Raw genomic sequence first — 110,133 nt, forward strand, 5'->3', positions numbered from 1 at the left:
CTGAACCGGCCGGGACCATAGCCGCGCGCCTTGGCCTCGGGCAGGCCGGCGTACCAGTCGCGGATGGGGCCGAAGGCGCCGGTATAGGTGGCGGGGTTGGAGCGCGGGGTGCGGCCGATCGGCGACTGGTCGATGTCGATGACCTTGTCGAAATGCTCCAGCCCCTCGATCCGGTCGAAGGGGGCGGGGGCGTCGGACGCATTGTTCAGGCGGCGCGCGGCGGCCTTGTACAGGGTCTCGATGGTGAAGGTGGACTTGCCCCCGCCCGACACGCCGGTGATGCAGGTGAAGACCCCGACCGGGATTTCGCCGGTGACGTTCTTCAGATTGTTGCCGGTGGCGCCGCTGATCTTCAGCATCCGCTTGCGGTCGATGGGGCGACGGCCCTCGGGCGGCAGTTCGATCTCGCGCTCGCCGGTCAGATATTTGGCGGTCAGGCTGTTTCCATTGGCCATGACCTGTTCGGGCGTGCCCTGGGCGCAGATTTCGCCGCCATGCACCCCGGCGGCGGGCCCCATGTCGATGACATAGTCGGCGGTCAGGATGGCCTCTTCGTCATGCTCGACCACCAGCACCGAGTTGCCCAGGTCGCGCAGGCCGCGAAGACTGTCCAGCAGCCGGGTGTTGTCCCGCTGGTGCAGGCCGATGGACGGTTCGTCCAGCACGTAGAGAACGCCGGTCAGGCCCGAGCCGATCTGTGACGCCAGGCGGATGCGCTGGCTCTCGCCGCCCGACAGGGTGCCGGACGACCGGGACAGGTTCAGATAGTCCAGGCCGACATTGTTCAGGAACCGCAGCCGGTCGGTGATCTCCTTCAGGATGCGCCGGGCGATCTCCATCTGTTTGGCGCTCAGCCGCTCCTCCAGCGTCGAGAACCACAGGAAGGCCCTGGAGATGGACAGGGTCGAGATGTCGGCGATGTCGGCGGCGTCGATCTTGACGGCCAGGGCCTCGGGCTTCAGCCGCTTGCCGCCGCAGGCCTCGCACGGGGTTTCGGACTGATAGCGGCCCAGCTCCTCGCGCACCCAGGCGCTGTCGGTCTCGCGCCAGCGGCGTTCCAGGTTCGGCAGGACGCCCTCGAACGGCTTTGACACCTCATATTTGCGGGCGTTGTCGTCATAGGTGAATTTGATCTTCTCGGCGCCGGTGCCGTTCAGGATCACCGCGTGCGCCTGGTCCGGCAGGTCGCGCCACGGCTTGTCCATCGAGAAGCCGTAGTGCCGCGCCAGGGATTGCAGCGTCTGGGTGTACAGGGGTGACGGCCCGCGCGACCAGGGGGCGACGGCGCCGTGATGCAGGCTCTTGTCGCGGTCGGGGATCACCAGCTCGGCGTCGAAGGCCAGCTTGACCCCCAGGCCGTCACAGACGGGGCAGGCGCCGAAGGGGTTGTTGAACGAGAACAGCCGCGGCTCGATCTCGCTGATGGTGAAGCCCGAGACGGGGCAGGCGAACTTCTCGGAGAAGGTGATGCGGCGCGGTTCTTCGCCTTCCGGTGCATTCGCCCATTCGGCCACGGCGATGCCGTCGGCCAGGCCGAGCGCGGTCTGCAGACTGTCGGCATAGCGGCCTTCCAGCCCGGCCTTGGTGACGATGCGGTCCACCACGATGTCGATGTCGTGCTTGAACTTCTTATCCAGGGCGGGGGCGTCTTCGATGGCGTGGAAGGCGCCGTCGATCTTGACGCGCTGGAAGCCCGCGCGCTGCCACTCGGCCATTTCCTTCCTGTATTCGCCCTTGCGGCCCCGGACGACCGGGGCCAGCAGCATCAGGCGCTCGCCGTCCGGCAGTTCGACCAGCTTGTCGACCATCTGGCTGACGGTCTGGCTTTCGATGGGCAGGCCGGTGGCGGGGGAATAGGGCACCCCGACCCGCGCCCACAGCAGGCGCATATAGTCGTGGATCTCGGTCACCGTGCCGACGGTGGAGCGCGGGTTCTTGGACGTGGTCTTCTGTTCGATCGAGATGGCGGGCGACAGCCCCTCGATCAGGTCCACGTCCGGCTTGCCCATCAGCTCCAGGAACTGGCGGGCGTAGGCCGACAGGCTTTCGACATAGCGGCGCTGACCCTCGGCATAGATGGTGTCGAAGGCCAGGGACGACTTGCCCGAGCCCGACAGGCCGGTCATCACCACCAGCTGGCCGCGTGGGATGTCGACGTCCACGCCCTTGAGATTATGCTCGCGCGCGCCGCGCACGCGGATGAAGTCGTGTCTGTCGGTCATCGAAATCCGGGAACGCGAAGGCGCCGGAAGGGGGCCCGGCGCAACACCGCCATATGGGGATCAATTCGGCTGATTCAGCAAGAACAATGTGAGAACATTGGCGGCACGGCGTAGGCGGTTAGGATTTGGAGACAATGGGGAGTTGCAAATGAAATCCGTGACCGGTCTGGCGGGTCTCCTGTGCGGCGCCGCGCTTGTCGCCAGTTGCAGCTACAATGCGACCTTCGACGCCAGTGATGAGGCGTTGAATGCGGTGGCGGACGAAAATTTCAGGGATCTGGCGGCGGGGCGAAACGAGGCGGTGTTGGCCCGCCTGTCGTCCGAGAACAGTCAGGATCAGGCCCGCGCGCAATTGCCCATGCTAAAGGGACTGTTGCCCGATCTGGAGGCGCCGGATCCGGGGGTGGCGAGTTCGCAGAAGACCAAGTCGAACCAGGGCGAATTCTATGCCGTGCGTCAGGACTATGCCTATCCCGACAGGACTGCCCGCGTGGAAACCACCTTCAAGAAAGAAGGCGAGGGGTGGAAGGTTCGCAGCTTCAACGTCAATGTGACCATGCGGCCGGGGGCTGCGCCTGCGACTAAGGCCGGAGAAACTCCCCCACATTCAGATTGATCTCGCAGCTGTAGGCCTCGCCGTCGCGGCGACAGTAGTCAGCGCCGAACAGGTTGCGCCGGACCAGGGTGGTTGAGCGATAGACGGAGCCTTCGAAGGCGAATTCCGAGCCGATCTCGCGGCTGCGGTCGGCCAGGCCGTCGAACATGGCGCGCGCCGGCGCGCCCTCGCAGACGAAGCGGATCAGTTCGGTGTCGGCGTCGCTGACGCGGTGGAAATGGCCCGTGCGGATGGCCTCCTGAACGCAATCGACGATGAGGCGGCCGTTGGGCGTCAGATGCTGCGAGGCGATCCGGGTGTAGTCGGGCGGCCCGCTGACCTCTGGCGTGGTGGCGCAGGCGGCCAGCAGGAGGGCCGGCAGGGTCAGGCGCAGCAGCGCGTCACATCGCATTGGCGGGGTCCCGGAAGTGGAAGAGGGCCACGAGGATGACGGCCACCGGATCGCGGTCGGCCGAACCGGCGGGCGGCAGGTAGAAGGTGGGACGCAGGCCGCCCAGGGCGACGCCGCCCAGGTCCACGCCATTCTCGCTGACGACATAGCCCAGGGTGCGGCCGCCGGCCCAGGGCAGGGCGCCGACCTGGCGGGTCTCGAAGCGGAAGGTGCGCCCGCCCCAGACCATTTCGCCGGCGCGCTGGGGCTGTTGCAGCCGTGCCATCACGCCGGCGCCGCGCGACAGGGCCAGGCTGAGCCGGGCGTCGGCGGGGGCGGCGCCGGAGAAGGCGCAGGTGTAGGCCAGGTCCTCGCGCTGGAACTCGATCCACAGCAGGCGGGTGTGGGCCTCGCCGCCCTGGCAGCTGGCCTGGACGTCGCCGAGGCTGGGGGAGACGATGTTGAAGTCCGAACTGGAGATCTGGCTGCGGTGGGTCGGCGCGCGCACCGAGCGTTCGCGGCTGGAGGCCGAGCCGGTGTATTCGCCGACGGCGAAGCCGGGCCGGAACAGGCTGGGGCCGCGTCGGCCCTCCAGGAACACCCGCTCGGTGCGGTCCGCGAAGGGGGTGGTGGGTTCCTGGGCCTGGACGGCGCTGCCGGTCAGGGCCAGCAGGGTGGCGATGATGATGGCGCGCATGGTCGAACCTCCCCATCGGACGACGGCGTTATCCTAAACCCGCACGGCCGCGCTTGCCAGCGGGAAGGTTTGGCCCCATCTTCGATGTCTCGGCTTAGTGAGTTTGGAGGCCACGAACATGATCAGCGCCCTGGAAATCGGTTTCGCCCTTTCCGCGCCGCTGCTGGTGTTCGCCTATGTCCTCGCCCAACCCAAGCCGAAGCCTGTCCGCATCCGCACTCGTGACGCTGAACGGCGTCGCGGCCCGCACGCCTGACGGCCACACCCTATTTGAAGACCTGAGCCTGGCCATCGGGCGCGAGCGCACGGCCGTCGTCGGCCGCAACGGGGCCGGCAAGACCACCCTTTTGCGTCTGATCGCCGGGCTGGATGCGCCCGCCGAAGGCACGGTCACGCGCGCCGGAAGCGTCGGCTGGCTGGCGCAGGTCGCGGCGCCGGGGCCGGACGAGACGGTGGCCGACACCCTGGGCGCCGGGCCGGGCCTGGCCGTGCTGGCGCGGGTGCTGGCGGGCGAGGGGACGGCGGACGACCTGGCCCAGGCGGACTGGACGCTGGAGGGGCGTGTGGGAGAGGTCATGGGCCAGGTCGGGCTGGCGGACCTGCCTCTGGACCGGCTGACGGAGACCCTGAGCGGTGGGGAGCAGACGCGGGCGCGCCTGGCGGCCCTGCTGCTGGCGGCGCCGGACCTGATCGTGCTGGACGAGCCGACCAATAATCTGGACGCCGAGGCCCGGGCGGTGGTCGCCCGGGTGCTGGAGACCTGGCGCGGCGGGGCGGTGGTGGTCAGCCATGACCGGGCGTTGCTGCGGCAGGTGGACCGGATCGTGGAGCTGTCGAGCCTGGGCGCGCGCGTCCATGGCGGCGGCTGGGATCTGTATGCCGAACGACGGGCGGCCGAGCGGGCCTTGGCCGAACAGACGCTGGATGCGGCGGAACGCGACGCCGACCGGGCGGGGCGTGAGCGCCAGCGGGCGGTCGAGGCGCGGGCGCGACGGGATCGGGCCGGCAGGGCCTATGCGGCGTCCGGCTCGGCCCCGAAGATCCTGCTGGGCGGGATGAAGCGGCGGGCGGAAGAGAGCGCGGGCAAGGAGAGCCGGCTGGCTGACCGGAAGGCAGAGGCGGCCCAGGCCGATCTGGACGCGGCCCAGGCGGCGGTCGAACGGGTGCGGCGGCTGGAGATACCGATGCCGCCGACGGGTCTGGCGGCGGGGACGGTGGTGGTCAGCCCCCGCGTCTCCTCCCTATCAACGATGGGGGGGTGGATCGGCGGCGAAAGCCGACGAGACGGAGGGGGTCTTCGTGTCACACAGAACCCCTCCACCGCTTCGCGGTCCGCCTCCCCACGGAGTGGGGAGGAGACGCGGGGGCTGTCCATCACCGGGCCGGAGCGGATCGCGGTGACCGGCCCCAACGGCAGCGGCAAGACCACCCTGTTGCGTCGGATCGTGGAGGCGGCCCGGGTGGAGGCGGCGCTGCTGGACCAGCATGCGGATGTCCTTAGGCCCGAGGAGACGTTGCTGGAGGCCTATCGGCGGATCAATCCGGAGGCGACGCCGAACCAGGCCCAGGCGGCCCTGGCGCGGTTCCTGTTCCGCAATACGGCGGCCCAGAGGGTGGTGGGGACGCTGTCGGGCGGGGAGCGTCTGAGGGCGGGCCTGGCCTGTGCGATGACGGGGGCGCGGCCGCCGCGCCTGCTGTTGCTGGACGAGCCGACCAACCATCTGGACCTCGACTCCATCGAGGCGGTGGAGGCGGGCTTGCGAGCCTATGACGGGGCCCTCGTCGTGGTCAGCCACGACGAGGACTTTCTGGAGGCCATCGGCGTCGATCGCCGGATCGAACTTTAGGCCGCGGACGGGTCGCCCATGGTGTTGATCATCCAGGGCACGCCGAACCTGTCGATGAAGTTGCCGTAGCCCGGCGACCAGAAGGTGGGGGCGAAATCCATGATGACCTGGCCGCCCTCGGACAGGGCGTCGAAGATGCGTTTGGCCTCGGCGCCGTCTTCATAGTGCAGGGTGACGTCGAAGCCGTTCTTGGGCTTGTCGATGTTAGGCGCCCAGTCCGTGTCCATGTCGGCGCCCATGATCGACTGGTCGCCGACGTCGAGCCAGGCGTGCATAAGCCAGTCCTTGTACTGGGGTCCGACCGGCATATCGGGCGGGCCTTCGCCATAGGGAAAGGCGGCGGTGATCTTGCCGCCCAGGACGCGGGCGTAGAATTCGAAGGCTTCCTTGCATTGGCCGCGGAAGGACAGGCTGGTGACGATCTTCATGACGGTCGCTCCTATTCGAGGGTCTTGAGGAAGGCTTCGAGCCGGTCGGCGGTGCTGTTCCAGCCGTAGGCGTGGCCGGTCAGGCTGGGTTCCGACTTGAGGCCCAGGTGGGTGAAGCGCATGTGCGTGTGGCCGTCGGCGGTCTCGTCGAACTGAACGGTGACCAGGGTATCGACGGGCGGGCCGTCCTCGTGGCTGTCGTCCCATCTGAAGGTGAAGACGAGGCGGCGGGGCGGGTCGATCTCGCGATAGGTTCCGCCCTGCCACAGGACGTCGTCGCTGTCCGCCGACTTCAGGCAGGCGCGCCAGGCGCCGCCGACGCGCAGGTCCTGCTCGACCTTGATGGCCGGCCATTCGACGGGGCCGAGCCACAGGACCACGACCTCCGGTCGGGTCCAGGCGCGCCAGACCAGTTCGCGCGGGGCGTCGAACACCCGCTCCATATGCAGCACCAGGTCCGTCATCGGCGGCAGGGGCGGCAGGTCGGCTTGGGGCGGATGTTCGACGTGGGTCATGATTTCAGAACGTCTTCAGCAGTTCGGCCAGCTGATCGGCGGCGGCGCCCCAGCCGTCGTGGAAGCCCATCTGTTCGTGCTGTTTCATCGTCGCCTCGTTCCAGTGACGGGCGGTGGCGACATATTCGGTGCGGCCGTCCGCCAGGGGCGTCAGTTCCACCGTGCCGACCATGAAGGGCTGGCCGGCGGGCCTCCAGTCGGGGGTGAAGGCGTCGGTGGTGGTCCATTTCCTGTGCGGGACGACCTCGAGGAAGACGCCCGAGTTGGGCATGACCTCGCCGTCCGGGCCGTGCATGACGAAATTCATCCGGCCGCCGGGGCGCGGTTCGATGATCGCGTCGGTGACATACCAGGGCTTGGGGCAGAACCATTGCTGAAGCAGGGCCGGCTCCATCCAGGCGCGCCAGATCTTTTCGGGCGAGGCGTCGAAGACCCGGCGCAGGACTAGGTCATATTCATGGGCCACGCCGTCGGTGAGGCAGGGATTGTCAGTGTCCTGGGCCATCGGTCTTTCCTTTCTGAACCTGGCGGAGATAGGCGTCGAGACGGTCGAAGCTGGCGTCCCAGAAGCGGCGGTAGTGTTCGAGCCAGTCGGCCACGGTCTTCAGGCCTTCGGGCTGCAGTCGGGCGGGGCGCCACTGGGCCTCGCGCCCGCGGGTGATGAGGCCCGCCTTTTCCAGCACCTTGAGATGTTTGGTGATGGCCGGGCCGCTGATGTCGAAGGGGGCGGCGAGATCGCCCACCGTGGCCTCGCCCTCGGTCAGGCGAGCCAGGATGGCGCGGCGGGTCGGGTCGGCAAGGGCCGAGAAGACGGCGTCCAGTCTGGCCTGAGAGTCCATCGGCGGCGGTCTCGTTTATATATAACCATTTAGTTAAATAAAGGAGCGGGCACGATAGTCAAGAACCGTTTCCGCCTGGCCGGCGAACCTCCTAGGGTAGGGGTGAAGGGAGACCGACCGATGAGCCTGACCGCCGCCCTGTTCGCCGCCGTCCTGATGCAGGCCGCGCCCGATCCCGCCGCCGCCGAGGTGGCCGATGTGCTGGACCGGCTGAACGCCGCCTCATCCTCGGCCGACGCCCAGGCCTATTTCGGCCTGTTCACGCCAGAAGCGCGGTTCGTGGGCACGGATGCGTCGGAACACTGGACCGTCGATGAGCTGAGGGCCTATGCCCGCGCCGCCTTCGACAGCGGGCGGGGCTGGTCCTATCCGGCGACCGACCGGGTCATCACCATCGCCGACATCGACTGCCGCTGCATCGCCTGGTTCGAGGAGAAGCTGACCAACGCCAACTATGGCGAGACGCGCGGATCGGGCGTGATGCGCAAGACCGCAGACGGCTGGAAGATCGAACAGTATGTCCTCAGCTTCGCCGTGCCCAACGACCGGGCCGAGGCGGTGGTGGCGGCCGTGCGGAACGCCGACGCCGACTGATGGACTTCGCCGACGACGCCTTCGTCCTGGCCGCGCGGGGGCATGGCGACACCGGGGCGGTGGTCGAACTATTGACCGCCGAGCATGGGCGGCGCGGCGCCTATGTGGCCGGAGGCGCGTCGCGGCGGATGCGGCCCTTCCTGCAACCGGGCGCGCGGGTGACGGTCGAGTATCGAGCGCGGACGTCCGACCATCTGGGCAGTGCGCGGCTGGAGCCGATGGGGGAGGGGCCCAGCGCCCTGTTCGACGACGCCCTGGCCCTGACCGGCCTGGGGGCGGCGGCGGCGGTGGCCCAGGGGGCGTTGCCGGAGCGGGAGCCGCATCCCGGCGTCTTCCTGGCCTTCGAGGCCCTGGCCGGGGCCTTCGTCGCGCCGGAGGTCTGGCCGGCGGTGTTCGTGCGGTTCGAGGCGGGGCTGCTGGACGACCTGGGGTTCGGCCTGGACCTGAGCCGGTGCGCCTCGACCGGGACGACGGACGACCTGGTCTGGGTCAGTCCGCGCACGGGGCGGGCGGTGTCGGCCCAGGCGGGCGCCCCCTACGCGGACAAGCTGCTGGCCCTGCCGCCCTTCATGCTGGGGGCCCAGGCGGGGCTGGCGGCGGGCGATGTGAAGGCCGGGTTAGACCTGACCGGCCACTTCCTGGAACAGTTCGTCTTCCATCCGCTGAACCGGCCCCTGCCGCCGGCGCGGACCTGGATGCTGGACCGGCTGGCGGAGGCGGGTCGCCTTTAGGCGCGGCGGGTGCTAGCCATCCGGCTCTGTCGGAGGGAATCCCATGAAGCGTCTCGTCGTCTCGGCCATCGCCCTGGCCATCGCCATCAGCGCGCCCGCAGCGGCCCAGACCGTCGATCCGGCCGCCGAGGCGCGGATCCGGGGGGACATCACCTTCCTGGCCGACGACGCCCTGGAAGGCCGCAAGCCGGGCGAGCGCGGCTATGAGCTGGCGGCGCTGTATGTGCAGACGCGGATGCAGGCCATGGGGCTGACACCGGGCGTGGACGGCGGCTGGATGCAGCCGGTCACCTTCGCCCGCACCGGCATCGCAGAGGCGGGCGCGACCCTGACCTGGACCCCGGCGGGCGGATCGCCGGTGGTGTGGCGCAACGGCGAGGGCGGACTGATCAGCGCCGGAAGCGAGGCCGGACACGACGCCGTCAGCGCGGGCGTGGTCTTCGTCGGCTATGGCATCGACAGCCCGGCCCAGGGCATGGACGACTACGCCGGGCTGGACGTCGGCGGCAAGATCGTCGTCATGCTGGCCGGTGCGCCGGCGGGCCTGCCCAGCGAGATCGCGGCCCACCTGGGATCGGGCAAGGCGGCCACCGCGGCCCGTCACGGCGCCCTGGGCGTCATCACCGTCAATACCGAGGCCAGCGGCCGCCGCTTCACCGGCGAGCTGATGCGCCGGTTCGCCAACCGCACCCAGACCGCCTGGGTCGGGGCCGACGGCAAGCCCAACGGCGCCGGCGGCGGCGCCCGGTTCGGCGCCTATCTGAGCGACGAGTCGGCGGCGGCCCTGTTCGCCGGAGCGGGCAAATCCTATGCCGACATCCGCGCCGAGGCGGCCCAGGACGGGGGCCGGCCCAAGGGCTTCGTCCTGGACGGCCAGGCCGCCTTCGACGTCAACACCCGCCGCGACGACTTCCAGAGCGCCAATGTCATCGGCGTCATCCCCGGATCGGACCCGGCCGTGCGCGACGAGATGGTGGTGATGACCGCCCACCTGGACCACCTGGGCATCTCGCCCGAGGGCGAGGACCGGATCAACAACGGCGCCCTGGACAACGCCGGCGGCGTTTCGATCATGCTGGAGGCGGCGCGCAGCCTGATCGCCAGCCCGCCGCGCCGCTCGGTCATGGTGGTGGCCCTGACGGCCGAGGAGATGGGGCTGCTGGGGTCGGACTATCTGGCGCGCCATCCGGTCGTGGCGACGGACAAGGTGATCGCCGACGTCAACCTGGACATGCCGATCCTGACCTACGCCTTCACCGATGTGGTGGCCTTCGGCGCCGAGCATTCGACCCTGGGGCCGCTGGTCGACCAGGCGGCGCGGGCCGAGGACCTGACCCTGTCGCCCGATCCGATGCCGGAGCAGGGGGTGTTCACCCGCTCGGACCACTATTCCTTCGTCAAGGCGGGGGTGCCGTCGGTCATGCTGGCCACCGGCTACGCCAACGGCGGCGAGGCGGAATGGGCGCGGTTCTTCGCCGAGGGCTATCACCAGCCCAGTGACGACCTGAGCCTGCCGTTCCGGTGGGATGCGGCGGCGCATTTCGCCCGCGTCAACGCCGCCATCGCCCGGGCCATCGCCGACGCGCCCGAGCGGCCGATGTGGTATGAAAACAATCCCTTCGGCGATCAATTCGCCCCGGATGCACCCAAGGCGCCGGCCCCGGCGGCGGAATAGGACGCAAAGGCGAACGGCGGCGCTAGACTTCCGGCCTCCGTTCGCCGATTCGCGTGCCCATGACCGTTCACACCCCGCCGCCCGAGGGCGGCCGCATCGTCGATGAGCCGATGGACCAGGCGCTGAGCCGCCGGTACCTGGCCTACGCCCTGTCGACCATCACCAACCGCGCCCTGCCGGACGTGCGCGACGGCTTCAAGCCGGTGCACCGGCGCATCCTGTTCGCCATGCACCAGATGCGGCTGAACCCGCAGGCGGCGGCGCGCAAATGCGCCAAGGTGGTCGGCGAGGTGATGGGCGGATACCACCCGCACGGCGACGCCTCGATCTATGAAGCCCTGGTCCGCCTGGCCCAGGATTTCGCCCAGCGCTATCCGCTGGTGGACGGGCAGGGCAATTTCGGCAACATCGACGGCGATAGCGCCGCGGCCATGCGCTATACCGAGTGCAAGCTGACGCCCGCAGCCGTTCTGTTGCTGGACGGGATCGACCAGGACGCGGTCGATTTCCGCGCCACCTATGACGATCAGGACGAGGAGCCGGTGGTCCTGCCAGCCGGTTTCCCGAACCTCCTGGCCAACGGCTCGTCGGGCATCGCGGTGGGGATGGCGACCTCCATTCCGCCGCACAACGCCGGCGAACTGATCGACGCCTGCCTGACCCTGCTGGACGACCCCCAGGTCTCGACCGAGGCCCTTATGGCCCATGTGCCGGGACCGGATTTCCCGACCGGCGGGGTGGCGGTGGAAGGCCACGCCTCGATCCTGGACGCCTATGAGACGGGCCGGGGCGGGGTGCGGCTGCGCGCGCGGTGGGAGACCGAGGACCTGGGCCGCGGCGTGTGGCGCATCGTCGTCACCGAGATGCCGTACCAGGTGCAGAAGTCCAAGCTGATCGAGGCCCTGGCCGAACTGATCGAACAGAAGAAGGCGCCGCTGCTGGCCGATGTGCGCGATGAATCGGCCGAGGACATCCGCCTGATCCTGGAGCCCAAGAGCCGCACGGTCGAACCCGAAGTCCTGATGGAGAGCCTGTTCAAGCTGTCCGATCTGGAGGTGCGGTTCCCGATCAACATGAACGTGCTGGACGCCACCGGCACGCCCGGCGTTCTGGGGCTGAAGGCGTGCCTGCAGGCGTTTCTGGATCACCGGCGCGAGGTTCTGATCCGGCGCGGGCGCTGGCGCGTGGCCCGGATCGAGAAGCGGCTGCACCTGCTGGACGGCCTGCGCATCGTCTTCCTGAACCTGGACGAGGTGATCCGCATCGTCCGTGAGGAGGAACAGCCCAAGGCCGTGCTGATCGCCCGGTTCGGCCTGACCGAGGTGCAGGCCGACTTCATCCTGGACACCCGGCTGCGTCAGCTGGCGCGGCTGGAAGAGATGGCGATCGAGAAGGAATTCAAGGAACTGTCTGAAGAACTTGCGGGGCTGAATGCGATGATCGCCTCGCCCGCGCGCCAGAACAAGCTGCTGGTCGTGGGCCTTCAGGACGTGCGCAAGGCCCTGGTCTCGCCGCGCCGCACCACCATGGCCGAGGCGGTGGATGCGTCGGCCTTTGTTGCGCCCGAAGCCTTCATCCCGCGCGAGGCGGTGACGGTGATCCTGTCCGAACGCGGCTGGATCCGCGCGGCCAAGGGCAAGGTGGAAGACCCGTCGGAGCTGAAGTTCAAGGAGGGCGACGCCCTGGCCTGGCTGGTTCCGGCCTGGACCACCGACAAGCTGCTGATCGGGGCGTCTGACGGGCGCATCTTCACCGTCGGCGTCGACAAGCTGGCGTCCGGGCGCGGCCATGGCGAACCCCTGCGACTGATGATCGACCTGGACGAAAAGGCCGAGATCGTCGGCGTTCTGGCGCACCAGCCGGGGGCCAGGCTGCTGGTGGCGTCCAGGTCGGGCTATGGCTTCATCGCGCCCGAGGACGAGACCCTGGCCCAGAAGCGGGGCGGCAAACAGGTGCTGAACGGCGAGATGCTGTCGATGCTGCGCGCGACCGGGGACCACGTCGCGGCCATCGGCGACAATCTGAAGGCCCTGGTCTTCCGCTTGGACGAACTGCCCGAGATGGGTCGCGGCAAGGGGGTGAAGATCCAGTCCTACAAACAGGGCGGCCTGGCCTCGATCACGACCTTCAACGCCGAGCCGGGGCCCGAATGGGTCGATGGCGGCGGACGCCGCCGCAACTGGCCCGACTGGAAGGACTGGCTGGGCAAGCGGGCCCAGGCGGGACGACAGGGACCGCGGGGCCTGCGCAAATTCCGATAGGCAGGATCAGCGCGCCAACAGGGCGCGCACGGCCTCGATATCCAGGGCCTCGACCGTGACCGGCCGGCCGTCGATGCGCGACGTGGTCGTCGTGGCCTGCAGCAGGGCGTTGATGATCGCCTCTTCGGTCGCCTCGGCCACGGCGACGAACAGGGGCGACATCCGGTCGTTGGGCCAGTCGGCGACGGCGGCCTGGGTGTTGCGGCGCTCGGGCGTGCGGCGAACCTCGTCCGCCGTCGAGAAGGCGATGGCGTAGTCTCCCGAGCCGTTGGAGAAGGCTGCGCCCGTACGCGCCAGACCGGCGAAGGCGCGTTCGGCCAGACGGTCCAGGTTGAGCGGCGACAGGGGGGCGTCGGTGGCGATGACGATCATGATCGAACCGTCGGCGTCGCCCCGATCCAGTTCGCGCTGCAGATAGTAGCGGCCCAGCGACCGGCCGACCGGAACCCCGTCGATGGTCAGGACGCCCCCGAAATTGGCCTGGACCAGCACCCCGATTGTGTGGCCGCCCAGGGAGGCGGGCAGGACGCGCGAACTTGTGCCCACGCCACCCTTCCAGCCGAAGGCGATGGTCCCGGTTCCCGCCCCGACGGAGCCTTCGCGCACCGGGCCGGAGGTGGCGGCGCCAATAGCCTCCACCACATGGGCGGCGCGGACGTGGCGGGCGCGGATGTCGTTCAGCCCGCCGTCGTTGGTCTCGCCCACCACGGCGTTGACAGATCGCACCTGTTCATTGCCGGCCTGGGCCAGGGTCCAGTCCAGCACGCCTTCGATCCCCTGGGCCACCGACAGGGTGTTCGTCAGAACGATGGGGGTCTCGATCTCGCCCAGTTCGTCCACCTGGGTGACGCCCGCCAGCTTGCCAAATCCGTTGGCGACGAAGATGGCGGCCGGCACCTTGTCCTGAAACAGGTTGCCGTCGTGGGGCAGGATGGCGGTGACCCCGGTGCGGACATCCTCGCCGTGCACCAGGGTGACCTGGCCGACGCGCACCCCGGCGACGTCGGTGATGGCGTTCAGCGCTCCCGGAGGAAGCAGGCCGATCTCGCGCCCCAGGTCGCGCAGGCGCGGTCGGGCCTCGGGCGCGTCCGGGGCGGATTGAGCGGGCGCCGGTGCGGCGATCAGGGCGGCGGCGATCAGAGCGGTCAGGATCATGCGGGGACTTTTCGTCGGTTTCACCGGCCGGTCAAATGCGCGTTTGATGCGCCGTTTTTTCTGACGCACGCCTTGGGAGCCGCTAGGATCGCGGCCTCAGGAGGAGAGTTTCATGCTGACCTTGATCATCATCGGCGTCATCGTCGTCGTGCTGCTGTTCGTGGTGGTGGGCGCGTACAACAGACTGGTCGCGCTGGATCAGGCGGCGAACCAGTCGTTCGCCGACATTGATGTGCAGCTGAAGCAGCGTCAGGACCTGATTCCCAATCTGGTCGAGACGGTGAAGGGCTATGCGGCCCACGAAAAGGGCACGCTGGACGCCGTGATCCAGGCGCGGGCCGCCGCCGCCTCGGCCGGGTCGGTCAACGACAAGGTGCAGGCCGAGAACATGCTGACGGCGTCCCTGGGCCGGCTGTTCGCCCTGTCGGAGGCCTATCCGGACCTGAAGGCCAACACCAATTTCCAGCAGCTGCAGATGGACCTGTCGGACATCGAGAACAAGCTGGCCGCCGCCCGCCGCTTCTTCAACAATGCGGTGGCCGAGTTCAACGCCGTGCGGCGCGCCTTCCCGACCGTTCTGTTCGCCGGGATGTTCGGCTTCGGATCGGACAAGCCCTTCTTCGACGTGGGCGCCGACGAGCGCGCGGCCCTGAACGCCGCCCCGCCGCAGGTGAAGTTCTGAGCCTATGGCCGCCTTCTATGGTCGCGCCGTCGGCCTGAAGACCCACATCTGGGCCAACAACACCCGGTCGGCGCTGCTGCTGGCCGGGTTCCCGGTGCTGATGGCGCTGATGCTGTACGGGGCTCAGCTGATCCTGATGGGGCTGGGCTTCATCGAAGGAACGGGGCGGGGCCTGGACGCCGACATGGCGCGGGCGGCCGGGATGCTGGGCTGGACCCTGCCGGCGGCCGCGGTCATCTCGGCCATCTGGTTCGCCATCGCCTATGTCGGCAACCAGGCCATGATCGACGCCATGACCGGCGCCCGTAAGGTCGAGCGGCGGGACGAGCCGCAGCTGTACAACCTGCTGGAAAACCTGAGTATCTCGCGCGGGATGCGGACGCCGACCCTGCGGATCATCGAGGACCCGTCTCTGAACGCTTACGCCAGCGGCCTGCATGAGGGGCGATATTCGGTCACCGTCACCCGGGGCCTGATGCACAGTCTGACCCGCGACGAGATGGAGGCGGTTCTGGCCCACGAACTGACCCACGTCATCAACAAGGACGTGCGGACCATGGTCATCGCCTCGATCTTCGCCGGCATCATCAGCGTGATCGCCGAGATGGTTTTCCGGGGCCTGTTCTATGGCCGGGCCGGAGGCAATCGGAACAACAAGAACGCCGGGCCTCTGATCCTGATCGGCCTGGCCATCGCGGCGGTGGGGTTCGGGCTGGCGATCCTGATCCGGCTGTCGCTGTCGCGGACGCGCGAATATGTCGCCGACGCCGGGTCGGTGGAGTTGACCAAGAACCCGGACGCCATGATCTCGGCCCTGAGGAAGGTGTCGGGCCGGTCCAAGCTGGAGGCGCCGGACGAGGTGCGCGGCATGTTCCTGGAGAACCGTCCCGACGGCGCCGGGCTGGAAGGGCTGTTCTCGACCCACCCGCCGATCGAGAAGCGGATCGCGGCCCTGGTGCGCTATGCCGGCGGGCGGGACCTGCCGCCGGCGGACCGGATCGATACGGCGGTGCCGGCGACCTAGAGCCTGATCGTTTTGGAGCCTGATTCACCGCATCGATGACATCGCGAAGCGATTCCATCTCAACGGATCAGGCTCCAGCCGGCGTCGAGATTTGAAGCCTGCGCTTCGAACGTCGATTGAACCTAATCCACCGCGCGGCAGTCGGTGGGCGGGCGGCCGTCGGCGGACCATGTGGCCATGGCGCCGCGTCCGCGCAGCTCATAGCCGGAGGCGCGGTACCAGATGCCGTCGGCGGCGCGGGTCTGATACAGATCGATGGCCGCCCCGGTGGAGTTCCGCACCGTCGCCATCTGGCGCGGATTGTCGAAATCGACCGACAGCCGCTCGCCGTCATTGCACAGATAGACGGCGCGGATGACCCGGTTCATGGCGCGGTCCTGCAGTTCGGCGCCCGTGCGCCGTCGCGCGGTCTGGGCCTCGATGGCGCGCTGCTTGACCGATTCGCCGTCGGTGGGGGCGGCGCGGGGCTGGGGACCGCAGGCCGAGAGCCCGGCCAGCAGGGCCAGCAGGCCCAGGCCGACGAACAGGATGATTTGCGGATCGGCGGTCATCGGCGACTTCATGGCCGCTCAACGCAACGCTTGCGCCGCCGTTCCGCCGCGTCGCCGGCGAAAAAATGCGCGCAGCATCTCGGCCGCCGTCTCGGCCTCGATCCCGCCCTGGAGGGCCGGTCTCCAGTGGCAGGTGGGCTGGTCGAACACCCGCGCCCCGTGGATCACGGCCCCGCCCTTGGGATCGTCCGCCCCCCAGACGACCCGGCCGATGCGGGCGTGGCTGATGGCCCCGGCGCACATGGCGCAGGGCTCCAGCGTCACATAGAGGGTCAGGTCGGTGAGGCGGTAATTCTGACGCGCGCCGGCCGCCGCGCGCAGGGCCTGGATCTCGGCGTGGGCGGTGGGGTCGTGCCCGGAAATCGGGGCGTTGAAGCCCGTCGCCACGACTTGCTGCGTCGCCGGATCGACCACGACGGCGCCCACGGGCACCTCTCCGGCGTCCGCCGCCGCTTGCGCCAGGTCCAAGGCCATGCGCATGAACCGCCGATCATGGTCCGTCATACCTCCGACAACGACAAGAAGCCCCGCCCGCGTCAAGCCGATGGCGAACGCGGCCCGCGCAAATCCGACGCCGGGGGCGTCCGCGGCAAACGCTATTCGGCCGACAAGTCCGCCTCGAAAGGCGGCAAGGAGTCCAAGACGCCGCCCGAGCCCAAGCGCACCGAACGCATCGCCAAGGCCCTGGCCCGGGCCGGCATCGCCTCGCGCCGCGAGGTCGAACGGCTGATCGGCCTGGGCAAGGTGGCGGTGAACGGCCGCATCCTGGACACGCCCGCCACCCTGGTCAGCCGCGACGACAAGATCACGGTGGACGGCAAGCCCATCGGCGCGGCCCAGGCCACGCGGGTCTGGCGCTATCACAAGCCGGCGGGCCTGCTGACCAGCCACAACGATCCGGCGGGTCGGCCGACGGTGTTCGACGCCCTGCCGGCGGGCCTGCCGCGGGTGATCTCGGTCGGGCGGCTGGACCTGGCGACCGAGGGGCTGCTGCTGCTGACCAACGACGGCGAACTGAGCCGCGCGCTGGAGCTGCCGACCACCGCCCTGGTGCGCCAGTATCGCGCCCGCGCCCATGGCCGGGTGACGCAGGAGAGGCTGGATACGCTGAAGGACGGCGTCACGGTGGACGGCGTCAGCTATGGCCCCATCGAGGCCAAGTTGGACAAGGCCAAGGAGAAATCCGACGACGGCAAGGCCCCGGCCAATCTGTGGATCAGCGTCTCGATCACCGAGGGCAAGAACCGCGAGGTCCGCAAGGTGCTGGAGCATCTGGGCCTGAAGGTGAACCGCCTGATCCGCCTGGCCTATGGTCCGTTCCAGCTGGGGACGCTGGATGTGAACACGGTGGAGGAGGTCGGCCCGCGCGTGATCCGCGAACTGCTGGCCGACCATATCCGGGCCGAGAACCTGCCGACCGGAAACACGGTGGAGACGCCCGCGCCGATCCCCGGTCGCCGGCCCAGCGGCCCGGTGGTGCGCGGCAAGTCCGGATCGGCCATGTCGGACCCTTCGCGCAAGCCCAGCCGCGTCCGCGCGGCCGAAGCCGCCCAGGAAGACGCCGTCACGAAACGCGAGCGCCCGGCCAGGAAGCCCGACGGCTGGGCCAAGGCCAAGCCGAAATTCGAGCATCCGAAACGCGACTTCAAACCCCGCGCCCGTCCCGAAGGCTCCGAGGCTGAAGGCGAGCGTCCGAAACGCGCCTTCAAGCCGCGCGAGGACAAGATCATCGGGCCCAAGTCCGACACCTGGGCGCGCGACGCCAAGCCCGCCGGTCGCGGCGGGCCCAAGCGCGAGTTCAAGCCGCGTGACAGCGCCCCGCGCGGCGCGGGCGGCCCGCGCAAGGGACCGGGCGGCGGCTTCGCCAAGGGGCGTCCCGGTGGGGGCAAGCCCGGCGGCGGCAGGTCGGGCGGTCCGCGCGGACCGCGCTCGGGCGGCTGATCCATGCGGATCGTCGCCGGATCTCTGAAGGGGCGGGCCATCGTCGCCCCGGAGGGGCAGGGCACGCGCCCGACGTCCGACCGGGCGCGCCAGGCCATCTTCAATGTGCTGGAACACGCCGCCTGGGCCGAGCCGATCCAGGATGCGCGGGTCATCGACCTGTACGCCGGGTCCGGCGCCCTGGGGTTCGAGGCGATCAGCCGGGGCGCGGCCTTCGCCCTGTTCGTCGAGACGGACGACGAGGCCCGCGGCGCCATCCGCGAGAACGCCGACGCCTATGGCCTGATGGGCCGCACCCGGGTGCATCGACGTAGCGCCACCGACCTGGGCGCCCGGCCCGGCTCGGCGGGGGAGGCCTTCACCCTGGCCTTTCTGGACCCACCCTATCGGCAGGGGTTGGGGGAGCAGACACTGGCGAAACTGCGAGAGGGCGGCTGGCTGGCCCCCGGCGCCCTGGTGGTGTTCGAGCGGGGATCGGACGAGCCGGAGATCGACACGCCCGGTTATGACCGGCTGGACGCCCGCGACTATGGCGCGGCGCGGGTGCTGTTCCTGCGGGTCATGTCGGCCGCTTAATCCTGACGCGACCAGAGGCCGGATTCGCGGCTGTCGCGGGTCAGGCCCGAGACCAGGGCCAGGCAGGAGCCGGCGGCGCCGCCGCGCCATCCGGACGTGCTGATCTGGATCATGTCGCCGATGCAGACGTCGCGTTCGCCCAGACGCTGCCGGGCCAGAGAGATGCGGTCGGTTTCGGGCTTGAAACAGTCCTCCTCGGTGATCAGGCGATAAACGTAGCCGCGCCGCGTCGAGATGTAGATCGTTCTCAGATCGCCGATATTGTAATTGTTGTACTCGCTGGGTCGGAAGCACAGGCCCAGATTCAGATTGGTCGGGCGTCGTGCGGACGCTCCGGCGGGCGCGCCAGGCGCGGGCGCGGCGGCGGTGCAACTGCCCAGCAGCAGGGCCATGGCGGCGACGGCGAGACGTTTCATCGGAGCGTCCTTTCAACGCGGACCAGATCACGCACCCCTGGCCTCGGCAAGGGGCTAATCATCGACGGCCGAACAGTTTTTCCAGATCAGCCAGCTTCAGCTCGACATAGGTGGGGCGGCCGTGGTTGCACTGGCCGGAATGGGGCGTGGCCTCCATCTGGCGCAGCAGGGCGTTCATCTCGGGGGCGCTGAGCACCCGGCCGGCGCGGACGCTGCCGTGGCAGGCCATGGTCCCGCACACCTCGCCCAGCCGTTCCGACAGAGCCAGGGCCGCGCCGTGTTCGCTCAGGTCGTCGGCGATGTCGCGCACCAGCCCCTGCACGTCGCAGTCGCCCAGCAGGGCCGGGGTCTCGCGCACCAGGACGGCGCCGCCCCCGAACGGTTCGACGATCAGGCCAAGCGCCGCCAGTTCGTCGGCGCGGGCCAGGACGCGGTCCGCCTCGGCCGGGTCAAGGTCGACCACCTCGGGCGTCAGCAGGGCCTGGCGGGTCACGGACCCGGCGGCCATCTGGGCCTTCATCCGCTCATAGACCAGCCGCTCGTGGGCCGCGTGCTGATCGACCACCACGATGCCGTCGCGGGTCTGAGCGACGATATAGGTGCCGTGCACCTGGGCGCGGGCCGCGCCCAGGGGGAGGTCGATTTCGGAGGGGGTCTGGGGTGTGGGGTGTGGGGTGTGGGGTGCGGGCCAGGTCGGCTCGACACGGGCGCTGCGGTCGTTGAGGCCGGGCAGGGTCTGCGGGGCCGAGGGCGCGGACCAGCCCTGCCAGCCGCTCCAGCCTTGGGCGGGGTGGGCGGCGCCCCCCACACCCCACGCCCCATCGCCAACACCCGCATGGGCCGTGAACCCGGCCAGGGCGTCGGCGGCGACGGTGGTCGAGGCCCGGTGCCCGGCGGCGGCCAGGGCGTGCCGCAAGGCGCCGACGATCAGGCCGCGCACCAGGGCCGGATCGCGGAACCGCACCTCGGCCTTGGCCGGATGGACGTTCACATCGACCAGCAGCGGGTCCAGATCCAGGAACAGCACGGCCGCCGGATGCCGGTCGCGCGCCAGGAAGTCGGCATAGGCGCCGCGCAGCGCCCCCTGCAGCAGCCGGTCCTTCACCGGGCGGCCGTTGACGAACAGATACTGATGCTGGGCGTTGCCGCGCGAATAGGTCGGCAGGCCCGCATAGCCGGACAGGCGCACCCCGTCGCGCTCCTGGTCGATCAGCAGGGCGTTGGCCTCGAAATCGCGCCCCAGCAGGGCCGACAGACGCTTCAGCCGCCCCTGTGGCCCCGGATGTTCGGCGGGCAGGCGCAGGGTCGTCTTGCCGTCCAGATCCAGGGTGAAGGCCACGGCCTCGTGCGCCATGGCCTGGCGCCTGATCTCTTCGGAGATGGCCATGGCCTCGGCGCGGGCCGACTTCATGAATTTCAGACGCGCGGGCGTGGCGTAGAACAGGTCGCGCACCTCGACCCGTGCGCCGTGCGGGCCGGGGAAGGCGGCGGGGGCGACCGGCCGCTGGTCGCCGCCCTCGACGGTGACGGCGTGGGCGGCCTGGCCCGGCGCGCGCGCGGTGATCGTCAGGCGCGCGACCGAGCCGATGGAGGGCAGGGCCTCGCCCCGGAATCCCAGGGTATGGATACGCAGCAGGTCCACATCCCCGGCATCGTCGGGCGCCAGTTTCGACGTGGCGTGCCGCTCGACCGCCAGCGGCAGTTCCTCGACCGGAATTCCCTTGCCGTCGTCGGCGATCAGGATGCGCGACAGGCCGCCGCCGTCGGCCTGAATCTCGATGCGGGCGGCGCCGGCGTCCAGGGCGTTCTCGACCAGTTCCTTGACGGCGCTGGCCGGCCGCTCGACCACCTCGCCGGCGGCGATGCGATTGACGGTTTCGGGCGGGAGGCGGCGGATGGGCATGGGATTCGGCAGGCTAGCACCCCAGGGCTTCGGATAGGAGACGGCGTCGAATGATGGCTCCGTCCGTCTCCTCCCTGTCGCGCAGCGGCCGAGACGGAGGGGGGTCTGTTCGTCGCGTGGCCCAAGCGGCTCTCCATCGCCCCATCGCCCTTCTCCCCTTGCGGGAGAAGGTGGGCGGCGGAGCCGCTCGGATGAGGGGGCGGCCCGACCCATCCTCATCATCCGACGACCCTCGCGCGGACCCAGCCCCCTCATCCGTCATGCGCTGCATGACACCTTCTCCCCCCGAGGGGAGAAGGATTTGTGCGCCCTATGCTCGCCGCGCGGCGGCTCGCGGCTTGAGGGCAATGGCCTGCCCTAGGCTCGCGACGCGGTCGCTCGCGGCTTGAGGGCAATTGCCTGCCCTATGCTCGCCGCGCGGTCGCTCGCGGCTTGAGGGCGGAATTGGCGGCGCCTTCGCCAGCCTGGATGCTGCGAAGTGATGGGAAGGCGGCGGAGCGTCGGGCCTTCGCCCGGCTGGGTTGGGCATTCGATGCCGTGTTCGGCGAGAGGTCTGACGCTCCGCGCGGAGGGTTTCCACGAGCTCGGGGCGGGCGCCGATCTTTTCGGCTACTCCCGGTGGCCCGCGGCGGGCGGGGAGGTCCAACGAACCCCTCCCGGAACGGCCAGAGTAACCCCCTCGACCCTCCCTCGGTCGCCGGACCCGTCGCCAATGACTGTCCGATCCGACGACCGCAGGCCCATGCATGTGAGTGACACGCACAGCCCCGCTTCCTCCGCTCCCGCCGCCGCGAAGTCGCTGGCCTCGCGGCCTCCCCATGCGACGGGACCGGGGGAGTATAGGGCCGGGGCGAACCAAGGCGTGCGGGATGGGGCTAGCGATGGGGATTTGTGAGCGGGGTCAGGGGGCTAGGTTCCTTGGCGCGCGCAGTTGGCGGTCCTGACCCCTCTCCCGTTGGGAGAGGGCTTGAGGCTCGCAGAGCGTAGCGATGCGCATAGCCGAAAGGGTGAGGGGTTACGGCGCCAGCCCGGTGAAAGCGAAACCCCTCACCCTTTCACGCAAGTCCAATCGCCCTGACGGGCTCTTGGGCGTTCAAGCCCTCTCCCCATGGGAGAGGGGGGAGTGTGGGGTCAAGCGACCGAGCCTGGGGCCGGCCCCCTCCACCGCCTGCGGCGGTTCCCCCCCGAGGGGAGGATCTGGGATGGCGGGTTATTTGGCCTTGGGCTTTTTCTTGGCGGGCGGCTTTTTGGCGGGGGCCTTCTTCTTGGGACCGGCGGCGGCCTTGGCGGCGAGGAGGGGGAGGGCGGCGTCCAGGGTCATGTCCTCGGGCGCCGCGCCGCGCGGCAGGGTGGCGTTGACCTTGTTCCACTTCACATAGGGGCCGAAGCGGCCGGCCATGACATGGACCGGGGCGCCGTCGTCGGGGTGGATGCCCAGGTCCTTGAGCGGGGCCGCCGCGGCGCCGCGTCCGCCGGCGCGACCGGCGCGTTTCTCGGCCAGCAGGGTCACGGCGCGGTTCAGGCCGATGTCGAAAACCTCTTCGATATCGGCGACATTGGCATAGGTTCCGTCATGCAGGATGAAGGGGCCGTAGCGGCCCAGCCCGGCCGAGATCATCTTGCCGTCTTCCGGGTGAGGCCCGACCTGGCGCGGGAGCGACAGCAGGCGCAGGGCGCGGTCCAGATCCAGCGAGGCGGGGGACCAGCCCTTGGGCAGGGACGAGCGTTTCGGCTTGTCGCCCCCCTCAGGATTTGGCCCCGCCGTTTCGACATAGGGACCGAAACGGCCGATCTTGAGGTGGACGGGCTGGCCCGTCGCCGGATCGACGCCCAGGTCGCGGTCGCCGCCTTCCGCGCCGCCCTCGGCCGCGTCGGGCGAGGCCACGGGCCGGGTGTATTTGCAGTCGGGATAGCGCGAGCAGCCGATGAAGGCGCCGAAACGACTGGTCTTCAGGCTGAGCTGGCCCTGATGACACAGGGGGCATTGGCGTGGGTCGGAGCCGTCGCCCTTGTCCGGAAAGATGTGCGGGCCAAGCGACTCGTTCAGGGCGTCCAGGATTGCCGTGGTCCGCAGTTCGCCCGCAGCCTGGGTCGCGGCGTGGAAGTCGGTCCAGAAACGGCGCAGCAGCACCTTCCAGTCCAGGTCGCCGGCGGAGACCTCGTCCAGCTGGGTCTCCAGCGCGGCGGTGAAGTCGTATTCCACCCAGCGGTCGAAGAATTTCTCGAGGAAGGCGGTGACCAGCCGGCCCTTGTCCTCGGGGTAGAAGCGGTTCTTGTCCATGCGGACGTATTCGCGGTCGCGCAGGGTGGTCAGGATCGAGGCGTAGGTGGAGGGGCGGCCGATGCCCAACTCCTCCAGCTTCTTGACCAGGGTGGCCTCGGAATAGCGGGGCGGCGGTTCGGTGAAATGCTGGTCGGTTCGGACGGCCTGGACGGCGGCGGTCGCGCCTTCCTTCAGGGCGGGCAGGCGGGTCGTGTCGTCCTCGTCATCCTCGGCGGCGCCCTTGGGCCGGTCGTCGCGGCCTTCCTCATAGACGGCGATGAAGCCGTCGAAGGCGACGACCTGGCCAGTGGCGCGAAGGCCGGTCTGGCCGTCGGCGGTCTCGATCTCGACCGTGGTGCGGTCCAGACGGGCGTTCTCCATCTGGGAGGCGACCATCCGCTTCCAGATCAGTTCGTAGAGCCGCTGAAGATCGCTGTCGATGTGCAGGGAATCGGGGTGACGGGTGATGTCCGTCGGCCGGATCGCCTCGTGCGCCTCCTGAGCATTCTTGGCTTTCGCCTTGTAATATTTAGGTTCCGCCGGAACATAAGCCGGGCCGAAACGCTCGCCGATGACGGCGCGGGCCTGGGCGATGCCTTCGGGACTGACGGAGACGCCGTCGGTCCGCATATAGGTGATCAGGCCGCCCGAGCCGTCGACGCCCTCATACAGTTTCTGGGCGGCCTGCATGGTGCGCTGGGCGGTGAAGCCCAGTTTGCGAGCGGCCTCCTGCTGCAGGGTCGAGGTGGTGAAGGGGGGCGAGGGCGAGCGTTTGACCGGCTTCTTCTCGATGGAGCGGATGGTCAGGGGACTGGCCTGGATGGCGGCGCGGGCGGCCTGGGCGGTGGCCTCGTCGCGGATATCCAGGCGCTGGACCCGCTTGCCCTGATGCTTGACCAGGCGGGCGGTGAAGGGCGGGCTGTCGGCGGTCAGGTCGGCCTCGACGGACCAGTATTCCTGGGCTTTGAACCGTTCGATCTCCATCTCACGGTCGACGACGATGCGCAGGGCGACCGACTGGACCCGCCCGGCCGAACGGGCGCCCGGCAGCTTTCGCCACAGCACCGGGGACAGGGTGAAGCCAACCAGATAGTCCAGGGCGCGGCGGGCCAGATAGGCCTCGACCAGCTCCATATCCAGGTCGCGCGGCGCGGCCATGGCGTCCAGAACGGCGGACTTGGTGATGGCGTTGAAGGTGACCCGCTGGACCTCGGTGTCCTTCAGCGCCTTCTTCTTGGTCAGGACCTCCAGGACGTGCCAGCTGATGGCCTCGCCCTCGCGATCCGGGTCGGTGGCCAGGATGACGCGGTCGGCGCGCTTGGCCGCCTCGGCGATCTCGGACAGGCGTTTGGAGGCCCTGGCGTCCACCTCCCACTGCATGGCGAAATCGTCGTCGGGCAGGACCGAGCCGTCCTTGGACGGCAGGTCGCGGACGTGGCCGTAGGAGGCCAGGACCTCATAGTCCGAGCCGAGATATTTGTTGATGGTCTTGGCCTTGGCGGGGCTCTCGACGATGACGAGATTCATGAGCGTGGCGGTTCCCGGGAGAGGGCGGGGAAGGTGGTGGGCGCGACGCGGACTGTCAATCGGCCTCAGCAAAGGCGCCCGGACCGCGACAGAACAAGCGCTTGATCATCTCGTTAAGGTTGTGTGTAGTGGAATACCGGAGGAAGAACCATGGCCCAGCCTGATCGCCCGACCCTGACGGAGGTCGCCTCTACGCCCCAGGCGCAGGGAGAGCCGCAGGCGCCGCTGGAGTTTCCGGTGCGCGAATATATCGGGGCGATGGCCGTGGAGCTGGCCCAGATGGCGCGCTGGGACGGGGACGAGACCCTGGGGTGCGCCCTGGACGTGGCCGCCCGGCTGGCGGCCCAGCCGGCGCCCCGGCCGGGGCCGGTGGAGGTGGAACGCGAACCGCGGCGGCGGACGCGGCGCACATAGGTCCGGCTAAAGCGAGGCCAGGCCGCCGGGCAGCAGGGTGGCGCGGCCGGCCAGGTCCAGCTCCAGCAGGGCCGCCGCGACGGTGGCGACGGGCAGGTCCAGGGCGCGGGCCAGTTCGTCGCGCGGAGTGGGGACGGGCGACAGAAGGGCGGCCACCCGGTCCAGCAGGGCGTCGGGAATCTGCCCGGGCGCGTCGCGGAACGGATCGTCGGCGGGCGGCTCGCCCAGGGATCGCAGGGTGGAGAAGGCGCGCTGGATGTCCTCCAGCCCCTCGCACAGGATGGCGCCGTTGCGGATCAGGTCGTTGGGGCCGCGCGACCGGGGGTCCAGGGGCGAGCCGGGCACGGCGAAGACGTCGCGCCCCTGTTCGGCCGCCAGCCGGGCGGTGATCAGGGAGCCGGAGCGGATCTCGGCCTCGACCACCACCACCCCGCGCGACAGGCCCGAGATGATGCGGTTGCGGCGCGGGAAGTCGCGCGCCTGGGCCCGGGCGCCCATGGGGCTTTCCGAGACGATGCAGCCCTCGGCCCGGATGCGGGCGTAGAGGGCGGCGTTGTCGGGCGGATAGACATCGTCGACGCCCCCGCCCAGGACGGCGACGGTTCCGGTGGGCAGGGATCCTTCATGGGCGGCGGCGTCGACGCCGCGGGCCAGGCCCGAGACCACGACATGGCCCGCCTGGCCCAGCTGTTGCGCCAGGCCGCGGGCGATCCTCTGGCCGCCCGCCGAGGCGATGCGGGCGCCGACGACGGCGACGGGAGAGGGACGTGACAGCAGGTCCGGGTCGCCCAGGGTCCACAGCACCGGCGGCGGCGGATCGACGGCGGCCAGCAGGGGCGGATAGGCGGCGTCGCCGACCACGATCAGCCGGGCCCCGGCCCGGTCGCCGGCCGCCATCTCGGCCTCGACGGCCTGAACCGAGGGCGGCGTCGAGGCGCCGCCGGCGCGCCGCACCAGGCCGGGCAGGGCGTCCAGCGCGCCCTGCGCCGAACCGAAGCGTTTCAGAAGCTGATCGAAGGCGACCGGGCCGATGCGTTCGGTGCGGGCCAGCCGCAGCCGGGCGAACCGCTCGGCCGGGTCCAGGCTCACGCCGTCTTCGCGCCGATGCGGGGTTCGGTCCCCTTCAGCAGGCGGGCGATATTCTGGTGGTGGCGGGCCCAGATCAGGACGGCGGCGAAGGCGGCCAGCAGGGTGATGGGCATGGCCGTCGGCAGGCCCAGGGCCGCGATCGGCAGCAGGGACAGGATGGGGGTGGCGGCCGAGGCGACCAGGGCCGACAGGGACGAGATGCGGAACAGGGCCGCGGTCACCAGCCAGATCGCCGCGGCGACAAGGCCCAGCGGCCACCAGGCGGCGATCATCAGGCCGAAGAAGGTGGCGACCCCCTTGCCGCCCTTGAAGCCCAGCCAGACGGGGAAGAGGTGCCCCAGGAAGGCGGCGCCCCCGGCGACGGCGGCGGCGAGGTCATTGGCGAACAGCCAGCGGGCGATCAGCAGGGCCGCCGCCCCCTTGCCGGCGTCCAGCAGCAGGGTGGCTAGGGCCAGGTCCTTGCGCCCGGTGCGCAGCACATTGGTGGCGCCGATATTGCCCGAGCCGATGTTGCGCACATCGCCGGCGCCGGCCGCGCGGGTCAGGATCACGCCGAAGGGGACGGAGCCCAGCAGATAGCCGCCGACCGCTGTAAGCCCCAGCGTCGTCATGGCCGGCGCGACCAGATCCTGCACCGTCAGTCCCCCCAATCCGCCCCTGAATCGTCTGGCGGTTGTGTAGCACGTCAGCCGTGGCCGAACACCTGTCGTCCGCCGACCCAGGTCGTCCTGATCCGCCCCTGCAGGCGGCGCCCGTCGAAAGGGGTGTTCTTGGACTTGGACCGCAGGGCGTCGGCGTCGATCACCACCGGGGCGGACGGATCGAACAGCACCAGATCGGCCGGGGCGCCGGGCGACAGGGCGCCCGCGTCCAGCCCCAGCAGGGCCGCCGGTCCCTGGGTCAGGGGCCGCAGCACCTCCAGCAGGTCCAGCCCGTGTTCGTGATGCAGGCTGAGGACGGCGGGCAGCAGGGTCTCAAGGCCCACGGCGCCGGGCGCGGCCTGGGCGAAGGGGCGGCGCTTGTCCTCGGCCGGGGCGGGGGCGTGGGCGGATGTGATCACGTCGATCAGGCCGTCGCGCACGGCCTCGATCAGGGCCTGCCGGTCGCTCTCGGGCCGCAGCGGCGGGTCCAGCCGACAGAAGGTGCGGTAGTCGCCGATGTCCACCTCGTTGAAGCACAGGTGGTTGATCGAGACGCTGGCGGCGACCTCCAACCCCCGCGAACGGGCGCGGGCCAGGGTCCCCAGCGCGCCCTCGGTCGAGATCTGATCGACCAGGAAGCGTACGCCGGTCTGTTCGACCAGGGCCAGGTCCCGCTCCAGCCCGATGCGCTCGGCCACCGCCGGAACGCCCGACAGGCCCAGGCGGGTGGCCAGTTCGCCCGAGGCAGCCACGGCCCCCTCGGCCAGCCACGGATCGGCGGGACGGCAGGCGATCAGGGCGTTGAAGGCGGTGGCGTAGCTCATCACCCGCATCAGGGTGCGGCTGTTGCGGATGACCCGGTCGCCGTCGGTGAAATAAAGCGCGCCCGCCTCGTCCATCAGGCCGATCTCGGCCATGCGCTCGCCGCCCAGGGCCTTGGTGGCGGCCCCGGCGGCGCGGATGTTGACCAGGCCCAGGGCCGCGCCGCGCCGCTGGATGAAGTCGATCATGGCCGGGTCGTCGATGGCCGGGTCCGTATCCGGCTGGACGACCAGTGTGGTCACCCCTCCGGCGGCGGCGGCCAGGGCGGCGGACTTCAGCGTCTCCTTCGGCTCGGCGCCCGGTTCGCCCGTGCGGACCCGGATGTCGATCAGGCCGGGCGCCAGGCACAGGCCGTCGGCGTCGAGGGTCTCGACGCCGGACGGCGCGGCGGCGGTTCCGCGCGCGACATCGGCGATGCGGCCGTCCTCGATCAGAACCGATCCGGGGCCGTCATGGTCGGAGGCCGGGTCCAGCAGGCGGGCGTTGACGATGGCGAATACGGTCATCAGGCGTCTCCCGACCGGCGTTCGGACAAGGCGGCCAGCACCGCCATGCGCGCGGCGACGCCCATTTCGACCTGGTCCTGGATCAGGGACACGGCCGGGTCGTCGGCGACGTCGGAATCGATCTCGACCCCGCGGTTCATCGGGCCGGGGTGCATGACCTTGGCGCCCGGCGCGGCCCAGGCCAGCTTTTCGCGGTCCAGGCCCCAGAAGCGGAAATATTCGCGGGTCGAGGGGGCCAGGGCGCCGTCCATCCGCTCCAGCTGCAGACGCAGCATCATGACCACGTCGGCGCCGTCCAGCCCTTCCTTCATGTCGTGGAAGACCGCCACGCCCCAGCGGTCGGCGTCGCCCGGCACCAGGGTCGGGGGCCCGATCAGCCGCACCTCGGCGCCCATCATGGTCAGAAGGGCGATGTTGGAGCGGGCCACCCGGCTGTGGGCGATGTCGCCGCAGATGGCGACCGTCAGCCCGCCCACATCCCCGAACGCCCGGCGCAGGGTCAGCAGGTCCAGCAGGGCCTGCGTTGGATGCTCGTGCCGGCCGTCGCCGGCGTTGACCACGGCGCAGCCGACCTTCTGGCTGAGCAGGGCCGCCGCGCCCGAGGCGCCGTGGCGGATGACCAGCACGTCCGGCTTCATGGCGTTCAGGGTCACGGCCGTGTCGATCAGGGTCTCGCCCTTCTTCACCGAACTGGCGGCGACCGGCATGGTCACGACGTCGGCGCCCAGCCGCTTGGCCGCGATCTCGAACGAGGAGGAGGTGCGGGTCGAGTTCTCGAAGAACAGATTGACCACGGTGCGCCCGGCCATCAGGTCCAGCGCCTTGGCCGACTGGCGGTTGAAATCCACGAAGGCCTCGGCCAGGTCCAGCAGCGCCAGGGCCGCCGGGGGATTCAGGTCGGTGGCCGACAGGAAATGATCGCGGGGGAAGGGCAGCAGCCGCTGCCGGATGGTGTCGGTGACGTCGGCCTGGGTCATCGAGACGCCGCTATAGGCCGCCGGAACGCTTCGCGCCAGCCGTTCACAGATAGCCGAACAGCCAAAGCAGCAGGGGCATGGTGACCACGGCCCCCACGGTGGTGAAGGCGACGACCGAGGCCATCAGGGGCGCGTCCCCGCCCATCTGGCGCGCCAGGACGTAGGAGGCGGCCGCCCCGGGCGTGGCCCCGGCCAGCAGAACGATGCCGAAGGCGGTGCGGTCGGCCCCCAGCAGATGGGCGAATCCGGCCATGACCAGGGGGACGACCAGCAGCTTGATCGCCGTCACCGCGCCCACGGTGACCGGCCGGCCGGCGGCGTCGCGGAAGCTGAGGCCCGCCCCGGCGACGATCAGGCCCAGGACGATGGCGGCCCCGCCCAGCATGGCGGTCGGCTGGACCAGGGGGGCGGGCATGGCCAGGCCGGTCAGGTTCAGGGCCGTGCCGATGACGCAGGACCAGACGACCGGGTTGATCCACAGGGACCGGCCCACGGCGCGCCAGCCGCCGCCCTGGCCCGCGCCCCATTTCGACAGCACCAGGACGCAGACAAGGTTGATCGAGGGCACCAGCGAGCCCAGGGCCACGGCGGCCAGGCCCACCGTCCCCTGGCCGAACACCGCCGCCGCCACGGGGATGAAGACAAAGCCGTTCCAGCGGATCACGCCCTGGAAGACGCTGGTGTAGGCCGGGCCGTCCAGGCGCAGCAGGGGCCGGACCAGGAAGGCCGCCAGGGCCAGGGTCATGGCCCCGGCCAGGGTCGCTAGGCCGACGACGCCCGCCGCCCCGCCGCTGAAGTCCGCCTGCCAGATCGCCGGGATCAGGAAGGCGGGATAGAAGACGAAATAGGTCAGCCGCTCGACCGGCTTCCAGGCGTCGCCGGTCAGGAACCCCGACGCTTTCAGCCCCCAGCCCAGGGCGATCATCAGAAAGACGGGCGCGAAGCCGTCGATCAGGGCGCTCATGCCCGCAGGCGGTCCAGGGCGCCCTGCAGGATCCAGGCGGCGGCGGTGCGATCCACCACATCGGCGCGGCGCTTGCGGCTGAGGTCCAGTTCGTCGATCAGGAAGCGTTCGACCGCCGTGGTCGACAGCCGCTCGTCCCAGAAGGCGACATTGACGGGGCGGATACGGTCCAGATTGCGGGCGAAGGCGCGGCACGACTGGGCGCGCGGCCCCTCGGTCCCGTCCATATTGACCGGCAGGCCGATGACCAGGGCGCTGGCCCCGCGCTGGTCCATCAGTTTGAACAACTGTTCGGCGTCCGGCGTGAATTTGGTCTTTCGGATCAGGACAAGGGGGCTGGCGATCAGGCGCGAGGCGTCGGAGGCCGCCACCCCGATGGTGGCCTCGCCCAGGTCCAGCCCCAGCCAGGGGGTGCCGGGCGGCGAGGCGGCGGGCAGGTCGAGAAGATCGAGAACGGGCACGGTCCTGCGGTAGGGCTGGCGCGGGAGCCTGTCCAGAGGCAGGATGGGGCGTCCTGGACGAAGGAGAGCCCCATGGCGCGTCCCCTTGTGTTCGTATGCACCCTTCTGGCCCTCAGCGCCTGCGACGGCGGGGCCGGCGACCGGCGACAGGCGGCCCTGAACCCGGCCGCCCGGTCGGCGCCCGCGCGGAGCGCGGCCCTGACCCCCGCCGGGGCGCCCCAGACCCTGGGGCCCGAGACCGACGCCATGGTCCAGACCGCCGCCTCGGTGGCCAGGCTGGACCGGCTGGAAGGACAGGAGGCCAAGCTGTTCGGCACGGCGGGCGGCGATCCGGCGATGAACGGCCTCTATACCTACGTGGCCTTCTATGTGGACGCGGGCCAGGGATGGCGGGTGTTCCGGATCGGCGACTTCCTGGATTACCGGTTGCTGCGCGCGGCGCCCGGGGTGGTCGATCTGGAGGTCGAGGAGAGCGTGATGGACCCCGAGACCACCCGTATAGGCAGCCAGAAACGACGCCTGATCCTGGCCTGGAAGACGGGCGAGGACGGGGCGGCGCCGACCGCGGTGACGGCGCAGCCGGCGGCCTGAACCCGGCGCGGCCGGGGCGACGCCTTGTGAAACCTCGGCCGGGCGGCTAATCCCGCCGTTTCTGATCATTCGCGCATATCGGAGGGCCGCATGGCCATCGACGCCGCGACGGTGAGGCGCGTCGCCCACCTCGCCCGCATCAAGACCCCTGAGGACCGGCTGGAACCGCTGGCCGCCGAGCTGAACGGCATCCTGAAATGGATCGAGCAGCTGGACGAGGTGGATGTGCAGGGCGTCGAGCCGATGACCTCGAACGTGGCCGCGCGGCTGAAGATGCGGCCGGATGTGGTGACCGACGGAGCCAAGGTGGACGCGGTCCTGTCGAACGCGCCCAAGTCCGCCGACGGCTTCTTCGTCGTGCCCAAGGTGGTCGAATGACCGCGCTCGTCTCGATCCTTCTCCCCTTGGGGGAGAAGGTGGGCGGCGGAGCTGCTCGGATGAGGGGGGCGCCGGCCTTCCGCTCGTCCTTTGCCGTTCGCATTGCTGAAACAGCCCCCTCAACCGTCTCGCTCCGCGAGCCACCTTCTCCCCCGAGGGGAGAAGGAGGATTCCATGTCTGACCTGACCCGACTGACACTGACCGAGGCCGTCGACGGCCTGAAGAAGAAGACGTTCTCATCCGAAGAGATCACCGGCGCCTTCCTGAACGCCATCGACACCGCCAACCCGGCCCTGAACGCCTATGTCCAGGTCACCGTCGACAAGGCGATGGCGATGGCCAAGGCGTCGGACGCTCGGATCGCGGCCGGGCAGGGCGGGGCGCTGGAAGGCGCGCCGCTGGGGATCAAGGACCTATTCTGCACCGAGGGGGTCCAGACGGCGGCCGGGTCCAACATGCTGCGCGGCTTTGTTCCGCCATATGAATCGACCGTCACCGCCAATCTGTGGCGCGACGGGGCGGTGATGCTGGGCAAGCTGAACATGGACGAGTTCGCCATGGGCTCGTCGAATGAAACCAGCGCCTTCGGCCCGGTGAAGAACCCGTGGAAGTCCAAGGCGTCGAACGCGGAGCTGACGCCGGGCGGATCGTCGGGCGGGTCGGCCAGCGCGGTCGCCGCCGACCTGTGCCTGGCGGCCACGGCTTCCGACACCGGCGGGTCGATCCGCCAGCCGGCGGCCTTTACGGGGACTGTGGGGATCAAGCCGACCTATGGCCGGGCCAGCCGATATGGAATGGTCGCCTTCGCCAGTTCGCTGGACCAGGCCGGGCCGATCACCAAGACCGTCGCCGACGCGGCCCTGATGCTGCGGTCGATGTGCAGCTATGACGCCAAGGATTCCACCAGCCTGGACATCGAGACGCCCGACTGGACCCGGTCGGTGGGCCAGGGGGTCAAGGGGCTGCGCATCGGGGTGCCGCGCGAATATGTGGTGGACGGCATGCCGGCCGAGATTCAGGCCCTGTGGGACCGCGGCGTCGAATGGCTGAAGGCCGCGGGCTGCGAGATCGTCGACATCAGCCTGCCGCACACCAGATACGCCCTGCCGACCTATTATATCGTGGCGCCCGCCGAGGCGTCGTCGAACCTGGCCCGCTACGACGGGATGCGGTTCGGCCACCGGGCCGAGAAGGCGTCCAGCCTGAACGACCTGTACGAAACCAGCCGGGCCGAGGGCTTCGGCAAGGAGGTCCAGCGCCGCCTGACCATCGGGGCCTATGTGCTGTCGGCGGGTTTCTATGACGCCTTCTACGTCAAGGCGCTGAAGGTGCGCCGCCGCATCGCCCAGGATTTCGACAATGTCTGGAACCAGGTGGACGCCGTGCTGACGCCGTCCACCCCGTCGGCGGCGTTTGCGCTGGGCGACACGCAGATCGACCCGGTGACCATGTATCTGAACGACGTCTTCACGGTGACGGCCAATCTGGCCGGACTGCCGGGGATTTCGGTGCCGGCCGGCCTGGATTCCGGCGGCCTGCCGCTGGGCCTTCAGGTCATCGGCAAGGCGCTGGACGAGGCGACGGTGTTCCGCGTCGGCAAGGCGCTGGAAGATGCGGCCGGGTTCACGGGCAAGCCGGAGACGTGGTGGTAGCCCTGAACCCTCTCCCATTGGGAGAGGGAGGGACCCGCGCGCATCGCGCGTGGGAGGGTGAGGGTCGCGTGTTGAACGTCGAGAGCCGACCCTCATCCGACCTGGCTCCGCCAGGCCACCTTCTCCCATTGGGAGAAGGGAAGTGAGTAGTGGAAGGGTTGAGCGCGCGAGGTCGTTGCGACGGAGGAGCGGCTTGGCGGAGCAGCGGGTGTGGAGCCTGCTGCGGGCCGGGGGAATCGATGGGCTGAAGTTCCGTCGGCAGCATCCGGTCGGCCCCTATGTCGTCGATTTCGCGTGTGATCCGCTTAGGCTGGTGATCGAGATCGATGGCGGGGTTCATGGGCGGGACGATGTCGCGCTGGAGGATCACTATCGGCAGTCGGGTATCGAAGCCCTGGGCTGGACCGTTCTGCGGTTCAGCAACACTGTCGCCCTCGAAGCGCCCAAGCGGATCACCGATGCCATCCGCGATCATTTCCGGCGGACGAAAGCCCCCTCGCTACCGGCTGGTTGAACCTGGATGGGGGCCTTCGTCAGATCAGGTTGGCGCGGGCGATGCGGCCCAGGTGAAGGGCGCTGGGGCGGGGGGTGCGTTCGAAGGTCTCGCGGTTCACCGCCGTCAGGCCGAAGGGCACGCCGTAGCCCGACGTCCATTCGAAATTGTCCAGCAGCGACCAGTAGAGGTAGCTGTGAACCGGGATGCCTTCGTCCAGGCATTGCCGCACACCGTCCAGTGCGGCGTCGATGAAGGCGATGCGGCGCGCGTCGTCGGCCACGGCCACCCCGCTTTCGGTGACATAGATCGGCTTGCCGATCTCGGCGTGGGCCCAGCGGATCGTATTGGCCAGGGCCTGCGGATAGAATTCATAGCCGGCCATCGTCATCTCGGCGCCCGGAGGCGGCGCCTGGACCCCGTCGTCGCCGACGACGAAACGGGTGTAGGTCTGGACGCCGAAGACATCGGCGTGGCTGCGCGCCACCTCGATCCAGTCGCCATACAGCCGATCCTGATAGACCCGGACCAGGTCGGGGCGGCCGGGCGACTGGATGTCCTGGGTGGTCAGGGTCAGGCCGACGGGCAGGTCGGGCCGAACCGTCTTGATGGCGTCATAGGCGAGGCGGTGGGCCTGCTGCATCAGAGGGCCGGCGATATCGGCCGGGGCGAAGGCCAGGCGAGAGAAACGCGGCGAATCCGTCGCCCGCGCCGCGGCGGCGATGGCGGCGAAGATCGCCTGACGTCCTGCCTCGGACTGGGGCATCAGGTCCACCAGAAGGCGGATGTTGGCCTCGTTGAAGGTGGTGACGATATGCATCCGGTCGCCCAGCCGCTCGACCACCTTGCGGCAATAGCGGGCGAACAGGTCCGGCGAATCCTCGACCTCGAACCCGCCGCGCTGGGCGAACCAGAGGGGGGTGGTGAAGTGGTTCAGGGTGATGACGGGCGCCAGGCCCCGCGACAGGCAGGCGTCCAGCATGCGGGCGTAGTGGTCCAGGGCGGCATTGGAGAAATGACCCTCGCTGGGTTCGATCCGCGCCCATTCCACCCCGAAGCGATGGCAGTTGAAGCCCAGGGCCTGGGCCAGGGCGAAATCCTGATCGAAGCGGTGATAGCTGTCGCAGGCGTCGCCCGACCGCTCCTTGAACATGCTGGGGGTCATGTTCTCCATCAGCCAGGCGTCGGCGTTGGTGTTGCCGCCCTCGCTCTGATAGGCCGAGATGGCCGTGCCCCACAGGAAGCCGGGCGGGGCGGGGCGTCTGTCGCGCGGCGCGGCCGAAGCCGGGGCCGCCCCGGCGATGGCCAGACCCGTGCCGCCGGCCTTCAGCAGACCTCTGCGGCCGATCTTTCCCGGATGCCGATCGCTCATGGCCGTTCCCTCCGTTCCCGAAGGCAGGATGGGGGGCGGATGGCGTGGTGGTCAATGCTCACTATGCGGTGAGTTAATGTGTCAGGCTGTGTATTTTTGCGGCGTAGAGGCCCTCCCGCTTCGGGGCGACAGCGGCTATGTGATCCGCATGACCGATACGACCGTCGCCAATCCGAACACCATCCAGGGCCGCACCGGCGCCTGGGAGATCGTCATGGGGCTGGAGATCCACGCCCAGGTGGCGTCGAAGGCCAAGCTGTTTTCCGGGGCCGCCGTCGGCTTTGGCGCCGGGCCGAACGAGCAGGTATCGCTGGTCGATGCGGGCTTTCCCGGCATGCTGCCGACGCTGAACGAATTCTGCGTCGAACAGGCGGTTCGCACCGGCCTGGGCCTGAGGGCCCGGATCAACCGGATCAGCCAGTTCGACCGCAAGAACTATTTCTATCCCGACCTGCCCACCGGCTATCAGATCAGCCAGCTGTATCACCCCATCGTCGGTGAGGGCGTGGTGGAGGTCGAGCGGGACGACGGCAGTTTCTTCAATGTCGGCATCGAGCGGCTGCACCTGGAACAGGATGCGGGCAAGCTGATTCACGACCTTTCGCCGACCGAGAGCTATGTCGATCTGAACCGGGCCGGCACGGCCCTGATGGAGATCGTGTCCAAGCCCGATCTGCGCACGCCGGACGAAGCGGTGGCCTATGTGAAGAAGATCAGGACCATCTTGATCTATCTGGGCACCTGCGACGGGGACATGGAGAAAGGCAATCTGCGCGCCGATGTGAACGTGTCGGTGTGCCGCGCGGGCGGCTATGACAAGTTCAAGGCGACCGGCGACTTCAGCCACCTGGGCACGCGCTGCGAGATCAAGAACGTCAACTCGTTCCGCTTCATCCACCAGGCCATCAACTATGAGGCCCGCCGCCAGATCGAGATCCTGGAGGACGGCGGCAAGATCGACCAGGAGACGCGCCTGTACGACGCCAACGCCGGGGAGACGCGCTCGATGCGGTCCAAGGAAGAGGCGATGGACTACCGCTACTTCCCCGACCCGGACCTGCTGCCGCTGGAGCTGGAACAGGCGTGGATCGACGAGATCGCGGCTTCGCTGCCTGAATTGCCCGACGACAAGCGGCGCCGGTTCATGGCCGACTATGGCCTGTCGCAATACGATGCCGGGGTGCTGATCTCGGAACAGGCCAAGGCCGACTATTTCGAGGCGGCGGCGAAGGGCCGCGACGCCAAGCTGGTGGCCAACTGGGTCACGAACGAGGTGTCGGCGCGCCTGGCGGCGGACGGCCGCGACTTTGACGACAACCCCTTGCCGGCCGCCCATGTGGCCCAGCTGGTCGAACTGATCGAGACCGACATCATCTCGTCCAAGATCGCCAAGGAAGTGTTTGATCACGTCTGGAACGGCGAGGGTTCGCCCGCCGAAGTGGTGGAAAAGCACGGCCTGAAACAGGTCACCGACACCGGCGCCATCGAAAAGGCGGTGGACGAGATCATCGCCGCCAACCCCGACAAGGCCGAGGCCGTGAAGGACAAGCCCCAGGCCCTGGGCTGGTTCGTCGGCCAGGTGATGAAGGCCACCGGCGGCAAGGCCAACCCGGCCGCCGTCAACGACATACTGAAGGCCAAGCTGGGCGTCTGAGGCGGGCGGATGATCACCCTTTACGGCATCCCCAACTGCGACACGGTGAAGAAGGCCCGGACCTGGCTGGACCAGCACGGGGTGGCCCACGCCTTCCACGACTACAAGAAGGCGGGGATCGAGCGCGGGCGGCTTGAGGCCTGGGTCGTCGAACTGGGGTGGGAGACGGTGCTGAACCGGGCCGGCACGACCTTCCGCGCCCTGCCCGAGGCCGACAAGGCGGGGCTGGACGCCGAGCGGGCGGTGGCGCTGATGCTGGCCCAGCCGTCGATGATCAAACGGCCGATCCTGGACCTGGGCGACCGGCGGGTGGCGGGGTTCAAGCCCGAGATCTACGCCGGTCTGGGTCTGGGCTGAAGAATTTACCCGGACAATATTGACGGGCTTATTTCGTCCGGGTAAATCCGCGTCTCATTCCGAGGAGACGCCCGATGACGCCCGCCCCCGACCTGTATTGCCTGGCCTTCGACGGTCACGACCTGATCGCCAAGGGGACGCCGCGCGAGTTGCTGCCCGCCGTCAAGGCGGCGACGGAGGCGGGCGGATCGGTTCTGGTGTTCGACCGGGCGACGGGGCGGACGGTGGAGTTCGACCTGCGCGGCGATCTGGAGACAGCCCTGGCGCGCCTGCCCGAGGCGGCGCCAGAGGCGAAACGCGGGCCGGGGCGGCCGAAACTGGGGGTGACGGCGCGGGAGGTGACCTTGCTGCCCCGCCACTGGGACTGGCTGTCCGACCAGCCGGGCGGGGCGTCGGTGGCGCTGAGGAAACTGGTCGAGGCCGCGATGCGCGAGGCCGAGGGGCCGGACCGGGCGCGGAAGACGCGGGACGCGGCCTATCGTTTCATGACGGCGCTGGCGGGGGACCTGCCGGGCTATGAGGAGGCGGTGCGGGCGCTGTTCGCGGGGGATGAGAAGGGGCTGGAGAGTGCGGTGGCGGGGTGGCCTAGTGATATTTCCGGCCAAGTTCTAGGCGTTCACGTTGACCCCTAGGGCGTTGGCCAGCATGGGATGAATGACTACGACCGTTTCCAAGTCGATGGCAGTCTCAGACATTCCTCCAAATTGATTTCCTGCCCAAACCACATGATTGGCCGGTGGAAAAATGAATCCCACAGCGCCGACAGCGAACAGAGCGTAAAGAAGCTTCTGAAGTTGAGCTGAAGCCTCATAAGCGGCCGACACGTCACCTTTAGCGTTCACTAGCTTGACCATTGATGCAGAGACCGGGTCCTTTGAGGCATCTTTGCCAAAATATTTCAGAAGCTGCTTATTGATTTGATGTATTGAAATGTCCTTGAACTGAGTGCGCGACTTCCAACCGGACACGAAATCAAGATGATCTTTGAGGTCAGGGTAAACGTCATTCCACTCCTCAAGAATGGACAGGCGTCGAGACGCTGAGTAATTCCTATACGCGTCTTGAACGAGGATCGGCGTCATCTCTGTCCGTCCAGACGCTGATTTGAAGCATTCATTCACAAATAAGATCGCATCTCGGGGCCTTTTCAGCGTTTTCTCTAGAATGTAGTCCAGCGTTACCTTTTGCCGTACCTCGCGCGGAAAAATGTCGTAAAATTCGAGCTTTGCGCGCGTGTATTTGCTCTTTAGAGCGTGGTTGATGCGAAGATCGATAAGCTGCTTTAGCTCCTGATCCGTCCACGATAGGCGGAGGAAAAAGTCTTCAAGTTTCTCCAGTTGTAGGCCGGCGTCACGCGTTGTCTCGACCACACTTTCGAGCAGGTCCACGCGCATAGCGACGACGATCTTGAGCTGCCTTATAGGTCTGAACCGGCGTATGGATTCGATAAGGGCGCGGATCAGACGGTGACGCACCTCTGTATCGGCCCACTCCGTATCGAGGTCGTCGATGACAATAAAATACTTCGCGCCATGGTTCCCTTCATCCATTTCCGCTAGTGCAGAGACGACGTTCTGCAACGCTGCCATATGGATGTTGTTTATGAATGTCTTCGCGTTGTTGACGACCTCGACGCGCTGTGACTCTGTGAGGCTTCGCGCCCCTTTTGCGCCAGCCTTAATTATGTCGGAAGAAATATTTAAATCTGTGGTTATTTGTCGTTCTAATTTTTGATCAATTTCCTTGAGCCTAACCTCGGTCGTTTGCCAAAATTCTACGCCGCCGAATTCTCGAAAATAGTCGTATGCTAGACGCTTCACGTCATTAGCGGGAAAGTAGTTCGTTATCTGCGTCCATACATTATTGGCGTCTTTTTCGCTCTTAATATTAAAGCGAATTCTTATGTACTCTACACAGAGGACGTGCTTCCACAGCGCCTGAAAAAGCGGATCAAGCTTTACGCCCAGCTCGGATACAAATTCTAGGGCGCTGGAGTTGCAGATATACTTGATAGAAAAGAGCGACGGGTCGATGCGTGAAACACGCTTATTCCGTGACTCGATCTGAGAAAGCAGGGCGCTTTTCCCAGCTCCGACGCGCCCGAGGACGATGGATGCGTTGCTGTCTGTGTCGATCAGCTGCTCAAGGGCGCCCGTATCGACGAAGCATGCATCTAACAGCTGCTGGTCAGCTTCGGCTGAAGCTTTACCAATGCTCCAGTCCTGCTTGAATGCGACCTTGACGGCCTTACCGGCCTTGGAGCTACCGCGCTTTTTATTGCTTGCCATACCGAAGCCTCCCCGGTGGCGAGACTTCTTTAGGTTGTCGGCGAAGTCAAATGCCTCTTACCCCACCTTCACCCGCGTCGCCGCCTCGGGCAGGTCTTCGCCGAACGCCCGCTGATAGAACTCCGCGATGGTCGGGCGTTCCAGCTCGTCGCATTTGTTCAGGAAGGTCAGGCGGAAGGCCAGGGCCAGGTCGCCGTTGAAGATGGTGGCGTTCTGGGCCCAGGTGATGACGGTGCGGGGCGACATGACGGTCGAGATGTCGCCGTTCATGAAGGCGTTGCGGGTCATGTCGGCGACGCGGACCATGGCGGCGATGGCGCGCTTGCCGTCGGCGGTGTTCCACTCGGGCGCCTTGGCCGTGACGATCTCGGCCTCCACGTCGTGGTCGAGGTAGTTCAGGGTGGTGACGATGGACCAGCGGTCCATCTGGCCCTGATTGATCTGTTGCGTGCCGTGATACAGGCCCGAGGTGTCGCCCAGGCCGATGGTGTTGGTGGTCGAGAACAGGCGGAAGAACCGGTTGGGCCGGATCACCCGGTTCTGGTCCAGCAGGGTCAGGCGCCCTTGAGCCTCCAGCACGCGCTGGATCACGAACATCACGTCGGGGCGGCCGGCGTCGTATTCGTCGAACACCAGGGCGATCGGCCGCTGGATGGCCCAGGGCAGGATGCCTTCGCGGAACTCGGTGATCTGTTTGCCGTCCTTCAGGACGATGGCGTCCTTGCCCACCAGGTCGATGCGCGACACGTGGCTGTCCAGGTTCACGCGCACCAGGGGCCAGTTCAAGCGGGCGGCCACCTGTTCGATATGGGTCGACTTGCCGGTGCCGTGATAGCCCTGGACCATCACCCGGCGGTCGTGGGCGAAGCCGGCGCAGATGGCCAGGGTGGTCTGGGGATCGAAGCGATAGGCCTCGTCCATCTCGGGCACATGGCTGTCGCGCTCGGCGAAGACCGGCACGGTCATGTCGCTGTCGATGCCGAACACCTCGCGCACCGTCGCCTGGCGGGCGGGTTCCAGGGTCAGCAGCGGATCGGGCGTGGCCCCTAAAGGCGAATTGGGGAGCGGGGAGGTCATGGAGGCGGGATTAGCGCACCCTCACAGGGTGGTCGAGGCCCATGCCCACCTTCAGCGCCCGGTTGACGACAAAGGGCAGGCGCGCGGCCAGGGGCAGCATCAGGCGGCGGCCCAGGTCGGCGGCGGGCGACGTATCGCGCACCAGGCTGGTCAGAGCGCGGACATTGCGGACCACGGCCGCATCGACGGTGTGGCGCAGGCGGCCGTAGTCGTCCAGCCGGCCGGCCTGGCCGTTCAGGGCGTCGGCGGCGCAGGCGGCGAAGACGAAGGCGTCCTCGATCCCCAGGTTCATGCCCCGTGCGCCGATGGGGGAATGGATATGGGCGGCGTCTCCGCCCAGGCAGACGCGGCCGACGCTCATCCTCTCGACCATGCGGTGCGAGATGCGGAAGTCGGAGCGCCAGTGGACGGTTCCGGCGGTCCAGCCGTCGGGCAGGCGGTCCAAAAGGTCTGGACCTGGACCGATCAGGCGGAAGGTGGAGCCGGAGAAGGGCAGGCAGACGAAAGGCCCCCAAGGGCGCAGGTCGATCCAGCCCCGGTCGGGCGGAGGGCCGGTCAGATCGACATCGAGCAAATGCCAGGGTTCCTCCCAGGCGTCGCCGGGGAAGTCCAGGCCCAGCGTCTTGCGGACGGGGGAGTGGGCGCCGTCGGCGGCGAACAGGATGGGGACGCTCAGGTCTGATCCGTCGCTGAGGCGGGCGGTGACGGCGTCGGGGGTCTGGGTCAGGCCCTGGACGGCGACGCCGCGCCGGACCGTGACGCCCCGCTCGGCCAGGGCGGCGGTCAGCAGGGCCTCGGTCCGGGCCTGGGGCAGGATGACCATGGGATGGTCGGCGCCCAGAGCGGGCCAGTCCAGGCTGATTTCGGCCAGGGAACGGCCGCGCCGGTGGATCGACAGGCCGCGCATGGCTTGCGCCTCGGCCAGGATGGCGGCGGTGACGCCGGTGTCGTCCAGCAAGGCCAGGGTGCGCGGATTGACGCCCAGGGCCTTTGAGGTGGCGATGGGCTGCGCCAGCGGATCGACGATGCGGACCGGCACGCCCTGCCGCGTCAGGAACAGGGCGGCGGCCAGGCCCGTGGGCCCGGCGCCGGCGATCAGGACCTGAGGGTCGGCCATGGCGTCCTCCGATACGGAGGGGAGGCTATTGCGCGCTCAGGGCCACGTCCACATTGCCGCGCGTGGCGTTCGAATAGGGGCAGACGGCGTGGGCCTTCTGGATCAGGTCGTCGATGACGGACTGCTCAAGCCCGTGGTCGGTGACCTTCAGCGCGATGTCCAGGTTGAAGCCCTCGCCGCGCGTGTTCTTGCCGAAGCCGACCGTGGAGTGGACGCGGGTTTCGGCCGCGACGGGCTTTCCGGCCTTGCCCGACACCAGCCGCAGGGCGCCCAGGTAGCAGGCGGCGTAACCGGTGGCGAACAGCTGTTCCGGATTGGTCCCGTCGCCACCCTTGCCGCCCATTTCGGCGGGGGTGGACAGTTTCACGTCGATCTTGCCGTCGTCGGTGGCCGAACGGCCGTCTTCACGGCCGCCGCCGGATGCCGTGGCGTGGGCGCGGTACAGGACTTCCATGGGGCGTCTCCTTTGGATCAGGCCCATGAATCTAGGCGCCGGAGACGCGACGCCAAGGGCAGGCGTGCAAACGTCCGATCAACGTGAGACGAGACGGATGGTGGATCAGGCCGTCCGACGCTGCTGGATCACAACCGCCGCGCCGCCCGCCAGCAGCAGGGCAAACAGGATCATCGCCCATTCCGAAAGAGTGGGGACGGTGGGTGTCGGAGTGACGAGGGAGAAGGTGGTCGGAGTGGAGGCGCCCCCGATGCTGGTCCCCGCGTCGATGAAGATGTTGCCACAGGCGCCCGGGCCCGACACAGCAGCCGGGGCGAAACGAGCCAGGCATACGGCGTTGGCGTAGGCGTTGCCGGAGCTAGGCGTGAATGCAACATAGCTCCACCGCGAGTTGGCGTCGGCGGGATCGCCGACGGGGTAGGGCGGGCCGGGCGTGCGCTCCAGCAGGATCGAGTAGTTCGTCAGGGTTCCGCCGGCGTCAGTGGTGACAAGAGCCTGGTATATCGCGGCGTTCGGGCCGGGGCCGACGGTCGAGGTGACGCCGTTGCTGAAGCTGTAGGCCGTGATCTGGGCCGAGACGTCGACGTTCGTCAGGTTCGGCGCCAGAGGGGCGGCGAAGGTGATCGAGGCGTTGGCGCGATCCGCAGCCGTGAAGGTGGCGCATTCACCGACCACGCAGGCCCCGCCGTTTATGATGGAGTTATAAAGGCCGCCCTGGAAATTATAGGTCACCTGGGCCGATACGGAACCGGCGGCGCTCAGCAGGCCGAGCGCCATGGCGCCACCAACGAGAAATCGCATGTTTAAACCCCTCTTTGCCAAAAAACCTAACGGCGCGGGCGCGATACCGCAACGCCGTTCGGCCAGATGGAGGGGTCGGCGGACCCCGGCGGCGGTTCGGACGCCGTCTTGCGTCGATCCCCTAGCCGCGCCCGGCGACGCGGGCTAAAGCGGAGACAGGAGCGCGCGGCGCGGAGTCTGTTTCTTGGTCAAGATCGGCGTCAAGGTCGCGGAGCGCTGGTTCGTGCTGGCGGGGATCGTCCTGCTGGGCGGGATCGCCCTGGCGGGTCTGATCGTGGCCGTCTATGCGGCCTGGCTGTTCCACGACATGCCGGACGCGAACGAACTGGCCGACTATCGGCCGCCGACGGCGACGCGGGTCTATGCCGGCGACGGCACCCTGATCGGCGAATTCTCGGACGAGCGGCGCATCTATGTGCCCTATGAGCAGATCCCCACCCCGGTGGTGCAGGCCTTCCTGGCGGCCGAGGACAGCAACTTCTTCCAGCACGGCGGGATCGACGTCTCGGGCATCGGCCGGGCCATGTTCAAGAACGTCTTCAACGCCGTGTCCGGCCGGCGGCTGGAAGGCGGATCGACCATCACCCAGCAGGTGGCCAAGAACGTCCTGCTGACCAGCGAGAGCAGCCTGAACCGCAAGCTGAAGGAAGCCATCCTGTCCAGCCGCCTGGAGGGGGTGCTGACCAAGGAGCAGATCCTCGAACTGTATCTGAACGAGATCTTCCTGGGCTATCGGTCGTATGGGGTGGCCTCGGCCGCCTACAACTATTTCGGCAAGAGCCTGAGCCAGCTGACGCCGGATGAGGCGGCCTTCCTGGCGGCCCTGCCCAAGGGGCCGAACAACTATCATCCCAAGCGGCATCCGGCGGCGGCCAAGGGGCGGCGCGACTGGGTGCTGGGGGAAATGGCCCAGAACGGCTGGCTGACCGCCGCCCAGCTGGAGGAGGCGCGGGCCCGGCCGCTGCGGACCAATGATGCGCCCCAGAGGGCGGCCTATCGCGACGCGGACTTCTTCGTGGAGGAGGCGCGTCGGCGCGCCATCGCCCTGTTCGGCAAGGAGGACGTGAACGGCGGCGGCTATTACATGCGCACGACCCTGGACCCGACGCTGCAGTCGGCCGCGCGTGACGCCCTGATGAAGGGGCTGGAAAACTATGATCGCCGCCACGGCTGGCGCGGCGCCTGGGGGACGACCGATTTCGCGCCCGGCTGGCAGCAGGCGGCGCTGAGGCGCACGGTGCCGGCCGAGCGACGCAGCTGGCAGGCGGCGGCGGTCGAGAGCGTGGCGGGCAATGCGGTGCGGGTGCGGATCGCCCGCGACGACAGCAGCGGCAGCCTGGTCGTTTCGGACGCGGCCTGGGCCAACGCCAACCGGCCGCTGAAACGCGGCGACCTGATCTTCGTCGAACCCCAGAACGGGCAGTACGCCCTGCGCCAGGTGCCGGCGGTGAACGGCGCCCTGGTGGCCATCGATCCGCAGTCGGGCCGGGTGCTGGCCATGGTCGGTGGCTATTCCTACGCCCTCAGCAGCTTCAACCGCGCGACCCAGGCGCGACGTCAGCCGGGCTCGGCCTTCAAGCCTTTTGTCTATGCGACGGCCCTTGAGGGCGACTTCACTCCCGCCTCGATCGTGCTGGACGCGCCCATCAGCTTCGCCGGGGGCCCGAACGGAACCCGCTGGACCCCCGAGAACTACAGCCGCCAGTATTACGGGCCGCAGACCCTGCGCCGGGGGCTGGAGCTGTCGCGCAACGTCATGACCGTGCGCCTGGCCCAGCAGGTGGGCATGACCAAGGTCGTCGACCTGGCCAGGCGTATGGGGGTGTCGGAGCGGCTGCAGCCGAACCTGTCGGTGTCCCTGGGGGCGGGGGAGACGACGCCCTATGACCTGACCGCCGCCTATTCGGCCTTCGTCAACGGCGGGCGGCGGATCGAGCCCTATCTGATCGAGATGGTCCAGGACAGGAACGGCGAGACCATCTATCGCGCCGACCGTCGCCAATGCCGCGACTGCGGGCGCGGCTTCTCGGGCCAGGAATCGCCGCGGCTGCAGGATCGCGGAACCCAGGTGATCGATCCGATCACCGCCTATCAGATCAGTTCGATGCTGGAAGGCGTGGTCCAGCGCGGCACGGCGGCCAGCGCGCGGGGCCTGGGCCGCTGGGTCGGGGGCAAGACCGGCACGACCAACGAATACCGTTCGGCCTGGTTCGTGGGCTTCACCACCGACATCGTGGTGGGGGTGTTCATCGGCTTCGACGACAATCGCTCGCTGGGATCGGGCGAGGCGGGCGCCTCGGCCGCCGTGCCGGTGTTCACCAGCTTCATGACCGAGGCCCTGAAACATCGGCCGGCGCGGCCCTTCGTGCGGCCCAGGAACGCCATCTTCCGCACGGTCAACGGCATAGAGGAGGCCTTCCGTCCGGGCACCGAACGCGCCGTGCAGGAAATCCCGCGCGAGGAGTTCACCGAGGGGCCGCAGGCCTATCTGGACGTGCTGCGCCGGGAATCGGAACAGCGCACCCCGCCGCCGGTGACCGCCCCGCCGGTCGCGGCTCCGCCCCCGCCGACCCGCAAGGAGCCGGCGGAGGATCTGAGCGGGCTTTACTGATCACTCCATCCCTCTCCCGGCGGGAGAGGGCTTGAGCGCACGGCGGCGTAGCCGTCGTTCTGGCGCGAAAGGGTGAGGGGTTGCGGAGCGCAATTTTAGCACGGACGCCCTCACCCTCCCACCGCTTCGCGGCGGGTCCGTCCCTCTCCCCTCGGGAGAGGGTTTGTTTTTCCGGCGGCGCGCTCTATGTCGCCTGCTCACCTTGTGTCGCTGGAGTTTGCGATGAGACCGGATGTCGAGGCCATGAAGGCCGACATCGAGCAGAGCGTGGCTCTGCTCAGGAGGCGTCTTTGACTGGGATGTCGCCGTCAGAAAACTGGATGAGCTGAACGCCCGGGTCGAGGATCCGACCCTGTGGGACAATCCCGACCAGGCCCAGGCCGTCAGTCGCGAACGCTCGCGCCTGGAGGCCCAGATCACCGCCGTCAAGGAGATGGAGCGGGGGCTGGAGGACGGCGTCATGCTGGCCGAAATGGCCGACGAGGAGGGCGACGAGGCCACGCTGGACGAGGCGCGCGAGAGTCTGAAATCGATCAAGGACCGCGCCGCCCGCGCCGAGCTGGAGGCCCTGCTGTCGGGCGAGGCGGACGGCAACGACGCCTATCTGGAGGTCAACTCCGGCGCCGGGGGCACCGAGTCTAACGACTGGGCCGGGATGCTGCTGCGGATGTACACCCGCTGGGCCCGCGCCCACGGCTATGAGGTCGAGGTCGAGGCCGAGGAGGCCGGCGAACAGGCGGGCATCAAGTCGGCGACCCTCTTGATCACCGGCCCGAACGCCTATGGCTGGCTGAAGTCGGAATCGGGCGTGCATCGGCTGGTGCGGATCAGCCCCTATGACGCGGCGGCCAAGCGGCACACCAGCTTCGCCTCGGTCGGGGTGTCGCCGGTGGTGGACGACACCATCGAGATCGACATCAATCCGGCCGACGTCCGCACCGACACCTACCGCGCCTCGGGCTCGGGCGGCCAGCACGTCAACAAGACGGATTCCGCGGTGCGCCTGACGCACATCCCGACCAACACCGTGGTGGCCTGCCAGGCGGGCCGGTCCCAGCACCAGAACCGCGACCAGGCGTGGAAGATGCTGCGCGCCCGCCTGTACGAACTGGAGTTGCAGAAGCGCGAGGCGGCGGCCCAGGCCCTGGCCGACGCCAAGACCGACATCGGCTGGGGCCACCAGATCCGATCCTATGTGCTGCAGCCGTACCAGATGGTGAAGGACCTGCGGACCGAGGTGGAGACCAGCGACACCCAGGGGGTGCTGGACGGCGACCTGGACGCCTTCATGGGCGCGGCCCTGGCGGCGCGGGTCGGCGACCAGAGAGGCTCGACGGTCGACTGATCCCGAAGCGTCGCCCCGCGTCCAAGACGTGGACTCAAATCCGAGCCCATTTCATAAAGGCTTTTGACACTCCGTCACCCTCGGGCTTGTCCCGAGGGCCCATCCCTGCGTCGTCCTCGAACGCGGATGACCCTCGCCAACGGCTGGAACAGCCGTATGTCCGGCCTGAAGCCGCCATGGGCCCTCGGGACAAGCCCGAGGGTGACGAGATTAGAGGGTCACACCCTAACCCAGGTGTTCGGCGACGCGGGCTTCCAGGGTCTCGGCCAGGATGCGCCCCGTGGGGTGATCCTCGGTCTGGATGCCGTCGCGGACCACGGCGCGGATGGCGTCGATGTGGGCGTCCAGGATCATCGGCGGCGCGGCCAGACGCTTCTCGGGATTGTCCAGCATCTTGCACAGCGACCCGGCCAGGCGGGTGACCAGGGGGAATTGGTAGGTGGCGCCCAGGCCCTTCAGGTCGTGGGCGCGGAAATAGAGGGCCTCGGCCGTCTCGGGCGTATAGCCCTTGTCGCGGATGTCGGCCTGGGCCTGGTCCAGCTTGGTGATCTCGTCCTGAAGCCACTGGCCGAACTGGGCCGACATGGCCTTCAGCGCCTCTTCGGCGCGGGCGATGGCGCCGGCGTCGATGCCGAAACCGCCGCCGACCTTGGCCTTCAGCGCATTGGGGGGACGGATGACCTGGGCGGGGTTGCTCACGGCTCTGGCTCCACTTCTACGCGAGGAGCCTAGGACGGCGGCGTTAAAAACCCGTCACTGGCGTTTCAGGAGGCGAACTGTTCGGCCAGGACCCGTTCCTCGAACGAGCGGTTGGCGTCGAACAGCATGGTCAGGGCCAGGTCGCGCCGTTCGTGCACTTCGACGCGGGCCACATGGCGCACCTCATAGCTGTCGGCGGTGGCGCTGACCGGCCGCTTGTCGCCGTCCAGCACCTCGAAACGCACCCGGGCGGTGTGCGACAGCAGGGCGCCGCGCCAGCGCCGGGGCCGAAAGGCGCTGATCGGCGTCAGGGCCAGCATCCGGGCGTCCAGCGGGATGATGGGGCCGTGGGCCGACAGATTGTAGGCGGTCGATCCGGCCGGGGTCGCCACCAGGCAGCCGTCGCAGGCCAGTTCCTCCATGCGGACGCGGTCGTCCACGGTGATCCGCAGCTTGGCGCTCTGACGAGTCTGGCGCAGCAGGGAGACCTCGTTGATGGCCAGGGCGGAATGGGCCTCGCCCGCCTGGGTCATGGCGTCCATCTGCAGCGGGTGGATGCGGGTCGGCTGGGCCGCCGCGATCCGGCCGGGCAGGTCGTCCTCGTCATAGTCGTTCATCAGGAAGCCGACAGAGCCGCGGTTCATGCCGAATACGGGCGCCTGGCGGCCCAGGACGGCGTGCAGGGTCTCCAGCATGAAGCCGTCGCCGCCCAGGGCGACGATCACCTGGGCCTGATCGACGGGAACAGAGCCGTAGCGTTCGTCCAGCCGGCGGCGCGCCGCCTGGGCTTCGGGGCGGTCGCTGGCGACGAAGGCCAGGGAGGAGGGGGCGGGAGGCGAAGACACCCCGGAAAGGGAGCCGACGCGGCGCGCGCCGTCAACCGGCCGCGCGCAGCTCCAGCTTGTTGAACAGCCGGGCGGCGTCGCGCGCATCCAGCGCCAGGGGCGTCCAGGGGCCGTAGGCGTCCTCGCCCGGGCGACCGTCGGTGAGACGGCGCAGGTCGGTCAGCAGCGACAGGAAGGCGGTCCGGTCGATGCCCGCCGCGACGCAGGCCAGATAGAGCGGCTGGGGCGTCTCGGCCGTGACGGCGGCGCGGATCTGATCGAGGGGGAATTCCCCGATGGCGGCCAGGGCGTGCTCGAACAGGGTGCGGCGGCCCTCGCGGACGGCGCGGACGGCGAAGCCGGGGCGCAACTGTCCGGCGGCCTTGAGCTTGTCGATCAGGCGGCGCTCGGTTTCCGAATCCGGGGGATCGGCCGGACGCCATTGGGGCGAGGCGGCGGCCGCGGCGGCGCGGTCGGCCGCGACCTGGATGATGGCGTCCAGGGAGGCCTCGTCGATGCGGAAGCGTTCGGCGATGGACTGGCGCAGGGCCTGGCCCACCCATTGATACAGCTGGGTCGCCAACTGCTGGTTCAGGCGCGGATGGCGGGTCAGGGGCGCGCGCAGGCCGGCGATGCGGCGCGAGCTGTCGACCAGTCGGCGCAGGGCCTCTTCGCTGATCTGGGCCGAACGGTTGCCGGCCAGGGCGGTGAGGACGGCCGGTTCGGCCCGGTCGATGACGGCGTCGGCCAGGCGGCCCGACAGGTTGGGGCGGCGCGCCACCTCGATGTGATGCTCCAGCGTCGCCTCGACCAGGATGCGCAGCAGGTCGTCGTCCTTGAGCAGGGGACTGGCGGCGATGACGGGGCGGGCGATCTCGATCTCGTCCAGGGCCAGCATGTGGATCAGGGCCTGGGGCGCCCAGTCGGCCGTGGCCAGGCGCTGGGCCAGGACGGCGCGGATCTCGCGCTCGGCCTGACGGGCCAGGGTCATGAAGATCTCGGACAGGACCGGCGACAGTTCGGCGCCCGGCGGATTGGCGTCGCACAGGGACGCCACGGCCAGCAGCAGCCGTTGCCGGTCATCCGAGGACCGGCTGCGCGCCAGGGCGACCAGGCGGCCGAATTCGCCATCCGGCGCGGGATCGGCGGACGGCGGGACAGGGAGGCTGAGGGCGACGGCGACGTTCACCACGCAATACTCCGATGGGGCCTCTGGCGGAGGCGTCGTCCCAGTCTGGGACAGCGGACGTGAAAGCGCGGTTAACGAACGCTGAAGATGGCTGCGCTTGACGCCGCGCCGATCCCGGCGGACGGTTGGTGAACGCAGATAACAGGAGGCCGCCATGGCCGACGGGGCCGTCGCTTCGCTGAAATCCAGGGTGTCCGAAGAAGAGTGGCGCACCCGGGTCGATCTGGCCGCCCTGTACCGGCTGGTCGCCCTGCACGGGTGGGACGACATGATCTTCACCCATATCTCGGCCCGCGTGCCGGGACCGGAGCATCATTTCCTGATCAACCCCTACGGCTGGTATTTCGAGGAGATGACGGCCTCGGCCCTGGTCAAGGTCGATCTGGACGGGAACATCGTCCAGGAGACCAGCAGCTTCATCAATCCGGCGGGCTTCACCATCCATTCGGCCGTGCATGCCGCCCGCGAGGACGCCAAATTCGTCATCCACCTGCACACGGTGAACGGGGTGGGCGTGGCGGCCCAGAAGCAGGGCCTGCTGCCGATCAGCCAGAACGCCTGCCTGCTGCAGCACCAGGTGGCCTATCACGGCTACGAGGGGCTGGCCCTGAACCATGACGAGCGCGAGCGGCTGGTGGCGGACATGGGGGACAAGTCGCTGATGCTGCTGAGGAACCACGGCACCCTGGCGGTCGGGGAAACGGCGGCCCAGGCCTGGGTCGGGATCTTCTTCCTGGAACGGGCCTGCGCCCAGCAGGTGGCGGCTCTGTCGGCCGGGCCGGACAATGTGCTGATCGCCCCGGACGCGGCCCAGGCCGAGACCAAGGAGCAGGGGCGGGGGATCGGCTTCATCTCGTCCCTGGCCTGGCCGGGCGCGCTGCGGATGCTGGACCGGCGCAACCCCGGCTACGACGTGTGAAGGCGGCCGCCCCGGGCGTCCTCAGCCTGATCGCCGTCCTGGCGGCGGGGTCGGCCCAGGCCTCGGCCTGGGTCCAGCCAAAGGGCAGGGGCCAATTGATCATCAAATGGGAGGACATGCGCGCCGAACGCGGCTTCGGCCCGGACGGCGCCCTGGCGGACCTGACCGCGCCCCGCACCGACCGGGCGGTCGGCCTGTTCGGCGAATACGGCCTGACCGACCGGCTGACCGTTCAGGTCAAGAGCGACTGGCAGGACGGGCGTGACGCCTTCGTCGACTATCAGGGTCGCGGCCCCCTGGAAGTGGGCCTGACCTGGCAGGTGCACCGGGATGATCGCAACGCCGCCAGCATCTATGTCGGCTATGCCGACGCGGGCGACGGGCGCAACGCGGGCTATGCCGCGCCGGGCCAGGGGCGCGGCGACTGGGAGGCCCGGGTCTCGGTCGGCCGCAACCTGAAGGGCGTGGGCGGACCCTGGACGCCGGAGCGCAGTTTCGTGGAGCTTCAGGCGGCGCGACGGATGCGCGCAGGCCTGCCGGACGAGACCCGCGCCGAGTTCACCGCCGGCGGCCATTTCGGCGAGAACTGGATGATCCTGGGCCAGGCCTTCGGCGGGATGACGGACGGCGGCGGCGCGCGCTGGCTGTCGGTCGAGACCTCCGTGGTTCGGCGATTGGGCGACTGGAGCCTGCAGGCCGGGTGGCGCGAGGCGGTGGCCGGGCGCGAGGTGGTCCAGAACCGGGGACTGGTGGTGGCGGTCTGGCGAAGATTCTGAAGATCGCGGGCGATCACCGCGACGGATTCGGAAACCTGGCCCGTTACAGAGACTTTAGTTGCGTCGGGGCCGTGACTCGTTAAGTCGGGCGCGTCATCCCGGAAGCCGGAGCCCCCACGCGTGATCAAGCGGCATTTCTTCATTGTCGGCGCAGCCGTGCTGCTGGGCCTGATGGTGCTTGCGGCCGTGCTGCGCATCACCCTGGGCGGGGGAGACGAAAAAGGCGGCATGGGCGGACCGGGCGGCCGGGGCGGCGGGCGCGGCCAGCAGGTGGCGACGGTGACGGTGCAGCCGCGCGAATTCTCGGACACCATCCAGGTGCTGGGCGTGGCGCGGGGCCGTCGGTCGGTCAATGTGACCTCACAGACCACCGAACTGATCACCCGGGTGCTGTTCGCCGACGGCCAGAGGGTTTCGGCCGGCCAGGCCCTGGTCGAACTGCAGGCCCGCGAAGAGGACGCCGGGGTCATCGAGGCCCGCGCCCGCGTGGCCCAGGCCCAGAGGGAATACGAACGCTACGCCGCCCTGGCCGAGCGCGGCGTCGCGCCCCGGGTCACGGCCGAGAGCGCCGAGACGGCCCTGGCCACCGCCCGCGCCTCGCTGGCGGCCGCCGAGGCGCGACAGGGCGACCGTGTGATCCGAGCTCCCTTCGCCGGCGTCATGGGCCTGACCACCGTCACGCCCGGCACCCTGATCAATCCCGGCGCGGTCATCGCCACCCTGGACGACACCGGTGTGGTGCGCGTCGATTTCCCCGTGCCGGAACGCTATCTGGGCCAGCTCAGGTCCGGGACGCCCCTGACGGCCAGCACCGACGCCTATCCGGGGGATCGGTTCGAGGGGCGGATCGCCCTGATCGACACACGCGTCAACGAACAGACTCGGGCCGCCACGGCGCGAGCCGAATTTCCCAATCCCGGCGGCCGTCTGCGGCCGGGCATGCTGGTCCGGGTGGCCGTGCAGCGGGGCGAGCGCACGGCCGTCGCCGCGCCCGAGGCCGCGGTCCAGTATGAGGGCCAGAGGGCCTTTGTCTATCGCCTGGCGCCGGGCGAAAACGGCTTCACCGCCCAGCGGGTCGAGATCGAAACCGGGGCGGTCGAAAACGGCTTCGTCGAGATCCTGTCGGGCGTCGAGGCCGGCGAACGGCTGGTGGGAACCGGGCTGAACCGCATCCAGCCCAACGCCCCGGTCAGCATCGCCGGCGAGGGCGGCCAGGCGCGGAAACAAGCTCGATGATGCTGTCCGATCTTGCGGTTCGCCGCCCGGTCTTCGCGGCCGTGGCCGCCATTGTGCTGTGCGTCATCGGGGCGGCGGCCTTCTTCTTCCTGCCGGTGCGCGAACTGCCGGACGTGGACCCGCCGATCGTCTCGGTCAGCACCAGCTACGCCGGCGCCTCGGCCGAGGTGATCGAGAGCCGGATCACCGAACCGATCGAACAGCAGATCGCCGGCATCCAGGGCGTCAAGCGGATCAATTCCACCAGCCGCGACGGCCGCTCGAACGTCAATATCGAGTTCAACCTGGACCGGAACATCGACGACGCCGCCAACGACGTGCGCGACCGGATCAGCCGGGTCGTCGGCCGCCTGCCCGACCAGGCCCAGCCGCCCGAGGTGGCCAAGGCGGATTCCGACAGCCAGCCGATCATGATCCTGTTCCTGCGGTCCACGACCATGAACCGGCTGCAGCTGACGGACTATGCCGACCGCTATCTGATCGACCGGCTGTCGACCGTGGACGGGGTGGCCCAGGTGCAGATCTATGGCGAGCAGCGCTACGCCATGCGCATCTGGCTGGACCCGGCGGCCATGGGCGCGCGCGGCCTGACCGTGCAGGACGTCGAGAACGCCCTGACCAGCCAGAACGTCGAACTGCCGGCCGGTTCGCTGGAATCGACGGACAAGGACTATACGGTGCGGGTGGCGCGCAACTACGCCACCCCGGCCCAGTTCGCGGCCCTGCCGATCGGCACCCGCGGGGCGGCGTCCCAGGCGTCTGGCACGGGGGCGGCGGCCCTGATCGCCGCGCCGCCGACCTATGTGACCCGACTGGGCGACATCGCCCGGGTCGAGGAGGCGCCCGCCGAGGCGCGCCGGATGTTCCGCGGCAACGGCCTGGACCAGATCGGCCTGGCCGTCACCCGCCAGGCCCAGTCGAACGACCTGGCCATTTCCGAGGGGGTGGCCAAGCTGCTGGAGGAAATCCGGCCGACCCTGCCCGAGGGCGCCGAACTGGTGATCGGGTCGGACAATTCGGTCTTCACCAAACACGCCATCGAAGAGGTGTGGATCACCATCGGCATCGCCATGGCCCTGGTTGCCCTGGTCAATTTCGTCTTCCTGGGCAGTTTCCGGGCGGCCCTGATTCCATCGGTCGTGGCGCCGATCTGCCTGTTGTCGACCTTCATCGTCCTGGCGCCTCTGGGGTTCTCGCTGAACCTTCTGACCCTGCTGGCCCTGGTTCTGGCCATCGGCCTGGTGGTGGACGACGCCATCGTGGTGACCGAGAACATCCAGCGCAGGCTGGACCATGGCGAGCCGCCCCTGGTGGCCGCCGAGCGTGGCGCGCGCCAGGTCTTCTTCGCCGTGGTGGCGACGACGGTGGTGCTGCTGGCGGTGTTCGCGCCCCTGCTGTTCCTGCCCGGCTATGTCGGGCGGCTGTTCGTCGAGCTGGCGGCGGCGATCGCGGCGGCCGTGGCCTTCTCGGCCTTCCTGGCGCTGAGCCTGTCGCCGATGCTGGCGTCCAAGATCCTGAAGCCGGCGCACGGCTCGGGCTGGCTGGCGCGGCGGGTGGACCGGGCCATGGATGCGCTGAAACGGTCCTACGCCCGTTCGCTTGACGCCCTGATGGGGCGCAAGGCGTCCCTGTATGGGGTGATCGGCCTGATCGTCCTGGTGGCGGCCGGAGCCGGCGGCATCTTCCTGAACCTGCCCGACGAACTGGTGCCGCCCGAGGATCGGGGCCGGGTCTTCGTCCGCGTCCAGGGCCCCGAAGGCGCAGGCTTCGACTACACTCGCCGGATCATGCTGGGGCTGGAGCCCATCCTGGCCGAATACAAGCAGGGCGGGGAGGTCGAGTCCTATCTGGTGTCGGCGCCCGGCTTCGGCGGCGGCAGCTTCAACTCGGGCAACGCCACCCTGACCCTGGTCGACTGGTCCAAGCGCGACCGGTCCGCCGACCAGATCGCCCAGGAACTGAACGGCAAGCTGCGCACCCAGACCGACGCCCAGGTCAACGCCAGCGTGCCCGGCGCCTTCCAGCGCGGCGGCGGCAATTCCAACTCGATCGAGATGATCGCCACCGGGCCGGACTATCACCAGCTGTACCAATGGCTGCAGCCGATCCTGGCGGCGGCCCAGGAGAATCCCGGCTTCTCGCGCCCGCGCCTGAACTATGAGCCGAACGCGCCGCGCCTGCTGGTGGATGTCGATCCGCAGAAGGCCGCCGGCCTGGGCGTCTCGGCCCAGCAGGTGGGGCGGACGCTGGAGACCATGTTCGGATCGCGTCGGGCCACCACCTATCTGCGCGGGGGGCAGGAATATGACGTCATCCTGCAGACCGACCGCGACGCCCGCCGCAACGTCAGCGACCTGGAGGCCCTGTATGTCGCCACCGGATCGGGCCAGCTGGCGCCCCTGTCGGCGGTGGTCACGACCCAGACTTCGGGCGATACGCCGGACCGGCGGCGGCTGGATCGCCAGCGCGCCATCACCCTGTCGGCTGATCTGACGCCGGGGACCACCATCGCCGACGCCATGGCCTTCCTGCAGGCCGAGGCGGGCAAACAGGCCCAGGGCCTGGCCACCATCCGCTGGGGCGGGGCGGCCCGCGACCAGCAGGAGGCGGGCAGCGCGGTGGGGGCGGCCTTCGCACTGGCGCTGCTGCTGGTCTTCCTGGTGCTGGCGGCCCAGTTCGAGAGCTGGATCACCCCGGCGGTGATCATGCTGACCGTGCCCCTGGCGGCGGCGGGGGGGCTGTTCGGCCTGCTGATGGCGGGGTCCAGCCTGAACATCTATTCCCAGATCGGCCTGATCATCCTGATCGGGGTGGCGGCCAAGAACGGCATCCTGATCGTCGAGTTCGCCAACCAGCTGCGCGACCAGGGCCGGTCGATCCGCGAAGCGATCATCGAATCGTCGTCCCTGCGCCTGCGGCCGATCATCATGACCTCGATCGCCACCGCCTTCGGCGCCCTGCCACTGGTGCTGTGGCAGGGGGCGGGGGCGGGCAGCCGCCAGACCATCGGCGTGGTCATCTTCGCCGGGGCCATGTTCGCAACCATGCTGACCCTGTTCGTGGTGCCGGTGATCTATGGGGTGCTGGCGCGCTTCACCCGCTCGCCGGAATACACCGCCCGCAAGATCGAGGAGTGGGAGGCCCAGGAGGTCACGGCCAACGACACGGCGGCCGCCGCCGAATAGGCCGCCTATTCGTCTCGGCGGCCGTCGGGCACGGCGCTGCCGGCGATCCAGCTGATGACGCCGGTGACGATGGCCGCGCCGATCCCGGCCCACAGGCCGTTGACGACAAAACCGTCCAGAAGCACGGCGGTCAGGCCGATGGTGGCGGCGTTCACCACCAGCAGGAAGAGGCCGAAGGTCACGACCGTCAGGGGGAAGGTCAGAACCACAAGGATCGGCCGCACGATGGCGTTGATCAGCCCCAGCAGCAGGGCCGCCCAGATCAGGGTCCACTGTCCGACGAAATCCACACCCGGCACCACGGCCGCGGCCAGCCACAGGCCCAGGGCCGTGACCACCAGCTGAACGATGAAACGCGCCATGGGGCTCTCCTTGTTCGGACCTCAGCGTAGCGCGTGTCGGGCGCCGGCTGCTACTAACCGATGCGTCATATCGGAGACCCGCCCATGAGCCTGCACGGCGCCTATGACCCCGACAACATCTTCGCCCGCATCCTGCGCGGCGACATCCCCAGCGTGAAGGTGTGGGAAGACGATCACGTCCTGGCCTTCATGGATGTCTTTCCCCAGTCGGAGGGGCATGTGCTGGTCATCTCCAAGACATCGACCGCCCGCAACATCCTGGAGATGGCGCCGGAGGACCTGGCCCGGCTGACGGCGGCGGTCCAGCGCACCGCGCTGGCGGTCGAGAAGGCGCTGAAGCCCGAGGGAATCAGCCTGATGCAGTTCAACGGCGACGCCGGCGGCCAGACGGTCTTCCACCTGCATTTCCACATCGTGCCGCGCTGGTCCGACCGGCCGATGAAGGGCCACGGTCATGCGCCCATGGCCGAGACGTCGGCGCTTCAGGCCCTGGCCGACCGCATTCGCACGGAACTGGATTAAAGCGGCCCCCTGAAGATGAACCACGCCCCGCCCGCGATCAGGGCGAAGCCGACGGCGTGGTTCATCGTCAGCTTTTCGCCCAGGACGGTCACCGAGAAGACGGCGAAGACCAGCAGGGTGATCACCTCCTGCATCGTCTTCAGTTCGGCCGCCGAATAGACCTGATGCCCGATGCGGTTGGCGGGCACGGCCAGGCAGTATTCGAAGAAGGCGATGCCCCAGCTGACGATCACCACGATCCACAGCGGCTTGGAGCCGAACTTCAGATGGCCGTACCAGGCAAAGGTCATGAAGACGTTCGACAGCACCAGCATCAGGATGGGCGCGAGATAGGGCATGGGAGGAAGGCCGGGCATGGCCGCACCATGCTTGCGCCGCGCGATTTCCGCCAGCATAAGACGCGACCGATCCGGGCCGGTTTAGCTCAGTTGGTAGAGCGCCAGTTTTGTAAACTGGATGTCGCGGGTTCGAACCCTGCAACCGGCACCATCGCCCGCGCCCGCGCCTTCAGGCCGGCTGCAGTCCCAAGGGGCCATACAGCCACACCAGCCAGATCCCGACCGCCAGCAGGCTGCCGAACGGCAGGCGGTCGTCGCCCCGCACCCGCCGCCGCACGATCAGCCGCGCGGCCACCAGGCTGAACCCCACGGCGCAGGCCCACAGCAGCACGCTGGGCAGGCCGATCCAGCCGATCCAGGCGCCGGCCCCCGCGAATAGGAAGGGATCGCCGCCGCCCAGGCCGTCACGCTTCCTCCAGACCCGATAGAGGAAGGCGATTAGCCACAGCAGGCCGAAACCCGCCACGGCCCCGATCACGGCGTCGACGGGCCAGTCACGGGCGATCAGGGCCGCCGCCCCGATCCCGGTGGCGATCAGCGGAAAGGTCAGGACGTCCGGCAGCCAGAAATGCTCGGCGTCGACCAGGGCGATCAGCAGCAGCTGCCACCCCAGCACGGCGGTCGCGGCCATCATGATCCAGCCGCCGCCATGCACAGCCGCCCAGACGCCGATCAGACCCCCCGCCGTCTCGATCAGCGGATAGCGCGGCGAGATCGCCGCCCGACAGTCCGCGCAGCGCCCGCGCAGGACCAGCCAGCTGACGACGGGAACCAGGCGCCACGGCTTCAGCGTGACGCCGCAGCTGTGGCAGTGGGAGGGCTTGAGGACCACGTCCTCCTCGGCCGGCAGGCGCACGCTGACGGCGGCCAGGAAACTGCCCACGATCAGGCCCAGCAGGCCCAGTATGGCGGCGTTGACGATCATTCAGGCTCCGGCGCTCCGGCTCGGCCGATTTCAAATATTCGTCACCCTCGGGCTTGTCCCGAGGGCCCATCTTTCAGCCCGCTCGACAGGTGAATGTCGATATCCGCGTATCCGCCGCCGCGATCGCAGTTGAGGCCGCCATGGGCCCTCGGGACAAGCCCGAGGGTGACGGGGTGGTTATCAGCCTAGCCGCCGCCCATCGCCACGGCCACCCGGTAGACGATGAAGGCCGCCAGATAGGCCAGGCCGAACATGTAGCCGACCATGATCCAGGTCCATTTCAGGGAATTGGTCTCGCGCCGCACCACCCCCAGGGTCGCCACGCACTGGGGCGCGAAGACATACCAGGCCAGGAAGGCCAGGGCCGTAGCCAGGGACCATTGCCCGGCCAGGGTCGAGGCCAGGGCGCCGACGCCCGAGCCTTCCGCGTCGGCGATGGCGTAGACCGACCCCAGGGCCGCCACCGCCACCTCGCGCGCGGCCATTCCGGGGATCAGGGCGATGACCATCTGCCAGTTGAAGCCGATGGGGGCGAACAGGGGCTCCAGCGCCTGGCCCAGCATGCCGGCGAAGGAATAGTCGATGGCCGGACCGGTCGCGCCTTCGGGCGGATAGGGGAAGGTCGACAGGACCCAGACGATGACCATCAGCGGCAGGATGATCCGCCCCGCCCGCTCCAGGAAGATCCGCGCCCGGAGCCACAGGTTGAACAGCACACTGCGCCAGTGGGGCGTCTTGTAGGCCGGCAGCTCCATCATGAAGGGCTCAACCGCGCCGCGCCAGAAGACGCGCCGGATGACGAAGGACACCACAAGGGCGCTGACGATCCCGGCGGCGTAGAGGCCGAACATCACCAGTCCCTGCAGATTGGCGAAGCCCCAGACCGTCTCGTTCGGAATGAAGGCGGCGATGATCAGGGTGTAGACCGGGATGCGGGCCGAGCAGGTCATCAGCGGCGCCACCATGATGGTGGTCAGGCGGTCGCGCTTGGAATCGATCACCCGCGCCGCCATGACGCCGGGAATGGCGCAGGCGAAGCTGCTGAGCAGCGGAATGAAGGCCCGGCCGTGCAGGCCGGCCCCGCCCATGATCCGGTCCATCAGAAAGGCCGCGCGGGCCATATAGCCGAAGTCTTCCAGCAGGATGATGAAGGCGAACAGGATCAGGATCTGCGGCAGGAAGACCAGCACGCTGCCCACCCCGGCGATCAGGCCGTCGACGATCAGGCTTTCCAGCAGGCCGTCCGGCATGACCGCCGCGACCCAGCCGCCCAGGGCGCCCAGGCCAGCCTCGATCCCGTCCATCAGGGGGGTGGCCCAGGTGAAGACGGCCTGGAACATGACGAACAGCAGGGCCAGCAGGATCACCAGGCCGCCGACCGGATGCAGCAGGACGGAATCGACCCGCCCGGTCAGGGTGTCGGGCCGTTCCGGCGGGCGGACGCAGGCCTTCATGATCCGCTCGGCCTGATGGTGGGCGGCGCGGATCTCGGACGCCTCGGGCGCATGCCAGACGCCCTCGCCGGCGGCCCCGCCCGTGACCGCCAGCTCTTCGGCGGCGGCGATCAGATCCTCGATCCCGCGCCGGCGCGTGGCCACCGTCGGCACGATCCGCACCCCCAGTTCGGCCGACAGCCGCTCCAGGTCGATGCGCAGGCCCTGGCGTTCGGCGATGTCGTACATGTTCAGGGCCAGGACCATCGGCCGGCCCACGGCCTTGATCTCCAGCGCCAGGCGCAGCACCAGCCTGAGGTTGGTCGCATCGGCCACCAGGACCACCGCGTCCGGCGCCGCTTCGCCCGCCAGACGGCCCAGGACGGCGTCGCGGGTCACCTCCTCGTCCGGACTGCGTGCGCGCAGGGAATAGGTGCCCGGCAGATCGAGAACCGACAGGGTGCGGCCGGACGGGGTGCGGATCACGCCCTCCTTCCGCTCGACCGTGACCCCGGCATAGTTGGCCACCTTCTGGTGCGAGCCGGTCAGGGCGTTGAACAGGGCGGTCTTGCCGCTGTTGGGATTGCCGACCAGGGCGATGCGGGCGGGCCTGACGAGGGCGTCCATGGCTCAGCGCGCCTCGCGCCGAACGATCAGGCTGGCCGCCTCGTGCCGACGCAGGGCCACCCGCATGTCGTCGACCTTCATGGCGATGGGGTCGCGGCCGAACAGGCCTTCATGCAGAAGCTCCACCTGGGCGCCCTCGACGAAGCCCAGTTCCAGCAGTCGACGCTCCAGCTCCACCTCGTGCTCAAGATGATGGCAATGGGCGCCGACCTTGACGATGACGCCGCGGTCGCCGCGCCGGGCCTGGCTCAGGGGGATTTCGTCGGACATGGGACTCTCGGGCGCCGACGCGCCGGCGCCGCTGAAGATGACAGTGACTATCAGGTGCAGGTCCCCGCCGTCCAGCGCGCCCAGGCGCGCGCGATGAGGACGCATTGCCGCCCCCAGCGATTGCGCTATCACAGGCGTCGTCCCCGGAGGGAATGATGTTCCGTCGCCTGATCCTGCCCGCCGCCTTCCTGACCCTGGCCGCCTGCGGCCCGAGTTCGCCTACTGAGCCGGCCGCTCCGGCCGCGCCCACGGTCCCGCCGCCCACGGCGGCCCAGATGCAGGCGGCGCTGGCGGCCCTGCCGGCGCCCTATGACGGCGCCGACCTGGACAATGGCCGGCGCGTCTTCGCGCGTTGCCGCTCGTGCCACACCGTCACGGCGAACGGGCCGAACATGACCGGGCCGAACCTGTATGGCGTCTTCGGCCGCCAGGCGGGGACGCACGCCGGCTATCGCTATTCCGCGCCGGTGAAGGCGGCCGGCTTCGCCTGGGACGCCGAGCGGATCGACCACTGGCTGGAGAATCCGCGCACCTTCCTGCCGGGCAACAAGATGACCTTCCCCGGCATCGCCGACCCGACCGACCGGCGCGACCTGATCGCCTGGCTGCAGGTCAGTACGACGCCCGCGCCCGCGGCCTGATCGGCGGGTCAGGCGCCCAGCACCTCGGCCGTCATCCGCTGGAGCAATTCGCCGCCCTGGCCGACGGCGGCCAGGCGGCTGGAGGCGTGGCCCAGGACGTTGGCGGCATAGACCTCATACAGGTCCAGCCGGCCCTGCAGCCAGGCGGCGTCGCCTTCGCCGGCCTCGATCTGGGCCTTGGCGGCGAGGGCGCCCTTGGCCAGAAGCCAGCCGCCCACGACATCGCCCATCAGCTTCAGATAGGCGTCGGCGGCGGCCAGGACGTCGGCGGCGCGGCCCGGGTCCGTCTTGGCGTCCAGCAGCCACAGGGTGGCGTCCTCGACCGCCTCGATGGCGTTGACCAGCCGTTCGATGGGCTTGCCGGAATAGAGGCGGCGAAGGTCGTTGGCGGTCGTCTTCATGTCCGTGATCAGCGCCTTGGCGGATGCGCCGCCGTCCTGGGACAGCTTGCGCCCGACCAGGTCCATGGCCTGGACGCCGTTGGTGCCTTCGTAGATCGGGGTGATGCGGGCGTCGCGGTAGTATTGGGCCGCGCCCGTCTCCTCGATGAAGCCCATGCCGCCGTGCACCTGGACGCCCATGGAGGCGACCTCGCAGCCCACGTCGGTGGACCAGGCCTTGGCGATGGGCACGAACAGGTCCTCGCGGCCCTTCCAGCGGATGCGGTCGTCTTCGGATGCGGCGGTGCGGGCCAGGTCGGCGGCGACGGCGGTGGACAGGCAGATGGCGCGGGCGGCCGCGACCTTGGCCTTCATCACCGACAGCATGCGGCGCACGTCGGGATGGTCGATGATCGGGGCGTTCATCTCGCCGGTCCAGACGCTGCGGCCCTGGCGGCGCTCCCGGGCATAGGCCAGGGCGTGCTGATAGGCGCGCTCGGCGATGCCCACCCCTTCGACCCCTACCGCCAGGCGGGCGGCGTTCATCATCACGAACATATGGGCCAGGCCCTCGTTCGGGCGGCCGACCAGTTCGGCGGTGGCGCCCTCATAGCTCATGACGCAGGTGGGGGAGGCGTGGATGCCCAGCTTGTGCTCGACCCCCACCGGCCGGAAGCCGTTGCGCGCGCCGATGGAGCCGTCGGCGTTCAGCAGGAATTTCGGCGCCAGGAACAGGCTGATCCCCTTTGGCCCCGGCGGGGCGTCGGGCAGGCGGGCCAGGACCATGTGCACGATGTTGTCGGTGGCGTCGTGGTCGCCCCAGGTGATGAAGATCTTCTGGCCGTTCAGGGCGTAGGTCCCGTCGCCGTTCGGCGTCGCCGTGGCCGTCAGGGCGCCCAGGTCGGTGCCCGCGTGCGGTTCTGTCAGCACCATGGCTCCGGTCCATTCGCCGCTGACCAGACGCGGCAGCCAGGTCTGCTTCTGCGATTCAGAACCGACCGCCTCCAGCGCCTCGATGGCCGCCAGTGACAGCATGGGGCACAGGCCGAAGGCCATGTTGGCGGCGTGGACGGTCTCATAGGCCGCCAGCTCCAGCGCCTTGGGCAGGCCCTGGCCGCCGGCGTGGGTCGAGGCGGCCAGGCCGGTCCAGCCGCCTTCGACGAACTGGCGATAGGCGTCGGCGAAACCGGGGGCGGCGGTGACGGCGCCGTTGGCGTAGGTCGCGCCCTTCTGGTCGCCGATGCGGTTCAGCGGGGCCAGGACGCCCTCGGAGAACTGACCCGCCGCCTCCAGCACCGCGTTCAGCACATCGCCGTCGAAGTCGGGAAAGGCCTGGCCCACCAGGGCGTCGGCGCCGGCCACGGAGCGCAGGGCGAAGGCGATGTCACGAAGGGGCGCACGGTAGGTCATGGGGAGGTCTCCTGAGGCGGTCTTCATGCCGTCCGGCCGGTGGGTGTGGCAAGCCGCTTGGCGAAGCGGCGGGCGCAGGGCAAGCTGGCGGCGAACCGGAGGACCCATGGCCGAACCGCGCGACCGATATTCCGCCGTCTCCCTGACGCTGCACTGGGCCATCGCCGCGCTGGTGGTCGGGCAGATCGTCCTGATCACACTGGCGGAGGGCGCCAGCGGGCCGGATCGCGGTCTGTGGATCATGCTGCACAAGTCCGGCGGGGCGACGATCCTGGTCCTGACCCTGTTGCGCCTGGGCTGGCGCGTCGCCCATCCGGCCATCCCCCTGCCGGTCTCGACACCGCGATGGCAGCGGGTTGCGGCGCGCCTCACCCATGTCGCCTTCTATGTCGTCCTGCTGGCCCTGCCGCTGACCGGCTGGCTGGCGGGATCGGCGGCGGGGCGCGGGTTCGAATACTATGGGCTGTTCGACTGGCCGCTTCTGCCCATCGGCGGCGGGCGTCCGCTGGCGCGCAGCCTGATGGACCTGCACCATGCCCTGCCCAAGCTGCTGTATGTCCTTCTGTTCCTGCATGTCGCAGGGGCGCTGAAGCATCAGTTGCTGGACCGCGACAATGTGCTGAGGCGGATGCTGCCCTTCCTGCCCGCGCGATGAGCGGAGACGGCGACGCGGCGGCGGTCACGGCCCTGGGGGCGGGCCGTCTGGTCATACTGCCGACCGAGACGGTCTATGGACTGGCGGCGGATGCGGGGAACGCCCAGGCCGTGGCGGCCATCTTCGAGGCCAAGGGAAGACCGCGCTTCAACCCCCTGATCGCCCACGTTTCCGATGCGGCCCAGGCCGAGGCCATCGCCCGGTTCGACGACCGGGCGCGACGCCTGGCTGAAGCCTTCTGGCCTGGACCCCTGACCCTCGTGGCGCCGGTCAGGGACCGCACGGCGGTATGCGATCTGGCGCGCGCGGGGCTGGACAGCGTGGCGGTGCGGGCGCCGGGCCATGCACGGGCGCGGGCGGTGATCGCCGCCTTCGGACGGCCGGTGGTGGCGCCGTCGGCCAACCGCTCGGGCCGGCCCAGCCCGACGACCTTTTCCGACGCGGTGGAGGAGACCGGCTTCGCGGCGGCTGCGGCCCTGGACGGCGGCGACTGCGCCGTGGGGGTGGAATCGACCGTGGTCTCGGTGCTGGACGGGCGGCTGGCCCTGTTGCGTCCCGGCGCGGTGACGCGCGAGGAGATCGAGGCCGTGGCCGGACCGCTGGACGGGGGCGGGGAGGGACACCGTTCGCCCGGCCGTCTGGCCCTGCACTATGCGCCCGACGCCCCGGTGCGGATCGAGGCGGATCAGGCGCGGCCGGGCGAGATCCTGCTGGGCTTCGGCCCGGGCGTCGGCGACCCGGCGTTCAGCCTCAGCCCCAGTGGCGACCTGCGCGAGGCGGCGGCTAATCTTTTCAGGCGGTTGCGAGAGGCGGATCGCCTGAAACCTGAAGGCATCGCCGTGTCGCCCATCCCCCGGACGGGTCTGGGCGAGGCGATCAACGACCGGCTGAGGCGCGCGGCGGGGTTCGTGGGATAGGTTTCCTTCTCCCGTTGGGAGAAGGTGGCGGGGCGGATGTCAGTCGGCGTAAGCCGTCACATCATCGGCTGACGGTCGACCCTCACCCTTTCGCCTTAGCCACTCGCTTCGCTCGCGGAGGCTCAAGCCCTCTCCCAGCGGGAGAGGGATGAGATCACTGCGCCGTCCAGCCGCCGTCGATGGAGAAGTGGGCGCCGTTGGCGGAGCCGCCCAGGTCGCTGGCCAGATACAGGAACATCCCCGCCAGCTGTTCGGTGGTGACGAATTTCTTGGTCGGCTGCGAGCCCAGGATGACGTCCTTCATCACCTGCTCCTTCGACAGGCCGCGCGTGCGGGCCTGGTCGGCGATCTGCTTCTCGACGATCGGGGTCTCGACATAGCCGGGGCAGATGGCGTTGCAGGTGATGTTGTCCTGGGCGACCTCAAGCGCGACGGTCTTGGTGAAGCCCAGGACGCCGTGCTTGGCCGCGACATAGGCCGACTTGAACGGGCTGGCGACCAGGCCGTGGGCCGAGGCGACATTGATGATCCGGCCGCGCCCCTGGGCCTTCATGATCGGGATGGCCGCGCGGGTGGCGTAGAAGACCGAGGACAGGTTGATGGCGATGATCCGTTCCCACTGGTCCGAGGGGAATTTCTCGACCGCCTCGACATGCTGGATCCCGGCGTTGTTGACCAGGATGTCCAGCCGGCCCAGCTGGTGCTTGGCGTAGGCGACCATGTCGGCCACCTCGTCGCCGCGGGTCATGTCGGCGGCGTGATAGCGGACGCGGACGCCGCAGGAGGCTTCCAGCTCGGCGCGGGTGCGTTCGATCTCGGCCGGGTCGCCCAGGCCGTTCAGCACGACATCGGCGCCGTGGGCCGCCGCCGCGCGGGCGAAGGCCAGGCCGATGCCCGAGGTGGAGCCCGAGATCACCGCCACCTGGCCCTTCAGGTCACCGTAGTCGCGGAAGGGAAGGGTCTGGTCGTCGGCGTCTCCGCCGCGCTTGGGCCACTGGAACATGGATCGTCCGGAAAAGGAGTCGTCTCTGGACCCGCAGCCTAGCGGGTCGGCGGGGCGATGGCGACAGGGGGGGGCGGAATTTCACCCTCTGGTGAATACCCACTCGGCCTCGGTGGAAAGCGCGGGCTGATGGACGTAGCCGTCGCGGTCGAAACCCTTCAGATCGTGGGACCGTTCGATCCGGTTCTCGATGATCCAGCGGGCCATGGCCCCGCGCGCCCGCTTGGCGAAGAAGGAGACGATCCGGGTCTCGCCGTCCTTGGCCTCACGGAAATGGCAGGTGACGACCGGCAGCTTCAGGGCGCGGGCGTCGACGGCGCCGAAATACTCCTGGCTGGCCAGGTTGATCAGCACGGGTTCGACATGACCCTCGGCGTCGGCGTTCAACTGCTGCGAGATGCGGTCGCCCCAATAGTCATAGAGGCTGGCGCCGCGCCGGGTCTTCAGCCGGGTTCCCATTTCCAGCCGATAGGGCTGGATGCGGTCCAGCGGCCGCAGCAGGCCGTAGAGACCCGACAGGATGCGAAGGCGATCCTGGGCCCAGTCGAGGTCGGCGGGCGACAGGCCGCGCGCGTCCAGCCCCTGATAGACGTCGCCGGCGAAGGCCAGGGCGGCCTGGACGCCGATGTCCGTCGCTTCCGGGTCGAAGGCCTTGAACCGGGCCTGGTTCAGCTTGGCCAGGTCGTCGGAAATCCCCATCAGCCGGCGCAGGTCGGCCTGGGTCTGTCGCCGCGCGGTCTTCAGCAGGGTCGCGGTCTCGTCGCGAAGGCGCGGCTGGGTCGCCGGCAGGTCGGCGGGTGGTTCGGTGAAGTCCAGCCGCTTGGCCGGTGACAGGACGATCAACATGGGCCGGCTGTCTAGGCCGGTTCGGCGACGGTTTGAAGGGTCGGCGCCGGGATCGTTATCGGGCGGGGTCAGGATGTGAGGAGGGGCGACGCCGGTATTTAGCCGACCAGCCTGGCCCGCTCCTCGGGCGTCAGCCGGCGCCAGCAGCCTTCGGGCAGGTCGCCCAGGTCCAGGGAGCCGATGCGGATGCGCTGGAGATCGGTGACGGTCAGGCCGACCAGGTCGCACATGCGGCGGATCTGGCGTTTGCGCCCCTCGCGCAGGATGAAGCGCAGGCGCTGCGGTTCGATCCGGGTGACCTTCGCCGGTTTCAGGACGCGGCCGTCCAGCGACAGGCCGTGACGCAACTGATCCAGCCTGCGCTCGGTGACGTCGCCCGAGACGCGGACCAGATATTCCTTGTCCAGGTCGGAGTCCGGCCCGATCACCGCCTTGGCCACCACCCCGTCGGACGACAGCAGCAGCAGGCCGCGCGAATCCTCGTCCAGCCGGCCGATGGGGGGAAGGGAGGCGTCCGAGGGCACGGCGCGCGAGCCGTCCATGGCGTTGGCGGCGGTCAGCAGGCGCACGGCCGGAACCTTGCCCGGCTCTGGCTGGCCCGAAACATAGCCCATGGGCTTGTGCAGGACGATGGTGACCGCCGCGTCCAGGGCGCCGGTCGCGCCGTCGTTCAGCGTCAGGGTCTGGCCCGGCAGGATCTTGCGGCCGGCGTCGGTGACGATCTCGCCGTCGATGCTGACCAGGCCGTCGGCGATCAGCCCCTCGGCCTCGCGCCGCGAACAGACGCCCGACTGGCCCAGCCATTTGTTGATCCGGACCGGCTCGGCGCCGTCATAGGTGCGGGTCCAGGCCATCAGACGCGCCGGAACAGAAGGCTGAGGTTATTGGCGGGCATGGCGACCCGCAGTGTGCGGGCCAGGCCGTGGTCTTGCGCCAGGGCGTCGACATCGGCGACGTCGCGCAGGCCCCAGGCGGGATCGCGCCGTTTCAGGTCGGCGTCGAAGGCCAGGTTGGACGGGGCGGTCTCCACGCCGGCTTCCCGATAGGGACCATACAGATAAAGCAGGCCGCCCGGCGCCAGGGCGCGCCCGGCCAGGGTCATCAGTCCCTGGGCCGCCGCCCAGGGACTGATGTGGATCATGTTGATGCAGACCAGGGCGTCGAACGGGCCGGCGGGCCAGGTCGCCGGGTCCAGGGCGTCGAGAGCCAGGGGCGGGGCCAGGTTGGGCGGCCCCTTCGCCCCGCGCCAGGCGGCGATGGAGGCGCGGGCCTCGGCGCCGGGGTCGCTGGGGGTCCAGTCCAGGCCGGGCAGGGCGGTCGAGAAGGCCAGGGCGTGCTGGCCCGATCCGGCCGCGATCTCCAGCACCCGGCCCCGCGCCGGAAGGTGGGCGCGCAGGATCGAAAGGATCGGCCCGGCGTTGCGCGCCGCCGCGGGCGAAGCCAGGGCGCCGTCGGGCGGGGCGGCGAAAGGATCTTGAGTCTGCACAGCGTTCCGATAGCCGCCGGAAGCGCGGGCGAAAAGTGCGCATCGACCACGGGCGGCCGCTCGCGCAGGGTTGAAACGTGCGCCGGTTGACGCGGCGTCGGCTTGGGTGTCTTAGGCCTGAAACATCGCGTGATGATCTCGCGCGGAGGAAGGGCCCAGGACGGCGCAAGACCGCCGGGCCGCACGTTCAGGAGCGTCATCGTGACTCAATCGATCCCCGGCCTTCATCCGGCCCCGACCCGCCATGCCCAGCTCGTCCAGTGGGTCGAGCAGATCGCGGCCCTGACCAGGCCCGCCCGCGTCCATTGGTGCGACGGGTCCGAGGCCGAGACGGCGGCGATCGCGGCGGACCTGATCGAGAAGGGGACGCTGAAGGCCCTGGACCCGGCCAAGCGGCCCGGCTGCTACTACGCCGCCTCGGACCCCAAGGATGTGGCGCGTGTCGAGAGCCGCACCTTCATCTGCTCGGAAAACGAGATCGACGCCGGCCCGACCAACAACTGGGCCGACCCGGCCGGAATGCGTGACCGGCTGGACGGGCTGTTCGACGGCTGCATGGCCGGGCGGACGATGTATGTCGTGCCCTTCTGCATGGGTCCGCTGGGGTCGAAGATCAGCGCCCTGGGCGTCGAGATCACCGACAGCGGCTATGTCGCCGTCTCGATGGGAGTCATGACCCGGATGGGCAAGGCGGCGCTGGACCTGCTGGGTGACGACGGCTCCTTCGTGCCGGCGGTGCACACCCTGGGGGCGCCCCTGGCCGAGGGCCAGGCCGATGTTCCGTGGCCCTGCAACGACGAGAAATGGATCGTCCATTTCCCCGAGACGCGGGAAATCTGGTCCTATGGCTCGGGCTATGGCGGCAACGCCCTGCTGGGCAAGAAATGCTACGCCCTGCGCATCGCCTCGATCATGGCCCGGGACGAGGGCTGGCTGGCCGAGCACATGCTGATCCTGAAGCTGACCAGCCCGGAGGGTCGGTCGAAATATGTGGCGGCCGCCTTCCCCAGCGCCTGCGGCAAGACCAACCTGGCCATGCTGCAGCCGGCCCTGCCGGGCTGGAAGGCCGAGACGATCGGCGATGACATCGCCTGGATGCGCTTCGGTGAGGACGGCCGCCTGTATGCGGTCAACCCCGAGGCCGGCTTCTTCGGCGTGGCGCCGGGCACCAGCCGCAACACCAACCAGAACGCCCTGGCGACCCTGACGCGCAACACCGTCTTCACCAATACGGCCCTGACCGCCGATGGCGACGTCTGGTGGGAAGGTCTGACCAAGGAAGCGCCCGAAGGCCTGACCAACTGGAAGGGCCAGCCGCACGATCCGGCCTCGGGCGAGCCGGCGGCCCACCCGAACTCGCGCTTCGCCGCCCCGGCGCACCAGTGCCCGACCATCGCCCCGGAATGGGAAGACCCCAAGGGCGTGCCGATCGACGCCATCCTGTTCGGCGGGCGCCGGGCCAGCGCGGTGCCGCTGGTGACCGAGGCCTTCGACTGGGAGCACGGGGTGTTCATGGGCTCGACCGTCGCCTCGGAAGGCACGGCGGCGGCCGAGAACAAGGTCGGCGAACTGCGCCGCGATCCTTTCGCCATGCTGCCCTTCTGCGGCTACAACATGGGCGACTATTTCGCCCACTGGCTGAAGATGGGCGAGGGCCGCGACCCGGCGAAACTGCCGCGCATGTTCTTCGTCAACTGGTTCCGAAAGGGCGACGACGGCAAGTTCGTCTGGCCCGGTTTCGGCGACAACGCCCGCGTCCTGAAGTGGATCGCCGAGCGGATCGACGGAACGGCCGAGGCCCTGGACACCCCGGTCGGCCGGGTGCCGTCGCGCGAGGCGCTGGACCTGTCCGGCCTGGACCTGAGCGAGGCGCAGCTGGAGACCCTGCTGACCGTCGACGCCGAGGTCTGGACCGAGGAGGCGGCCCTGATCCCGGAATTCTACGCCCAGTTCGAGGACCGGCTGCCGGCCGCCCTGTGGGGCCAGCACGAGGCCCTGACCCGTCGCCTGGACGAGGCGCGGGCCGCGGCCCTGGCGGCCGAATAGGGGCTTGATCCGGACGCCGCGCGGGTCGAAGGACCGGGCGTGGCGTCTTCAACGGACAGGGTGATCATCGGCGGCGGGGTGCTGGGCCTGTGCACGGCCGCCGTCCTGGCGCGGCGCGGCCATGCGGTGACCCTGGTTGATCCCGGCGGGCCCAACGCATCCTCGGTGGCGGCGGGCATGATCGCCCCGGCCATGGAGGCGGCGGTCGAGGCCGTCGATCCGGCCCGCGCCGAACTGTTCCGCGCCGCCGCCGCCCTGTGGCCCGCGTTCGCCGTCGAGCAGGGAATTTCTCTGGTCGAGGCCGACGCCGAGTGGCGCGGCGAGGGCGCCGAGGTGATCGCGCGACGGCTGAAGGCCCTGGGGTTCACAGCCGAGATAACCGCGACCGGGGTCCGGGCGCCGCAGGACATGCGGCTGTCGCCCGAGGCGGCGATGGCGCGCCTGGGCCGCCCCCTGAAGCGGATCGAAGGACGGGTCGCGCGGATCGCGCCGGACGGCGACGGCTGGCGGATGGAGCTGGATGACGGGCGCGGACTTCGGACCGATGGTCTGGTCCTGGCCCTGGGCGTCGGAGCGCCGCCGGAAGGACTGCCGGCCGGGGCGCGGGCGGCCGTGGAGGCGGTGCGGCCGGTGCGGGGCCAGATCGGTCGGATCGCCGAGGCCCTGAGCGACCGGACGCTGAGGGGGTCGGGCGGCTATGTCACCCCGGTGGATGGGGGCGTGGTCCTGGGCGCCACCATGGAGGAGGGGCGGCGCGACCTGACGCCCGACCCCGATGTCGCGGAACGGCTGCGCCGGGCAGGCGAGACCCTGCTGGGGCGGCCGCTGGACCCGTCCGTGATCGACTGGCGGGTGGGGGTGCGGGGGGCGTCGCCGGACGGCCTGCCCCTGACGGGCCTGGTCGCGCCGGGCCTGGCCGCGGCCCTGGCGCCGCGTCGCAACGGCTGGCTGATGGGGCCGCTGGTCGGGACGGTGGTCGCCGACGCCCTGGAGGGCCGCGCGCCGCGCGAGGCGGCGGCGGCCCTGGACCCGCTCAGGATCTGACGACGGTCGGTCTCACCGATCCGGCAGGGTGAAGCGGACCCCGACATCGACCCGGGCGCCGTCGATCGAACGCCCGTTCACGGCGCCGGGGTTCATGCGGAAATAGCGGCTGAGCCCCAGGGCCGCGCGGCCGAAGCCGTAGCCGCCCGGCGATTCACTGACCACCGAGCACTGGGTCAGGGTCCCGTCCAGCCGCACCGCGCATTGCAGGGTGGCGGCGCCCTCGACCCCAGCCGTCATGGCGCGGTTCGGATAGGCGTTCATCAACTGGGCCGCGTTCGGCTTGCGCTGCCAGCTGGGCCGGGTGATCACCGTCATGATCGGCGCCGGGTCGGCCGGGGCCGCGGCCAGGCCTTCCGAAGCAGGCGGAACCGGATGGGTCAGGTTGATGACCGGCCCCACCACAGGCCCGGGCGTTTCCACCGGCGGGACGTTCAGCACCTCGGTCGGGGTCGAGACCGGCGTCGAGGCGTGGATCGGCGGGTTGGGCGCCGGAGGCGGCGGATTGTCGATCGGCTTGGGCGGCGTGGGCCGGGGCGCCATGAACACCTCGATAGGCGGGCCGTCGGGCAGGGGGGCGGGTTCGGCGATCTGGAACCTCTGGGTATAGAGGGCCACGCCGACGGCGCCGTGCACCACGACCGAGGCGCCGATGGCCACCCAGGCCCAGCGCGGCAGGGGCTTCCTGCGGTCGCCGAAATCGATGGGGCTGACCAGTCCCGGTCCGCCCGCGGTCTTCATCATCATGGCCGTCACTCCCGCTTGGAGCCCCCACAGCCAAGGCTGAGGGTGGCGCTGACCTTGCGGCAAGTTTGTGTCCGGCTGAGCCGTTAATGCAGCTGTTAACGATTCAGGATTGGTTAACCATGTTCGCCCAGCGTCCGGCACGATGACCGTAGGCGCGATTCCATCGTCGACAGGGGTTGAGGCCGCCATCCGGCGGGCGGCCGACGTCACCGGCGTGGATTTCGACTTCCTGGTCCGGACGGCGCGCCGCGAGAGCGCCCTGAACCCCCAGGCCAAGGCGCGGACATCCTCGGCGGCGGGGCTGTTCCAGTTCATCGAACAGACCTGGCTGGCCACGGTGAAGGCTTCGGGCGCGCGACACGGCTATGGCCAGTACGCCGACCTGATCCATCGCGGCGGCGACGGCCGCTGGCGGGTCGAGGGATCGGCGCGGAACGTCGTGCTGGACCTGCGTTTCGACCCGCGCGCCGCCTCGACCATGGCGGCCGAGCTGACGGCGTCGAACGCGGCCTATCTGCGTGGGCGGACGGGGCGCGAGCCGGGCGCGGGCGACCTCTACGCCGCCCATTTCCTGGGGCCGCAGGGGGCGGCGCAGCTGATCCAGGCGGTGACGACCCGGCCCGGCGCCAGCGCCGCCGGCCTGTTCCCCGATGCGGCGGCGGCGAACCGGCCGATCTTCTATCGCGAGGGTCGCCCGGCGACGGTGGCCGAGGTCTACGCCAATCTGCAACGCACCGCCGGGGCCGGCGCCCCGGCGTCGGGCGCCGGGGAGGGAACCGAGACGCCCGGCCTGACCGAGGCGCAGAAGGGTCTGGCGGCGCGGCTGGATCGCCTGCGCCAGGATCAGAGCCTTCTGGCCCTGCTGCTGGGCCAGCCGGGCGAGGGCGGCGGGGTGGGGGGCGGCTTCGGCGGCGCCTTCGGACCCACGCCGCCAAACGATCAGGTCTGACCCCTGGCGCGGTTCGCGTTTGGTGAACCGCCCGTTAAGCATGGCGGGATGATGCTGACGCCAATGCGATTCTGCCCTGAGAGCCGCCCATGACCGCCTATCGCGCCCGCCTGACGGACGCCGACATCCGCCGCCTGATCAAGGCCGGCGACGACGACGACCGCGCCGCCGCGGCGCACAAGCTGTGCCGCAGCATGGATCGGGACGACCTGACCGAGGCGGACCGGGCGGCGGCCCAGAAGATCCTGCGCGTCCTGGCCGAGGATGCGGCGGAGCTGGTGCGGCGCGCCCTGGTGGTGACGCTGAAGGCCTCGGACCTGGTGCCGCGCGACGTGGCGCGGCGGCTGGCGGCGGACATCGACAGCATCGCCCTGCCTCTGATCGGGGCCTGTCCGGCCTTCACCGACGACGACCTGATCGAGATCGTCCGCGCCGGGGCGCCGCTGCGCCAGGCGGCGGTGGCCTCGCGGCCCCGGGTCAGCCGTGACGTGGCCGATGTCCTGGCCGAGGTCGGATGCGAGGCGGCGGTGCGGACCCTGGCGGCCAATGACAACGCCGACCTGTCCGAGGCCGCCCTGGGCCGGGTGGTCGATCGGTTCGGCGCCTCGGGAGAGGTGGTGGCGGCCGTCGCCTATCGCCGCGTCCTGCCGCTGGAGATCACCGAGCGGCTGGTGGCCCTGGCCTCAGACGCGGTGCGCGAGCATCTGCTGACCCGGCACGCCCTGGCGCCGGAAGCGGCGATCCGGCTGGCGGAATTCTCGCGCGAGCGGGCGACGGTGGACCTGGTGGACCAGGCCGCGGCCTCGCCGGACCTGACCCGGTTCGTGGCCCAACTGAGTGCGCGCAAGGCCCTGACGGCGTCTCTGCTGCTGCGCGCCCTGGCGCGGGGGCAGATGACCTTTGTCGAACATGGGCTGGCCGAACTGGCCGGAACGCCGCATTCGCGCGCCTGGCTGATGGTGCATGACGCCGGGCCGCTGGGGCTGAAGGCGATCTATGACCGAGCGGGCCTGCCGCCGCGCCTGTTCCAGGCCTTCCGCGCCGGTGTGGACGTCTGGCGCGAACTGCAGGCCGAGGGCGCCGACACCACCGGGGAGGTGTTCCGCGAGCAGATGCTGCAGCGCTTCCTGACCCAGAGGCCCAATGTCTCGCGCGACGACCTGGCCTATCTGCTGGAGCGGCTGGATCGGCCGGCCGAACCGGGCGCCGCCCGCGCCGTGGCCGCGGCCTGATCGGCGGCGCCGGGAAAAATCATCGTCCGGCTGCATCCGCCGGGGGCATCGGCGGCGACTGAACCACGAGACGCCCCGCAACGGCGGCGGCGCAGGAGGATGAGACGATGGAAGACCTGTTCCGTTCCTACTGGTGGCTGCTGTTCCCCATGGCCTGGTTCGTGGTCGGGGCCTTCAGCAGTTTCCTGAACTATCGCCGCCAGCGCGAGACGCTGAACCTGCTGAAGACCTACGCCGAACGCGGGCAGGAGCCGCCCGAGGCGCTGCTGAAGGTCCTGGACCGGCCGATCGACAGCGAGACCGAGTTCTGGAACGGCCGTTCGAACCGGAATGGGGCCAGTGAGGGCCAGTGGTTCTCGGTGGTCCTGTTCGGCCTTTTGGCCGCCGGCTTTGGCTACGCCAGCTGGAGCGATATGTATGGCGCCGGGCAGGCCTTCCTGATCGTCGCCTTCGTGCTGGGTTCGTTGTGCCTGGCCTGTCTGGTCTCGGCCCTGATGCGGCGCGGCCGGGCGCGGAAGGGCTGAGGCCGGGTTCAGTCGGGGCGCGGGGCCGTGGACCCGGACGAACAGTGGGTTCGGCAGGCCCAGGCCGGTTCGGACGCCGCGTTCGCGCGGCTGGTGACGCGCCATCAGTCGGCGGTGCGGGGGTTCCTGCGGCGGGTTCTGGGCGGCGGCTGGGCCGAGGCGGACGACGTGGCCCAGGAGGTGTTCCTCGCCGCCTGGCGCAATCTGCGGGGGCTGAAGGACCCGGCCGGGATGCGGGCCTGGCTGCTGGGCATCGCCTGGCGGCGGGCCCAGGACCGGATCCGCGCCGGCCTCCGGTCGGCGGCCCGCGACGCGGCCTGGCTGGAGACGCGGGCGACGACCGGTCGGCGGTTCGACGACGAGCGGCTGGCCCTGAACGACGCCATGGCGCAATTGGCGCCGGATGCGCGGGCCTGTGTGGCCCTGTGCCTGGGCGACGGCTGGTCCCATGCGGAGGCGGCCGAGGCGCTGGGCTTGCCCCTGGGCACGGTGAAGTCGCATGTTGCGCGAGGACGCGCGCGTCTTCTGGAAGCGCTCGGAGGCTCCGATGACGGCTGAAGACAGGCTGGAACGATGGCTGGCGGATCAGGCTCCGCCCACGCGCGACCTGGCGTTCGAGGCCGCGGTGGCCGAGCGGATCGCGCGGCGACGGGCCTGGGCCACGGCCGGGGCCCTGACGCCGTGGGCCGTGGCGGCGGGCGCGGCCCTGTGGGGGCTGCAGCCGGTGGCGGCCGATCTGGGCCGCAGCCTGGGGCCGGCGATGGGCCAGGCCCTGGCGCCGGCGGGGGCCATGCTGGTGCTGGGCGCGGTGACGGCGGCGACCGCCCTGGGCGCGGCGCGGCGGTTTGTGCGGCGGTGACGCGCCCCGCGACAGGACGGACGTCCGTTCCTGTCCGATTTTTCATCTTCGGGGACGCATCCGCGGGCGCGGGTCGCCGCCTCTTGTCTTCAGAAGGCCCGGACATCGTGACCGGGCGAGAGACCATCAGAGCTAAGGACGTCCCCTCATGGAAGACTTCATCCCGATCGTCGCCATCCTGGCTATCTTCGGCAGCCTGACCGCCATCTTCGTCGGCCCCGCCTATCTGCGGACGCGCGAAAAGCGCGATGTTCAGAAGACCGTGCGCGCCGCTATCGACAAGGGCCAGCCCCTGCCGCCCGAAGTCATCGACGCCCTGTCGAAGGAGGCGGCCCGCAACCTGCCGTCGCGCACCCGCGACATCCGGCGGGGGATCATCTGGCTGGCCAGCGGCGCCGGCATCGCCCTGTTCTCCCTGGTCAGCGATTTCGGCTGGAGCGACGGGGTGGACACCGGCCTGCTGGGCCTGGCCTGCATTCCCGCGACGGTGGGCGCGGCCTATCTGATCCTGAGCGTCTTCAACCAGGACAAGGCCTGAGGCGGGAGGGCGGGAGTATCGACCGATGTCTCCGTCCCTGAGGGACCTGCACGATGTCGAGCTGGCCGCCCTGGCGGCGGCCGGCGGCCGGCGCGAGTTCGGCGAGCTGGTGCGGCGTCACGGCTCGGCCGTGCGGGGCCTGTTGCGCCGCATGGGCGCCGAGCCGGCCCTGGCCGACGACGTGGCCCAGGACGCCTTTCTGCAGGCGTTCGAGAAGTCGGCCGAGTTCCGCGGCGATGGGCCTTTCGCCGGCTGGGTCAAGCGGATCGCCGCCCGGCTCTACCTGAAACGGCGGGCCAAGGAGGCGCGCTATACGGCCCAGAGCGAGGTTGAGGAGGCCGCGCCCGCGGTCGATTCCGTCGGCCATATGGACCTGGATCAGGCGCTGAAGGCGCTGAGCGAACCCGAGCGGCTCTGCGTCTCCCTGTGCCACGGCGCCGGACTGTCCCATCCGGAGATCGCCGCCGCCATGAATTTGCCGCTCGGAACGGTGAAGTCCCATGTCAAACGTGGTCTGGATAAACTCCGCGCCCGGCTTCAGCCGGAAGCTGCGTCCGGGAGGGTCGCCCATGTCGGCTGACGAATTCGATCCCGCCATCGAACGCCTGTTCGCCCAGGCGCCCCGGATGGCCGACGCCGACCTGTTCGCCGTCGAGGTGGAGACCCGTCTGGCTTCGCGATCGCGCATCCGGGGCGTGGTCCTGGCCCTGGCCGGGCTGGCCGGCGGAGCGGTGGCCGTGCGCGAGACCCTGAGCGTCAACCTGGAGCATGCCGAGGCCCTGCTGACCGGCCGGGCGCTGGGCCAGGGATCGCAGGCGGCCCTGGCTGCGGCCCAGTCGGATGTTCAGTCGACCCTGGATCGGCTGGGCCTGGCCGGGATCAGCCTGGGGTCGCTGGGTGCGATGCAGCTGTTCTGGATCACGGCGGCGGCGCTGGTCGCGCTGACGGCCGCGGCGGCGGTGAAACTGTCCCAGGAGGCCTAGAGTCGGCATCGGACTTGCGCCGCCGATATGCGGGCGCGCCGTTTTCCTGCCGAAGTCCCGACCTAGGTGACGAAAAAGCCGGTCCGGCCGCAGTCGTCCGCGTTGCGGCGGCGGTTGCGAGCCTCTAGGGTCGCGCCGGTCTGCAATCTGCGAGTTTTTGGGGCGATATTCCGTGGTTGATGTCTTCGAACAGGTCGAGGAAGACCTTCGTTCCGAACGCTATCGGCGCCTGGCGCGCACCTGGCTGCCGATCGTCGGCGGCCTGCTGACGCTGGCCCTGGTGGCGGCCCTGGCCTGGTGGGGCTGGGACAGCTGGCAGACCGCGCGCGCCGACAAGGCCTCGACCGCCTATGATCGCGGCCTGGAAGCGCTGCAGGGCAATAATCTGGCCGGCGCCGACACCGCCTTCACCGAGGCCGCGTCCGGCGGCGGCGCCTATCGCGTCCTGGCCCTGTCGCAGCGCGCCGAGATCGCGCTTCAACGCAACAACAAGACCGAGGCGATCGGCTATCTGGACGAGGCCGCCAAGGCCTCGCGCGACCCGCTGCTGTCCGACCAGGCCGCCCTGAAGGCCGCCTTCCTGGTGATGGAGGGCAAGATGACCGACGCCCAGTTCGCCGACCTGCAGAAGCGTCTGGAGCCCCTGGCCAAGGAAGGCCGCCCCTTGCGCGCCTTCGCCCAGGAGGCCCTGGCCATGGCCCAGCTGCAGATGGGTCAGACCCAGGCGGCGCGGTCGACCTTCGTGCAACTGCAACTGGGCCAGGACGTCTCTGACCAGGTGCGCCAGCGCGCCCAGGCGGCCGTCGACGCCATCGATTCCGGCGTGGCCGCGGCCCTGCCTCGGGTGATCGACGCCATGGCCGCCGTGCCTGCGCCCGCCGCCCCGCCCGCGCCGACCGCCGCCCCGGCGGCGACGCCCGCCCCCTGATGCCGTTCGGATCGACAGCGAAAGACCGTCCATGTCCCGCGTCCTGAAAGTCGCCGTCATCTGCGCCCTGGCCGTATCGGCGGCCGGCTGCACCACCGTTCGCCGCGCCCTGCCGTTCAACCTGGGCCGGGTCGAGGAGCCGCGCGCCGTCGCCTCGGAAGGCGAACGGATATCGGTGCTGGATTTCGAGCAGCGGCTGGCGCCCTCGGCGGCCCTGTCGGGGCGCGACTTCTTCATTCCGGGGCCCCAGGCGGCCACGGCCTGGACCCAGCCGGGCCGCAACGCCGAGAACGCCCTGGACCATGTGATCGCGGCGCCCAATTTCACCATCGCCTGGACCCGCAACATCGGCGTCGGCTCGGGCGGTTCGCGCCAGGTGATGGCGCCGGTCGTGGCCGCCAACGGCCGCGTCTTCGTGATGGACGGCGAATCGACGGTTTCGGCGGTCGATCCCTCCACCGGGGCGGTGGCCTGGAAGGTCAATCTGAAGCCCGAGGGGCATGAGCCCGGCTCGGGCGTCCTGGGTCTGCCGCTGATCAGCGTCGGCGGAGGCGCCCTGTCGGGCGGCTTCGGCGGCGGCCTGGCGGTGGGCGGCGACAAGCTGTTCGTCACGTCCGGCTATCGTGTGGTGGCGGCCCTGAACGTGGCGACCGGCGCCGTGGTCTGGTCCAAGGCGGTCGAGGCTCCCATCCACGGCGCGCCGACGGTGGCCGGGAACCGGGTCTTCGTCATCGACGTCGACAACCAGATGATCGCCTTCAACACCGAGACGGGCGAGCAGGACTGGACCTATCGCGGCATTGTCGAGCCGGCGCGGATCATGCGCGCGGTCAGTCCGGCGGTGACCGGCGACACGGTGATCGCCCCCTTCTCGTCGGGCGAGGTCGTGGCCCTGCGCAGCAACAACGGCCAGCCGGTGTGGCAGCAGGTGCTGAGCCGCACCAGCCGCACGAGCGCCCTTTCGGAGATGCGCGACATCGCCGGCCGGCCGGTGGTCAGCCGGGGCATGGTCTATGCCGTCAGCCACTCGGGCGTGCTGTCGGCCATGGACATCCGTTCGGGCCAGCCGCGCTGGCAGTTGCCGGTCGCGGGGGTCAACGCCCCCCTGCCGGTCGGGGACGTGGTCTATGTCATGTCCAAGGACGGCGAACTGACCGTGGTCAACCGCGACACCGGCCAGGTCTATTGGACGCGTAATCTGAACGAGGGCCGGATCCGCAAGGAAGGCGGCTTCCTGGGCTTCTTCGACAAGATGGTGCGCCCCTATTGGACCGGGCCGGTCCTGGCCTCCAACCGTCTGGTGCTGGTCAATTCGGACGGCGAGATGCTGGGCCTGAATCCCAAGACGGGCGAGGTCGAGGCGACGCTGAACCTGGGCGCCCCGGCCTTCATCGCGCCGTCGGCCTATGACGGCGCCCTGTATGTGCTGACGGACAAGGGACAGTTGGTCAGCGTCCGCTGATCGGCCTATAGGCTGGCGTCATGGCATTGAAGGTCGCCATCGTCGGCCGCCCCAATGTGGGCAAGTCGACCCTGTTCAACCGGCTGGTGGGAAAACGGCTGGCGCTGGTCGACGACCGGCCGGGGGTGACGCGCGACCGGCGATACGCCGCCGGGGTCATCGGCGACCTGGACCTGACCCTGATCGACACGGCGGGCTATGAGGACGTCACCGACGAGAGCCTGGAAGCCCGGATGCGCGAGCAGACCGAGGCGGCGATCGAGGACGCGGACCTGATCCTGTTCATGATGGATGCGCGTGAGGGGGTGACCTCTCTGGACCGCATCTTCGCCGACCGCCTGCGTCATCAGCACAAGCCGGTGGTCATGCTGGCCAACAAGTCCGAGAGCCGTGAAAGCGGCGGCGGCATCGGCGAGGCCTATGCCCTGGGCTTTGGCGAGCCAGTGGCCATTTCCGCCGAGCATGGCGAGGGCATGGCCGATCTGTACGCCGCCATCGTCGCGGCCTCGGCGGACATCTTCGTCGAGGAAGAGGACGAACCGGACAAGCCGATCCGCATCGCCGTCATCGGCCGCCCGAACGCGGGCAAGTCCACCCTGATCAACCGGCTGATCGGCGAAGACCGCCTTCTGACCGGGCCGGAGGCGGGGATCACGCGCGATTCCATCTCGGTCGACTGGGTATGGGAAGACCGCAACATCCGTCTGGTCGACACCGCCGGCATGCGCCGCAAGGCCCGGGTTCAGGAAAAGCTGGAGAAGCTGTCGGTCGCCGACACCATCCGCGCCATAACCTTCGCCGAGGTGGTGATCCTGGTCATGGACAAGGACGACGCCTTCGACACCCAGGACCTGCAGCTGGCCGACCTGGTCGAGCGCGAAGGGCGCGCCCTGGTCTATGTGGCGGCCAAATGGGACCTGGAGGAGGAGCCTCAGAAACGGCTGGCCGAGCTGAAGCGCACGGCCGAGGACAAGCTGCCGCAACTGCGCGGCTCGCCCTTCGTGGCCCTGTCGTCGCACAGCGGGCGCGGCGTCGAACGTCTGATGCCCGCGGTGATCCAGGCCTATGACACCTGGTCGGTCAAGGTGAAGACCAAGGATCTGAACACCTGGCTGGCCATGGCCGTCCAGCGCCACCCGCCGCCCGCCGTGGACGGCAAGCGGATCAAGCCCAAATACATCGCCCAGACCAAGGGCCGGCCGCCGACCTTCGTCATGATGGCCAGCCGCGCCGAGTCCATGCCGGACCACTATAAGCGCTATCTGATCAACAGCCTGCGCGAGAGTTTTGAGCTTCCAGGCACGCCGATCCGCCTGACCGTCAAGTCGGGCGGACCCAACCCCTATGCCGAGGGCGGGGCCAAGTCGGGGCCGGAACGGTTCAAGGGCGAGGCCAAGACCGCCCCGCGCCGCGTCAAGAAGGCCGAGAAGGAAGAAGCCCTGTCCAAACTGCCCGGCAAGGCGCTGGAGCAGAAGAAGGCTCGCGTCGCCAAGCCCAAGGTCCTGGGCGGACTGAAGGCCAGCGCCTCGAAGAAGGCGGGGTCCAGTGTGGCCATCCAGAAGGGCGCGAGGGGCGGGGCGCGGCAGGTGTCGCGCTCAGGGCGAGTACGGACTGGTCAGAAGGCCGGGCCGAAGAAGCGGTAGAAGACGTCATCACCCTTCTTTCGTCATTCCGGGCGCAGCGCAGCGTAGACCCGGAACCTAGCGGCGCGCGATAGCGCGAACCTGTCAGAAGCGCCGGTGTTTCGCCGCCGTCGCGGCGCCGCTAGGTTCCGGGTCTGCGGCGCGTTCGCGCCTTCGCCCGGAATGACGAAAGTCTGCCTAGACCAGCGCCGCCGCCGTCGGCCCGGCCTTCCAGTCCTTGAACTTCACCGTCAGCGGCGGCGTCAGGTCGCCGCGGGCCAGTTCGACGATCAGGGGGGCGATGGCCGAAGGCGGGTCAAGATCCATCGGGTCTTCGCCGGGAAACGCCTGGGCCCGCAGCTGGGTGCGCAGGCGGCCGGGATCGACGACGCAGACGCGGATGGGGGTGCTCTCGATCTCGTCGGCCCAGGTCTTCATCAGGGCCTCGGCCCCGGCCTTGGTCGCGGCGTATGCGCCCCAGAAGGCGCGGGGGGCGGTGGCCACGCTGGTGGTCAGGTGCACGACCCGCCCGGCGTCCGAGGCGCGCAACAGCGGCTCCAGGCTGCGGATCAGACGATAGACGCCGGTGAAATTGACCTTCTCCACCCGGGCGAAGTCGCGCGGTTCGGCATGGGCCACGGGCGTCAGCCCCGCCGCGCCCATGGTGGCCGAGGCCTGGACCCAGATGTCCAGCCGCCCGAACCGTTCGAACAGGGCGCCGCCCAGCCGGTCTATGGCCCCGCCGTCCACCAGGTCGAAGGGGATCAAGGTGGCGTGCTTGCCGGTGGCGGCGAAGATGGCGTCGTCCAGCTCTTCCAGCCCGCCCTGTGTGCGCGCGGCGGCGACGACATGGGCGCCCGCTTTCGCCAGGGCCAGGGCGCTCTCATAGCCGATGCCGCGCGAGGCGCCGACGACCAGGGCGATACGGTCTTTCAGAGGCAGGTCCGTCATGGCGCGCTGATAGCGCGGCCGGCCGCGGAAGTCAGTAGCCGGCGGCCGGTTGCCACAGGCTGAAGCTGAGGCCCTGATCGTCGCAGACGACGGCGGACAGGCCCGAGGGGCTTTGCGACGGCACGGCGGCCTTGCCGCCCAGCTCGGTCACCCGGGCGCACATGGCGGCGATGTCATCGACGCGGAAATAGAGGCTGGCGGCGCTGGAAATCCGCTCGACCTTGGTGAAGCCGAAGGCCGGATCGCTGTTGGCCACATCGGCGTAGCTGGCGTGGCCGGCGCCTTCGTCGAAGGTCCAGCCGAACAGGGCGCCGTAGAAGGCCTTAGCCTTGGCGATGTCGAGGGTGTCGAGGGTGAAATAGCCGAGCTGGATCATGCCGGCTTAAGCGCTCACCAAGAGGGAAAGTTGCCGACCCGAGGCGTCGCGCCCGCCCTCCTCGATTTCGCGGTCCAGCAGGCGGGTCGGATAGTCGCCGGTGAAATAGTGATCGGTGAACTGGGGCGCGGCGTCGTTGCGGCCGTCCTCGCCCAGCGCCCGATACAGGCCATCGACCGACAGGAAGCCCAGGGTGTCGACCTCCAGATGCTGGCGCATCTCTTCCAGAGACTTCTGGGCGGCGATCAGCTGTTCCCGCTCAGGCATGTCGATGCCGTAGAAGTCGGGATAGAGGATCGGCGGGCTGGCCGAGCGCAGGTGAACCTCGGCGGCGCCCGCGGCGCGGACGGCGCGCACCAGTTTCACCGAAGTGGTGCCGCGCACGATGGAATCGTCGATCAGGACCACCCGCTTGCCCGCCAGGGCGGCCTTGTTGGGGCTGTGCTTCATGCGCACGCCCTTCTGCCGGGCGCCCTGGCTGGGCTGGATGAAGGTGCGGCCCAGATAGTGGCTGCGGATGATGCCCATCTCGTAGGGGATGCCGCTTTCCTGGGCGTAGCCGAGGGCCGCCGGGACGCCCGAATCGGGCACGGGCACGACGATGTCGGCCTGAACCGCATGTTCGCGCGCCAGGGCGGCGCCCATGGCTTTGCGCACCTCATAGACCGAGCGGCCGTCGAGGAAGGAATCCGGGCGCGAGAAATAGACGTATTCGAACAGGCAGGGCCGGGCGGGCCGGGCCGGGAAGGGCTTGAGCGAGGTCAGGCCGTCCTCGTCGATCACCACCACCTCGCCGTGCTCGACGTCGCGCACGAAGTCGGCCCCGATCATGTCCAGGGCGCAGGTCTCGGACGCCAGGACCCAGGCCTCGCCCACCCTGCCCAGGACCAGAGGGCGGATGCCCAGGGGATCGCGGGCGCCGATCATCTTCTTGGTCGTCTGGGCCACCAGAGCGTAGCCGCCCTCGATCTGGCCCAGGGCGTCGATGAAGCGGTCGACGATGCGCGCCTTACGGCTGCGGGCGATCAGGTGAAGGATGACCTCGGAGTCCGACGTCGACTGGAAGATCGCGCCTTCCGAGACCAGTCGATTCCGCAGGTATTTGAAATTGGTCAGATTGCCGTTGTGGGCGATGGCGATGCCGCCGGTGTCCAGGTCGGCGAACATCGGCTGGATGTTGCGCAGGAAGCTGCCGCCGGCGGTGGAATAGCGGGTATGGCCCACCGCCGCCTGGCCCGGCATGCGTTTGGACAGGTCGGCGCCGCCGAAGGCCTCGCCCACAAGGCCCATGTGGCGTTCGGTGTGGAAGCGGTCATCGCCGACGCTGGCTATGCCGCAGGCTTCCTGGCCGCGATGCTGGAGCGCGTGCAGGCCCAGGGCGACGATGGAGGAGGCCTCGTCCCCTTCCGCCCCCCAAACGCCGCAGACGCCGCATTCCAGGCGGGGACGGTCGTCGTCGGCCTCGCGCTCATGCGGGCGATGCACGACGGGGTCGGCGATGTGGTGGATCATCGACGGCGTCTCCGGCTGGCCGGGCGGAAATCAGGATGGCCGCGAGTTAGTCCCCGATTGGGGCGGGGGCAAGGCCCGGTCGCCCGAAAACCCTTCGCGAGCGGACGAAGCCACCACGGGCGAGACCGCATCCATGCCCCGGCCGATGCCCGGCAGGATGATCTGGATCAGTCGGGCCGAGCCGGCGCTGAGCTTGTAGAGCCGCGCCTCGCTGAGCCAGCGGGGCGTCTTTTCGCCCGGCAGGGCGGCGACCACGACCAGATGGATGGCGCCCAGCAGGACCAGGGCCCGACCCGCGCCCACGACCACGCCGAACAGGTGGTCCACCCCGCTGAGATGCGGATGGGCCTGGGCCTGTTTCGACAGGCGCGACCCGAACAGGCGCACGCCCCAGTAGAGGGCCAGGAAGCTGACCACCGCCGCCACGATGGACCCCGCCCAGTCCGGATCGATCAGCGCCCGCCCGATCGGCGCCGTCAGCGGCAGGGCGATCAGGGCGACGAAGGCCGCCAGGACGAAACTGAGCAGGGTGATGACCTCGCGCACCCCGCCGCGCACCCAGCCGGCGGCGGCCGAGGCCAGGATCAGGATGACCGCCAGGGCGTCATAGCCGGTCATTGGAAGTCCTTCCCCCCCTGCGGGGGAAGGTGGGCGGCGAAGCCGCGCGGATGGGGGGGCTCGTGCGTTCCGCTCGATGTCCGACGATGAGCGAGCGGCAGACAGCACCCCCATCCGTCTCGCTCCGCGAGCCACCTTCCCCCGTCAAGGGGGAAGGGCGAGGTGAGGGTGATCGCCTGATCCATGTTCGATCAATAGCGGCTTTCGGAGATTCTTTCGACGGCTTCGGACAGGCGGGTGACGGCGGTGACCCTGGCGGCGCCCGCCTTGCCGTTCAGGGGCGGGGCCAGGGCCTGGTCGAAGCCCAGTTTCATCGCCTCACGCAACCGCGCCTCGGCCCGGCCGACGGCCCGCACCTCGCCCGACAGGCCGATCTCGCCGAAGACGACGCAGCCCTGCGGCAGGGGCATGTCGGTGGCGGATGAAATCAGGGCGGCGGCGGCGGCCAGGTCGGCGGCCGGTTCGTTGACCCGCAGGCCGCCCGCCACGTTCAGATAGACATCCCGGTCCCCGAACCCCAGGCCGCAGCGCGCCTCCAGCACCGCCAGAACCATGGCCAGACGCCCGGAATCCCAGCCGACGACCGCCCGGCGTGGCGTGCCGTATGCGCTGGGCGCCACCAGGGCCTGGATCTCGACCAGCACGGGCCGCGAGCCCTCGATCCCGGCGAAGACGGCGGCGCCCGGCGCGCGCTCCTTGCCCTCGCCCAGGAAGAGGGCGGACGGATTGGCGACCTCGCGCAGGCCCGCGTCGCCCATCTCGAACACCCCGATCTCGTCGGTCGCGCCAAAACGGTTCTTGCCCGCGCGCAGGATGCGGAACGGATAGCCGCGCTCGCCCTCGAAGGTCATGACGGCGTCGACCATATGTTCGACCACGCGCGGCCCGGCGACCTGGCCGTCCTTGGTGACATGGCCGACCAGGATCACGGCTGGCCCGCCCGCCTTGGCCAGGCGCACCATTTCGGCGGCGCAGGCCCGCACCTGGACGATGGAGCCGGGGCCTGCCTCGTGCACGTCGCTCCACAGGGTCTGGATCGAATCGATGACCACGATGTCGAACCGCTCGCGCTTCAGCGTCGACAGGATTTCGCGCAGGGCCGTGGCGCTGGCCAGTTCGACCGGCGCCTGGTCCAGCCCCATGCGGCGCGCGCGGCTGCGGATCTGTTCGATGGCCTCCTCGCCCGAGATATAGGCCACCCGGCGCCCGGCCAGGGCCGCGCGGGCGCAGACCTCCAGCAGCAGGGTCGACTTGCCGACGCCGGGGTCGCCCGACAGCAGGATGGCCGATCCGGGCACCACGCCCCCACCGCACACCCGGTCGAACTCGGCCACGCCGGTGACCAGGCGGGGCGGCTCGGGGTTTTCGGACTGGAGGGTCTCGAAGCTCAGGCCGTGCGACCGGCGGGTGGCGGCGGGTTTCAGGGCGCCGGGCGGGGCGCTGCGGGTCTCTTCGACGATACAGTTCCACTGGCCGCAGGCGCCGCATTGCCCGGCCCATTTGCCGTGCACCGCCCCGCAGGACTGGCAGACATAGATCGCGGAGTCCTTGGCCATGGGTGGAGGCTTACAGGAGTCGCCCGTGGCGCGGCAGGGGGCGCCGGAGGGCCTGCGTCCGATCTTGACGCCCTGCGGCTTCGGCGATTGCCATGGTCGTCGAAGCACGGCCATAGTCGCCTATCAGACGAAAGGCCTTCTCAAATGACCCTTACGCCTCAGCCCAGCCGCTCGACGCTTGTGACGCGCGTGCAGAACATCCTGATGCGCCCGACGCCCGAATGGACGGTGATCCGGGACGAGCCGGCGACGGTGCAGTCGCTGTTCACCGGCTATGCCTGTATCCTGGCCCTGATCCCGGCCGTGTGCGGCCTGCTGGCCACGGCGCTGTGGACGGCCGGCTTCGGCTTCGGCCTGCTGGGTCCGGCGGCCCTGATAGGGGCGGTCATGGGCTATGTCCTGGGCCTGGCCGGAGTCTTCGTGTTCGGCCTGATCATCGAGGCCCTGGCCGGCGGTTTCGATTCCACCAAGGATCGGGTCCAGGCGATGAAGGTCGCGGTCTATTCGGCCACGGCCGGATGGGTCGGCGGGGTGCTGAGCCTGATCCCGGTTGTCGGCGGGCTTCTGGCCCTGCTGGCGGGCCTGTATGGGATCTATCTGCTCTACACCGGACTGCAGCAGGTGCTGGCGACGCCCAAGGACAAGGCGATCGCCTTCACGGCCGTTTCGATCGTCATCTACATCGTCATCATGGTGGTGATCGGCATGATCATCGGCGCGGTCACCGCGGCCCTGGCGTTCGGTACCGCGGTGGGCGTGGCCGGCGTCGGCATGGCGGCCTTCAGCTGATGTAGACCCTCTGGGCGCGGCCGCCGACGGCGGTCAGCAGTTCATAGGCGATGGTTCCCGCCGCCGATGCGGCGTCATCCAGCCGGCGGTGCGGCCCGAACAGTTCGGCCGCATCGCCGACGGCGACATCCAGGCCGGTGACGTCCACGGCGCAGACGTCCATCGACACCCGGCCCACGAGGGGACGAAGCGCCCCCCCGATCCAGACCTGGCCCTGCCCGCCGCCGGCATAGGCGCGCAGGACGCCGTCCGCATAACCGGCCGCGATCGTGGCGATGCGCCGGGGCGTCGGGGCCGTGAAGCCGCGCGAATAGCCCACGCTCTCGCCCGCGGGCACGTCGCGCAGTTGCAGCACGTCAGCCGTCAGGGTCGCCACCGGGGCGATGCGCGGATCGGGCCGCCCTTCGGGCCCGCCGCCGTAGAGACAGATGCCGGGCCGCACCGCGTCGAAGCCGAAATCCGGCCCCAGGAAGCAGCCGCCCGAGCTGGCGAAGGACCGGGTCGCGCCCGGATACCGCATCGCGATGGCGGCGAAGGCGTCGCGCTGGATCCGGTTCATCGGCTGGGACGGATCGTCGGCGCAGGCCAGGTGGCTGAGCACTAGGGCCAGGCCGTCGAACGGCGCCGGCGCCGCCTCGGGTCGGAAGCCCAGCCGGTTCATGCCGGTGTCGATCTGCAGCCCGCAGGGGCCCCCGCCCGAATCCAGCCAGTCGGACATCTGGACCGCGCCGTTCAGGATCGGACGCAGGTCCGCCGCCCTCAGTTCGGCGGCGGTGTCGGCGATGCAGCCGTCCAGCACATAGACGGTCGGCTCAGGCCCCAGGGCCGAACGCAGGGCGGCGCCTTCCCCCGCCCGGGCGACGAAGAAGGTGCGGGCGCCCTCGGCCATCAGGCGGCGGGCGACGGCCGCGGCCCCCAGGCCATAGCTGTCGGCCTTGACCACCGGATGCACCGGCGCCCCGGAGACGGCGCCGAGGGTGTGGTAGTTGCGGGCCAGGGCGGCCAGATCGACGGTGAGGCGGGCGGGGGGAGGGGCCATGCCCGCCCACTATGCCGCAAGTGCGAAGGGATGCGAAAGCGTCAATCGCTCCCGTAGCTGTCGTACCGCCCGTCGCGCGCCAGGTTGCCGAAACGCACCGTGTCGTCGTGGAAAGACATCTTGACGCTGCCGATGGGGCCGTGGCGCTGTTTGCCGATGATGACCTCGGCGGTGCCGCGCACGGCGTCCATGTCCTGCTGCCACTTCAGGTGTTCCTCGGTGCCTTCGCGCGGCTCGCCCCGGCTGAGGTAATAGGCTTCGCGATAGACGAACATCACGCAGTCGGCGTCCTGCTCGATCGAGCCGGATTCGCGCAGGTCCGACAGCTGGGGCCGCTTGTCGTCGCGCTGTTCGACCTGACGCGACAGCTGCGACAGGGCGATGATCGGCACCGACAGCTCCTTGGCCAGGGCCTTCAGCCCGCCGGTGATCTCGCTGACCTCCTGCACCCGGTTCTTCTGGCTGTTCCCGTCGCCGGTGGTGACCAGTTGCAGATAGTCGACGATGATCAGGTCCAGCCCATGCTCCATCCGCTTCAGCCGCCGCGCGCGGGCGGCCAGCTTGGAGATGGACAGACCGCCGGTTGCGTCGATGTACAGGGGGCTTTCGCCGATCTCGACCGCCGCGTCGCGGATGCGGCCGAAGTCGGCGGCGTCGATCTCGCCCTTCCTCAGCTTGTCGGACGACACGCCCGAGGCGTCGGCCAGGATACGCATGGCCAGCTGTTCGGCGCTCATTTCCAGCGAATAGAAGGCGACCACCCCGCCGGACACCGTCTTGCGCCCTTCCGGCGCCGGCTCCCAGCGATAGTTGCGCGCCACGTTGAAGGCGATGTTGGTGGCCAGGGCCGTCTTGCCCATCGACGGACGGCCGGCCAGGATCAGCAGGTCCGACGGGTGCAGGCCGCCCAGCTTCTGGTCCAGATCGTCGAAATAGGTGGCCAGGCCCGCCAGCTTGCCGTCGCGCTGATAGGCCTCGCCCGCCATTTCGACGGCGCCGGCCAGGGCGTTGGAGAAGCTGACGAAACCGGACGACGGCTGGCCCGTCTCGGCCAGGGTGTAGAGCGACTGTTCGGCCTGTTCGATCTTGTCCAGGGCCGGGGTTTCCGGGTCCGGCGCGTCCTTGATGATCTCGCCGCCGATGCGGATCAGGTCGCGGCGCAGGGCCAGGTCATAGACCACCCGCGCATAGTCCGGGGCGTTGGCCGCCGGCGGGGCGCGGTCGACCAGATCGGCCAGATAGCGCAGGCCGCCGAACTCCTGGAACGCCGGATCCTGCTTGAACCGTTCCATCAGGATGGTCGGCTCGGCCAGAAGGCCCTGACGGATGTGATCCTCGATGGCGTCATAGAGCCTTTGGTGGAACGGCTCGTAGAAATGCGAACCGCGCAGTCGGTCCGACAGGCGCTCGAACACCGCATTGTCGAACATCAACGCGCCCAGAAGCGCCTGCTCGGCCTCCAGGTTATGGGGCAGGGAGGGGATGGACGCGGGGTCCATGCCAGGGTCGAACGGGATGGGGGCGAGCAGGGTCATCGGTTAACGCATACCCCTGACAGACCCCTTCGACAGGATCGGTCGCCCCCGTGGCCGTGGACAGAATCAGCCTCTTGGGGACAGGCCGAGAATCCCTATGCGGATCAATCGGGGCGTCAGGCGCGGCACGGATAGCGGTCGGCCATCCAGGTGCGGAAGCCGTCCGGCACGCTCATCCGCGCGCGGCGCGGCTGGGGGATGGCGTTCAGGAAGGCCAGCAGTTGCTGGGCGTTCAGGCTGATCTTCTCGGGCGGACAGGCGGGGGGCGTGCGGCCGGCGGCGCGGGCGGCGCGGATCTCGTCCCCCACGACCTTGAAGGCGTCATTGGCCTCGCCCATCAGGCGTCGGGCGCTGGGGCGCAGCACGGCGGTGGCGTTCATCGGGATGCGGTTCGCCTCGGCGACGAAGGCGTCAAGGGTGCGGGCCGACTGGGCCGAGGCCGACAGGGGCGCGGCGGCGGCGCAGACGGCCGCCAGGATCAGCAACAGACGACGGATCATGGACCTTCCCTCCCGAAGCGCCGCCAGCTTGGCCCTGGGCCCATGGCGGAACAAGGGCCGCAAAGGAGAAGGGGCGCTCCGGTTTCCCGAAGCGCCCCCTGGATCAGATGGCCGGTGCGATGAAGCCGATCAGGCCTCTTCGCCCAGGTTCTCCTGCTGACCGGCGCCGCCGGCCAGCATGTCGGCGGCGGCTTCTTCGGCAGCGGCGCGCTCTTCGGAGAATTGCGCGGCGATGACGTCTTCGCCCTTGGCCTGACGTTCGGCTTCCTCGGCCGAGCGGGCGATGTTGATCTTGACCTTGGCGGTGACCTCGGGGTGCAGGCGGACCGGCACTTCGTGGACGCCCAGGGTCTTGATCGCGGTGTTCAGCACGACCTGAGAGCGCTCGACCTTGCCGCCTTCGGCCTGGACGGCCTCGGCGACGTCGCGGCCCGCGACCGAACCGTACAGCTGGCCGGTTTCGCCGGCCTGACGGATCATGACGTAGGTCTGGCCGTCGATCTTGTCGGCGACCTTCTGGGCCTCGGCCTTGTTCTTCTCGTTGCGGGCCTCGATGGCGGCGCGCTCGACTTCGAAGGCCTTCAGGTTGGCGCTGGTGGCGCGACGAGCCTTGTCGCGCGGCAGCAGGAAGTTGCGGGCGAAGCCGTCCTTGACGGAGACGACGTCGCCGATGGCGCCGAGGTTCTCGACGCGTTCAAGCAGAACGACCTTCATCTTACTTCACCACATAAGGCAGGAGGGCCAGATAGCGGGCGCGCTTGATGGCACGGGCCAGTTCGCGCTGCTTCTTCTGGGAGACGGCGGTGATGCGCGAGGGCACGATCTTGCCGCGTTCGGAGACGTAACGCTGCAGCAGCTTGACGTCCTTGTAGTCGATCTTCGGCGCATTGGCGCCCGAGAACGGGCACACCTTGCGGCGACGATAGAAGGGGCGACGGGCCGGGCCGGAGCCGACCGGAGCGCCCGGCACGGGAGCGTTGGTGTCAGTCATGTTCCAGGTCCTTTAGGCTTCGGCTTCGGCGTCTTCGCGCGGGGCGCGTTCACGCTCGCGTTCGCGTTCACGCTCGCGGCGGGCCAGCAGGGGCGACAGCTCCAGGTCCAGCTCCTCGACGCGGACGGTCAGCCAGCGCAGGACGTCCTCGTTGATCGACAGCTGACGCTCGACCTCGGCCATGGCGGCCGGGGGGGCGTCGACGGCCAGCAGGGAATAGTGCGCCTTGCGGTTCTTCTTGACCCGATAGGTCAGGTTGCGCAGGCCCCAATATTCGATCTTGGCGACCGAGCCGCCGCCGGCTTCGATCAGGCCCTTGATGGTGTCGTTCAGGGCTTCGGCCTGTTGCGCGCTGATATCCTGGCGCGACATGACCGTGTGCTCGTAAAGAGCCATTCGTCATCTCCCTTTGCGGAGGTCGGCGAGAGGCGGCCGGGTGAGCCGGATCCCGATGGTTCTCGATGCGGCGAACGGGATGATCCCGCCCCTTTGACGTTCCGCGAAAGAGACCGACGTCCTGGAAAGCGGGCGCGTATAGGGGAAAAAGTCAGGCGGGGCAAGGCCGCTGAGGGCGGGTTGGACTCTGAAAAACAGGGTGCAATTGGTGGAATCCGGCGCGAACGGCGCCCTGGACAGAGCGCGCGGGCGGCGGATGGGACAGCAAAAAACAGGGTGCAAAGGGTGCAATTCGTGCAACCGGCGGTGCGCCGGGCATGGGTGGTGAAGCGGCGATGAGAAAGACCGGCGGGCATTATAAGGCAGCCGGGAGGGTGTGAGCGCGAAAAGATTTGGCGCGCGGCTGACGGCGCTTGCAGTCCGCACTGTTTTTTTCGATCAAAGCGACTCAGTCGCCTGTTTAGGGTGTGTCAAAGACGGGAATTTAACGACATGGCGCGACCGATAGGGATCGATCTCTTTGCAGGCGCCGGCGGAATGAGCCTGGGCTTCGAGCAGGCCGGGTTTGAAGTGAAGGCCGCGGTGGAAATCGACCCGATCCATTGCGCCGTCCACGCGTTCAATTTCCCTCAGTGTAAGGTTATCGCCGGGTCGGTAGTCGGCTTGTCCGGCGCTGAGATACGCGCACGGGCGGGCATTGGCCTTCGGACGGTCGATGTCGTTTTCGGGGGAGCGCCCTGCCAAGGTTTTTCCCTCATGGGGCAAAGAGCATTGGACGACCCCAGAAATCGTCTCGTAGCCGAATTCGTGCGTATTGTTCGTGAACTGAAGGCATCCTATTTCGTTTTTGAGAACGTCAAAGGCATAACGGTTGGTCCGCATAAGTCATTTTTGGCTGAACTGATCGAGGAATTTGAGCGAGATGGTGAATATACTGTCATCAAGCCTTGGAAGGTGCTTGATGCTGCAAATTACGGCGTGCCACAGCATAGAGAGAGGTTGTTTTTGCTTGGGGCAAGGAAGGGAATGCCAGCCCCGGCATATCCCAACAAGCTAACGGGTGCTGCAGATCGGCGTGAAGACAATCTCCCCGTGGGGCCGACCTGTGTAGATGCTCTGGGCGACATTCCTGATGCAGAGCGGTTTGACCAGTTGAAACAGACTGATGAGATCGAGACTGATGCTTGGGGTGCTCCGAGCGCCTACGCTAAACTCATGCGCGGTACGGGCCGAAACGCTTGGGCTTTTGGTTATGTCCGCCAATGGGATCCCCGCCAACTCACAGCGAGCGCCAGAACGGAACATTCGTCCATATCAAGGCGGCGCTTTGCAGAGACCAAGCCTGGGGACATCGAACCCATTTCTCGATTTTTCAAGCTCGCACCGTCCGGCCTAAGTAATACACTGCGAGCAGGCACTGATGCGGCCCGCGGAGCGTTCACCAGTCCTCGACCGATCCATTACCTTCACGCCAGATGTGTGACCGTTCGAGAAATGGCGCGGCTTCACGGGTTCCCAGATTGGTTTCGATTTAATGAGACCAAATGGCACGGCGCCCGGCAGATCGGGAACGCCGTTCCTCCTCCTCTGGCAAGGGCCGTCGCCGCACAAATTATTTCGGCGATGAGCGTCAATCCCGTCCGACCTCGAGAGAAGCTCGCACTTGGAGAAACCAGCCTGCTTCGAATGGGTATGTCGGAGGCAGCCGCCTATTTCGGAGTGTCTCCTCAAACTGGCAAACGAGACAAAAAGAGCGGCGCCCGAAAACGCAAGCAGCACGAGATCGAAAATGCTGCGTCACGGCTGAGTGTCGCCAATGGCTGAGCAGCCCGCCATCAACCGCTACAAAGCCCTGATCGAGAGCATTTTCTTCGATCACTGGAAAAATGGCGTTGAGGTTTTTGAGTTTGCCAGGGCTGACATCAAAGCCAAGGCTATTGAGTTGGAGATCGCCCTGCCGGACAATATCGGAGACGTGCCGTATTCGTTCAGGTATCGAACGCCGCTCCCGGACCGGATTGTAGAAACTCAACCCAAGGGCCGAGAGTGGATCATTGAGGGCGCCGGTCGTTCCCGGTATCGCTTCAAGCTGGTTCCGGCGACACGCATTCGACCGCGTGAAGATTTGATCGTTATCGCGATCCCCGACGCCACGCCAGAGTTAATCAGGGCCTACGCGCTAGACGATGAACAGGCACTGCTGGCTATCGTTCGCTACAATCGACTGATTGATACATTCCTCGGACTGACGACCTACAGCCTTCAGAACCATCTCCGAACCACTGTTAAGGGCATAGGTCAGATTGAGATCGATGAACTCTACATCGGGATTGATAAGCGCGGTTGTCATTACGCGATACCGGTCCAAGCAAAGGGCGGAAAAGATCAGATCGGGGTTGTGCAAACTACTCAAGACGTACGTTTCGTCGAGCAGAAATTCCCTGACATGCGCTGCCGAGCCATCTCTGCTCAGTTCATGGTGGAGGGTGTAATTGCTTTGTTCGAGTTGGCGTTGAAGGATGACGAGATCAAGGTTGTTGAGGAGCGACATTATAAGCTCGTTCCGGCAGATCAGCTGGATCGGAATGCTGTTCGAGACTACCGCGATTGAAGCGTTTGCACTCCGAGCCGTTCATTGGCCTGGCTAGGCTGGCCTTATGACCGACGCACCCACACCCGCCCCCCGCCGCCGCTGGTCGATCATCGGCCCCGGCCTGGTCGTGGCCGCGACTGGCGTCGGGGCGGGCGACCTGGTCGCCACCCTGGTGGCGGGGTCGAAGTATGGATACGCCCTGTTGTGGGCCGCCGTGGTGGGGGCGGTGGTCAAGCTGGCGCTGGCCGAGGGGGTGGGGCGATGGACCCTGGCCAGCGGGCGGACGATGTTCGACGGATGGTCGAGCCTGCCGGGCGGCGGGGCAAGGGTGAACTGGGCGACCCTGTATTTCGCCGTCTATGTGGGGGTCTGGGGCTTCGTCTATGGGGCGACGGCGATGACGGCCGCCGCCCTGCCCCTGGCGGCGTTGTGGCCGGCGCTGGGCCTGAAGGGGTGGGGCGTGGTCAGCGGGCTGCTGGGCCTGGGGCTGGTGTGGTTCGGCGGTTATGGCGTCTTCGAGAAGGTGATGGCGGCCCTGGTGGGGGTGATGTTCGTCACCGTCGTCGGACTGGCGGTGATCGTGGCGCCGGATGTGCCCCGGCTGCTGACCGGGCTGTGGCCGACGCTGCCCGACGGGTCGGTCTTCTATACCCTGGGCCTGATCGGCGGGGTGGGGGGCACCATCACCATGGCGGCCTATGGCTACTGGCTGAACGCCAAGGGCTGGAAGGGCGCCGAATGGATGGGGACCATGCGGCTGGACAACAGGGTCGCCTATGGGGTCACGGGCCTGTTCGTGGTGGCCATGCTGGTGGTCGGGGCCGAGCTGCTGCATGCGGGCGGGGTGGCGCTGCAGGGCGGGGACCGGGGGCTGCTGGACCTGGGCAAGGTGTTGAGCGCGCGGTTCGGGCCGGTGGTGTCGGTGATGTTCCTGATCGGCTTCTGGGCCACCAGCTTTTCCAGCCTGATCGGGGTGTGGCAGGGGGTCAGCCTGATGTTCGCCGACTTCTGGGCCCATATGGCGGGGCGAGGGACGGACGAGACGGCGCGGGGGCCGCGAAGCCCGGCGGCGCGGGCCTATATGCTGTGGCTGACGTTTCCGCCCATCGCCCTGCTGTTCCTGGACCGGCCGTTCGGCCTGATCGTGGCCTATGGGGTGCTGGGCAGCCTGTTCATGCCCTTCCTGGCGGGGACGCTGATCTGGCTGCTGAACAGCGGGCGGGTTCCGGCGGAATGGCGCAACGGCTGGGTGTCGAACGGCCTGCTGGCGGCGGCGGCGCTGATGTTCGCGGTGCTGGCGGGCAAGGAGATCGCGGGGATTTTCTGAAGGCAGTGGCGAGTGACGAGTGGCGAGTGGCGAGGCGTTGACGCCGCCTCCGGTGTGCTAAACGGCTGGCGAATGAGTCGGGTGGCCGGTATCTGATCACTCGCCACTCGTCACTCGTCACTCGCCACTCGCCACTGCGGAGCCTGTCATGACCCTCGCCTTCCTGTTCCCCGGCCAGGGCAGCCAGTCGGTCGGCATGGGCGCGAGCCTGGCCGACGCCTTCGCCAGCGCCCGCGAGGTCTTCGCCGAGGTCGATGACGCCCTGAACCAGAAGCTGTTCGCCCTGATGCGCGAGGGGCCGGAGGATCAGCTGACCCTGACCGAGAACGCCCAGCCGGCCCTGATGGCCGTTTCTGCGGCCGCGATGCGGGTGCTGAAGGTCGAGTTCGGGGTGGATGTGACGCGGGCGGGGTTCGTGGCGGGGCATTCGCTGGGCGAATATTCGGCCCTGTGCGGGGCGGGGGCGATCAGCCTGGCGGATACGGCGCGGCTGCTGAAGCTGCGGGGCCAGGCGATGCAGCGGGCCGTGCCGGTGGGCAAGGGCGCCATGGCCTCCCTGATCGGGCCCAAGACGGACCTGGCGCTGGCCGAGGCGGCCGCGAAGGCCGGATCGGAAGCGGGGGTCTGCGTGGTGGCCAATGACAACAACGCCGGCAATATCGTCATCTCGGGCGACAAGGCGGCCGTGGACCGGGCCATCGAGGCGGCCAAGGAGCTGGGCGCGCGGGCCATACCGCTGAACGTCTCGGCGCCTTTCCACTGTCCGCTGATGCAGCCGGCGGCGGACGAGATGGCGGCGGCCCTGGCGGAGGCGAGGATCGTGGCGCCCGCCGTGCCCGTGGTGGTCAATGTGACGGCGCGGCCGGAGAGCGATCCCGAGGTCATCCGCCGCCTGCTGGTCGAGCAGGTCACGGGCCGGGTGCGCTGGCGCGAGAGCATGGAATGGATGGCCGGGGAGGGCGGGGTGACCCGCTTCGCCGAGGTCGGATCGGGCAAGGTGCTGACCGGCATGGCCAAGCGGATCGCGCCGGACGTGGAGGCGCGGGCGTTGAACGCGCCGGAGGACCTGGAAGCGTTCGCCAAGGCAGTGACGAGTGGCGAGTGACGAGTGGCGAGTGTATCCCTGCCGCTCCTTCGCCTTACTCGCCACTCGCCACTGACCACTCGCCACTACGGAGACTGACATGTTCGACCTTAGCGGAAAGACCGCGCTGGTGACCGGCGCCACGGGCGGGATCGGCGGGGCGGTGGCGCGGGCGCTGCATGCCCAGGGCGCGACCGTGGTGCTGTCGGGCACGCGCGAGGCGGTGCTGAACGATCTGGCCAAGGAGCTGGGCGGGCGGGCGTTCGCGGCGGCGGCCAACCTGTCGGACGCCGAATCGGTGGACGGACTGGTCGGTCGGGCGGAAGAGGCGGCGGGGGCGCCGCTGGATATCCTGGTGGCCAATGCGGGCATCACCAAGGACGGGCTTCTGATGCGGATGAAGGACGAGGATTTCGATCAGGTCATCAAGGTCAATCTGGAAAGCTATTTCCGCCTGTCGCGCGCCGCCGTGAAGGGGATGATGAAGCGCCGCGCCGGCCGCATCATCGGCGTCACCTCGGTGGTCGGGGTGACGGGCAATCCGGGCCAGACCAACTATTCCGCCTCCAAGGCCGGGATGATCGGCTTTTCCAAGTCTCTGGCCCAGGAAGTCGGGTCGCGCGGCATCACGGTCAACTGCATCGCCCCGGGCTTTATCGCCAGCCCCATGACCGACGTGCTGAACGACCAGCAGCGCGAGGCGATCCTGGGCAAGATCCCGGCCGGGCGGCTGGGCACGGGCGATGAGATCGCGGCGGCGGCGGTCTATCTGTCGTCGGACGAGGCGGCCTATGTCACCGGCCAGACCCTGCATGTGAACGGCGGCATGGCGATGATCTAGGGCCTTCCCCAGCGGAATGACTGTGCTAAAGGCGGTCGCAACCGCCTGCGCCGAGGCCCGTTATGGTCTTGCACAAGCGGCGCCGTCACCTTACGGCATTGACTGAGACAACCGCCGCCATCGCGGCATAGAAGGCAGAGACATCCCATGTCCGACACCCTGGAACGCGTCCGCAAGATCGTCATCGACCACCTGGACGCCGATCCGGACAAGGTCACCGAAAAGGCCAGCTTCATCGACGACCTGGGCGCCGATTCGCTCGACAACGTCGAACTGGTCATGGCCTTCGAGGAAGAATTCGACATCGAAATCCCGGATGACGCCGCCGAGCACATCCAGACGGTCGGCGACGCCGTGAAATTCATCAACGAGAAGTCGGGCGGCTGATTTCAGCCCCGCCTTTTCGCAAAGGCTTCTGATGGCCGCCGTGGCGCGCCCCTAGCGGGCGGGCCGGGCGGCCATTAGTGTTTCTGCACCTGAGGATTCTGAAGGAGCGACCGCATGCGCCGCGTCGTCGTCACCGGCATCGGCCTTCTGACCCCCCTGGGCTGGGGCGTCGAAACCAGCTGGAAGGGCATCGTCGAAGGCCGGTCGGGCATCAAGCCGATCACCAATTTCGACACCGAAGGCTATGGCTGCACCATCGCCGGGGAAATCCCCAGCGTGGACGGTCGCGGCGGCGGCACGCCCGACACGCCGGGCGTCTTCGACCCTGAAAAGGTGATGTCGGCCAAGGATCGCAAGCGGGTCGACGACTTCATCGTCTATGGCATAGCGGCGGCGGACGAGGCCCTGGCCGATGCGGGCTGGAAGCCCGAGACGGACCATGACCGCGAACGCACCGGGGTGATGATCGGCTCGGGCATCGGGGGCCTGGGCCCCATCGCCGACACCGCCATCGTGCTGAAGGAACAGGGACCGCGCCGGGTCAGCCCCTTCTTCATCCCCATGTCGCTGATCAATCTGGTGTCCGGACAGGTGTCGATCCGCCACGGCCTGAAGGGGCCGAACCATTCGGTGGTAACCGCCTGCGCCACCGGCGCCCACGCCATCGGCGACGCAGCCCGGATGATCGCCCTGGACGACGCCGACGTCATGGTGGCGGGCGGGGCCGAGGGGTCGATCGTGCCGATCGGCATCGCCGGCTTCCTGGCCTGCAAGGCGCTGTGCACCGCCTATAACGACACGCCCGAGAAGGCCTCGCGTCCCTATGACCGGGGCCATGCCGGCTTCGTCATGGGCGAGGGCGCGGGCATTCTGGTGCTGGAGGAATACGAGCACGCCAAGGCGCGGGGGGCGAAAATCTACGCCGAGGTGGTGGGCTATGGCCTGACCGGCGACGCCTATCACATCACCGCCCCGTCGGAGGACGGCGAGGGCGGTCGCCGGGCCATGGAGATGGCGTTGAAGCGCGCGGGCATGACGCCGTCGGACCTGGACTACGTCAACGCCCACGGCACCTCGACCATGGCCGACTGGATCGAGTTGAAGGCCATCGAGGGCCTGGTCGGGGATCACGCGAAGAATCTGGCCGTTTCGTCGACCAAGTCGATGACCGGGCACCTGCTGGGCGCCGCCGGGGCAATAGAGGCGGCCTTCTGCGTCCTGGCGATCCGCGACCAGATGGCGCCGCCGACCATCAATCTGGACGATCCGGAGCATGAGACGCCGATCGACCTGGTCCCGCACAAGGGCAAGGCGATGAAGATCGACGTGGCCATGTCCAACAGCTTCGGTTTCGGCGGCACCAACGCCTCGGTGATCTTCAAGAAGGTCGCCGGGTGAGCCGCGTCGAGCGCAAGCCCCGATCTGGACTGATGGTGGCGCTTCTGACCGCCTCGGCGACGGGGATGCTGTTTGTGATCGCCATGCTGGCCATCGGCTGGAGCGTCTATTTCGGCCCCGGGCCGTCGGCGCGCGAAGGGCAGGCGACGGTCGTGACCCTGCCCAGCGGCGCAGGGGTGTCGGCCATCGGAGCCAGGCTGAAGGCCGCGGGGGTGATCCGTTCGACCGACATGTTCCGGGCCGCCGTCACCCTGACCGGCGCCGATCGCCGGCTGAGGGCGGGGGAGTATGAGGTGCCGTCGCGCGCCTCGTTGAAGACGGTTCTGGGCCTGCTGGTCGACGGGCGGGTGGTGCGCCATTTCGTGACCCTGCCCGAGGGGTGGTCTTCGGCCCAGGCGGTCGACATCCTTATGCGGACCGAGGTCCTGACCGGCGAGGCGCCGCCCGTGCCGCCCGAGGGTTCGCTGTGGCCCCAGACATACGAAGTGATGCGGGGCGAAAGCCGCGCCTCGGTGATCCGGCGCATGCAGACCCTGGGCGAGGAAAAGCTGGCCGCCCTGTGGGCCCAGCGCAGCCCGCGCACCGTGGCGCGGTCGCCCGAGGAGGCGGTGATCCTGGCCTCCATCGTCGAGAAGGAGACGGGGATCGCGTCGGAACGCCCCCGGGTGGCGTCCGTGTTCAGCAACCGGCTGCGCACCGGCATGCGGCTGGAGAGCGACCCGACCATCGTCTATGGCATCACCAAGGGACGGCCGCTGGGGCGAGGCATCCGCCTGTCGGAACTGCGGCGCGAGACGCCGTGGAACACCTATCTGGTCGACGGCCTGCCGCCGACGCCCATCGCCAATCCGGGCGAGGAGGCCATCAGGGCGGTGCTGAATCCGCCGCAGACCAACGACCTGTTCTTCGTCGCCGACGGCACGGGCGGCCACGTCTTCGCCCGCACCTATGAGGAGCACCTGCTGAACGTGGCGCGCTGGCGCGACATCGAGCGGCGCAAGGCGGGCCTGCCGCCCACGGCCCCGGCGCCGGCCACGCCCGAGACGGTTCCGACCGCGCCGGGCGTCCCGGTCGAGCCTCCGTCAGGCCAGGCGGTGATCACCATGCAGGCGCCCGGAACCGTGACCCCGTCGCGGCCGCTTCGCCCCGCCACCCCGGCCAATGACGACATCGCCGCGGCGGCGCGGGCCGGCGGGCGCGGCGGATGAGCGGCGTCTCGGGCATGACCGGCTTCGGCCGGGCCGAGGGGGCGTCTGGCGACTGGAGCTGGTCGGTCGAGGCGCGGTCGGTCAACGGCCGGAACCTGGATGTCAGGTTCCGCGGCCCGCCGGGGTTCGACAGGCTGGAGCCGGCCGCGAAGGCGGCGGCCCAGGCCCGGTTCGCGCGCGGCCAGGTGACGGTGGGGCTCCAGGCCAAGCGGGCCGAGGCGGGGGCGGCGGGCCTGAGCGTCAACGCCGAGGTTCTGGACCGCTATCTGAAGCTGGCCAAGGACCTGGTGAAGGGCGGGGCCGCGCCGGCGACGGCGGACGGGCTGCTGGGTCTTCGCGGGGTGCTGGAGATCCCGGAGGAGGCCGAGGACGAGGCCGCGCACGCGGCGCTGGAGGCGGCCATGGCCGCCGACGTCGAGCGGGCGCTGGAGGCGCTGAAGGCTTCGCGGGAACGGGAAGGCGCGCAGCTGGCCCCGGTGATCGGCGGCTTCATCGACCGGATCGAGGCGCTGGTCGCCGACGCCGAGCGCGAGGCGGGCGCCCAGGTGGAGGCGATCCGCGAACGGTTCAGCCGCCGCATGGCCGAATTGGCGCCCGACGCGCCGGGGCTGGAGGAGCGGATTTATCTGGAGGCGGCGGCCCTGGCGGCCAAGGCCGATGTGCGCGAGGAGCTGGACCGGCTGACGGCCCACGTCGCCAGCGCCCGCACCCTGTTGCAGCAACCGCCCGCCGGGCGGAAACTGGATTTCCTGATGCAGGAATTCATGCGCGAGGCGAACACCCTCTGCTCCAAATCGGCTACCACCGCCCTGACCGCGACGGGGCTGGACCTGAAGGCGGTGATCGAACAGTTGCGTGAACAGGTGCAGAATGTCGAATGAACGCACGCCCCGCCGGGGCGTCCTGCTGATCGTGGCCAGCCCGTCGGGCGCGGGCAAGACCAGCCTGTGTCGCCGACTGATGGCCGACCACGCGGCGCTGGAGCTGTCGGTGTCCATGACCACGCGTGACATCCGGCCCGGCGAGGTGGCGGGCCGCGACTATAATTTCGTCGAGCGGGCGCAGTTCGAGCGGCTGATCGCCGAGGACGCCTTCCTGGAATGGGCGGATGTGCACGGCAATCTGTACGGCAGCCCGCGCGCGCCGATCGACCGGGCCCTGGCGGAAGGGCGCGACGTTCTGTTCGACATCGACTGGCAGGGCGCGCGCGACATCGCCGCCAGATGTCCAGGGGACGCGGTGCGGGTCTTCATCCTGCCGCCCAGCCTGGAAGAGCTGCGTCGCCGCCTGGTGACCCGGTCGCAGGACGCGGACGACGTGATCGAGCGCCGCGTGGCCAACGCCAAGGGCGAGATCGAACGCTGTGACGACTTCGACTATGTGCTGGTGAACGAGGACTTCGACCGGTCCTATGCCGAGCTGGCCCACATCTATCACGCCGAACGCAGCCGCCGGTCGCGGAACCTGTGGGTGGCGGCCTATCGCCAGGCGCTGCTGAACGAGGTGGTCTGAGGGCCTTCAGCCCCGCGCGCCACAGGCCGCGGGCGCCCTTGATCGCGTCAGCGCGCGGGTTGGTCGAGAGCGTCGGCCAGGCGCAGGAAGCCATTGAGGTCGATGGTCTCGGCCCGGGCGTCCGGCGCGATGCCGGCGCGTTCGCACAGGGCGCCGCCGCCCAGCGGCTTCAGGCTGGAGCGCAGCATCTTGCGGCGCTGGCCGAAGGCGGCGGCGGTGACCCGCTCAAGCCGTTTCAGCCTCTCGGGCGCGGGGCGGTCGGGACGGGGGACCAGATGGACGACGGCCGAGGCGACCTTCGGGGGCGGGGTGAAGGCGGCGGCGGGCAGGTGCATGACCAGCCGCGCCTCGCACACGGCCTGGGCGATGACGGCCAGGCGGCCATAAGCGTCCTCGCCCGGCGCGGCCACGATGCGTTCGGCCACCTCCTTCTGGAACATCAGGGTCAGGGCGTGGGGCGTCCATGGCCCCGTTAGCCATTTGATCAGCAGGGCGGTGCCGACGTTGTAGGGCAGGTTGGAGACCAGATGGGCCGGCCCATCGACAAGGGCGGCCTCCTTCACCCGCAGGGCGTCGTCCTGGATGATGGACAGCCGGCCCGAGCCGTCGTCCAGTTCGGACAGCAGGGGGACGAAGCGGGGGTCTTTCTCCACCAGCACGACCCGGCCCGCGTCGCTTTCCAGCAGGGCGCGGGTCAGGCCGCCGGGGCCGGGGCCGACCTCGATGACGGCGCGGCCTTCGAACGGCCCGGCCAGGCGCACGATCTTGCGGGTGACGTTCAGGTCCAGCAGGAAATGCTGGCCGAAGCTCTTTTTGGCCGACAGGCCGTGGGCGTCCAGGGTTTCGCGCAGGGTCGGCTGTGTCATCGGGCGCGGCTTTGGGCCCGGCTCTGGGCCATGTCGGCGGCCAGGCGCAGGGCGGCGATCAGGCTGTCGGGCCGGGCGAGGCCCTGGCCGGCGATGTCGAAGCCGGTGCCGTGGTCTGGCGAGGTGCGGACGACGGGCAGGCCCAGGGTGGCGTTGACCCCGCCCCAGAAGTCCAGCGTCTTGACCGGGATCAGGGCCTGGTCGTGATACAGGCAGAGGGCCGCGTCATAGGTCCGCCGCGCCTCGTCATGGAACAGGGTGTCGGCCGGGCGCGGATCGGTGATGTCCAGCCCCATCTCGCGCAGGCGGGCGGCGGTGGGGCCAAGGATCTCGATCTCCTGCATCCCCAGGGCGCCGCCCTCGCCGGCGTGGGGGTTCAGGGCGGCCAGGGCCAGGCGCGGGCGGGCGATGGCGAAGTCGCGGCGCAGGGCGTCGTCCACCACCTGGGCCGTGCGCGTCAGGCGCTCGACCGTGAGCAGTTCGGGGACCTGGTCGAAGGCGACGTGGATGGTGACCAGGCAGGCGCGCAGGTCGCGGGCCGTCAGCATCATCACCGGACCCCGCACCCCCGCGAAGGGCGCATCGGCGGTCAGCTCGGCGATGAATTCGGTGTGGCCCGGAAAGCGGAAGCCCGAGGCGTACATGGGCGCCTTGGCGATGGGGCAGGTGACGACGCCGCCCGCCTCGCCCGACAGGGCCAGGGACACGGCCTCCTCGATCCAGTCCGCGACGACCGAGGCGTTGGCGGGGTCGGGTCGGCCGGGCGTGACGGCCGCGCGCAGGGGCCGATGCAGGACCGGCAGGGCGCGCCCGAAGACGGAGGCGGCGTCGGCGGCGGCCGTGACTTCGGCGACCGCGCAGTCTCGGGCCCGCATCAGATCGGCGTCGCCCACGACAGCGAAGGCCGGACCGCCATCACGTAAGGCGCGCCAGGCGGCGGCGGCGATCTCGGGCCCGACGCCGGCCGGGTCGCCCAGGCTGAGGGCCAGGGGAGCGGTCGGCGGCGCGACGGCCGCCTTCATCACTTGGTCTCGATCAGGGCGTCGGCGCGCAGATCGCGCATATAGCGGCGCGCCAGCATGGACAGGTTGGCGCTGCGCAGCCTGAACTCGATCTCCTGGCGCGTCGGCGCTTCCGGCCCGCCGATGCGGCGGCCGCAGACGGCGATCAGGTGCAGGCCCAGGGGGGTGCGGACGGGACCGGAGACGGAGCCGATCTCTCCGGAACGGGCGATCTGCTGGAACTGGGGCGCCAGGTTCTGGACGTCGGCCTCGCCCAGATCCGTGCCCAGCAGGCCGGATTCGGAACGGGCGCGGGTCAGGATGGTGTCGCAGGTCAGTTGCGGCTGAAGGGCGGTCAGGCGGGCCGATGCGGCCTCGACCTCGGCCTCGGTCGCGGTTTCAGGCAGTTCGATCATCACCTGTTTCAACGAAACCAGATTGGTCGCCAGGCCGGTGCGCTTGTCGCGCAGATAGATGATGTAGACCCCGCCCTCGACCGGAATGGGATTGGACAGCTGCCCGACCTCAAGCGCCTCGATCGCGGTCTGGAGCTGGGGGTTGATCGTGCCCTGGACCAGCCAGCCGGCGTCGCCGCCCTGGGCCGCGGAGGGGGCCGAGGAGAACTGACGCGCCACGGCCTGGAAGGGCGCGCCCTGAACCATCTGGTTGACCAACTGCTGGGCGCCGGTCATGGCCGCCTGCTGACCGCCCACGCGGGCGGCCTCGATGAAGATCTCCCCGACCAGATACTGGGGCTTGCTGGCGGCCTCGTTGGCCTGGCGCAGGGCCTGATCGATCTGGGCCTGACCCACGCGGGCCCGCGATGCGAAACGGCCGCCCACCAGTTCGCGCCAGCCGATATCGACCCGCATCTGTTCGCGCAGGGTCGAGGGGCGAATCCCCGCCTCCGACAGATATTCGATGTAGTTCTCGGCCGTGGTCCCGACCTGCTGGGCCATGTCGGCCAGTTCCCGATCGACGTCCTCGTCCGAAATGACCAGGCTGTCGAAACGGGCGATCTCGGCGGCGCGCAGCCGCTCGTCGACCAGAGCGTTCAGGGCCTGCTGCTGGATCGCGGGCAGGTTCTCCTGCGTCGGCTGGACCTGGGTCATGGCGATCAGCATCAGCATCCGCTGGCGCACGTCGAAGCCGGTGATGATGGCGTCGTTCACCGTGGCGACGATGCCGTCCGCCAGTTGGAACTGCGGTTCGGCCGTGGGCGCCGGCGGCGCCGATTCGGCGCCGGGGTTCAGGGCGCCCGCCGCCGTCTGGCCCTGCGTGGGGGCGTTCTGCGCCAAGGCCGGCGTCGCCAGCATCGCGGCGACGAAGACCGCCGTGGAAACCCTCAAGCCCATGTGTCGTCCTGGTTCCTCAAAACCCTCGCCTCGACCCCGTCGCCGGGGGAGGTTCGGTCCTCTTTTCCGCCGTCACCAGCGGGTTTCGCCCCGTCCATACCCTGTACCGCCGAAAGTGGCGAGGTTTAGGCGCACATAGACGCCTTCGGACGGGCCGGAAGGCCGCACGCGGGTGTTGTCGCGGCGGAAGCCGATCTCGAACCGGAAGCAGTCGTCGTCGAACAGGAGCCCGACCTCGGACCGGGTGATGATGTCGCGTTCCAGGTCGGCGATGCCGGTGACCGCCACGCCCCAGTTGCCGACCACGAACTGCTGGGCCGCCAGCTGGACGAACTCGTAGTTGCGGTTGTTCGGCCCGCCCAGGGGATTGGAGCGGTCGACGATATAGCTGAGGTTGGCCAGGTTGCGGCGGCCCCAGCGGCCATCGACGGCGGCTTCGGCCCGGCGCACGTCGCCCGAACCATCCACCGTGGCGTGGAACCAGCCGCGGATCCGGTCCGACGGGTTGAAATCGCCCTGGACCACCCAGTCGGAGGTCTTGGCGGCCAGGCCGGTGGGATCGTACAGGCGCGTGGGGTCGTCGGGGATCAGGGTGCGGAAACCGCGCTCTTCCCGCCCGCGCATCGATCGGCCCAGGAACAGGCTGGCGCTGCGCCCGTCGCGCCAGCGGATCGTGCCTCTCATGCCCGCGGTCAGGCGGAAGCCGCCCTCCATCAGGTCGTAGCCGGGGAAGCGGTCCATGCGGAACAGGGAGGACTGGTCCAGTTCAATGGTCTGGCTGTCTTCGTTGGGGATGCGTGGGTCCAGATCGACACCGGTGCTGACCGACAGCTGGCCCATGGGTTCCAGGATGATGTCGGCGCCGCCACCCAGGCGGCGGATCAGGGGATAGGAGACATCCACCCCGGCCGAGGCGCGACTGCGGGTCAGGGTTTCCTGGTCCTGGCCCAGAATGGGCGGCAGGTCGGCGACGTCATAGGCGTCCAGCCGCACATCGACGAACGGCTCCCAGCGGACGCCGGCGGGCGACAGCAGGACGCGGCGCCAGTCCAGCTGGCCGGTGATGCGGCGCGTATCCACCCCGTCCAGCCCCGCGGTCGGCCCCGTCGGCAGGATTTCGGGACGCAGCACCGGCGCGCCGACATAGGCGTCGCGGAACAGGGAGACGGCCGAGCCGCGCAGGCGCAGCCGGCCGCCGAAGACCGGGCCTTCCGGCTCCCACCGCGCCTCGACGATAGGGGCGACGACGGGCAGGGCGCTGTCGCTTTCGAACACGTTCAGGGCGGGGGTCACCGGGTCGAAGCTGGCGACGCGCAGGCTCTGGATCGAGAAGGCGGCGATGGACAGGTAGGCGTTGCGGGTCTGGCGCTCGGCGTACAGCTGACTGATCAGCCGGCGGCGGTCGCCATAGTAGAGGCCGTTGTCCTGATAGGGATCGCGGATGTCGTAGCGGTCGAACAGGGTCTTGTCGGACACGCGTTCGGCCGTGAAGCCCCAGCGCCAGGGGCCGTCGGGATCGAACCGGCCGTCGGCCAGCAGGTAGCTGCGGCTGGTCTTGTCGCCGAAACGGACATTGCTTTCCGGCCGCCCGTCGCCGTTCAGGTCGAAGTCGCCGAAATTCCGCTCATAGGTATAGCCGCCGCGCACCACGACCTGACCGTCCTGGAAACGGCGGCGCCACTGGGCGTTCACCAGGGGGGCGACGCGGGCGTTGATCTGGGGGCTGACCAGCCAGTCCTCGGACGGGGAGACGACGTGGAGATAGGGAATCTCCAGCGACAGGCCCCGTCCCTCGTCATAGGCCGGGATGGGCGGCAGAAGGCCCGAGGCGCGCTCGACCGTCGGGTCGGGATGGGCGAAGACCGGCAGGTAGAAGACGGGAACCCCGCCGACGCGGAAGATGGCGTTGCGATAGACGATGGCCCGCAACTCTTCGTTCTGGACCACCTTTTCGGCCTGGATCGAGACGCTGGGGGTGCGCGGGCCGTCCGCGTCGCAGATGGGGCAGGGGGTGAAGACGGCGTAGTTCAGTTCGTTGACGGACTCGCTGCGCCGGACCAGGGTCGCGGCCATCAGGCTGGCGCCGTTCGACAGGCGGGTGGCGAAATCGACGGCGACCCCCGCGCGCAGCTGGTCGTCAAGCTCCAGCCGGCTGGCGAAGACGACGTCGCCGTCCGGAGAGGTCAGCTCGACCTGCCCCTCGGCCGCACCCACCGCCGTGACCATGTCGTAGCGGATCATGCGGGCGCGCAGGGTGTGATCGCGGAAGCGGGCCAGCGCCCGGCCCTGACCCAGCTGGCCCGACAGGGTGATCTGGTCGCCGTCGCGGCTGACCTGCTGGGCGTCGACATAGACCGCGTCGGGGGTCAGGCCGTCCGCGCCGGGCGCGACGGCTTCCTGGGCCAGGGCGGCGCCGGGCGCACCCGTGATCGCCGCACAGCCGAGGGCCGCGCCGGCCAGGAGCCAGCGTCGGATATCCGATCCGCAGGGGGCGCGGCAGTCACGCGGCATGCATGGACGCTCGGGGAACTTTCGGAAGAACGGGTCTGCGACGGGCGATTAGCCGTCTTCGGTATAGAACAGCAAGGTGAAGGCGGCGAGCGCCGTCAGAACGGGCGGCAGCCAGGCCGACAGGAAGGGCGGGACCACCTCGGCCGATCCCATGGCCGCCGAGAACTGGTTGATGAAGAAGAAGGCGAAGCCCAGCACCACGGCCGCCGCGCTCATCCGCGCCAGGTCGCCCAGGCGCATCAGCCGCAGGGAGAAGGCCGCCGCCAGGATCGACATGGCCGCGAACATCAGGGGCGTGGCCAGAAGCTGTTGCAGGCGCAATCGGTAGGCGGTGGACGAGAAGCCCGCGTTCTCGATCCGGCGGATCTGGCCGGGCAGGGACCAGAAGGGCGTCGATTGCGGCCGGGCGAACTGTTCGAAGGCCTCTTCGTCGGCCAGGCTGGAGATCAGGTCCAGGGTGGCGTAGCGCACCGCCCGCTGGCCCGTCTGGGCGCCGACGGCGTCGGTCAGGCGCCAGCGGCCGGCCGACAGGCTGGCGGTGGCGGCGTCGATCCGCTCGCTGAAGGTGCGCCGTCCGTCCGGGCCGTTCGCGTAGATGAAGAAGGTGACGTCCAGCAGACGGGCGTTGGCGCGGTCCTGACGGCCGGCGCGGATGATCATCTGGCGTTGGTCGTCGCCCTCGCGCAGCCAGACGGTGGTCTGGCGGGCGCCCGGCACGGCGCCGGAAATGCGCGCCCGCTCGCGCTGCCACAGGCCGTCGCCCGAAGCCGCCAGCGGGCCCAGGACGGTGACCGTCAGGATCCCCATGGCCAGGGCGGCGCCCGCCGCCGGCAGGACGAAGCGCCAGGCCGAGACCCCGGCCGCCCGCATGGCCACCAGCTCGCTGCGTCGGTTCAGGCCGATGAAGGCCGACAGGGTGCCGAACAGGAAGACGAAGGGCAGGAGCTGAAGGATCACGCTGGGCGACTTCAGCAGCACCAGGCCGACGATCCGCAGCGCAGACAGGTCGACGTCTGACCCCAGGCCGCGCGAAATCTCGACGAAGTCGATCAGCATGATCAGGGCCGAGATCACCGCCAGGGCGACGGCCAGGGACCGGGCCTGGGTGACCAGGACGTAACGCTCGATCCGGCCCAGTCGCAGGCGCGGCGCGGGCAGGCGGGAAAGGGGGGACGCGCTCATGCCGTCCTCGTCTTCAGCCGGGCCAGGACCGGGGGCAGGCGGCGGCTGCGCGGGACGCGGAACAGCATCCGCATGGCCAGGGCCGTGGCCGCCAGGGGCAGCAGATACTGCAGCAGGTTCAGCCAGGGGTTCCATGTGCTGGCGGCCACCAGGCCGTAGCCGGCGATACGCAGGGCCAGGAACAGGCCCGACGCCTTGGCGATGCGAAGGGCGTAGCCGGTGCGCGAGAAGGCGCCCCCGACGATGGCGTTCAGGGCCAGGGCCATGGCCATCAGGGCATAGAGGGGGCCGGCCAAGCGCGAGTGAGCCTCGGCCGCCAGTTCGCCGCGCGATCCGACCCGGTCCAGGGTCGCCGGGGAGGGGTTGAACAGCTGGGTCAGATACAGGTCCGCGGGCTTGTAGCGGATCCGCTCGTCCGTCTCGGTGAAGCGGGCCAGGGGGAAGTTGTAGCCGTCGAACGACAGATATTCGAGGACGCCGTTGTTCGAGAACCTCTGCCACGAGCCGCCGCGCATGGTCAGATAGGGCTCGCCGTCGATGCGGCTGAAGCGGGCTTCGGCGGCGTCCCAGGTGGTGACGCGATCACCGTCCTCCAGATAGACGAACAGGTTCTTCAGCAGGCCGTTCTGTTCGACCTGCTGGACATAGACGGTCAGGCCGTTGGGCCCCTGGACGAACCGGCCTTCCTCGACCAGCAGGGCGGCCAGGTCGGTGCGGACGGCGAAGGCCTGGGCCCGGGCCTCGCGCTGGGCCATCGGCTGGATCAACACCCCGATCAACAGGCCCAGGGCGGCGGCGATCAGGGCGATCCGCGCGGCCGGACGAATCATCCGCCAACGCGACAGGCCGCCGGCGGACATGGCGGTCAGCTCCTGCTCGCGCTGCAGCCGGGTCAGGGCGATCAGGGCGCCGACGAAGACGCCGATGGGCAGGATCACCGCCACCAGCTGGGGCAGGGCCAGAAGGGTCAGCTTGGCCATGACCCAGACGCTCTGGCCGCGTTCGACGATCACCTCCAGCTGATCCAGGCTCTGGCTCAGCAGGCCGATTCCGCACAGGGCGCCGACGGCGGCCAGGACAGGCAGACCGATCTGGCGGAAAAGATAGCTTTGAATCAGGGTCATGGGCGGAAGAAATTCGCCCGGTTGCAGGCGAGGGCTGAGAAGCGCATCTAATACCACATCCCAAAGCGACCGCGACTGCCGCGAGCCGCTCCGTAAGTTTTTGTCTGCCGCCTGGTTCGGGGCGTCCCCCCGATGGGAGTTTGTAATGAAGATCGAGTTCGTCGCTTCGGCCGCCGCCGCCGAAGTTCTGGCCCTTTTCGTCAATGAGGGCGCAGCGGCGCCGAAGGGGCTGGAGGCGGCGGTCGGGGCCAGCCGGTTCCGCGGCGGCCGGAACTCGACCCTGGCGATCCCCGGCCCCGGCGGCGTGGACGCCGGCCTGGTGGTGCTGAGCGGCCTGGGCGAGGCGGGCAAGGTCGATGACCTGGCGGTCGAGACGGCGGCCGCGGCGGCCTATGCGGCGATCAAGACCAGCGGCCTGTCGGTGCTGACGCTGGACGCCTCGGGCCTGACGGCCGAACAGGCGGCGCGCGTGGCCTTCGCCGTGCGGCTGGCGGCCTATCGCTTCGACAAATACCGCACCACGGAAAAGGCCGAGAAGCGGCCCTCGATCATCACGGCGCGCGTGGTCGCCGCCGATGTGAAGGCCGCCCAGGCGGCCTATGGCGCCCTGTCGGCGGTGGCCGACGCCGTCCTGTTCGCCCGTGACCTGGTGTCCGAGCCGGCCAATGTCCTTTACCCGGCCGAGTTCGCCAAACGGGTCAAGGCGCTGGAAAGCCTGGGCCTGGAGGTCGAGATCCTGGGCGAGACGGAGATGGAGAAGCTGGGCATGCGCACCCTGCTGGCCGTCGGCATGGGCAGCGAGCGGGAAAGCCAGCTGGCGGTCATGAAGTGGAACGGCGGCAAGGCGGGCGACCCGCCCATCGCCTTCGTCGGCAAGGGCGTCTGCTTTGACACCGGCGGCATCTCCATCAAGCCCGCCGAGGGCATGGAGGACATGAAGTGGGACATGGGCGGCGCCGCCGCCGTGACCGGCACGATGATGGCCCTGGCCGGCCGCAAGGCCAAG

The 110,133-nt window shown here is 69.2% G+C and carries 110 protein-coding genes and 1 tRNA gene (1 of these 111 only partly in view); 55 read left to right on the top strand and 56 right to left on the bottom strand.

The window, feature by feature from the left end:
* Positions 1-2,222, bottom strand: a 2,222-nt coding sequence (uvrA, locus tag KF910_RS01920) for an excinuclease ABC subunit UvrA (protein WP_292258525.1), incomplete at its 3' end; no start/stop codon positions are given.
* Positions 2,223-2,370: 148 nt separating this feature from the next.
* Here uvrA and KF910_RS01925 point away from each other — a divergent pair.
* Positions 2,371-2,838 (top strand): hypothetical protein, encoded by a 468-nt coding sequence (locus KF910_RS01925; protein WP_292258526.1) that lies wholly within the window; start codon positions 2,371-2,373, stop codon positions 2,836-2,838.
* Here the strand turns inward: KF910_RS01925 and KF910_RS01930 are convergent.
* Together KF910_RS01930 and KF910_RS01935 are read right to left on the bottom strand one after the other, a co-directional pair.
* On the bottom strand, positions 2,804-3,229 hold the full coding sequence (locus tag KF910_RS01930; RefSeq protein WP_292258527.1) for a hypothetical protein: 426 nt from the start codon (positions 3,227-3,229) through the stop codon (positions 2,804-2,806). The two genes, KF910_RS01925 and KF910_RS01930, sit on opposite strands and share 35 nt — an antisense overlap.
* Positions 3,219-3,905 (bottom strand): hypothetical protein, encoded by a 687-nt coding sequence (locus tag KF910_RS01935; RefSeq protein WP_292258528.1) that lies wholly within the window; start codon positions 3,903-3,905, stop codon positions 3,219-3,221. Before KF910_RS01935 ends, KF910_RS01930 begins: the two co-directional genes overlap by 11 nt.
* A 118-nt stretch (positions 3,906-4,023) precedes the next feature.
* Between KF910_RS01935 and KF910_RS01940 the strand changes: the two genes are divergently transcribed.
* Together KF910_RS01940 and KF910_RS01945 are read left to right on the top strand one after the other, a co-directional pair.
* Positions 4,024-4,161, top strand: coding sequence for a hypothetical protein (locus tag KF910_RS01940; RefSeq protein WP_292258529.1), 138 nt, complete (start codon positions 4,024-4,026; stop codon positions 4,159-4,161).
* Positions 4,127-5,752 carry an ABC-F family ATP-binding cassette domain-containing protein gene (locus tag KF910_RS01945; RefSeq protein ID WP_292258530.1) on the top strand — a complete coding sequence of 542 codons (1,626 nt, stop codon included), beginning with the start codon at positions 4,127-4,129 and terminating at the stop codon, positions 5,750-5,752. The genes KF910_RS01940 and KF910_RS01945 overlap by 35 nt, the downstream gene beginning before the upstream one ends.
* Here the strand turns inward: KF910_RS01945 and KF910_RS01950 are convergent.
* Genes KF910_RS01950 through KF910_RS01965 form a run of 4 tightly spaced genes read right to left on the bottom strand, consistent with a single transcriptional unit; the run spans position 5,749 to position 7,534 of the window.
* Complete coding sequence (locus tag KF910_RS01950) at positions 5,749-6,180, bottom strand: VOC family protein (protein WP_292258531.1); 432 nt, start codon at positions 6,178-6,180, stop codon at positions 5,749-5,751. The genes KF910_RS01945 and KF910_RS01950 overlap by 4 nt on opposite strands.
* An 11-nt stretch (positions 6,181-6,191) precedes the next feature.
* On the bottom strand, positions 6,192-6,695 hold the full coding sequence (locus tag KF910_RS01955) for an SRPBCC family protein (RefSeq protein WP_292258532.1): 504 nt from the start codon (positions 6,693-6,695) through the stop codon (positions 6,192-6,194).
* A gap of 4 nt (positions 6,696-6,699) precedes the next feature.
* A complete protein-coding gene (locus KF910_RS01960) occupies positions 6,700-7,200 on the bottom strand; it encodes an SRPBCC family protein (protein ID WP_292258533.1) in 501 nt (166 codons plus the stop codon).
* The gene (locus KF910_RS01965; protein WP_292258534.1) at positions 7,184-7,534 is read right to left on the bottom strand and encodes an ArsR/SmtB family transcription factor; all 351 of its coding nucleotides are present in this window, start codon (positions 7,532-7,534) and stop codon (positions 7,184-7,186) included. Before KF910_RS01965 ends, KF910_RS01960 begins: the two co-directional genes overlap by 17 nt.
* 120 nt (positions 7,535-7,654) lie before the next feature.
* Here KF910_RS01965 and KF910_RS01970 point away from each other — a divergent pair, with 120 nt between their 5' ends.
* The 4 genes from KF910_RS01970 to parC are packed head-to-tail and all read left to right on the top strand — an operon-like array spanning position 7,655 to position 12,795.
* Positions 7,655-8,128, top strand: coding sequence for a nuclear transport factor 2 family protein (locus KF910_RS01970; protein ID WP_292258535.1), 474 nt, complete (start codon positions 7,655-7,657; stop codon positions 8,126-8,128).
* Positions 8,128-8,859 carry a DNA repair protein RecO gene (gene recO, locus KF910_RS01975; protein WP_292258536.1) on the top strand — a complete coding sequence of 244 codons (732 nt, stop codon included), beginning with the start codon at positions 8,128-8,130 and terminating at the stop codon, positions 8,857-8,859. The genes KF910_RS01970 and recO overlap by 1 nt, the downstream gene beginning before the upstream one ends.
* 43 nt (positions 8,860-8,902) lie before the next feature.
* Positions 8,903-10,534 (top strand): M28 family metallopeptidase, encoded by a 1,632-nt coding sequence (locus KF910_RS01980; RefSeq protein ID WP_292258537.1) that lies wholly within the window; start codon positions 8,903-8,905, stop codon positions 10,532-10,534.
* A gap of 59 nt (positions 10,535-10,593) precedes the next feature.
* The gene (parC, locus tag KF910_RS01985) at positions 10,594-12,795 is read left to right on the top strand and encodes a DNA topoisomerase IV subunit A (protein WP_292258538.1); all 2,202 of its coding nucleotides are present in this window, start codon (positions 10,594-10,596) and stop codon (positions 12,793-12,795) included.
* 6 nt (positions 12,796-12,801) lie between these two features.
* On the opposite strand, the gene KF910_RS01990 is transcribed toward parC, so the two are convergent.
* Positions 12,802-13,950: a P1 family peptidase gene (locus tag KF910_RS01990; RefSeq protein ID WP_292258539.1), complete on the bottom strand. Its 1,149-nt coding sequence runs from the start codon at positions 13,948-13,950 to the stop codon at positions 12,802-12,804.
* Positions 13,951-14,062: 112 nt separating this feature from the next.
* Here KF910_RS01990 and KF910_RS01995 point away from each other — a divergent pair, with 112 nt between their 5' ends.
* The gene (locus tag KF910_RS01995) at positions 14,063-14,632 is read left to right on the top strand and encodes a LemA family protein (protein ID WP_292258540.1); all 570 of its coding nucleotides are present in this window, start codon (positions 14,063-14,065) and stop codon (positions 14,630-14,632) included.
* A 4-nt stretch (positions 14,633-14,636) separates the two neighbouring features.
* Positions 14,637-15,656 carry a M48 family metallopeptidase gene (locus tag KF910_RS02000; RefSeq protein WP_292258541.1) on the top strand — a complete coding sequence of 340 codons (1,020 nt, stop codon included), beginning with the start codon at positions 14,637-14,639 and terminating at the stop codon, positions 15,654-15,656.
* 122 nt (positions 15,657-15,778) lie between these two features.
* On the opposite strand, the gene KF910_RS02005 is transcribed toward KF910_RS02000, so the two are convergent.
* Positions 15,779-16,219: an MliC family protein gene (locus KF910_RS02005; RefSeq protein WP_292258542.1), complete on the bottom strand. Its 441-nt coding sequence runs from the start codon at positions 16,217-16,219 to the stop codon at positions 15,779-15,781.
* 6 nt (positions 16,220-16,225) lie between these two features.
* The gene (gene tadA / locus KF910_RS02010) at positions 16,226-16,687 is read right to left on the bottom strand and encodes a tRNA adenosine(34) deaminase TadA (RefSeq protein WP_292258543.1); all 462 of its coding nucleotides are present in this window, start codon (positions 16,685-16,687) and stop codon (positions 16,226-16,228) included.
* A 12-nt stretch (positions 16,688-16,699) separates the two neighbouring features.
* Here tadA and KF910_RS02015 point away from each other — a divergent pair, with 12 nt between their 5' ends.
* Entirely contained in the window at positions 16,700-18,148 is a 1,449-nt protein-coding gene (locus tag KF910_RS02015) for a pseudouridine synthase (RefSeq protein WP_292258544.1), read from the top strand.
* 3 nt (positions 18,149-18,151) lie between these two features.
* Entirely contained in the window at positions 18,152-18,724 is a 573-nt protein-coding gene (gene rsmD / locus KF910_RS02020; RefSeq protein WP_292258545.1) for a 16S rRNA (guanine(966)-N(2))-methyltransferase RsmD, read from the top strand.
* On the opposite strand, the gene KF910_RS02025 is transcribed toward rsmD, so the two are convergent.
* The 3 genes from KF910_RS02025 to topA all read right to left on the bottom strand — a co-directional run bounded on the left by KF910_RS02025 (position 18,721) and on the right by topA (position 24,833).
* Complete coding sequence (locus tag KF910_RS02025) at positions 18,721-19,140, bottom strand: hypothetical protein (RefSeq protein WP_292258546.1); 420 nt, start codon at positions 19,138-19,140, stop codon at positions 18,721-18,723. The genes rsmD and KF910_RS02025 overlap by 4 nt on opposite strands.
* A 58-nt stretch (positions 19,141-19,198) precedes the next feature.
* The gene (gene mutL / locus KF910_RS02030; protein WP_292258547.1) at positions 19,199-21,043 is read right to left on the bottom strand and encodes a DNA mismatch repair endonuclease MutL; all 1,845 of its coding nucleotides are present in this window, start codon (positions 21,041-21,043) and stop codon (positions 19,199-19,201) included.
* A gap of 1,210 nt (positions 21,044-22,253) precedes the next feature.
* Complete coding sequence (gene topA / locus KF910_RS02035; protein WP_292258548.1) at positions 22,254-24,833, bottom strand: type I DNA topoisomerase; 2,580 nt, start codon at positions 24,831-24,833, stop codon at positions 22,254-22,256.
* A gap of 150 nt (positions 24,834-24,983) precedes the next feature.
* On the opposite strand from topA, the gene KF910_RS02040 reads away from it, so the two are divergent.
* Complete coding sequence (locus KF910_RS02040; RefSeq protein ID WP_292258549.1) at positions 24,984-25,247, top strand: hypothetical protein; 264 nt, start codon at positions 24,984-24,986, stop codon at positions 25,245-25,247.
* Positions 25,248-25,253: 6 nt separating this feature from the next.
* Here the strand turns inward: KF910_RS02040 and dprA are convergent, their stop codons facing one another.
* The 6 genes from dprA to ruvX are packed head-to-tail and all read right to left on the bottom strand — an operon-like array spanning position 25,254 to position 30,707.
* Entirely contained in the window at positions 25,254-26,336 is a 1,083-nt protein-coding gene (gene dprA / locus KF910_RS02045) for a DNA-processing protein DprA (protein ID WP_292258550.1), read from the bottom strand.
* Complete coding sequence (gene plsY / locus KF910_RS02050) at positions 26,333-26,971, bottom strand: glycerol-3-phosphate 1-O-acyltransferase PlsY (protein ID WP_292258551.1); 639 nt, start codon at positions 26,969-26,971, stop codon at positions 26,333-26,335. Before plsY ends, dprA begins: the two co-directional genes overlap by 4 nt.
* Before the next feature lie 50 nt (positions 26,972-27,021).
* A complete protein-coding gene (gene pyrC / locus KF910_RS02055) occupies positions 27,022-28,305 on the bottom strand; it encodes a dihydroorotase (protein ID WP_292258552.1) in 1,284 nt (427 codons plus the stop codon).
* Positions 28,305-29,282, bottom strand: coding sequence for an aspartate carbamoyltransferase catalytic subunit (locus tag KF910_RS02060; protein WP_292258553.1), 978 nt, complete (start codon positions 29,280-29,282; stop codon positions 28,305-28,307). The genes pyrC and KF910_RS02060 overlap by 1 nt, the downstream gene beginning before the upstream one ends.
* Before the next feature lie 43 nt (positions 29,283-29,325).
* Positions 29,326-30,246, bottom strand: coding sequence for an AEC family transporter (locus KF910_RS02065; protein WP_292258554.1), 921 nt, complete (start codon positions 30,244-30,246; stop codon positions 29,326-29,328).
* Positions 30,243-30,707: a Holliday junction resolvase RuvX gene (gene ruvX, locus KF910_RS02070; protein WP_292258555.1), complete on the bottom strand. Its 465-nt coding sequence runs from the start codon at positions 30,705-30,707 to the stop codon at positions 30,243-30,245. The genes KF910_RS02065 and ruvX overlap by 4 nt, the downstream gene beginning before the upstream one ends.
* A gap of 72 nt (positions 30,708-30,779) precedes the next feature.
* Here ruvX and KF910_RS02075 point away from each other — a divergent pair, with 72 nt between their 5' ends.
* The 4 genes from KF910_RS02075 (at position 30,780) to KF910_RS02090 (ending at position 33,843) form a co-directional block, all read left to right on the top strand.
* Positions 30,780-31,298, top strand: coding sequence for a hypothetical protein (locus tag KF910_RS02075; protein ID WP_292258556.1), 519 nt, complete (start codon positions 30,780-30,782; stop codon positions 31,296-31,298).
* Positions 31,299-31,388: 90 nt separating this feature from the next.
* Positions 31,389-31,676 (top strand): Asp-tRNA(Asn)/Glu-tRNA(Gln) amidotransferase subunit GatC, encoded by a 288-nt coding sequence (gene gatC / locus KF910_RS02080; protein WP_292258557.1) that lies wholly within the window; start codon positions 31,389-31,391, stop codon positions 31,674-31,676.
* A gap of 174 nt (positions 31,677-31,850) precedes the next feature.
* Positions 31,851-33,329 (top strand): Asp-tRNA(Asn)/Glu-tRNA(Gln) amidotransferase subunit GatA, encoded by a 1,479-nt coding sequence (gene gatA / locus KF910_RS02085; RefSeq protein WP_292258558.1) that lies wholly within the window; start codon positions 31,851-31,853, stop codon positions 33,327-33,329.
* Positions 33,330-33,471: 142 nt separating this feature from the next.
* Positions 33,472-33,843, top strand: a complete 372-nt coding sequence (locus KF910_RS02090; protein ID WP_292258559.1) for an endonuclease domain-containing protein — start codon at positions 33,472-33,474, stop codon at positions 33,841-33,843.
* Between the two features lie 19 nt (positions 33,844-33,862).
* Here the strand turns inward: KF910_RS02090 and KF910_RS02095 are convergent, their stop codons facing one another.
* Positions 33,863-35,194: a glycoside hydrolase family 1 protein gene (locus tag KF910_RS02095; RefSeq protein ID WP_292258560.1), complete on the bottom strand. Its 1,332-nt coding sequence runs from the start codon at positions 35,192-35,194 to the stop codon at positions 33,863-33,865.
* Between the two features lie 148 nt (positions 35,195-35,342).
* Between KF910_RS02095 and gatB the strand changes: the two genes are divergently transcribed.
* The 3 genes from gatB to KF910_RS02110 all read left to right on the top strand — a co-directional run bounded on the left by gatB (position 35,343) and on the right by KF910_RS02110 (position 37,837).
* On the top strand, positions 35,343-36,848 hold the full coding sequence (gene gatB, locus KF910_RS02100) for an Asp-tRNA(Asn)/Glu-tRNA(Gln) amidotransferase subunit GatB (protein WP_292258561.1): 1,506 nt from the start codon (positions 35,343-35,345) through the stop codon (positions 36,846-36,848).
* 9 nt (positions 36,849-36,857) lie between these two features.
* Positions 36,858-37,205: an arsenate reductase gene (locus KF910_RS02105; protein WP_292258562.1), complete on the top strand. Its 348-nt coding sequence runs from the start codon at positions 36,858-36,860 to the stop codon at positions 37,203-37,205.
* A 74-nt stretch (positions 37,206-37,279) separates the two neighbouring features.
* Entirely contained in the window at positions 37,280-37,837 is a 558-nt protein-coding gene (locus KF910_RS02110; protein ID WP_292258563.1) for a DUF2239 family protein, read from the top strand.
* On the opposite strand, the gene KF910_RS02115 is transcribed toward KF910_RS02110, so the two are convergent.
* The 5 genes from KF910_RS02115 to KF910_RS02135 all read right to left on the bottom strand — a co-directional run bounded on the left by KF910_RS02115 (position 37,814) and on the right by KF910_RS02135 (position 42,942).
* Entirely contained in the window at positions 37,814-39,493 is a 1,680-nt protein-coding gene (locus tag KF910_RS02115) for a P-loop ATPase, Sll1717 family (protein WP_292258564.1), read from the bottom strand. The two genes, KF910_RS02110 and KF910_RS02115, sit on opposite strands and share 24 nt — an antisense overlap.
* 57 nt (positions 39,494-39,550) lie before the next feature.
* Entirely contained in the window at positions 39,551-40,570 is a 1,020-nt protein-coding gene (cobS, locus tag KF910_RS02120) for a cobaltochelatase subunit CobS (RefSeq protein ID WP_292258565.1), read from the bottom strand.
* 10 nt (positions 40,571-40,580) lie between these two features.
* Positions 40,581-41,687, bottom strand: coding sequence for an FAD-dependent oxidoreductase (locus KF910_RS02125; protein WP_292258566.1), 1,107 nt, complete (start codon positions 41,685-41,687; stop codon positions 40,581-40,583).
* Positions 41,688-41,712: 25 nt separating this feature from the next.
* A complete protein-coding gene (locus KF910_RS02130) occupies positions 41,713-42,141 on the bottom strand; it encodes an organic hydroperoxide resistance protein (protein ID WP_292258567.1) in 429 nt (142 codons plus the stop codon).
* A 105-nt stretch (positions 42,142-42,246) separates the two neighbouring features.
* On the bottom strand, positions 42,247-42,942 hold the full coding sequence (locus tag KF910_RS02135; RefSeq protein WP_292258568.1) for an IPTL-CTERM sorting domain-containing protein: 696 nt from the start codon (positions 42,940-42,942) through the stop codon (positions 42,247-42,249).
* 193 nt (positions 42,943-43,135) lie between these two features.
* On the opposite strand from KF910_RS02135, the gene KF910_RS02140 reads away from it, so the two are divergent.
* On the top strand, positions 43,136-45,553 hold the full coding sequence (locus KF910_RS02140) for a penicillin-binding protein 1A (RefSeq protein ID WP_292258864.1): 2,418 nt from the start codon (positions 43,136-43,138) through the stop codon (positions 45,551-45,553).
* Between the two features lie 222 nt (positions 45,554-45,775).
* Positions 45,776-46,898, top strand: a protein-coding gene (gene prfB / locus KF910_RS02145) for a peptide chain release factor 2 (protein ID WP_292258569.1) whose coding sequence is annotated in 2 segments (ribosomal slippage) — positions 45,776-45,844 and positions 45,846-46,898 — 1,122 coding nt in all. Because the reading frame shifts where the segments join, the coding sequence is not laid out codon by codon here.
* 225 nt (positions 46,899-47,123) lie between these two features.
* Here the strand turns inward: prfB and KF910_RS02150 are convergent.
* From KF910_RS02150 to KF910_RS02160, 3 genes are all read right to left on the bottom strand, one after another.
* The gene (locus KF910_RS02150) at positions 47,124-47,597 is read right to left on the bottom strand and encodes an Hpt domain-containing protein (protein WP_292258570.1); all 474 of its coding nucleotides are present in this window, start codon (positions 47,595-47,597) and stop codon (positions 47,124-47,126) included.
* Positions 47,598-47,662: 65 nt separating this feature from the next.
* Positions 47,663-48,442, bottom strand: coding sequence for an NAD kinase (locus KF910_RS02155; protein WP_292258571.1), 780 nt, complete (start codon positions 48,440-48,442; stop codon positions 47,663-47,665).
* 31 nt (positions 48,443-48,473) lie between these two features.
* On the bottom strand, positions 48,474-49,613 hold the full coding sequence (locus KF910_RS02160) for a DUF2336 domain-containing protein (RefSeq protein ID WP_292258572.1): 1,140 nt from the start codon (positions 49,611-49,613) through the stop codon (positions 48,474-48,476).
* Positions 49,614-49,764: 151 nt separating this feature from the next.
* On the opposite strand from KF910_RS02160, the gene KF910_RS02165 reads away from it, so the two are divergent.
* From KF910_RS02165 to KF910_RS02180, 4 genes are all read left to right on the top strand, one after another.
* The gene (locus KF910_RS02165; RefSeq protein ID WP_292258573.1) at positions 49,765-50,529 is read left to right on the top strand and encodes a class II aldolase/adducin family protein; all 765 of its coding nucleotides are present in this window, start codon (positions 49,765-49,767) and stop codon (positions 50,527-50,529) included.
* A complete protein-coding gene (locus KF910_RS02170) occupies positions 50,526-51,305 on the top strand; it encodes a hypothetical protein (RefSeq protein ID WP_292258574.1) in 780 nt (259 codons plus the stop codon). Before KF910_RS02165 ends, KF910_RS02170 begins: the two co-directional genes overlap by 4 nt.
* Before the next feature lie 120 nt (positions 51,306-51,425).
* Entirely contained in the window at positions 51,426-52,541 is a 1,116-nt protein-coding gene (locus KF910_RS02175; RefSeq protein WP_292258575.1) for an efflux RND transporter periplasmic adaptor subunit, read from the top strand.
* The gene (locus tag KF910_RS02180; RefSeq protein ID WP_292258576.1) at positions 52,541-55,726 is read left to right on the top strand and encodes an efflux RND transporter permease subunit; all 3,186 of its coding nucleotides are present in this window, start codon (positions 52,541-52,543) and stop codon (positions 55,724-55,726) included. The genes KF910_RS02175 and KF910_RS02180 overlap by 1 nt, the downstream gene beginning before the upstream one ends.
* Before the next feature lie 5 nt (positions 55,727-55,731).
* On the opposite strand, the gene KF910_RS02185 is transcribed toward KF910_RS02180, so the two are convergent.
* Positions 55,732-56,088 (bottom strand): phage holin family protein, encoded by a 357-nt coding sequence (locus KF910_RS02185; RefSeq protein ID WP_292258577.1) that lies wholly within the window; start codon positions 56,086-56,088, stop codon positions 55,732-55,734.
* Between the two features lie 84 nt (positions 56,089-56,172).
* Here KF910_RS02185 and KF910_RS02190 point away from each other — a divergent pair, with 84 nt between their 5' ends.
* Positions 56,173-56,610 carry an HIT family protein gene (locus tag KF910_RS02190; RefSeq protein ID WP_292258578.1) on the top strand — a complete coding sequence of 146 codons (438 nt, stop codon included), beginning with the start codon at positions 56,173-56,175 and terminating at the stop codon, positions 56,608-56,610.
* On the opposite strand, the gene KF910_RS02195 is transcribed toward KF910_RS02190, so the two are convergent.
* Positions 56,607-56,966 (bottom strand): DMT family protein, encoded by a 360-nt coding sequence (locus KF910_RS02195; protein WP_292258579.1) that lies wholly within the window; start codon positions 56,964-56,966, stop codon positions 56,607-56,609. The genes KF910_RS02190 and KF910_RS02195 overlap by 4 nt on opposite strands.
* Before the next feature lie 57 nt (positions 56,967-57,023).
* Between KF910_RS02195 and KF910_RS02200 the strand changes: the two genes are divergently transcribed.
* Positions 57,024-57,099: transfer RNA gene (locus tag KF910_RS02200), tRNA-Thr, on the top strand.
* An 18-nt stretch (positions 57,100-57,117) separates the two neighbouring features.
* On the opposite strand, the gene KF910_RS02205 is transcribed toward KF910_RS02200, so the two are convergent.
* The 3 genes from KF910_RS02205 to KF910_RS02215 form a co-directional block, all read right to left on the bottom strand.
* The gene (locus KF910_RS02205) at positions 57,118-57,873 is read right to left on the bottom strand and encodes a prepilin peptidase (RefSeq protein ID WP_292258580.1); all 756 of its coding nucleotides are present in this window, start codon (positions 57,871-57,873) and stop codon (positions 57,118-57,120) included.
* 185 nt (positions 57,874-58,058) lie between these two features.
* A complete protein-coding gene (feoB, locus tag KF910_RS02210) occupies positions 58,059-59,933 on the bottom strand; it encodes a ferrous iron transport protein B (protein WP_292258581.1) in 1,875 nt (624 codons plus the stop codon).
* 3 nt (positions 59,934-59,936) lie between these two features.
* On the bottom strand, positions 59,937-60,203 hold the full coding sequence (locus KF910_RS02215) for a FeoA family protein (RefSeq protein ID WP_292258865.1): 267 nt from the start codon (positions 60,201-60,203) through the stop codon (positions 59,937-59,939).
* 155 nt (positions 60,204-60,358) lie between these two features.
* Between KF910_RS02215 and KF910_RS02220 the strand changes: the two genes are divergently transcribed.
* A complete protein-coding gene (locus KF910_RS02220) occupies positions 60,359-60,844 on the top strand; it encodes a c-type cytochrome (protein ID WP_292258582.1) in 486 nt (161 codons plus the stop codon).
* An 8-nt stretch (positions 60,845-60,852) separates the two neighbouring features.
* Here KF910_RS02220 and KF910_RS02225 read toward each other — a convergent pair whose 3' ends face one another.
* Positions 60,853-62,634: an acyl-CoA dehydrogenase gene (locus KF910_RS02225; protein WP_292258583.1), complete on the bottom strand. Its 1,782-nt coding sequence runs from the start codon at positions 62,632-62,634 to the stop codon at positions 60,853-60,855.
* A 106-nt stretch (positions 62,635-62,740) separates the two neighbouring features.
* Here KF910_RS02225 and KF910_RS02230 point away from each other — a divergent pair, with 106 nt between their 5' ends.
* Both KF910_RS02230 and KF910_RS02235 read left to right on the top strand, forming a co-directional pair.
* A complete protein-coding gene (locus KF910_RS02230) occupies positions 62,741-63,289 on the top strand; it encodes a cytochrome b (RefSeq protein WP_292258584.1) in 549 nt (182 codons plus the stop codon).
* Entirely contained in the window at positions 63,286-64,206 is a 921-nt protein-coding gene (locus tag KF910_RS02235; RefSeq protein WP_292258585.1) for an L-threonylcarbamoyladenylate synthase, read from the top strand. The genes KF910_RS02230 and KF910_RS02235 overlap by 4 nt, the downstream gene beginning before the upstream one ends.
* A gap of 154 nt (positions 64,207-64,360) precedes the next feature.
* On the opposite strand, the gene KF910_RS02240 is transcribed toward KF910_RS02235, so the two are convergent.
* The 4 genes from KF910_RS02240 to KF910_RS02255 all read right to left on the bottom strand — a co-directional run bounded on the left by KF910_RS02240 (position 64,361) and on the right by KF910_RS02255 (position 67,541).
* Entirely contained in the window at positions 64,361-65,209 is an 849-nt protein-coding gene (locus KF910_RS02240) for a 3-hydroxybutyrate dehydrogenase (RefSeq protein ID WP_292258586.1), read from the bottom strand.
* 81 nt (positions 65,210-65,290) lie between these two features.
* Positions 65,291-66,055, bottom strand: a complete 765-nt coding sequence (gene yaaA / locus KF910_RS02245) for a peroxide stress protein YaaA (protein WP_292258587.1) — start codon at positions 66,053-66,055, stop codon at positions 65,291-65,293.
* A gap of 98 nt (positions 66,056-66,153) precedes the next feature.
* Positions 66,154-66,909 (bottom strand): pseudouridine synthase, encoded by a 756-nt coding sequence (locus KF910_RS02250; protein WP_292258588.1) that lies wholly within the window; start codon positions 66,907-66,909, stop codon positions 66,154-66,156.
* The gene (locus tag KF910_RS02255; protein ID WP_292258589.1) at positions 66,909-67,541 is read right to left on the bottom strand and encodes a DUF938 domain-containing protein; all 633 of its coding nucleotides are present in this window, start codon (positions 67,539-67,541) and stop codon (positions 66,909-66,911) included. The genes KF910_RS02250 and KF910_RS02255 overlap by 1 nt, the downstream gene beginning before the upstream one ends.
* 201 nt (positions 67,542-67,742) lie before the next feature.
* On the opposite strand from KF910_RS02255, the gene KF910_RS02260 reads away from it, so the two are divergent.
* Positions 67,743-69,587: a phosphoenolpyruvate carboxykinase (GTP) gene (locus KF910_RS02260; RefSeq protein ID WP_292258590.1), complete on the top strand. Its 1,845-nt coding sequence runs from the start codon at positions 67,743-67,745 to the stop codon at positions 69,585-69,587.
* Between the two features lie 39 nt (positions 69,588-69,626).
* Positions 69,627-70,631: an NAD(P)/FAD-dependent oxidoreductase gene (locus KF910_RS02265; RefSeq protein WP_292258591.1), complete on the top strand. Its 1,005-nt coding sequence runs from the start codon at positions 69,627-69,629 to the stop codon at positions 70,629-70,631.
* A 12-nt stretch (positions 70,632-70,643) separates the two neighbouring features.
* Here the strand turns inward: KF910_RS02265 and KF910_RS02270 are convergent, their stop codons facing one another.
* On the bottom strand, positions 70,644-71,378 hold the full coding sequence (locus tag KF910_RS02270) for a TonB family protein (RefSeq protein ID WP_292258592.1): 735 nt from the start codon (positions 71,376-71,378) through the stop codon (positions 70,644-70,646).
* A gap of 142 nt (positions 71,379-71,520) precedes the next feature.
* Between KF910_RS02270 and KF910_RS02275 the strand changes: the two genes are divergently transcribed.
* From KF910_RS02275 to der, 11 genes are all read left to right on the top strand, one after another.
* A complete protein-coding gene (locus KF910_RS02275) occupies positions 71,521-72,327 on the top strand; it encodes a transglycosylase SLT domain-containing protein (RefSeq protein WP_292258593.1) in 807 nt (268 codons plus the stop codon).
* A gap of 89 nt (positions 72,328-72,416) precedes the next feature.
* Positions 72,417-73,559: a DUF2336 domain-containing protein gene (locus KF910_RS02280; protein WP_292258594.1), complete on the top strand. Its 1,143-nt coding sequence runs from the start codon at positions 72,417-72,419 to the stop codon at positions 73,557-73,559.
* Positions 73,560-73,666: 107 nt separating this feature from the next.
* The gene (locus KF910_RS02285) at positions 73,667-74,083 is read left to right on the top strand and encodes a hypothetical protein (protein WP_292258595.1); all 417 of its coding nucleotides are present in this window, start codon (positions 73,667-73,669) and stop codon (positions 74,081-74,083) included.
* 27 nt (positions 74,084-74,110) lie between these two features.
* Positions 74,111-74,641 carry an RNA polymerase sigma factor gene (locus KF910_RS02290; RefSeq protein ID WP_292258596.1) on the top strand — a complete coding sequence of 177 codons (531 nt, stop codon included), beginning with the start codon at positions 74,111-74,113 and terminating at the stop codon, positions 74,639-74,641.
* Positions 74,631-74,942: a hypothetical protein gene (locus tag KF910_RS02295; RefSeq protein ID WP_292258597.1), complete on the top strand. Its 312-nt coding sequence runs from the start codon at positions 74,631-74,633 to the stop codon at positions 74,940-74,942. The genes KF910_RS02290 and KF910_RS02295 overlap by 11 nt, the downstream gene beginning before the upstream one ends.
* 148 nt (positions 74,943-75,090) lie before the next feature.
* Positions 75,091-75,480 (top strand): DUF6249 domain-containing protein, encoded by a 390-nt coding sequence (locus KF910_RS02300; RefSeq protein WP_292258598.1) that lies wholly within the window; start codon positions 75,091-75,093, stop codon positions 75,478-75,480.
* A gap of 25 nt (positions 75,481-75,505) precedes the next feature.
* The gene (locus tag KF910_RS02305; protein ID WP_292258599.1) at positions 75,506-76,060 is read left to right on the top strand and encodes an RNA polymerase sigma factor; all 555 of its coding nucleotides are present in this window, start codon (positions 75,506-75,508) and stop codon (positions 76,058-76,060) included.
* Positions 76,050-76,463 (top strand): hypothetical protein, encoded by a 414-nt coding sequence (locus KF910_RS02310; RefSeq protein ID WP_292258600.1) that lies wholly within the window; start codon positions 76,050-76,052, stop codon positions 76,461-76,463. The genes KF910_RS02305 and KF910_RS02310 overlap by 11 nt, the downstream gene beginning before the upstream one ends.
* Before the next feature lie 172 nt (positions 76,464-76,635).
* Positions 76,636-77,391: a tetratricopeptide repeat protein gene (locus KF910_RS02315; RefSeq protein ID WP_292258601.1), complete on the top strand. Its 756-nt coding sequence runs from the start codon at positions 76,636-76,638 to the stop codon at positions 77,389-77,391.
* Between the two features lie 31 nt (positions 77,392-77,422).
* Positions 77,423-78,853: a PQQ-like beta-propeller repeat protein gene (locus KF910_RS02320; RefSeq protein WP_292258602.1), complete on the top strand. Its 1,431-nt coding sequence runs from the start codon at positions 77,423-77,425 to the stop codon at positions 78,851-78,853.
* A gap of 20 nt (positions 78,854-78,873) precedes the next feature.
* A complete protein-coding gene (gene der / locus KF910_RS02325) occupies positions 78,874-80,496 on the top strand; it encodes a ribosome biogenesis GTPase Der (RefSeq protein ID WP_292258603.1) in 1,623 nt (540 codons plus the stop codon).
* A 177-nt stretch (positions 80,497-80,673) separates the two neighbouring features.
* Here the strand turns inward: der and KF910_RS02330 are convergent, their stop codons facing one another.
* The 5 genes from KF910_RS02330 to radA form a co-directional block, all read right to left on the bottom strand.
* Positions 80,674-81,426 (bottom strand): SDR family NAD(P)-dependent oxidoreductase, encoded by a 753-nt coding sequence (locus KF910_RS02330; RefSeq protein WP_292258604.1) that lies wholly within the window; start codon positions 81,424-81,426, stop codon positions 80,674-80,676.
* A gap of 31 nt (positions 81,427-81,457) precedes the next feature.
* On the bottom strand, positions 81,458-81,802 hold the full coding sequence (locus tag KF910_RS02335; protein ID WP_292258605.1) for a VOC family protein: 345 nt from the start codon (positions 81,800-81,802) through the stop codon (positions 81,458-81,460).
* Between the two features lie 6 nt (positions 81,803-81,808).
* A complete protein-coding gene (purF, locus tag KF910_RS02340) occupies positions 81,809-83,314 on the bottom strand; it encodes an amidophosphoribosyltransferase (protein ID WP_292258606.1) in 1,506 nt (501 codons plus the stop codon).
* A 30-nt stretch (positions 83,315-83,344) separates the two neighbouring features.
* The gene (locus tag KF910_RS02345) at positions 83,345-83,932 is read right to left on the bottom strand and encodes a CvpA family protein (protein ID WP_292258607.1); all 588 of its coding nucleotides are present in this window, start codon (positions 83,930-83,932) and stop codon (positions 83,345-83,347) included.
* A 191-nt stretch (positions 83,933-84,123) separates the two neighbouring features.
* Positions 84,124-85,488, bottom strand: coding sequence for a DNA repair protein RadA (radA, locus tag KF910_RS02350; RefSeq protein ID WP_292258608.1), 1,365 nt, complete (start codon positions 85,486-85,488; stop codon positions 84,124-84,126).
* A gap of 144 nt (positions 85,489-85,632) precedes the next feature.
* Between radA and KF910_RS02355 the strand changes: the two genes are divergently transcribed.
* Positions 85,633-86,277, top strand: coding sequence for a Yip1 family protein (locus KF910_RS02355; RefSeq protein ID WP_292258609.1), 645 nt, complete (start codon positions 85,633-85,635; stop codon positions 86,275-86,277).
* Here KF910_RS02355 and alr read toward each other — a convergent pair.
* The 6 genes from alr to rpsF all read right to left on the bottom strand — a co-directional run bounded on the left by alr (position 86,270) and on the right by rpsF (position 90,738).
* Positions 86,270-87,316 carry an alanine racemase gene (gene alr / locus KF910_RS02360; RefSeq protein ID WP_292258610.1) on the bottom strand — a complete coding sequence of 349 codons (1,047 nt, stop codon included), beginning with the start codon at positions 87,314-87,316 and terminating at the stop codon, positions 86,270-86,272. The genes KF910_RS02355 and alr overlap by 8 nt on opposite strands.
* Positions 87,317-87,357: 41 nt before the next feature.
* Positions 87,358-88,851, bottom strand: a complete 1,494-nt coding sequence (locus KF910_RS02365) for a replicative DNA helicase (RefSeq protein WP_416354674.1) — start codon at positions 88,849-88,851, stop codon at positions 87,358-87,360.
* 116 nt (positions 88,852-88,967) lie between these two features.
* On the bottom strand, positions 88,968-89,351 hold the full coding sequence (locus KF910_RS02370; protein WP_292258611.1) for a hypothetical protein: 384 nt from the start codon (positions 89,349-89,351) through the stop codon (positions 88,968-88,970).
* A 129-nt stretch (positions 89,352-89,480) separates the two neighbouring features.
* Complete coding sequence (gene rplI / locus KF910_RS02375; RefSeq protein ID WP_292258612.1) at positions 89,481-90,065, bottom strand: 50S ribosomal protein L9; 585 nt, start codon at positions 90,063-90,065, stop codon at positions 89,481-89,483.
* A gap of 1 nt (position 90,066) precedes the next feature.
* The gene (rpsR, locus tag KF910_RS02380) at positions 90,067-90,342 is read right to left on the bottom strand and encodes a 30S ribosomal protein S18 (RefSeq protein WP_292258613.1); all 276 of its coding nucleotides are present in this window, start codon (positions 90,340-90,342) and stop codon (positions 90,067-90,069) included.
* Between the two features lie 12 nt (positions 90,343-90,354).
* The gene (rpsF, locus tag KF910_RS02385; RefSeq protein ID WP_292258614.1) at positions 90,355-90,738 is read right to left on the bottom strand and encodes a 30S ribosomal protein S6; all 384 of its coding nucleotides are present in this window, start codon (positions 90,736-90,738) and stop codon (positions 90,355-90,357) included.
* Positions 90,739-91,230: 492 nt separating this feature from the next.
* On the opposite strand from rpsF, the gene KF910_RS02390 reads away from it, so the two are divergent.
* The 10 genes from KF910_RS02390 (at position 91,231) to gmk (ending at position 101,088) form a co-directional block, all read left to right on the top strand.
* Positions 91,231-92,562 (top strand): DNA cytosine methyltransferase, encoded by a 1,332-nt coding sequence (locus KF910_RS02390; protein ID WP_292258615.1) that lies wholly within the window; start codon positions 91,231-91,233, stop codon positions 92,560-92,562.
* Positions 92,555-93,349, top strand: coding sequence for a hypothetical protein (locus KF910_RS02395; protein WP_292258616.1), 795 nt, complete (start codon positions 92,555-92,557; stop codon positions 93,347-93,349). The genes KF910_RS02390 and KF910_RS02395 overlap by 8 nt, the downstream gene beginning before the upstream one ends.
* A 46-nt stretch (positions 93,350-93,395) precedes the next feature.
* On the top strand, positions 93,396-94,658 hold the full coding sequence (locus KF910_RS02400; RefSeq protein ID WP_292258617.1) for an Nramp family divalent metal transporter: 1,263 nt from the start codon (positions 93,396-93,398) through the stop codon (positions 94,656-94,658).
* A 148-nt stretch (positions 94,659-94,806) separates the two neighbouring features.
* A complete protein-coding gene (gene fabD / locus KF910_RS02405; protein WP_292258618.1) occupies positions 94,807-95,763 on the top strand; it encodes an ACP S-malonyltransferase in 957 nt (318 codons plus the stop codon).
* A 79-nt stretch (positions 95,764-95,842) separates the two neighbouring features.
* Positions 95,843-96,583 (top strand): 3-oxoacyl-[acyl-carrier-protein] reductase, encoded by a 741-nt coding sequence (gene fabG / locus KF910_RS02410; protein WP_292258619.1) that lies wholly within the window; start codon positions 95,843-95,845, stop codon positions 96,581-96,583.
* A gap of 147 nt (positions 96,584-96,730) precedes the next feature.
* On the top strand, positions 96,731-96,970 hold the full coding sequence (locus KF910_RS02415; RefSeq protein ID WP_292258620.1) for an acyl carrier protein: 240 nt from the start codon (positions 96,731-96,733) through the stop codon (positions 96,968-96,970).
* A 114-nt stretch (positions 96,971-97,084) separates the two neighbouring features.
* Positions 97,085-98,368, top strand: coding sequence for a beta-ketoacyl-ACP synthase II (gene fabF / locus KF910_RS02420; protein ID WP_292258621.1), 1,284 nt, complete (start codon positions 97,085-97,087; stop codon positions 98,366-98,368).
* A gap of 32 nt (positions 98,369-98,400) precedes the next feature.
* Positions 98,401-99,576 carry an endolytic transglycosylase MltG gene (mltG, locus tag KF910_RS02425; protein ID WP_292258867.1) on the top strand — a complete coding sequence of 392 codons (1,176 nt, stop codon included), beginning with the start codon at positions 98,401-98,403 and terminating at the stop codon, positions 99,574-99,576.
* Complete coding sequence (locus KF910_RS02430; RefSeq protein ID WP_292258622.1) at positions 99,573-100,457, top strand: YicC/YloC family endoribonuclease; 885 nt, start codon at positions 99,573-99,575, stop codon at positions 100,455-100,457. The genes mltG and KF910_RS02430 overlap by 4 nt, the downstream gene beginning before the upstream one ends.
* Positions 100,447-101,088: a guanylate kinase gene (gmk, locus tag KF910_RS02435; RefSeq protein ID WP_292258623.1), complete on the top strand. Its 642-nt coding sequence runs from the start codon at positions 100,447-100,449 to the stop codon at positions 101,086-101,088. The genes KF910_RS02430 and gmk overlap by 11 nt, the downstream gene beginning before the upstream one ends.
* Positions 101,089-101,135: 47 nt before the next feature.
* On the opposite strand, the gene rsmA is transcribed toward gmk, so the two are convergent.
* The 6 genes from rsmA to KF910_RS02465 form a co-directional block, all read right to left on the bottom strand.
* Positions 101,136-101,954, bottom strand: coding sequence for a 16S rRNA (adenine(1518)-N(6)/adenine(1519)-N(6))-dimethyltransferase RsmA (gene rsmA, locus KF910_RS02440; protein WP_292258624.1), 819 nt, complete (start codon positions 101,952-101,954; stop codon positions 101,136-101,138).
* Positions 101,951-102,976 carry a 4-hydroxythreonine-4-phosphate dehydrogenase PdxA gene (gene pdxA / locus KF910_RS02445; protein ID WP_292258625.1) on the bottom strand — a complete coding sequence of 342 codons (1,026 nt, stop codon included), beginning with the start codon at positions 102,974-102,976 and terminating at the stop codon, positions 101,951-101,953. The genes rsmA and pdxA overlap by 4 nt, the downstream gene beginning before the upstream one ends.
* Positions 102,976-104,310 (bottom strand): peptidylprolyl isomerase, encoded by a 1,335-nt coding sequence (locus tag KF910_RS02450; protein WP_292258626.1) that lies wholly within the window; start codon positions 104,308-104,310, stop codon positions 102,976-102,978. The genes pdxA and KF910_RS02450 overlap by 1 nt, the downstream gene beginning before the upstream one ends.
* Positions 104,311-104,382: 72 nt before the next feature.
* The gene (locus tag KF910_RS02455; RefSeq protein ID WP_292258627.1) at positions 104,383-106,821 is read right to left on the bottom strand and encodes an LPS-assembly protein LptD; all 2,439 of its coding nucleotides are present in this window, start codon (positions 106,819-106,821) and stop codon (positions 104,383-104,385) included.
* 48 nt (positions 106,822-106,869) lie between these two features.
* On the bottom strand, positions 106,870-108,003 hold the full coding sequence (gene lptG, locus KF910_RS02460; RefSeq protein WP_292258628.1) for an LPS export ABC transporter permease LptG: 1,134 nt from the start codon (positions 108,001-108,003) through the stop codon (positions 106,870-106,872).
* Positions 108,000-109,127 carry an LptF/LptG family permease gene (locus KF910_RS02465; protein WP_292258629.1) on the bottom strand — a complete coding sequence of 376 codons (1,128 nt, stop codon included), beginning with the start codon at positions 109,125-109,127 and terminating at the stop codon, positions 108,000-108,002. Before KF910_RS02465 ends, lptG begins: the two co-directional genes overlap by 4 nt.
* Before the next feature lie 145 nt (positions 109,128-109,272).
* On the opposite strand from KF910_RS02465, the gene KF910_RS02470 reads away from it, so the two are divergent.
* A protein-coding gene (locus KF910_RS02470; RefSeq protein ID WP_292258630.1) for a leucyl aminopeptidase crosses the window boundary here: on the top strand, positions 109,273-110,133 show its 5' portion. Its footprint extends 582 nt past the window's final position; the window shows 861 of its 1,443 coding nt (coding positions 1-861); it begins with the start codon at positions 109,273-109,275; its stop codon lies off the right edge, out of view.

The sequence above is a fragment of the Brevundimonas sp. genome (genome assembly GCF_019636155.1).
GTDB lineage: Bacteria > Pseudomonadota > Alphaproteobacteria > Caulobacterales > Caulobacteraceae > Brevundimonas.

What these genes read in the sequence shown, in the direction of transcription:
- KF910_RS01925 (WP_292258526.1), top strand. Translation starts at nt 2,371, where the DNA reads ATGAAATCCGTGACCGGTCTGGCGGGTCTCCTGTGCGGCGCCGCGCTT.
- KF910_RS01930 (WP_292258527.1), bottom strand. Translation starts at nt 3,229, where the DNA reads ATGCGATGTGACGCGCTGCTGCGCCTGACCCTGCCGGCCCTCCTGCTG.
- KF910_RS01935 (WP_292258528.1), bottom strand. Translation starts at nt 3,905, where the DNA reads ATGCGCGCCATCATCATCGCCACCCTGCTGGCCCTGACCGGCAGCGCC.
- KF910_RS01940 (WP_292258529.1), top strand. Translation starts at nt 4,024, where the DNA reads ATGATCAGCGCCCTGGAAATCGGTTTCGCCCTTTCCGCGCCGCTGCTG.
- KF910_RS01950 (WP_292258531.1), bottom strand. Translation starts at nt 6,180, where the DNA reads ATGAAGATCGTCACCAGCCTGTCCTTCCGCGGCCAATGCAAGGAAGCC.
- KF910_RS01955 (WP_292258532.1), bottom strand. Translation starts at nt 6,695, where the DNA reads ATGACCCACGTCGAACATCCGCCCCAAGCCGACCTGCCGCCCCTGCCG.
- KF910_RS01960 (WP_292258533.1), bottom strand. Translation starts at nt 7,200, where the DNA reads ATGGCCCAGGACACTGACAATCCCTGCCTCACCGACGGCGTGGCCCAT.
- KF910_RS01965 (WP_292258534.1), bottom strand. Translation starts at nt 7,534, where the DNA reads ATGGACTCTCAGGCCAGACTGGACGCCGTCTTCTCGGCCCTTGCCGAC.
- KF910_RS01970 (WP_292258535.1), top strand. Translation starts at nt 7,655, where the DNA reads ATGAGCCTGACCGCCGCCCTGTTCGCCGCCGTCCTGATGCAGGCCGCG.
- recO (WP_292258536.1), top strand. Translation starts at nt 8,128, where the DNA reads ATGGACTTCGCCGACGACGCCTTCGTCCTGGCCGCGCGGGGGCATGGC.
- KF910_RS01980 (WP_292258537.1), top strand. Translation starts at nt 8,903, where the DNA reads ATGAAGCGTCTCGTCGTCTCGGCCATCGCCCTGGCCATCGCCATCAGC.
- parC (WP_292258538.1), top strand. Translation starts at nt 10,594, where the DNA reads ATGACCGTTCACACCCCGCCGCCCGAGGGCGGCCGCATCGTCGATGAG.
- KF910_RS01990 (WP_292258539.1), bottom strand. Translation starts at nt 13,950, where the DNA reads ATGATCCTGACCGCTCTGATCGCCGCCGCCCTGATCGCCGCACCGGCG.
- KF910_RS01995 (WP_292258540.1), top strand. Translation starts at nt 14,063, where the DNA reads ATGCTGACCTTGATCATCATCGGCGTCATCGTCGTCGTGCTGCTGTTC.
- KF910_RS02000 (WP_292258541.1), top strand. Translation starts at nt 14,637, where the DNA reads ATGGCCGCCTTCTATGGTCGCGCCGTCGGCCTGAAGACCCACATCTGG.
- KF910_RS02005 (WP_292258542.1), bottom strand. Translation starts at nt 16,219, where the DNA reads ATGAAGTCGCCGATGACCGCCGATCCGCAAATCATCCTGTTCGTCGGC.
- tadA (WP_292258543.1), bottom strand. Translation starts at nt 16,687, where the DNA reads ATGCGCATGGCCTTGGACCTGGCGCAAGCGGCGGCGGACGCCGGAGAG.
- KF910_RS02015 (WP_292258544.1), top strand. Translation starts at nt 16,700, where the DNA reads ATGGTCCGTCATACCTCCGACAACGACAAGAAGCCCCGCCCGCGTCAA.
- rsmD (WP_292258545.1), top strand. Translation starts at nt 18,152, where the DNA reads ATGCGGATCGTCGCCGGATCTCTGAAGGGGCGGGCCATCGTCGCCCCG.
- KF910_RS02025 (WP_292258546.1), bottom strand. Translation starts at nt 19,140, where the DNA reads ATGAAACGTCTCGCCGTCGCCGCCATGGCCCTGCTGCTGGGCAGTTGC.
- mutL (WP_292258547.1), bottom strand. Translation starts at nt 21,043, where the DNA reads ATGCCCATCCGCCGCCTCCCGCCCGAAACCGTCAATCGCATCGCCGCC.
- topA (WP_292258548.1), bottom strand. Translation starts at nt 24,833, where the DNA reads ATGAATCTCGTCATCGTCGAGAGCCCCGCCAAGGCCAAGACCATCAAC.
- KF910_RS02040 (WP_292258549.1), top strand. Translation starts at nt 24,984, where the DNA reads ATGGCCCAGCCTGATCGCCCGACCCTGACGGAGGTCGCCTCTACGCCC.
- pyrC (WP_292258552.1), bottom strand. Translation starts at nt 28,305, where the DNA reads ATGACCGTATTCGCCATCGTCAACGCCCGCCTGCTGGACCCGGCCTCC.
- KF910_RS02060 (WP_292258553.1), bottom strand. Translation starts at nt 29,282, where the DNA reads ATGACCCAGGCCGACGTCACCGACACCATCCGGCAGCGGCTGCTGCCC.
- KF910_RS02065 (WP_292258554.1), bottom strand. Translation starts at nt 30,246, where the DNA reads ATGAGCGCCCTGATCGACGGCTTCGCGCCCGTCTTTCTGATGATCGCC.
- KF910_RS02075 (WP_292258556.1), top strand. Translation starts at nt 30,780, where the DNA reads ATGGCGCGTCCCCTTGTGTTCGTATGCACCCTTCTGGCCCTCAGCGCC.
- gatC (WP_292258557.1), top strand. Translation starts at nt 31,389, where the DNA reads ATGGCCATCGACGCCGCGACGGTGAGGCGCGTCGCCCACCTCGCCCGC.
- gatA (WP_292258558.1), top strand. Translation starts at nt 31,851, where the DNA reads ATGTCTGACCTGACCCGACTGACACTGACCGAGGCCGTCGACGGCCTG.
- KF910_RS02095 (WP_292258560.1), bottom strand. Translation starts at nt 35,194, where the DNA reads ATGAGCGATCGGCATCCGGGAAAGATCGGCCGCAGAGGTCTGCTGAAG.
- gatB (WP_292258561.1), top strand. Translation starts at nt 35,343, where the DNA reads ATGACCGATACGACCGTCGCCAATCCGAACACCATCCAGGGCCGCACC.
- KF910_RS02105 (WP_292258562.1), top strand. Translation starts at nt 36,858, where the DNA reads ATGATCACCCTTTACGGCATCCCCAACTGCGACACGGTGAAGAAGGCC.
- KF910_RS02110 (WP_292258563.1), top strand. Translation starts at nt 37,280, where the DNA reads ATGACGCCCGCCCCCGACCTGTATTGCCTGGCCTTCGACGGTCACGAC.
- KF910_RS02115 (WP_292258564.1), bottom strand. Translation starts at nt 39,493, where the DNA reads ATGGCAAGCAATAAAAAGCGCGGTAGCTCCAAGGCCGGTAAGGCCGTC.
- cobS (WP_292258565.1), bottom strand. Translation starts at nt 40,570, where the DNA reads ATGACCTCCCCGCTCCCCAATTCGCCTTTAGGGGCCACGCCCGATCCG.
- KF910_RS02125 (WP_292258566.1), bottom strand. Translation starts at nt 41,687, where the DNA reads ATGGCCGACCCTCAGGTCCTGATCGCCGGCGCCGGGCCCACGGGCCTG.
- KF910_RS02130 (WP_292258567.1), bottom strand. Translation starts at nt 42,141, where the DNA reads ATGGAAGTCCTGTACCGCGCCCACGCCACGGCATCCGGCGGCGGCCGT.
- KF910_RS02135 (WP_292258568.1), bottom strand. Translation starts at nt 42,942, where the DNA reads ATGCGATTTCTCGTTGGTGGCGCCATGGCGCTCGGCCTGCTGAGCGCC.
- KF910_RS02165 (WP_292258573.1), top strand. Translation starts at nt 49,765, where the DNA reads ATGGCCGACGGGGCCGTCGCTTCGCTGAAATCCAGGGTGTCCGAAGAA.
- KF910_RS02180 (WP_292258576.1), top strand. Translation starts at nt 52,541, where the DNA reads ATGCTGTCCGATCTTGCGGTTCGCCGCCCGGTCTTCGCGGCCGTGGCC.
- KF910_RS02185 (WP_292258577.1), bottom strand. Translation starts at nt 56,088, where the DNA reads ATGGCGCGTTTCATCGTTCAGCTGGTGGTCACGGCCCTGGGCCTGTGG.
- KF910_RS02190 (WP_292258578.1), top strand. Translation starts at nt 56,173, where the DNA reads ATGAGCCTGCACGGCGCCTATGACCCCGACAACATCTTCGCCCGCATC.
- KF910_RS02195 (WP_292258579.1), bottom strand. Translation starts at nt 56,966, where the DNA reads ATGCCCGGCCTTCCTCCCATGCCCTATCTCGCGCCCATCCTGATGCTG.
- KF910_RS02205 (WP_292258580.1), bottom strand. Translation starts at nt 57,873, where the DNA reads ATGATCGTCAACGCCGCCATACTGGGCCTGCTGGGCCTGATCGTGGGC.
- feoB (WP_292258581.1), bottom strand. Translation starts at nt 59,933, where the DNA reads ATGGACGCCCTCGTCAGGCCCGCCCGCATCGCCCTGGTCGGCAATCCC.
- KF910_RS02215 (WP_292258865.1), bottom strand. Translation starts at nt 60,203, where the DNA reads ATGTCCGACGAAATCCCCCTGAGCCAGGCCCGGCGCGGCGACCGCGGC.
- KF910_RS02220 (WP_292258582.1), top strand. Translation starts at nt 60,359, where the DNA reads ATGTTCCGTCGCCTGATCCTGCCCGCCGCCTTCCTGACCCTGGCCGCC.
- KF910_RS02225 (WP_292258583.1), bottom strand. Translation starts at nt 62,634, where the DNA reads ATGACCTACCGTGCGCCCCTTCGTGACATCGCCTTCGCCCTGCGCTCC.
- KF910_RS02230 (WP_292258584.1), top strand. Translation starts at nt 62,741, where the DNA reads ATGGCCGAACCGCGCGACCGATATTCCGCCGTCTCCCTGACGCTGCAC.
- KF910_RS02235 (WP_292258585.1), top strand. Translation starts at nt 63,286, where the DNA reads ATGAGCGGAGACGGCGACGCGGCGGCGGTCACGGCCCTGGGGGCGGGC.
- KF910_RS02240 (WP_292258586.1), bottom strand. Translation starts at nt 65,209, where the DNA reads ATGTTCCAGTGGCCCAAGCGCGGCGGAGACGCCGACGACCAGACCCTT.
- yaaA (WP_292258587.1), bottom strand. Translation starts at nt 66,055, where the DNA reads ATGTTGATCGTCCTGTCACCGGCCAAGCGGCTGGACTTCACCGAACCA.
- KF910_RS02250 (WP_292258588.1), bottom strand. Translation starts at nt 66,909, where the DNA reads ATGGCCTGGACCCGCACCTATGACGGCGCCGAGCCGGTCCGGATCAAC.
- KF910_RS02270 (WP_292258592.1), bottom strand. Translation starts at nt 71,378, where the DNA reads ATGATGATGAAGACCGCGGGCGGACCGGGACTGGTCAGCCCCATCGAT.
- KF910_RS02275 (WP_292258593.1), top strand. Translation starts at nt 71,521, where the DNA reads ATGACCGTAGGCGCGATTCCATCGTCGACAGGGGTTGAGGCCGCCATC.
- KF910_RS02280 (WP_292258594.1), top strand. Translation starts at nt 72,417, where the DNA reads ATGACCGCCTATCGCGCCCGCCTGACGGACGCCGACATCCGCCGCCTG.
- KF910_RS02285 (WP_292258595.1), top strand. Translation starts at nt 73,667, where the DNA reads ATGGAAGACCTGTTCCGTTCCTACTGGTGGCTGCTGTTCCCCATGGCC.
- KF910_RS02295 (WP_292258597.1), top strand. Translation starts at nt 74,631, where the DNA reads ATGACGGCTGAAGACAGGCTGGAACGATGGCTGGCGGATCAGGCTCCG.
- KF910_RS02300 (WP_292258598.1), top strand. Translation starts at nt 75,091, where the DNA reads ATGGAAGACTTCATCCCGATCGTCGCCATCCTGGCTATCTTCGGCAGC.
- KF910_RS02305 (WP_292258599.1), top strand. Translation starts at nt 75,506, where the DNA reads ATGTCTCCGTCCCTGAGGGACCTGCACGATGTCGAGCTGGCCGCCCTG.
- KF910_RS02310 (WP_292258600.1), top strand. Translation starts at nt 76,050, where the DNA reads ATGTCGGCTGACGAATTCGATCCCGCCATCGAACGCCTGTTCGCCCAG.
- KF910_RS02320 (WP_292258602.1), top strand. Translation starts at nt 77,423, where the DNA reads ATGTCCCGCGTCCTGAAAGTCGCCGTCATCTGCGCCCTGGCCGTATCG.
- der (WP_292258603.1), top strand. Translation starts at nt 78,874, where the DNA reads ATGGCATTGAAGGTCGCCATCGTCGGCCGCCCCAATGTGGGCAAGTCG.
- KF910_RS02330 (WP_292258604.1), bottom strand. Translation starts at nt 81,426, where the DNA reads ATGACGGACCTGCCTCTGAAAGACCGTATCGCCCTGGTCGTCGGCGCC.
- KF910_RS02335 (WP_292258605.1), bottom strand. Translation starts at nt 81,802, where the DNA reads ATGATCCAGCTCGGCTATTTCACCCTCGACACCCTCGACATCGCCAAG.
- purF (WP_292258606.1), bottom strand. Translation starts at nt 83,314, where the DNA reads ATGATCCACCACATCGCCGACCCCGTCGTGCATCGCCCGCATGAGCGC.
- KF910_RS02345 (WP_292258607.1), bottom strand. Translation starts at nt 83,932, where the DNA reads ATGACCGGCTATGACGCCCTGGCGGTCATCCTGATCCTGGCCTCGGCC.
- radA (WP_292258608.1), bottom strand. Translation starts at nt 85,488, where the DNA reads ATGGCCAAGGACTCCGCGATCTATGTCTGCCAGTCCTGCGGGGCGGTG.
- KF910_RS02355 (WP_292258609.1), top strand. Translation starts at nt 85,633, where the DNA reads ATGACCCTTACGCCTCAGCCCAGCCGCTCGACGCTTGTGACGCGCGTG.
- alr (WP_292258610.1), bottom strand. Translation starts at nt 87,316, where the DNA reads ATGGCCCCTCCCCCCGCCCGCCTCACCGTCGATCTGGCCGCCCTGGCC.
- KF910_RS02365 (WP_416354674.1), bottom strand. Translation starts at nt 88,851, where the DNA reads ATGACCCTGCTCGCCCCCATCCCGTTCGACCCTGGCATGGACCCCGCG.
- KF910_RS02370 (WP_292258611.1), bottom strand. Translation starts at nt 89,351, where the DNA reads ATGATCCGTCGTCTGTTGCTGATCCTGGCGGCCGTCTGCGCCGCCGCC.
- rplI (WP_292258612.1), bottom strand. Translation starts at nt 90,065, where the DNA reads ATGAAGGTCGTTCTGCTTGAACGCGTCGAGAACCTCGGCGCCATCGGC.
- rpsR (WP_292258613.1), bottom strand. Translation starts at nt 90,342, where the DNA reads ATGACTGACACCAACGCTCCCGTGCCGGGCGCTCCGGTCGGCTCCGGC.
- rpsF (WP_292258614.1), bottom strand. Translation starts at nt 90,738, where the DNA reads ATGGCTCTTTACGAGCACACGGTCATGTCGCGCCAGGATATCAGCGCG.
- KF910_RS02390 (WP_292258615.1), top strand. Translation starts at nt 91,231, where the DNA reads ATGGCGCGACCGATAGGGATCGATCTCTTTGCAGGCGCCGGCGGAATG.
- KF910_RS02395 (WP_292258616.1), top strand. Translation starts at nt 92,555, where the DNA reads ATGGCTGAGCAGCCCGCCATCAACCGCTACAAAGCCCTGATCGAGAGC.
- KF910_RS02400 (WP_292258617.1), top strand. Translation starts at nt 93,396, where the DNA reads ATGACCGACGCACCCACACCCGCCCCCCGCCGCCGCTGGTCGATCATC.
- fabD (WP_292258618.1), top strand. Translation starts at nt 94,807, where the DNA reads ATGACCCTCGCCTTCCTGTTCCCCGGCCAGGGCAGCCAGTCGGTCGGC.
- fabG (WP_292258619.1), top strand. Translation starts at nt 95,843, where the DNA reads ATGTTCGACCTTAGCGGAAAGACCGCGCTGGTGACCGGCGCCACGGGC.
- KF910_RS02415 (WP_292258620.1), top strand. Translation starts at nt 96,731, where the DNA reads ATGTCCGACACCCTGGAACGCGTCCGCAAGATCGTCATCGACCACCTG.
- fabF (WP_292258621.1), top strand. Translation starts at nt 97,085, where the DNA reads ATGCGCCGCGTCGTCGTCACCGGCATCGGCCTTCTGACCCCCCTGGGC.
- mltG (WP_292258867.1), top strand. Translation starts at nt 98,401, where the DNA reads ATGGTGGCGCTTCTGACCGCCTCGGCGACGGGGATGCTGTTTGTGATC.
- KF910_RS02430 (WP_292258622.1), top strand. Translation starts at nt 99,573, where the DNA reads ATGAGCGGCGTCTCGGGCATGACCGGCTTCGGCCGGGCCGAGGGGGCG.
- gmk (WP_292258623.1), top strand. Translation starts at nt 100,447, where the DNA reads ATGTCGAATGAACGCACGCCCCGCCGGGGCGTCCTGCTGATCGTGGCC.
- rsmA (WP_292258624.1), bottom strand. Translation starts at nt 101,954, where the DNA reads ATGACACAGCCGACCCTGCGCGAAACCCTGGACGCCCACGGCCTGTCG.
- pdxA (WP_292258625.1), bottom strand. Translation starts at nt 102,976, where the DNA reads ATGAAGGCGGCCGTCGCGCCGCCGACCGCTCCCCTGGCCCTCAGCCTG.
- KF910_RS02450 (WP_292258626.1), bottom strand. Translation starts at nt 104,310, where the DNA reads ATGGGCTTGAGGGTTTCCACGGCGGTCTTCGTCGCCGCGATGCTGGCG.
- KF910_RS02455 (WP_292258627.1), bottom strand. Translation starts at nt 106,821, where the DNA reads ATGCCGCGTGACTGCCGCGCCCCCTGCGGATCGGATATCCGACGCTGG.
- lptG (WP_292258628.1), bottom strand. Translation starts at nt 108,003, where the DNA reads ATGAGCGCGTCCCCCCTTTCCCGCCTGCCCGCGCCGCGCCTGCGACTG.
- KF910_RS02465 (WP_292258629.1), bottom strand. Translation starts at nt 109,127, where the DNA reads ATGACCCTGATTCAAAGCTATCTTTTCCGCCAGATCGGTCTGCCTGTC.